This is a genomic window from Tenacibaculum sp. SG-28, assembly GCF_002954385.1.
GTDB lineage: Bacteria > Bacteroidota > Bacteroidia > Flavobacteriales > Flavobacteriaceae > Polaribacter.
Window position 1 is genome coordinate 557933 of sequence record NZ_MQVY01000001.1, and the last position, 115343, is coordinate 673275.

Below are 115343 nucleotides of genomic sequence, written 5' to 3' on the forward strand. Positions count from 1 at the left end.
GCTCCTTTTTGATATCCTTTGTTTTGTCTTTAACATTAAAATCAATAACAGAGCTTGGGGTAGTCATAGAATTGTAAGAATACCTTAAAATATCGGTATCAAAATCAGGATTCGAATATACCGATGCCGAATAGGTCTCTTCATCAAACGGCATATAATAATCGTCGGTGCCGTCCCATCTTTTAATTCTTATTTTTGTCAATCCCTCATTTCTTTCCTCCAAAACGATAAATTCTTTAAAAATAGAGAAATCTTCAAAGAGAGTATCCTCTCTATGCGGAATAACGTCTACCCAATTTTCTTTGGAAGTCTTGTTTTCAGGAGTCTTCATTAACTTGAAGTTTGTAGCTCCATCTTTATTCGTTCGTATATAAAAGTGATCGCGATAATGAGCTATATCGTATTCTAGGTCTCGTTCTCTTGGCTGAATTATACGAAAGGTTCCATCAGGTGTATCTGCGTTTAAAACTTGGTACTCTGTAGAAACAGTGTTGTAAGAACCAATAACGATGTATTTTTTGGATTTAGACTTGGTAACAAATGTTCCAAAGGTTTCGTCTTTTTCCTCAAAAACTAAAACATCTTCTGCAGCATCTGTTCCGAGAGTATGTTTGAAAATTTGGGAACTACGGAGAGTTACAGGGTCTTTTTTAGCATAAAATAATGTTTTGTTATCGTTGGCCCATACCGATCCACCAGTAGTGTTTTCAATTTTATCCTGGTATATTTCATTGGTGGTGAGATCTTTAATCTGAATAGTATATTGGCGGCGACTAACAGTATCTATTGCAAAGGCCGCTAGTTTATTATTAGGTGCTATGTTTAACCCACCCAATTGAAAATAGTCATGTCCTTTTGCTTCCTCATTTACATCAAAGAGTATTTCTTCTGTTGCATCTAAAGATTCTTTTTTTCTGCTGTAGATAGGATATTGGTCTCCTTTTTCATATCTAGTAATGTAAAAATATCCGTTTTCCTTGTACGGTACAGACGCATCATCTTCTTTGATTTTACCCTTGATTTCCTCGAATATTACCTCTTGAAGATTTTTGGTTTTTTCGGTTACTTTTTCAAAGTAGTTGTTTTCTGAAGTAAGGTAGTCGTATACCTTCTGCGTTTGTTCGTCTTTGACTTCTGCATTTTTTTGCGCATCAGTTAAGCGCATCCAAAAATAGTTATCTTCTCTTACGTCTCCGTGTTTTTCTAGTTTAGTGGGTTGCTTTTCAGCAACTGGTGCTTTAGTTTTTACTTTCATTCCATCCTTATTGCAGGATGCAAAAATAAGATTAATAGACAAAGCAATCAGAATAATTTTTCTCATTTTATTAAATAGATTTAATTTTGTTGTGAAAATACTAAATTTGCATTGCATTAATTAAAAATTTAAGACTATGTTTGGAGATATATCAGGTATGATGGGTAAATTAAAAGAGGCCCAAGAAAAAGTCAAGGAAACTAAAATTAGATTAAATTCTGTAGTTCTTGAAGAAACGGTAGCGAATCAAAAAATTAAAGTTTCCATTACCGGGAACCGAGAGATTAAAAATATCGCCATTGACGCTTCTTTGCTTAACGATAAAGAAGAGTTAGAGGATTATTTAATTTTAGCCTTAAACAAGGCTATAGGAAAAGCAAGCCAAATTCACGAAAATGAATTGTCTTTGGCTGCTAAAAGTGGAATGCCAAATATCCCTGGTATGGATATGTTTACCTAAAGAATTTATGGTGCGTTTAGAAGATTACATGCTGCCCTGCTTGAATAAAAAATTTTTTGGTCTAGACTGCTTTGGTTGTGGCTTTCAAAGAGCAATAGTGCATTTGCTACGAGGCGAGTTTACCGAGGCTTTTTGGATGTATCCGGCTGTGTATCCTATGCTAATCTTATTAATTTACACATTACTTAACTTAAAATTTCAATTCAATAAATCACAACTAATAATTCGATACCTACTGTTGCTTACATTATTTTTTATAGTAGGTAATTTTATACTAAAATACATTTACGTTTATGGAAACTAAAAAATTACAATACGCACCATTAATTTACATACTTGCTATAATTGGACTACCGCTTTGTTGCTGTGCAGGTTTAGGTTTTATTCCCGCTGGAATAGCCTTTTATATGGCACAAACCGAATTAAAAAAATACTATTTAGATCCGGACGCTTACGACAACCAAGACACTATTTATACTGGTAAAATTGTAGCTTTGGTAGTATTAGTTTTAAACTTATTGTATTTAGCCTACACCGTTTATCAAATTTATACGATTGGATGGGATAACTTGATGGAGCAAAGTAGACAAATAATGGAACAATATGAGCAGTAGTATTTAAAATAGTATAACTAATTGACTTTACACTACATTACTCTTAGATAAAACAAAATTTACCGGTTAAATTTTTGTTTTATTTTTTTATGCACATAATTTATAGCAATGCTTTACAAGTCACAGAATGTAGAATTATGGTGTTCAATTCGGTATACCAAAAATTAGGTAATGTAACTTAATTTCTCGATGGAGAAAATAATCCTTATACCTTAAATATAGCTGTTACTAAAACTAAAAATAGATTTATTGTTTTGTTTAATTTCCTAGTGGGAGTGTCTAGATATCATACAACACTAAAAAGGAGTACTTACGTACTCCTTTTTATGGTTATTTATTTTTATATTCTGTAATAGTTTTTTTAATAATGCCAATGCAATCTCTTAATTGCTCCTCGTTCATAACTAAAGGAGGTGCAAAGCGGATAATATTACCGTGTGTTGGTTTAGCTAGTAACCCGTTGTCGCGTAATTGTAAACAGATATTCCATGCTGTATCACTATCTTCTGTGTCATTAATAACTACAGCATTTAATAGTCCTTTACCTCTAACCAAAGTAACCAACTCATTTGTAGTTGCAAATTTTGTTAACTCTTCTCTAAAAATCACCCCCAACCTTTCTGCATTTTCGTCTAATTTCTCTTCGGTTGCTACTTCTAAGGCAGCATGGCAACATGACAAGCTAATGGATTTCCACCAAAAGTAGAGCCGTGTTCGCCTGGCTTTATAGTTAACATTATTTCGTCATCTGCTAAAACTGCAGATACCGGAAATACACCACCACTTAAAGCTTTTCCTAGAATAAGGATATCCGGTCTAAAGTTTTCATGCTGGCAGCAAAATAGTTTACCTGTTCTAGAAATACCTGTTTGCACTTCGTCTGCTATAAACAAAACGTTTTTTGCTTTACACAATTCATACGCTTTCTTTAAATAGCCATCCTCTGGCACTACTACACCTGCTTCACCCTGAATAGGTTCTACCATAAACCCGGCAACGTTGGGGTCTTCTAAAGCTTTTTCAAGAGCCTTTAAATCGTTGTATTTTACAATTTCAAAACCAGGTAAATACGGTCCGTAGTCGTTATAGGCACTAGGATCAGTAGAGGAAGAAACTGCCGCTAATGTTCGGCCCCAAAAATTATTTTCTGCAAATAATATTTTAGCCTTGTTTTCTGCAATTCCTTTTACTTTATACGCCCATTTTCTACAGAGTTTTATGGCAGTTTCACCACCTTCAACTCCTGTATTCATTGGTAAAACTTTATCAAAACCGAATAATTCAGTTATGTATTTTTCATATTGACCCAAAACATCATTGTGAAAAGCCCTGGAAGTTAGTGTTAAAACATCTGCTTGATCTTTTAAAGCATTGATAATTCTTGGATGACAATGTCCTTGGTTAACTGCTGAATATGCAGATAGGAAATCATAATATTTTTTTCCTTCTGTGTCCCAAACATATACGCCTTCCCCTTTACTCAGTACTACAGGTAAAGATGGTAGTTATGCGCACCATATTTATTTTCCAATTCGATTGCTTGCTGTGAACTAATTTTTTCTAAAACAGCCATTTCTTTAATTTTTTAAAATTCATAAAATAACCATTCCTACTGTACCTTTATTCTTTCGATGTAGTTCGAAAAAGCAGCGTGGGAGAGAAATCATCCCTAAAGAATTGCAAATTACTAAATATTCGGTGGTTGGTAAAATCTAAGGTCAATATTATCCTTTGTAAACGTGTTATTTCTCTTAAATATTTTTTTGTCTTTTTGATTTTTCAAAAGGATTTTTAAGGAGATCCTTTTTTTCTAACTTCTTTTCCTAATTTTGCACAGTATAAATTAAAGCCAATAATGCCTAGAAGAGAACGAAATAAATTTGTGAAAAGAGGGGAGATTCTCGAGATTTTGATTGAAGATTATGCCTTTGGCGGCAAAGGAATTGGTCGTATTCGATCAGAATTAGGAGAGTTTGTTGTTTTTGTACCCAATACCTTACCGGGCCAAACGGTAAAAGCGAGAGTAGAAAAATCTAAAAAGAATTATGCGGAGTGTAAGCTAATAGAGGTCGTAAAGCCATCAGAAGATGAGAACCAACCAATATTTCAGCATATTCCCGGAGCACCGTATATCAATTTACCTATTGGAATTCAGCATAGATACAAGTATGAAAGTACCATGTCTTTGTTTAAAAAAATAGGGAAAATAGACACGATAGAAGACTGTTTTGATACGTTTGTTTCCTCTCCAAATCTTTACCACTATCGAAATAAAATGGAATATAGTTTTTCGGCCATAGGATACGATCCGGAAAGTAAAAAGGATGTGGATGAATTTACTTTAGGGTTTAAGAGAAGAGGTACTTGGTGGATGGGAGAAAATCTAAATAAGGATAGCGGGCTTTTTGATGAAGATTTTGAAAATAATTTACACAAGATTAGAGCATATTGTAAAGCAACAGGATTGGCTCCCTGGCACGCTCCAAGAAAAGAAGGTTTTTTTAGGTATTTTGTAGTTCGCAAATCTTACAAAACTAACCAGCTTTTGTGTAATCTTGTAACAACATCTTATGACCTTCCTAAGTTTGATCTTGCGAAATTTGCGGATTTTTTAGTATCTCTATTTGGCACTCGTATTGCCGGTCTCTTGCATACAATTAACGATGAGATTGGAGATAGAACAATTGCAACTTCGGGTAGTATTTCATTGGTATATGGAAAAGAAAAAATTGTAGAGAGTTTATTAGACCTAAATTTTGAGATTAGTATGAAAAGTTTTTTTCAGACTAATCCTAAATCTGCAGAAAAATTATACAGTAAAGTAGCAGAATATGCCCTAGAGAATAAAGAAGCCATAGATAATACCGTAGTGATGGATTTGTTTTGTGGTACCGGAACCATCGGGCAAATTATTGCCTCTAAGGCCAATAACACCAAAATAATTGGAGTAGATATTGTAGCTGCAGCCATAAAGGATGCAAGAAAAAATGCTAAAAGAAATAACATTGAAGGAGTAACCTTTTTTGCTGCCGATGTAGGAAAGTTTTTGCAAGAACATCCTGTGTATAAAAATAAAATTAGAACCATTATTTTAGACCCAGCTCGTGCTGGCATTGCACCTAAAACTCTTAAAAAAATTATAAATATTAATGCAGATCGAATGGTTTATGTATCTTGTAATCCTGCGACACAGGCTAGGGATACAGAGGAACTAATCAAGGCAGGATATACCTTAAAAAAAATTAGTTTGGTAGATCAATTTCCGCATACGGCCCACATAGAAACAATTGTTCTGTTTGAAAAATAATACAATGAGAAAAATATTTTTTTTAATTTTTGGAATGCTATTACTCTTCACATCCTCATGTGAAAAAGATGATTTTTGTGTTCAAACCCCTGTAACCCCAAATTTAGTATTGCGTTTTTACGATACCGAAAATATAACAGAAACAAAAATAGTGCAGCGATTATCGGTTATTGCAGATGGTAAGCAAATAACGGATAGTTTATTTACTAGTACAAGTACAGATTCTATTGCTATCCCATTAAATACAAATACCTTAGAAACAATATATCTTCTCAAAATGAATGATGGAAATGGAAGTAGTACACAAAATAAAGAATCGACACTCACTATTCGTTACACTCCTGAAGAGGACTACGTATCGCGTTCTTGTGGATTTAGATTTATATTTAAAGATCTAACATTGGAGACAAGTTCCGGCAGCAGTTCTTGGATAGATTCTTTATCCGTGAAAGAAGTTCCTTTAATCGATAACCAATTTCAAGCACATGTTCAAGTATATCATTAGTTTTTATTTTCTTTTTTGTTCTTTTTATTCTTTAGGGCAACAAGAAGAAGAAATAGCAACCTCTCAAGATACTGTAGTATACAAAACAGGGTATGGTTTAAGGATTGGAGCAGATATTAGTAAGCCTATTCTTGCCATAATAGATAAGAGTTATGGTGGATTCGAAGTCTTTGGAGATTACAGAATTAAAAAGAATTGGTATCTTGCTGCAGAGCTAGGCTATGAGGAAGAGACCACATTTGAAGATTTTACTACGTCTACGGCCAAAGGTAGTTTCGTGAGAATAGGGGCAAACTATAATGCGTATTCCAATTGGTTAGATATGAATAATGAAATTTTTATTGGTGGAAGATACGGGTTTTCTTTATTTGAACAAACATTAGATAGTTTTACGCCAAACGTAACCACGGGTATTGAAAATAATTTACCTTATTTTCCTGCCGAGACTATAGAGACTCCAATAACCGAAACAGGCTTAACTGCGCATTGGATGGAATTGCAACTAGGAATGAAAGTAGAAACTTTTAAAAATCTTTTTTTTAGGAGTTGGTTTCTCCTATAAAATTATGATTAGTGTAGAAGACCAAGAAGGTTTTAAAACCTTGTACACACCAGGTTTTAATCGCGTTTTTGCAAGTAATACCGGATTTGGTTTCTTTTATACTGTTTCTTATTTGATACCTTTTGTTAATAAGTAATTTTTAATCATTCGCCCTATTTTACTAACTTTACATAAATAATAATTAAAGTTATTAACAATGAATAAGATTCCAAGTGTAAATTTAGAAGATTTTCTTTCGGAAGATACATCAAGAAAGAAAATTTCATTAGTGAAATTGGTAATGCCTACGAAAACATTGGATTTGTTGCTTTAAAAGGTCATTTTTTAGATAACGAACTTGTCGAAAATTTATATACAGAAATAAAGAATTTTTTGATTTACCAGAAGAGGTTAAACAAAAATACGAAATACCTGGTATTGGAGGACAACGCGGATATGTTTCTTTCGGGAAAGAGTCTGCTAAGGGTAAAAAAGAAGGTGATCTTAAGGAGTTTTGGCATTTTGGACAATATGTTGAAGATAATCCTAAACTTGAAGCAGAGTATCCTGCAAATGTTGTGGTTGAGGAATTGCCAAAATTCAACGAAGTAGGAAAGCAGACCTATAAAATGTTAGAAAAAACTGCTAAGTATGTTTTGCGTTCTCTCGCTTTACACCTTGGTTTAGAAGAAACTTACTTTGACGCATACATTAAAAACGGGAATAGTATTTTACGTCCTATTCATTATCCTCCCATCAAAGAAGAACCTAAAGGTGCTGTAAGAGCTGCTGCACATGGAGATATTAATCTGATTACACTTTTAATGGGTGCCCAAGGAAAAGGTTTACAAGTACAAAATAACCAAGGAGAATGGATTGATGCTATTGCAGAACCTGATGAACTAATGATCAATGTGGGCGATATGCTTTCTCGACACAGTAATAATAAGTTAAAATCTACCATACACCGTGTAGTAAACCCGCCAAAGGAGTTGTGGAAAACCTCGAGATATTCTATTCCTTTCTTTATGCATCCGATTTCGGATATGAAGTTAAACGTGCTGGAAAATTGTATCGATGCCAAACACCCTAAAATGTTTGAGGATATTACTGCAGGTGAATTTTTGAACGAGCGACTTCGCGAACTAGGTTTAATAAAATAGTATGGATTTACAAGATCAACTTAAAAATCTTTTCCCAGATCATGAGTTTACAGAAAAAGAAAAAGAGGTTAAGCCAGATATTTGGTTGCAAGACGCCCCGCTTTTGTGTAAATATGAAAAAAGGAAAGGAAAACCAATTACTATAATTGATGGTTACACTGGAGCAACTGCAGATTTTAAGAAGTTAGCTAAAGAAATTAAAACCAAATTAAGTGTTGGTGGTAGTTTCAAGGAAGACACCATTATTATTCAGGGGGATTACCGAGATAAAATAATGGATATATTGCAGAGCAAAGGGTTTAAGGTTAAACGTGTTGGAGGATAAAGTACCACTAGTTTCTTGCGGAGTTATTTCTGTGAGCCTATTGTTTGTCTTAATTAATGGTGTTTAGTGCAATACAATCTCTAAAATTTCGTTATAATCTTATAGCGTATATAAATCGTTAATATTTATGGTATTATGTCTGCATCCATTCTACACATTACGGATTCTTTAAAAACTGCTGAAGCGATTCAGGTGCTCGGTATTAGTAGCCCAGTAATTACTTGGAGAGAGATGCTGTGTGAGGGTAAAACTACCCTTAAAGTTGGTAGTGAAGATTTTTGGAAAACAAGATTTGATTTTTTTAAAACAACCTATAAGCTTAGTAAGAAATCTTTTATTGATAATACTCTAAAAGAGTACAGAAATTTATGCAAACAAAAAACCCAAGACGAAATTGTGCTTTGGTTTACCAACGACTTGTATAGTCAAATCAATAATATTGCCATAATAAGTTGGTTAAAAAGTTATCGTAGAGGACGAAAAATTTCTATTGTGAATGGCACTAATAGTTTTGATTTTATTACGACTATAGAATCCGATGTACCAACAAACAAGGAACTACTAAAGAATTATTTTAACAATAGAGTTACATTATCACAAAATGACATCGAATATGCAGATTATATTTGGCAAATTTATAGTTCCGACAATCCATTGCGTTTAGAAACAGCCTATCTTTTTAACCCAAATACACCTCTTGTACATCTTGAGAATTCTATTAAAATTCACTTACAACGTTTCCCCTCCTTAAAAAATGGCTTAAATGTTATGGAAAACAATTTATTACATCGAGCAACTTCTGATAGTTTTCTTACAAGAGAATCTTTTTTAACCGATACAATACAAAAGGATACTACTTACGGATTTACAAATAAACAGTACCTGTACAAGCTAAAACAATTAAAGGGACTGTTCACTTCTTTTCATCCTGTGAAATTAAGTAGACTGGGAAAAAAAGTGCTTTCATATCAGGTAAATTATTATGCTAATATGCGTTCTGATTTTTCGTATCTTGGTGGTTCCAAAAAATACAGCTTTTTATTTGTAGAGGAATCTAAGAAGCTACTTAAAATTACATCGTAAATGAACATACAACATTCTGAACTCATTTTAAATTCAGACGGAAGTATATATCACTTAAATTTAAAGCAAGAAAACATAGCCACAGATATCATTTTTGTCGGCGATCAGTACCGTGTAGATAAGGTTACTACGTTTTTTGATGAAATTGAATTCACTACACAAAAACGGGAATTTAAAACCACTACCGGAAGGTACAAAAACAAACGTATTAGTGTAATTTCTACTGGTATTGGTCCAGACAACATTGACATTGTCTTGAATGAACTCGACGCTATTGTTAATATCGATCTCGTAGCTCGAACACCAAAATTAAACCACACCACTTTAAATATTGTACGAATAGGAACTTCAGGATCTCTGCAGGCAGATATACCAGTAGATAGTTTCTTATTGAGTTCGCATGCCCTAGACCTTAACGGCATGTTACATGCATATCAGGTAGATACAATTTCAAATTTAGATATAGAAAGGGCTTTTAAAGAGCATACAAATTGGAGCTCTAGAAAAGCAGATCCGCTTCTCATTTCCAATAGTGAGGTTTTGGAACAACAATTTATATCTTCAAAAGTACATCGTGGAATAACTGCAACCGCCGGTGGTTTTTATGGCCCTCAAGGACGAGTGCTTCGTTTGTCACTTCAAGACGAGCAGTTAAATCGCAAAATAGATAGTTTTGTGTACCAAGGTAATAGAATCACTAATCTGGAAATGGAGACCTCTGCGATTTATGGTCTATCAAAATTACTAGGACACAATGCCATTTCCATGAATGCAATAATGGCCAATAGAGCCAATGGAACCTTCAGTCACGATCCTGATAAAACGATGGAAGACTTGATAGTTTATACTTTAAATAAATTTACAGAATAGATGCTGGATATAAAAATTGGTGGTGTACCGGAACATTTTAATTATCCTTGGTATATTACCCTAAAAGATAAACAATATGCGGCGCAAGACATAAATTTGCGTTGGAAAGACTTTCCAGGCGGCACTGGTGCTATGTGTAAAGCCTTACGAAATGGTGAGATAGATATTGCAATTGTTTTAACGGAAGGTATCATAAAAGATATTATTGATGGAAATCCTTCAAAAATAACCCAAACATTTGTAGACAGTCCTTTGATATGGGGCATTCATGTTGCTGCAAACTCTACATTTGATAGTATTGATTCTTTGGAAGGTGCTACAGTTGCAATTAGTAGGTATGGCTCTGGTTCACATTTGATGGCTATCGTCAATGCACAAAATAGAGGCTGGGATATACACGCCATGAAATTTAAAGTAGTTGGTGATTTACAAGGTGGAATTTCAGCACTCGAAAACGGTACAGCTGATTATTTTATGTGGGAACATTTTACCACGAAGCCTTTAGTAGATAATGGAACCTTTAGAAGGGTAGGGGATTGTTTAACACCATGGCCGTGTTTTGTTATTGCCATTAGAGATGAAGTTTTGGAGAATTACCCGGAAGCAATTGTAGGTATCTTGGATACGATAAATAATTGTACTAAAAATTTTAAAACTATTAGTGGAATTGATGTAACCTTAGCCGAACGTTACGAGCAAAAAATAGAAGACATTCAGAGGTGGTTGTCTTTGACGGAATGGAATAAAGGCGAACCAATTACGGAAGAAGAAATTTTAAGTTTTCAAAATAAATTAATTGCATTAAACGTTATATCCGAAAGAGTTGCTCCGGAGAAGTTAATCAGAAATATGTATATTTGTTAATCAAAATCTCTCAAATGAAAAAAATAATTTACCCCCTTATTTGTATTTTAACCTTAGCTTCTTTCTATGCTTGTGGAAGCACTAATCCTTGTGGTCTAGCAAAGGTAGATACCAAACAGCAAAAGACCTTAACTCCTCCAATTGAAATTGTAGAAGTTACCGCAGAATAAATAGTGAAATTTGATACTTATTTAAGCCACCCAGAGGGTGGCTTTTTTTGTTTGATATGCTATGGCGTAATTAAAAGTGAAAAAATACATCGTAAAAAAATCTCGAGACCTACATCGCAGAATCTCGAGATAAACATATATAATTAAATATATAATGAAAAAAATTATTGTATACTAGAATCTGTAGTTTACCGATAAATTAAACATCGATCCTAACTGACTAAAGTGATAACCATCATACGTCATTTGTGAGTAACGTTGGTTAAAAGTAATTAAATTAGATTGTGTTTTTACCTGTGCAGGATCTGCTAAAATACTTGAACCGGCAGCATTGTTGGCTTTAAACTCCCATTCTGGTAATACGTTAAATAGATTATTAGCATTTAAAGCAATGGTCCAATTACTATCTACGTTATAATTAATTCCTAAATCGGTTACGATTTTAGGGGTAAATTCTGTTCTTAAATTAGAGTCTAAACCTGCTTGTCTAAACTCAGTAGTTCCAAAATAGGTGTTGTTTAGATTAAAATTAAATTTTCCAATATCATAGTTTGCTCCAAGAATCCATTTTGTCTTTGGTCTTGAGGTAAATAAAAGTGCTTCTTGGGTTAAGTCGATTAAAGCATCTCCGTTGTCATCTGTCCTTCCATTTTCTATCATGTAGTTTCCAGCTAAATTGAAGCCTAATTTACCATTACCTAATGCGATATTACCATAGTTCGCTACAAAATCTATTCCTGAAGTTCTCGTGTCAATTGCATTAGAGAAGTAACTAACCGTTCCAAAAGAAGTAGCCAATTCATTACTTAAAACAATTCTATCGTCTACAGCGATATTGTAGTAATCTAGCGTAAAGCTAAAGTTTCTAAAAGGCTTTCCACCCATACCAATGGTAAAGTTAGTAGATTCCTCTGCTTTAAGTTTAGCAACCCCAAGTTGTCTTGCTTCTCTAGAGACATTATTAATTAAACCACTCACTTGTATTCCTTCTCCTGCAACAAAACTATATTGTTTTTTTGCGTGTAAATTTGATGTAGGGTTGGTGCTCTAAATCCGGTAGACACCGAAGCTCTTAACGTATATTTATCTTGGGCAAATTTATAGCGAGAACTTGCTTTCCAAACAAAAGTACTACCAAAGTCTGAATAGTTTTCTGCTCTAATCGTACCGTTAATTAAAAAGTCTTCATTAATATCCCAATCAAGACTGAAATATCCTCCTAAATTATATCGGCTAAATTCTCCTGAATTTTCCGGTCTATTTCCTGCGAAAGAATCTGCACCTATACCGTCATACGAGGCTAAATCTCCTTCTAATACTTCAAAATTTTCAGCTCTAAATTCCGAACCAAATGCAATAGATACTTGATCGGATAGTATTCTTGAAATGTCTATATTTCCAACAATATGACTGAATGCTGTACCTCCTGGCTTGAATACAATAGGACTATTCTCACGGTAAATATTTTCTCCATTTTCATCCAAAATAGTACTTCTATTGTGTGAATTACTTACGGTATACGTTTGCTTATTTCCTCCCACAGTAACACTACCATCAATATTCCACTCGTTAATTGTGCTCTTTATTCCTAGTGTCGCATTATAATCCCCTAATAATCCTTCAAAAGTTGGTAAGTACCCATCATAACCTCTCGGATTATTAGGATTGTTTCCTGGGAAAAAGTCTGCCAAATAAGGAAAGTCTTCCACGGTTCTCCAATATGGTGTTCTGTAATTTGCAAAACTGTTTACCATTTTGTAAACATAAGCTGCATTAAAATATAAATCACTTGTTTCTGAAATGTCATAACTACCATTGATTAAAAATTTAGCAGCAGTTGTTTCTGGTGAGGCATTTATGTTTCCGGCATCTGGTTTTCTAGATAAAAATTCTTGCACATCAGCAAGGTCGGCTCCGAAATCACCAGCTTCTCCCTCTGCATCAACTGTCCCGGGTCTGTTTGCCATTTGAGTTTTCGAAAAGTCAATAGTATAGTTGATAAATCCTCTATCCCCAAATCTACTTCCGTTATTTAAACTTACTCCAAGCATTTCTCCATCTCCCTCACCAGTAATACCAGATCTAAAGGTAGCAGATCCATTTTTGTAGTCATCTTTTAAAATTATATTCATTACCCCAGCAATAGCATCAGAACCATATTGTGCTGAAGCTCCATCACGAAGTATTTGAATACTTTTTATCGCATCGGTAGGAATTCCTGAGATATCTGCTCCTGTTTCTCCACGTCCTGGTGAGGTTTGCGTGTATAAAAGAGCACTTAAATTTTTACGTTTACCATTAATTAATATAAGGGTTCTACTAGGCCCCATATTTCTAATTTCATAAGGATCTAATAGTGATGTAGCGTCATTTACTGGTGTTTGTACCGTGTTAAATGATGGAATCTTGTATTGTAGTGCTTTGTCAAAAGTGGCTTGACCAGTTGCTTGTAATTCTTTTACGCCAACAATATCTACTGGTAGTGGACTAGAGGTATTACTTCTCGCTGGTGTTCTACTTCCGGTTACAACAACTTCATCTAATTGAAGCCCTTCTTGTAACACAACAGTAAGTACATTTTGATCAGTAATTTTGATTTCTTGTGTTTCAAAACCTGAAAAACTCACAATTATGGTTGCATTGTCTTGGACGGTGAGTGAAAATTTACCGTCAAAATCTGTATTTGTTCCATTCGTGGTTCCTTTTTCTACCACATTTGCACCTGGAAGCCCTTCATTGTTTGCATCTACTACAGTTCCTGAAATTTGCATCTGAGCAAACGAGACACTGCAAAATAGAATTGCAGAAAATAATGTAAAAAGTTTCTTCATAAAATAGGTATTAGTTAAATTTTGCATTTAGGAGTTTTACTTCCTCTATGTTTATAAGAACTAACTTTACAATAGATACTCTATTTTTTTAATTATTTTTTAAAGAAATTTTAATTTTATTGCGTTTTTATAGTGAGAAACTTTAAATTTTTAAAAACTATAAAAATTTTATTGGGCCATTTTTGTGAAGAAATAATGCTCTAATGTTTATTTAAAAAGAAAATAAAAGTTTCGAATAATAGAAGGCACCATTACTTCCCATTTGCACTGCATCCCAAATTCCACCGCTGTCTGTGTTAGGTCCTTGTTCTGTGGGATAGGCATTAAAAAGATTATTAGCACCAATTTGAACGGTAAACAATTTGGATAATTTATAAGATAGATGCGTATCTAAAGTGTATTTTGCTGCATATTTGTCAAGAGCAGCCTCGAGCCAGTCTTTTTCTGAGTTATTAAAATCACTCAAGGGTCTGTATATTTGCCAGTCTATCAGGGCTAAACTACTAAATCTTGTTAGTGTAGTGTTTATAGCGTATTTATCCGTTTCATATCCCAAATTGAGAAAAATTTTATGATCTGGTGCAGAAGCACGGAGAAAATATTGTTCTCGTATCCCAAAAAAGACCTCTTCATCGAGATCTTTATTTTGTATATCGGAAATTTTCATCTGGTTAAAATTTCCTGTCAAATCTATTGCTATTTTAGAATCTGTGAATTTCTTTAACCAATTTATTTTGAAATCTAAACCATACGTGTCTGTATCTACTCCATTAGCAAAAAACTGTATGTATTGTATGTCAGAATACAGCTCTGAGGCATCAAAGTTTCCACTAAGAATTATTCTATTTTTTATTCCAATATAATACGCGTCTAACGAAATATTAAACCCAGAAGATATTTTTTGATAAATACTAAAGTTATAATTTATAGCTTTTTCTTCTTGTAATTTTTGAATGCCGAATGCTTCAATGATAGGGTTATTATTTGCTATGAGATAGGATTCTTTTGGATTTTTATCTATGTAATTCGTAAATTTTAGATTGTAATACAATTGCGCTAATGAAGGTGCTCTAAATCCGGTACTTATAGAGGTTCTTATGCTGGTGTTAGGAGAAAACTTATAACTGCTCGCCAATTTTATATTAAAGGTAGCACCAAAATCACTGTAGTTTTCAAATCGTGTAGCGGCTGCAACAATCCAATCTTTTGAAAGGTCTAGCTCGAGATCTGTGTAGGTGCTAAAGCTAACTCGTGACTCATCAACTTCATTTCCTGGAGCATATCCTGGAAAACCTTGTGAGCCACCAGGTCTTATTACACCGTTATAACTAGGAATATTCTCAATAGGTGTATCTACAGTTACTATACTTCCATTTGTATCATAAGATGCATAAGAGGCCTCTTCACCTGCAAAAATAGTGTAGTTTTCTACCCGGTTTTCAAAACCAAAGGCAAAGTTCAATCCTTCGCATAGGCTCGGGAAATTTTTGGAAAAATCAATGTTTGTAGTGTTTTGAAGTAAACTGTGTCCTCCTGCATTGAATACTGCTGGAGATTTTTCTAACAAAGTGGCATTTAAGGTTTTCTCAATAGTGTATTGAAAGTTGTTTTTGCCAAAGGTATTGCTAAAATCAATATTCCAATTTTTAAAACTACTCTTAATTCCCAGATTTATGGATGTGTCTGTAATATCGGATGTTATTGCAGGGTTAAACCCATTTGGATAAATCTCTTTAACATTTCTTTCGCTATTCTCAGGTCTTGTAAAGGCGTATGCATCTGTGTTTTTATAGCTGTAACCACCATTTCCGTAGATAGAGGTAAAATTACCCAAAGGGATTTCAGAATTTAGAAATAGAGCAGTTCCTATTACAGCGGCATTTCCGTAGTTTTCGCGAATATTTGTACCTCTTCTAAAGGTATGTGCTTTGTTGCGGTATTCTGCACTAAAATTTACGAATCCTTTTTTGTTGATTTTAGTTCCAAGATTAATGTCTGTTTTTTGTGTGAATCCATCAAGACCTTTTTTACTCGTAAGGGTATTGTTATTTGCATTATATATACCTAGAGTAGTGCTTGCTGTGGTTTCGTTTACTTGGTCTTTTAGAACAATATTCATTACTCCAGCAATGGCATCCGATCCATATTGTGCCGAAGCACCATCTTTTAGTATTTCGATTTTCTTAATGGCAGAAGCCGGGATCGTATTTAGGTCGGTTCCCGAGTTCCCACGTCCTCTTGTGCCATACAAGTTAATCAAAGAAGCTTGATGCCTTCGTTTTCCATTGATTAGAATAAGTGTTTGGTCAGGTCCAAGACCCCTGTAGGTTGCTGGTACTATATGATCTGCTCCATCAGAACCAGATTGTCTTGTGGCATTGAAAGAAGGAATTTCATTTTGAATAAGCTGATTCAACCCTAAAAGAGAGCTCTTTTGTTGAACATTTTCTAGTGTGATAATATCTGTAGCAACTGGAGAGTCTATTTTTTTTCGTTTTTTATTTCTAGACCCAACCAACGATATTTCATCCAATTCCAAACCGGATTTTAACATTATTTTCATAAAGTTAACCTCCGGTTGTATCCCTATCTCTTTGTAGCCTACATGAGAAAACTGAATCGTATTTTTGTTGTGTATTTCTAACGTGAATTCACCAAATTCATTCGAGATAGTACCATTTTGTGTGTTGTTTTCTAAAATAGATACACCCTTAATAGGTTCGTAGTATTGATTTATTACAACACCTCTAAATAAGAATTTTGTAGGTAGAGTGTCTTTTGGAAGTATTGTATTAGAGGCGGTACTTTTTAGAATGGGATCTGTAACTGCTTTATCGTTTATATCGTATTTATAAACAACATAATATTTATTTCCAAGATATTCAATTTTATATTCTGTTTGCCTTTTAACAGCGTTAATTTTTTGTGGTAAATTGAAGGTATAGAAACTAGTTGTGTCTATCGCAATGTTCTTTATTTTTGTTGGGTTGTAGGTAAAAAAAACATCGTGTTTTGCACTGATTTTTTCTAGTACAAAAGTTAAATTCTCTAATTTTTTAGTCTGTGAAAAAACTGCTGAATTATACAAATAGAATACAACCAAGAAAATACCTGTAAGTGATGTATTAAATTTAAAATTCAAACGTGTTAATTTTTAGTTTTTACAAACCACTAATTTATCATTTTCTTTTTTAAGCGTAATGTTTGCAGATTTTTTGATTGCATTTAAACATATTTCCAGATTTGTGGTTGGGACCGTTCCTGTGATTGGTGTTTTTTTCAATTCCGGATTGTCATAAACAAAAGTTACACCATAGGTATCTGTGATCTTTAATAGCGCTTTTTCAAGCGTAAAATTATCAAATACCAACTTACCGTTTTTCCAAGCAATTTTATCTTTGCTGTATACGATGTCTTTATCCATGACAATTCTTTTTTGAATTGAGGAATATTCAATATAATTGCCTGGAGACATTCTTTTTGAATTTCCGTTATTTAAGGCTAACCAGATGTTACCTTTCTCTAAAAATACTTCTGTTTTTTTTCGGTGTGTATTTACATTAAATTCAGTTCCGTATACCTGAACTGTAAGATCTTCGGTGTGTACTTCGAATTTTAGATTGTTGTTTTCTGTTTCAGAAACATTAAAATAAGCTTCTCCTGCTAACCATACCTCTCTTACATCATTTTTATTGTATTTTAAACTAGAGTTCGAGTTTAAAGTAACATACGTTCCGTCCTTTAATTTAAGGTGTAAAACTTCACCAAAGTCTGTATTAAAAGATACAAAAGAATTACTGTAGTTGTTGTAGTAGAATAGTGTTAAACCGATTAAAAAACAAGCAGCGATAACGTGTTTGATAGTAAATGTGTCTATTAATGATTTCGTAACAGAAGGCTTTTGCTTTTCTTTAAGTATGGTCTCCAATTTATTCCATTCTTTATTTACGTGGCTACTGGAAACGTCTTTCTTAATGAAGTTAATACCGAGTAGTATGTCTCTTGCTTCAAAAGCAAGGTGTTTTTTAGAAGGATTGTTTTCTATCCAAGAATCCCAAAAAGCAACATCAGAAAGTTGGTTGTTTTGTGCCCAATTTTGAAATGAAGTATCATTTAGAAAATCATGAATGCTTGCGTATGTCTTTTTGGTCATCAATATTCCGTTTGGTATATACTAATAAGTACGTATAATTTATAATATACCCTTATTAAAATATATTTTTTGCAAATTTAATAATTTAATAGTTCAAAAATTGCTATTTCTTCTCTCAAAGTTTTAATTGCTTTATGCAATGTATTGATTACGCTTTGATAATTTATCTCCATCGTCTCCGCAATTTCTTTAGCCTTTAGGTTGCAGTTAAATTTAAGATAAATTACTTCTTTTTGTCTTTTGGGTAATTTATTTATTAAGGTAGCGATGTTTTTATTTCTGAACGTTACAGACTCTTGATGCGTTAGGAATTCATCGGGTGTGAATTCGATATCAATTATATTACTGTCAATGCCTCTTACTATGGTATATTTATTTCTTTTTAACTTCGTGATGATAAACCTTCTGTAAGAAGTAAATAAGTAAGGAGCCACCTTATCCAAACTGCTTAAATTTTCTTTGTGTTCATAGATGTAGAGAAAAAAGTCTTGTAAAGAATCCTCTGTAACATGTAAATCTTTAGATATTTTAAGTCCGTAACCATGTAATGCAGGATAAAACTTCTTAAAAAGAATGGAATAGGCGTTTAAATCGCCTTCTTTTATAAGCGCCCAAAGTACCTGATCAGATAAGTCTGTCATTAAAATTTAGTTTGATTTTGTTAGATTTTGCCTTTAAAAATAATTAAAAATAATTGATTTATTAAATTTATGTTAAAAACATCTAGTTTTCATGTACAAAATTGAAAGATAGAATAGAGTAATACACTATATTTGCAATCGCAAAAAATATTAATGTACCCAAATAATGAAAGCAGGAATTGTAGGATTACCGAACGTTGGAAAATCAACTTTATTTAATTGTTTATCAAACGCCAAAGCACAAAGTGCCAATTTTCCATTTTGTACTATTGAACCCAATTTAGGTGTTGTCAATGTTCCTGACGCGAGAATTGAAAAGTTAGAAGAGCTTGTAAATCCTGAAAAAGTTATTCCTGCTACTGTAGAAATAGTTGATATTGCAGGCTTGGTGAGAGGGGCTAGTAAAGGAGAGGGACTAGGAAATCAGTTTTTGGCAAATATTCGTGAAACAGATGCAATTTTACATGTCTTACGATGTTTCGATAACGATAATATTGTTCATGTAGATGGTTCGGTTGATCCGATACGCGATAAGGAGACTATTGATATTGAATTACAACTAAAAGATTTGGAAACGCTAGAAAAGCGTTTAGAGCGGGTAAAAAGGACTGCTAAAACGGGTAACAAAGAAGCACAAAAAGAACTGGAAGTTTTAGAAAAAATTCAAAGTGTACTTTTGGAAGGGAAATCGGTTCGAACTATAGATTTCACCGAGAAAGAACAAGAGTTTGTAGCCCCTTTACAGTTTATTACTTCTAAACCAGTACTGTATATTTGTAATGTTGATGAAGCTTCTGCGAAGCATGGGAATTCCTATGTGGAAAAAGTTAAGGAATGTGTAAAAGATGAAGATGCAGAAATAATTACCCTTGCTGTTGCAACAGAGGCAGATATTGCAGAACTCGAAGCATATGAAGAGCGACAAATGTTTTTATCCGATATTGGCTTGGAAGAACCAGGAGTATCCCGATTAATTAGATCCGCATATACTTTATTGAATTTACAAACCTACTTTACCGCAGGAGTAAAAGAAGTAAGAGCCTGGACGATTACTGTTGGGGCTACTGCACCGCAAGCAGCTGGTGTTATCCACACTGATTTTGAAAAAGGATTTATCCGAGCAGAAGTAATTGGCTATGATGATTACATTGCTTTCGGATCGGAGGCCAAAGTAAAGGAAGCTGGTAAAATGAGAGTTGAGGGCAAGGAGTATATTGTTGCCGACGGAGATGTTATGCACTTTAGATTTAATGTGTAAGTAAACACAGAGAATAGTTCACAATAATAGAAAAGCCTTTTTGATGCTAGCAAAAAGGTTTTTTTGTATTTTTAGAAATGTAATAAAGAATGATATGCAATTCAATAAAGCTAATTTTACGTTTTTAGAAAACTTAAAGGAAAACAATAACAGAGAGTGGTTTGCAGAACATAAACCGGAGTATACCGCTATTTTAGACAATGTAAAGTTGTTTTATACAAATGTTAAGGATCATTTAGAGCAACAAGACTCTATCGAAAAACTCAAGCTGTTCAGGATATATAGAGATGTGCGATTTAGTAAAGATAAAACTCCTTACAAAACTCATTTTGCAGGTTCGTTTTACCGAGAAGGCAAAGCCTTGAGAGGGGGGTATTATTTGCATTTAGCACCATCTAATAAAAGTTTTCTCGCTGGGGGATTTTGGGAACCAAATAAAGAAGATTTGTTCCGAATTCGTAAAGAGTTTGAAATTGATGATACGGAAATACGAAGTATCTTGGCAGAGCAGAAATTTGTTACTTATTTTGGAGGGAAGCTTGAAGGAGCAGAATTAAAAACAGCACCAAAAGGCTTTGATAAAGAACACAAGGCTATCGACTTAATTCGTAAAAAAGGTTTTGTTGCTATGCGATATTTTAACGACAATGAGGTATTAGCAAACAATTTTAGTAATGAAGTAGTGGATGCTTTTTTCGCATTACGTCCCTTTTTTGATTACATGAGTGACGTTTTAACGACCAACTTAAATGGAGAATCTTTACTCTAAGTAGTTTTATCAATAGTATTTCGTTGTTTTTTTTATGGTTCCGAGCTTGGTAATTTGTTGAGTCCTTTTTTTAAAAAAACATAGGTAACTGCGGTAGCGATTACATCTGCAATAGGAAAAGATACCCAAATACCCAATACACCGAAGAATTTTGGCATTATATATACCAATGGTACTAAAATCAAACCTTGTTTTAACAGTGTTAATAAAAGGGCAGGCATAGCTTTTCCCGCTGCCTGAAAATAGGCACTTCCAATTAATTGAATGGTGATAATAGGTGTCGCTGACAAACAAATCAAAAGTGCATTTTGTGTTTTGTGAATTAATTCCTCATCCGTGGTAAAAAGTGCTACTAGAGTATTTGGAAACAGCATAATACCTATGAATATTAGTAAGGCAATTGAACTTCCGTATTGAATAGCAATTTTGATACTTTCCTTAACTCTTTTTGTGTCGTTTGCTCCGTAATTAAAGCCTACTATGGGTAAAAATCCTTGGGTAACGCCCAGGATTGGAAATAGAGCGAATAGGGTAACTCTATTAATAATTCCGTAGGTGGATACGGAAATTTCTCCGCCATAGGTATACAAACTATAATTCAAAACAATCATTAAAATACTAACAGTTCCTTGCCGCACAATTGTAATGCCTCCCAATGCAATGATTTCTTTTACAAGCGATATTTTTACAATTAAGGATTCTTTGCTAATTGAAAATTCACTTTGTTTGAAAAAGAAGAACCACAGCACAAAAGTGCCAGAGGTTATATATGAAATAGAGGTAGCAAGGCCGGCTCCATAAATTCCCTGATTTAAAACTTTAATGCATATTATATCCAAAACAACATTCATTATAGCTGGAAGTATCATGGTAAACATTGCAAAATTGGGTTTGCCAATGGCGCGTATTACAGGGTTTCCCATCATAGCAAAAGCCAAGAAAGGCACTCCCCAAATAATTACTGAAAAATATTCTTTAGCTGGTTCCAAAATTTGACCATTGGCACCAAATAAAGTAAGTAATGGAATACAAAATATAGTCCCGATACAAACAAAAATTAGTGACATACTTACCGTTAAGGTGACTTGGTTTCCGAATACGTTAATGGCTTTTATTTTGTTGGAATCTCCTAGTGCTCTTGAAATGATAGAACTACCGCCAACACCTATACCCATTCCTACAGAAGACATCAAAAAGGCAATAGGTAAAACAACTGTGACCGCTGCAATTGCAATAACACCAATCCACCTTCCTACAAAAATTGTATCTACAATCATGTTTAAAGACATCACTAATATTCCTATGGAGGCCGGTACTGCCTGCTTCAAAAGCAACTTACTGATGCTTTCCGTTCTAAATTTATTTGTCAATTTATTTTTTTTATAAAATTAAGCAAATTCTCGGAATAGATTTATGTGTAAAATCTATAGCTTTAGCAACTATATTCGTTTAGAAACTTGTAAATTTGATGTATGCATTATTTTCAAAAAACACATGTTGTTCAAGCAAAAGAAATCGATCAATACCATCATGTTAATAATGTAGTATATGTACAATGGATTCAGGATGTTGCCGATTTACATTGGCAAGAACTAATCGTAAATATTGTCGATCCAAAGTATGTTTGGTTTGTGGTTCGGCATGAAATAGACTACAAAGGACAAGCGAAATTAGGCGATAGCGTTACGATAAAAACCTGGGTAGGGAAAACAGAGGGAGTTACATCGATTCGTCATGTGGAAATAAGTCGAGGAGAAACGGTTTTAGTTTCCTCCCAAACAACCTATTGTTTTATAGATGGAACTACGCAAAAACCAAAACGTATTACGAACGAAATACGTAATTTATTATTGCCTAAACAATCGTAAAATAATCTAAAAAAAAAGTATGTCTAGTTTCAAAAATTTAGGAGTGCAGCAGGAGTTTATCCGGGGCTTAAAAGAACTAAAAATCACTACACCAACAGCAATTCAAGAAAAAGTAATCCCCATATTACTTAATGCAGATACAGATTTTATTGGTTTGGACCAAACTGGAACCGGAAAAACTGCAGGGTATGGCATACCGATTTTGCAAAAAGTAAAAGCATCGGATACTTCTATTCAGTTTTTAGTATTATCCCCTACAAGAGAACTTGTACAACAAATTAAAAAACAATTGTTTAAGTACTCCAAATACAGTACACACAAAATTTTTATTGAAGCAGTTTATGGTGGAGAAAAAATTGACAAACAAATAGCCAATTTGTCTCGCGTAACCCACATTGTAGTGGCGACACCAGGAAGATTGTTAGATCTTATTGAGAGAGGGACTATAGATCTACAATATTTACAAACATTAATTTTAGATGAGGCTGACGAAATGCTTAGTATGGGGTTTAAAGAGGCGTTAAATAGAATTTTAAAATATACTTCGGGGAATAGAAAAACATGGTTATTCTCTGCAACGATGCCGGAGGAAATTAGAAGCATTACCAAAAAATACATGCATCCTAATGCAGAACAAATTCAGATTGATAGAAATATAAAAGTCAATACAAATATTACCCATCGATACGTTACCACAACGGATGCGGAAAAATTAGAGGTAATTGTTCGTTTCCTGGAACGATACCATAACGACAGGGGAATTATTTTCACAAGAACCAAGGCTGGAGCGCAAAAACTAGCTGGATTATTAAAAGCAGAGGGCTTCTCTGTAGCGGCGTTAGAGGGGAATATGCAACAGAGAGAGCGTGAAAAAGTGATGCGTGCTTTTAAAAAACACACTATTCAAGTTCTTGTTGCTACAGATGTTGCAGCACGAGGAATAGATATAGCGAATGTTTCCTATATTATCCATCATCAACTTCCAGAAAATACAACCTACTACACCCATAGAAGTGGAAGAACAGCTAGAGCCGGAAATAAAGGTGTCTCTTTAGCTTTAATTGCAAAAAAAGATATAACGCAGATGCGAGAAATAGAGAAGTCATTGCAGATTCAATTTATAAAACAGGAATACTAACATGGATATTATTTACGTTATCGACATTATTGGAACTTTTGCATTTGCAATTAGTGGCGCTCTAGTAGCAATTAAAAAAAACTTCGATCTTTTTGGTGTTATAATTATTGCTTTTGTCACTGCTGTCGGGGGAGGTATGCTGCGGGATATCTTAATAGATGCAAATCCAATTAATTGGATTGGTGACATTAATTATATCTATACCATTTTGACCGCAGTATTATTTACTTTTTTATTTCGGTCTAGAATAGCACCATTACGCAGAACAATGTTCTTATTTGATACTATCGGAATAAGTGTTTTTACTCTATTAGGTTTACAAAAAGGAATTAATTTTAACCTTCATCCATTAATTGCACTTGTAATGGGAATGGTTTCGGCAGTTTGGCGGTGTACTTCGCGATGTATTAACCCAAAAAGTTCCATTGATTTTTAAAAAAGAAATTTACGCATCTGCTTGTTTATCCGGTGGCGTAGTATATTTATTCCTGAGATATGCAGCTGTGCAAGAAGATATGTCTTTTATAATATCTGCTTTTGTTATTATACTGGTGCGTACCTGTTCTGTTGTGTACAAGTTTGAACTTCCAAAAATTAAAGAGGACGTATTTACCATTAGAAATTCGAAATAGTGAAATTGTGCAACTAGTAATTTCTACTGTGATTTCCTAAAATACTGTTAAAGCTTATTTTTCGTGTAACCAAAACAAGAATAATAAGTCTTAAAGATGATTACTTATCTCAAAAAGATTGGTAATAGGTTGAGTTTTTAATAGTTGATTAAAAAAAGGCTTAAGATGTAATCTTAAGCCTTTTTAATTTTTGCTTGAAATATAAGCTATTTTATAATTATTTTTTTTGTTGTAACGCTATTTTCATTAGAAAGTTTCAGAAGGTATAGCCCTTGTTTAAGTCCTGCAATAGTGTGCGTAGAACTTGCATTATTCATATCTTTTGATCTGATTTTATGTCCTATTATTGAATAAATTTCGAGATGTTTAATCTCTTTATTACTAGAGTTTTGAATGAAGAATGGTTGGTTTGATATAATTGGATTAGGATATACAGTAACCTTTGCCAAATTATCTTTCTCAACACTTGCAGTAGCCCATTTATCTTCGGCATCCGGACCACCCCAAATTTTAGTTGCTAAATAGGGATTGTCTATAAATGGGTTTCTATTACCTTGGGCATAGGTGTTCGAAGTATTTCCATGATAGCTATTTCTTTGTTCCTCTACTTCAGAGACAGGGTCTTCTGCATTCCATTCGAGTAAAAGATCAATCATATTTTCATCTGTAGTATTAGTGGTTCCAATTGCTACATTTTTAGGAAGACATTGCGTATCATAACGTAAATACATGTACATCATCATACGTGCCACATCACCCTTCCATTCGTCACCAGGATACCATCCTCCAGAAACACTTCCTGAATTTCCTGTTCCAGAGATAAATTTTTTATTACTTCTGTTGCTGTTGGTTATTGCATCGCATGGTCTTAAACTATGAGCATCTGATCCAGCACCAGAGGTTCCTAGATTTGGATCTCCCAGACTTTTTGGATACACGTGTTCTCTATTCCAGTCATCACTGTTTCCACCATTCTCATTAATTCCTCTAGTTCTCGCAGTTACACCAGATTCACTGTAACCATATATCAACAAAACTTCAGCACTGTTTTCAGGATTTACATCCGTAGCCTTGCACGCTTCCCAAACTCCAGGAGTATAAACTAGAAAATTCGTATGGGTATTTATAATTTTTATCGCAAGTTCCTCTTTTAAGGCCAAACCTGTCTTTGAAAGATCGACATCGTTGTAATAGTCTTGCTGCGCTATTGATAAAATAGTAGCAGAAATAAATAAAATTAAAAATAATTTTAGTCGCATAGTAGTAGTATTTGTAGTTATTATTTATCAATTCATTGTTTTTGTAATAAAGCCATGTAAAAACCATCATACCCAGATTGGTGGGATAAAATTTTATGATCTTTTAAAAATGTAAAGTCTTTTCCTGCATCTGATGCTAAAAAAAGCTCTACTTGTTGTTGGTTTTCTGTAGGTAATACAGAGCATGTTGCGTATACTAATTTTCCTCCTGACTTAACCATTTTAGAGTATTTCTGAAGCACTTCTTGCTGTGTTTCTTTAATTGTATCGAGGAATTCAGGTTGTAATTTCCATTTTGAATCTGGGTTTCTTCGAATAACACCAATACCAGAGCAAGGAGCATCTATCAATACTCTGTCTGCTTTACCATGTAATTTTTTTATCACTTTGGTAGAGTTTATAACTTTCGTGTCAATATTATGTACCCCATTTCTTCTCGCACGTACTTTTAGCTTTTTCAATTTACTTTCATAAATATCCATAGCTATAATTTGTCCTTTATTTTCCATGATAGAGGCTAAATGAAGTGTCTTTCCACCAGCACCAGCACAGGTATCGATTACTTTCATTCCTGGTGAAACATCTAGATATTTAGCAACTAATTGTGAAGAAGCATCTTGAACTTCAAAATAACCCTTTTTAAAAGCATCTGTTTTAAAACGTTTGCTCTTTCTACCAATTGAAGAGCATCGTCATAACCAGCTATAGTTTCTGTTTCAATACCTTCAACATCGAGATCTTTTTGAAGTTTAGTTTTTGATATGTTTAGTGTGTTTGTGCGTAAAATTACAGAGGCTTGTTGGTTCAGTGCTGCAATTTCTTTGGTCCAGATATCTTCTCCTAATTCGTGAACCCCAACTTCATCCATCCAATCTGGAATAGATTCTCTGTATTTTCTAATTTTTGAAAGTTCATCAAACTTCCCTTTTATTCTTCGATTTGGAGTTGGTTCTATTTGATTCCAATCCGGTAACTTTATACCCCTTAAAACACACCAAACTGCGAACAATCGCCAAAGTTCCGGACGTGAAAAAGGAGCTTTAACATTTGCAATTTCAGCATACAATCGCTTCCAACGCACAATGTCATAAATAGTTTCTGCAACAAATTTTCTATCACGTGCCCCCCAACGTTTATCTCGCTTTAAAGCTAATTCTACAGCTTTGTCTGCATATACACCTTCGTTAAAAATATCGCGTAAGCTATCGATAACCGCGTAAACTAAATTTCTATGTAACCTCATGTAGTCAAATTAAGACTACAAATATAGCTGATTTTAGTGGTTTTTCGTATTTTCGTAGGTAGTATAATAGCGCTCTAGGATGTTCTATGAATTCTTTTGCTGTCTATAAATCTTAAATAAATGGTTGTTACATCTAGAGTATTTACAAGAAATACATGGTAACCCAATGTATATCTAGGTAACTAAAATATGTCTAAATCATGAATTTAAATCACCCTATAACCTACATAAAAGGGATAAGTATTGCTAGAGCCGAGTTGTTGTTTTCTGAGTTGAGAGTTAAAACCTGTAAGGATTTACTGCATTTATTTCCGTTTAGATACATTGATAAGACACAGTTTTATTCTATAAATCAATTACAGAGAAATACCGCTGAAGTTCAAATTGTCGGTAAAATTACTGCCCTTAAAACAGTAAAGCAAAAAAGGGGGAGTAGGTTAGTTGCAACTTTTCAGGATGCAACAGGAGCTATGGAGTTAGTTTGGTTTAAAGGAGCTAAATGGATAAAGGATGCTATTAAAAAGGATACGACTTATGTCATTTATGGAAAAATTAATTGGTACAACGGCATAGCAAACATGCCACACCCTGAAATGGAAACCGTACAAGACTATAAAAGTAAATTGCAATCGGCTATGCAGCCCGTGTACCCATCTACAGAGAAACTTTCTAATAAGGGTATTACGAACAAAGTCTTACGCGGCTATATGCAAAGTCTATTACAACAATCTGTTGGTATAATTGAGGAAACCCTTCCTTCGTATTTACTTTCGGAATATTCACTTTTAGATAAAAAAGAAGCACTTTTAAATATACATTTTCCAAAAAGTCAAGAGACACTTACAAAAGCACAATTTCGACTGAAATTTGAGGAACTATTTTTTATTCAACTGCAGTTAATTCAAAAAAAGTTACTTAGAAAAAGTAAACTTAAGGGATTCCAATTTTCTAAAGTCGGTGAAAATTTTACCGAGTTCTATGCTAAGCATTTACCTTTTACGCTTACCAATGCACAAAAGCGAGTTCTACGAGAAATTAGAAAAGATGTTGGTTCTGGTGCACATATGAACCGTCTTTTACAAGGCGATGTTGGTTCCGGAAAAACAATTGTCGCTCTTTTGACCATGCTTTTAGCTATTGACAATGGGTATCAGGCAACTATTATGGCACCTACCGAAATTCTCGCCATACAGCATTATAATGGTATGATTTCACTGCTAAAGAACACATCGATAAGACTGGAATTATTAACTGGTTCCACGCGAACTAAGAAGAGAAGAGAGATTCATGAAAGTCTAGAAAATGGATCGTTAGATATTCTAATTGGGACCCATGCTGTTTTAGAAGATAAAGTTGTTTTTCAAAATTTAGGAATTGCTATAATCGATGAGCAACATCGCTTTGGTGTTGCACAACGTTCCAAGCTTTGGCAAAAAGGTGGATTGGATGACAATGGCAAGGTAATTCCACCACATATATTGGTAATGACAGCCACACCCATACCAAGAACCCTAGCAATGTCTGTGTATGGTGATTTAGATGTTTCTGTTATCGATGAGCTTCCGCCTGGAAGAAAAGAAATAAAAACAGTGCATCGCTATGATAGTAATCGCCTTGGAGTATTTAAATTTTTGAAAGATGAAATAGCAAAAGGACGACAGGTATATATTGTATACCCTTTGATACAAGAATCTGAGGCTATGGATTACAAAGATTTAATGGATGGTTATGAGAGTATTTCTCGAGAATTCCCTACTCCTAAATATCAGATAAGTATTGTTCATGGTCAAATGAAGTCGGCTGATAAAGACTATGAGATGGAACGATTTAGTAATGGGGAAACACAAATAATGGTAGCTACTACGGTTATTGAGGTAGGTGTAAATGTGCCGAATGCTTCTGTTATGGTAATTGAAAGTGCCGAAAGATTTGGACTAAGTCAATTACACCAGTTACGAGGAAGGGTTGGAAGAGGAGCAGATCAAAGTTTTTGTATTCTATTATCTAGCTATAAACTTTCTTCAGATGGTAAAACACGTTTAGAAACCATGGTAAAAACAGCAGATGGGTTCGAAATTGCAGAAGTAGATTTAAAATTGCGTGGTCCGGGAAATATTATGGGGACGCAACAAAGCGGTATATTACATCTCAAAATAGCTGATATTGTAAAAGATAATGCCATATTAGCGCAGGCGAGAGTGTCTGCATTACAAATACTTCAGGAGGATCCAAATTTAGGAGATCCCAAAAATGAAATTTTATTAATGGTTTCGAATCAATTGCGAAAAAATACTGCAATTTGGAGTAACATAAGTTAGCAACGTTACCTTCTAGAAACGTAAGTCTATCGTGTTGTTTTTCAATACATTTTACAAGGAATAGAAGCCAAAAAATAAGAAGTATTAAAAATACTTCTTATTACAAACAAACTAAACATTGAAAATATTGGTGCAAATTTCAATACTATGTTTAAAGTAATATAGTTTTTAAACTTCTAATAATTAAATAGATAATAGACATAAAATTATAGATATAAGACACTAAAAAAAGGATAAAAGATTATTTTTCTGTATAGCAATGTCCTAACCAAGGCAGGTAGTAGTCCCTTATAAAAGCTTTGCTGAATTTTAAACTAACCTACAAAAAGTATCGCTGCTAACAACGATACTTTTCAACAAACTAAACAAATATAACAAACTAAATTAAAAATTTCTTTTTGATACTTTAAAGGTAATTTTAATTGTAATTACACCCATTTAAATGCGATAAAATGCAGATATGTATAGTTAAGTTGTTTTATTTTGAGGCTAGAACTTTTTTACTAGCTGTAAAACATAAAGAAAATAGTTTGTTGCCCTCTACAAATTATTTTTTTGGAATTATTATTTCTTTTAAAAACATAAAAAAATGCCTCTTTCGAGGCACAAAAACTTTTATATACATAACTCCCTGAAAATCGTGATATAAAAAAGTTATATAAATAAAAGTACAATTATTTAAAAAAAAGAAATACAGGTAAAACCCTATTATTTTTTATCCAATGCATAGTATGTAGCTTTTAATTGTATTAGGTATGCTTTTTTCTTCATTTCTCAATTGTTAATACATGTATAGAATACTTACTACTAAAACATCCCATTTTTTTCTCATCAATAATTTATTTTTTCAAAGAAATTAATAAAAAGGTACTAAACAAATATTGTTTTTAACCTACATTGTTTAACGTTATGTCAATAAACAGTACTTCAATTATACTTCATCTGTGATTTTTTACCGAGATTTCTAAGTATTTAGTGGGTATATTTTTATATTTCCTATTAAAAATTAATCTAAAAGAAATGAAACATCACACCCAGAGAGAACTATTAGCAGTAACGAAAGAAAAAAATAAAGTACTGATGGCGTATTTACAAAACTGTAATACATATTTTGAAGTTCCACAAATACTAACGGTAAAACTAATCAATACTTGCGCTGATTTGGAGCTTTTACACGAATTACATACTTTTTTTAATTCAAATAATAGTAAAGAGAAAAATCAATTGGTAACAAATTTTTTACATCATTCCGAGGTGTATGCTGAAGCATTCAAAGATACCACAGAGTATGAGTTTGTATTGCGTGGATTGTTACAAGAATTTTACTTGAAAATTGTGGAAAATTTAAAGTTTACCTCATAGTTTTTTTAATTATTTTAAAATGCTAAAAACTAACTATAAAAATAGTATGTAGCTATAGGTACATGGTCTATTCGTATTTAAAATTTGTCTACGCATATCAGTACTTCAGCTAAGCTTAAAATATTTTAATCGATTTTTTGGTTTTATCCTAATCTTCGTAGATTACTTTTATTGCATAAAGATAACTATATGAAGGTAGGCATAATCATTCCGTGTTATAACGAAGAGGGGCAAATGAATATAAATTCTTTTAGAAGATGTTTATTAAGTTGTGCGGATGTACATTTTTGCTTTGTCAATAATGGAAGTAAGGATAGAACATTAGATGTTCTGCACACTTTTAAGAGTGAATTTGAAGATAGAGTTGCTGTTATTAATATGAAAAAGACCCAATCTAAATCACTTGTTATTAGAGTAGGAGCTAGATACTATTACAGTATTCCATCCATTAAATATGTTGGATACTTAGACGAAGACTTATCCAATGATTTTGAAAATTTTGATGCCATGTTTAAAAAAGTTAAACAGAATAGAAAAATAGCAATGATCTTTGGAGATATAAATCGTGAAGGAAGGAATCTATTTCAAAAACTAGTTTCTTTATGGTTTTTTTTTCTGAATTCATCAAATAAACCGATAGCGCCACTATAAATCTTAATACAGTAAAACTTTACGATTTTTAAACGCCAAATTACATTATAGGTTCTTGAATGCAAAATAGAAAGTAGTACCATCATTTACTTTACTTTCAATCCAAATTTTTCCATCATACATATCTATTATTTTTTTTACAATAGAAAGTCCAATCCCTGTTGAATTTTCATTGGTTTTTCCAAGCGTTTCAAAAACTTTAAAAATTTTGTGGTGATATTTTTTTTCGATACCTATCCCATTATCTGAAATGGAAAACACATGTGTTCCTTCTTTTTTATGCGCATCGATCACAATTTTACCCTCTTCCTTATCGTTATATTTTATGGCATTACTTATTAAGTTCTGAAACAATTGTTTAAATCTGAATTTATCTCCTATTGCTATGGAGGGTAATTTTGTGTTTATTATGATTTTTATATGATCAGGAATATATATGTTTTCAATAATTTCATTAACGAGTATATGAAGGTTAATTTTTTCTTTTGTAGCACTCATTTTGTCGATACTAGAATATTTTAAAATACCATTTATTAGTGCATCCATTTTGTCAATTTTATCTAAAATCAGATCACAATTTGTATTCGTTTCTTTATCGAAAGTTTCACTATTATCCTCTTTAATCCAAGAAACAAGAGCAGCCATGCTTCTCAATGGCGATTTTAGATCATGTGATACTACGTGAGCAAAACTTTTTAACTCATCATTATTTTTTTCCAGTTGTGAAAGTAGAATATCTTTTTCTTTCTGTATTTTACGCTCTCTCTCTTGGCTTATAGCGCTATTAAACTGCGCGGAGGCAAGATTCGCAATGCTTTTAAAAACTTCTACATGTTCTTGATTAAAATAATTTTTCTTACTGTTTTCAGAATCAATTACTCCAATTACTTTGCCATTTGCTATAATTGGCATCGCTAATTCAGAATTTCGTTTGATGTCGTCTATTTGATAATTTTTATTTTTACTGGTATCGTTTACTAATTGATGTTTTCCTTTTTTTGCAGCAATACCTACTATCCCTGTTCCGACAGTTACACTTAAAGGATTATCAAGCTCATAATCTCGAATTATTTTATTCGAATATCCAGCAATTTGAGTTAAGGTATTTGTATCATGATGCAAAGAATACACTACACAGTCTTCTAAATTTAAGTGTTCCGCTGTATTCCTAGCAATTTCCCAAGCAATTTCTTGTAAATCTCTTTTCCCAAGTATAGAAACTGATAATTTATTAAGGGCATCTAAAATTTTTGTTTTTTTATCTATCTCTGTTATGTCTTCAATAATAGCTAATTGGTATTTTACGAGACCTTTGGTGTCGCGAATTGCTTTAACATTTGTTTTGCATAAAACATAGTTGCCATTTTTTTTCTTATATCTTTTTTGAATAGAGAATTCATCGATTTTATTTTTTTCTAACAATTCGTTTCGCAACGAGGATTGGATGAAATCCTCTGGATGAATTAAGCTTCGGTTTATATCCGTATGCATTAATTCTTTTTTAGAATATCCTAGTAGTTTAATAAGTGCGTTATTTATTTTAACTAACTTACCCTTCTCCGTTAAAATTATACCGAGAGGAGAGGTATCTACTATTAGCTTTAACTGGGTGCTTTGGTCATCAAGTAAGGCCTCAATTCTCTGGTTGGTTTGCCAGAGTTCTAACGATTTTTGTTCTAAAATTTTTTCGGCTTCCTTTCTAGCTTCCCTTTCTCGATGCAAAGTTCGTTCTAAAATTTGTACTTTATTGCTATGCATCTTTAGAAAGCGTAAATAAAACTTTTGTACCATCTGGTACAAGGATAGATTTCTCTAATCGAATATTCTCTTGATAATGTTCAATAGTTCTTTCCATTAAACCTTGGGCAAAACTATGCATTGCACGATCCGATTGGTATTCAATTACCAGCCTGTTAGTTTTTTTTTCTCTAGTAATAAAACTAGGAAGTTCTGCGTCAGGGTAAATTTTTCTAACATGTACGTGAATGTGGTTTTCTATACTCGAAATCAGATCGAACGAAGATCCGTAAGTTTCTATAATATTCTTGTAGCTGTTTTCAATAACTGAAAAGAAATATAAACCATATGTATACACTAATTTATTAATTTCAGTATTGGTAGTAGAACTGAGCGTAGCCAATAAGCTCAACATTTCAGAATAATTATAGGTTCCAACAGAAGTATAGATTCCCTTTGATTCTAATGGCGTTGCAGAAATTATAGAGTCAACGGTTTCTAATCCATATCGTTCTTCAACCATTTTTAAAAATTCAGTAAAAATAATGCCTTTCATATCTTGTATATGTGGTTAGTGGATGTTTCGCACTTATGAAGATAAGAAAAATATTATACAGTTACTAATTCATTTATAGACCAATAACTTATTATTTTATGAATTTGATCTACATAATCGTGGTAGTGTAAAGGTTTAACCACGTAGCCCGCAATACCTATTTTAAAGGCGGTTAACATATCTTGGTGGTTATTGGAAGTTGAAAAAACCACGGTAGGAATGAATTTGAGATTTTCATCGGATTTTAAATGTTCTAAAAATTCTAAGCCATTCATTTTCGGCATATTTAAATCCAAAAGGATAAGATTTGGTGTTTCCTCATTGCATTTTACCAAAGCTTCCTCTCCATTGATGGCCATACAAATATTTACGCTAAGATTCAGTTTTTTAATGGCACGTTCGAATTTTAATTTTTCAATTTCGTCATCTTCAACTAGTAAAATTTTCAAGTTCATTGTTTTGGAGTTGGTTTATGGCTTGAACAAAGATATTTTTTTTGGTAATTTTTGGTTTACCCTAAGTTAAATGAATGTTATGTGTCGTTGAATGGTATTTATTATTCGTTAAGTGGTAATATTCCTATTGTTAATCCAATGTACAAAAATTCACTATTTTTTTGGGATAGACATTGTTTTAATTTTTTTAACCAAAACACTTTATATAAGTAGGAATATATTATTAACTTTTTCTGTTTCTTTTTGTAAAAATAATAGAACTTTGCAATATTATATTAATTTAATTTAAATAAAAATGATAAAAATAGTATCTCCCCATGAAGCTGTGTCTATTGTTAAATCAAACGATAAGGTTTTTTTTCAAGGAGCAGCTATGACTCCAAATCTATTAATCGATACGTTATGCGAGCGGTATACGGAGTTTCAGAATGTTGAAATTATTCAAATTCACACACACGGTAAGGCTAAATATTTGGAATTTCCATATGCTGATTCGTTTAAACTTATTAGTTGTTTTGTAGGGGATAATGTGCGTAAAGGAGTAAACACTAATAACGGAGACTATGTGCCAATTTTTTTAAGTGAAATTCATTGGTTATTCAGAAAAGCAATATATCCATTAGACGTAGCATTTATTCAAGTTTCACCACCGGATAAACATGGGTATTGTTCTTTAGGTACCTCTGTAGATATTACACTACCAGCCATATTAACGGCAAAAACTGTAATCGCTCAAATCAACCCTCAAGTACCAAGAACACACGGGGATGGAATTATTCATGTAAGTAATATTGATTGTGCTGTGGAGGTAAATAGTCCTATTTATACATCTGCTATTGGAACATCTTCAGAAATTGAAAATAGCATCGGTAAGCATGTTGCTGCGTTAATTGAGGATGGAGCAACTTTACAAATGGGTATAGGTAACATTCCTAATGCTGTTTTAGGTAATTTAAGTAATCATAAACGTTTAGGGGTTCATACGGAAATGTTTTCTGACGGGATTTTACCTCTTATTGAAAACGGCGTTATTACCGGAGAGGAAAAAGAAATAAAAACGAATAAAATTGTTACTTGTTTTGCTGTTGGCTCTCAAAAACTATACGATTTTATTGACGATAACCCACTAGTTCATTTTAAGGAGGCAGGATATACCAACGATACCTCTATTATTAAGCAAAATCCTAAAGTTACTGCTATTAATAGTGCTATTGAGATTGATATAACTGGGCAAATTTGTGCCGATACCATTGGAAAATATCAATACTCTGGCGTAGGTGGACAAATGGACTTTATTCGAGGTGCTGCATTATCTCCAGGTGGTAAAGCTATTTTTGCCATGCCATCGATTACTGCAAAAGGGGTATCAAAAATAACTCCTTTTTTAAAAGAAGGGGCTGGAGTTACTACTACTAGGGCACATGTACATTATGTAGCAACCGAATATGGCGTTGTGAATTTATTTGGAAAGAGTTTAAAACAAAGGGCAAAAGCATTAATTTCCATTGCACATCCCAACTTTAGGGAGCCCTTAGAAAAGGAAGCTTTTGAGCGATTTAGAGGGGTTTAAATAACACACTGAACACACTGAAAATAAAAAGAGTTCTCTAAAGAACTCTTTTTATTTTTTACTGCATTATAGTTTGTTTTCTGTCTGGTCCAACAGAAACTATTTTTATAGGCACTTCTGTTTCTTGTTCTATAAAAGTAATATAGTCTTTAAGATTTTGAGGGAGTTCTTGTTTATCTGTCATTGAAGTAAGATCTGCTTCCCAACCTTTAAATTCAGTATATACTGGAGTAACATTTTCTGGTTCTATGTTGTATGGTAAATGTTTAATCTCTTTTCCTTTATAGTGGTAAGCAGTACACACTTTAAGGGTTTCAAAACCAGATAAAACATCTCCTTTCATCATCATTAATTGTGTTACCCCATTCACTTGAACTGCATATTTGAGCGCTACTAAATCTAACCAACCACATCTTCTTGGTCGTCCTGTCGTCGCCCCAAATTCATGTCCAACACTGGCCATAGTTTCTCCATTTTTATCGAACAACTCTGTAGGAAATGGTCCGGATCCTACACGTGTAGTATAGGCCTTAAAAATACCAAATACTTCGCCAATTCTATTAGGAGCTATACCAAGTCCTGTACAGGCTCCTGCAGCTGTGGTATTTGAAGAAGTAACAAATGGATATGTTCCAAAGTCAATGTCAAGTAAAGAACCTTGTGCTCCTTCTGCTAAAATTGTTTTTCCTTCTTTGATGGCACTATTTAAGAATTCTTCAGAATCTATAAATTGTAAGGTTTTAAGTTTATCAATACCCTTTATAAATTCTGCTTCTAACTCTTTTAAGTCAAACTGAATATCTACCTCAAAGAAATTTAGCATTTTCAAATGCTTTTCTGTTAAACTATCGTATTTCTCTTTCCAATTATCCAATTCCAAATCCCCTACGCGCATTCCGTTTCTTCCGGTCTTGTCCATGTAGGTTGGCCCAATTCCTTTTAAAGTAGAACCAATCTTAGCTTTACCTTTCGAGGTTTCTGAAGCTGCATCCAACAATCGATGTGTCGGTAAAATTAAGTGAGCCTTTCTTGATATTAATAATTTAGAGGTGTAATCAATTGCGTGTTTGTCTAAATTCTCAAGTTCTTTTTTAAAAATTACGGGATCAATTACAACACCATTTCCCACAACATTTAATGCTGTTTTATGAAATATCCCCGAAGGAATTGTATGGAGAACATGCTTATATCCGTCAAAAATTAAAGTATGTCCTGCGTTTGGGCCTCCTTGAAAACGTGCAATAATATCATAGTTTTTTGTTAAAACATCTACAATTTTACCTTTTCCCTCGTCTCCCCATTGAAGACCGAGTAATAAATCTACTGCCATTTAGTTGTGAATTGTTAAGTATTTGAATGTATTGTTGTTAATCTTGTTTTTTAGTAGTACCATAAAAGTACAGCGAGTGGTTGTGAATATCAATATTAAAGACCTCTTCGATTGTTTTTTTTATGATTTGTATTCTAGGATCACAAAACTCTTTAACCTCTCCCGTATCCGTAAGAATCACGTGATCGTGGTTTTTGTCGAAGAAACACTTTTCGTAACGAGCCATCGTTTGTCCTTCAAATTGGTGTTTTCTTACCAAACCACAATCCAATAATAAATCTATGGTATTGTAGAGTGTGGCTCTACTAACACGATAGTTTTTATTTTTCATTTTAATGTACAGTGACTCAATATCAAAATGCTCATCAGCGTCATATATTTCTTGTAAAATAGCAAAACGTTCAGGAGTTTTACGATGCTTATTTTCCTCTAAGTAAGAGGTAAATACCTTTTTTACAATTTCTTGATTGTCTGCAGAGTTATTCATTTTGTTTAATTTTAATATCCACAAATTTACATTTATTTATTGATAAAAATACATATATAGAAAGGATATTTAAAGCTTGTTAATTCGTTCTACTTTCTGCACGCCGTCAACATTTCGTATTTTATTAATCAACTTATTAAGTTGTTCTTTATTTTTTACCCCTAAGGTTAAATTTCCTTTAAAAATACCATCGTCTCCTGCAATATTGATTCCGTATATAAAGACGTCCATATTGTTGGATATTATTCTTGTAATGTTGTTGGCAATTCCTTTTTTATCGATTCCTGAAAGTTTTAAGAATACTTTAAACTCTTGCTTGGTAGAATCGATCCATTTTGCAGGCATGATTCTGTAAGCATAATTAGACTGCATCGAAATTGCATTAGGACAGTCTGTTCGATGTACTTTTATACCATCGTTTATTGTGACAAAACCAAATACTTTATCCCCTTGAATCGGATTACAACATTTGGATAGTGTGTAGTCGAGAATTTGTTCTTCTTTACCAAAAACTAAAGAGTCAAAGTTACTAGTTACCTCTTCTTTATTAGATACATTTTTTCCGATATTTCTATTGAAGGTACTTCTAATGAAACTCATTAAAGGACCGCTTCTTTTGGCTACAAATTCTTTTAATTTTGTATTGTCTATAGCACCATTACCAACTCTGTAAAAAAGATCAAAACTGGTTTTTAGTCCAAAATAACTTGCTATTTCATGAATTGTTTTTTCGTTAGTTCCTAATTTGAGGTGACGTAATTTACGAAGTAAAATTGCTTTACCTTCTTCTGCAATTTTTTTCTCCTCTGCCTTTAATGCAGATTTAATTTTAGTTCGTGCTCTTGCTGTTATTACAAAATCTAACCATCGCACATTTGGCTTGTTATTGTTGGCAGTTAAAACTTCTACTTGGTCACCACTTTTTAACTCGTAGCTCAGAGGTACTAATTTTCCATTTACTTTAGCACCGCGGCATTTTAGCCCTACATCGGTATGAACAGAAAAAGCGAAATCTAAGGCAGAGGCACCTTTGGGAAGTGATTTTAAATCTCCTCTCGGCGTAAACACATAGATTTCTTTGGCATATAGGTTTAATTTAAAATCTTCTACAAAATCTACAGCATTAATACTTTGATTTTCTAAAGTTTCTTTTAATTTATTTAACCAACCCTCAAGACCATTTTCGCTTACTTTTCCTTGTTTGTATTTAAAGTGAGCAGCATACCCTTTTTCGGCAATTTCATCCATTCTTTGTGATCGAATTTGAACTTCTACCCATTTAGACTCAGGTCCTATAACGGTGATATGCAATGCTTCATAACCCGTAGATTTCGGTTGTGAAATCCAGTCTCTTAATCGTGCAGGATTAGGTTTAAAATAATCTGTAACTATCGAATATATTTTCCATGCATCAAATTTCTCATCACCAGAGTTAGGTTGGTAAATAATACGAATGGCAAATTTATCATATACCTCTTCAAAGGTCACATTTTGCTTTCTCATTTTTCTTCGAATAGAGAAAATCGACTTAAAGCGACCTTTTATTTCGTAGCTAAACTCTTTTTCATCAAGGGCATCATTAATAATATTAGTAAAGGAATCGATATACTTTTGTTGTTCCTCTTTACTCTCGATAATTTTGTTATTAATGTCATTATATACATCTGGTTCTGTATACTTTAAGCCTAAATCTTCCAGTTCAGTTTTTATATTGTAAAGGCCAAGTCTATGTGCCAGAGGTGCATATATATATAAGGTTTCTGATGCTATTTTAACTTGCTTATGTGCAGGCATAGCATCCATTGTTTGCATATTGTGAAGTCTATCTGCTATTTTTATAAGAATAACTCTAACATCATCGTGTAAGGTTAGCAGCATTTTTCTAAAATTTTCAGCCTGTATAGAGTAATCTTGTTCTTTTTTTAAACTAGAAATCTTTGTTAGCCCACTGACAATTCTTGCTATATTTTCACCGAATAATCGCTCCATATCATCTATGGTATATTCGGTATCCTCTACGACATCATGTAAAAGTGCTGCGGCAATAGAGGTTGCTCCTAAGCCAATTTCATAGGCTACGATTTTAGCAACAGCAATGGGATGATAAATATATGGTTCTCCGGTTTTTCTCCTTTGATTAGAGTGAGCTTCTACTGCAATGTCAAACGCTGTTCGTATTAATTTTTTATCCGAAACCGAAAGTGTTTGATAGGTTCCTTTTAATAAATCTTTATACCTTTTTGCTATTTCCTTATTCTCTTCATCTATCGTTGCAGTATAACTCATACTATAATATTTTAAAAAAGATTTTAAGTATGTAAAGTAGTGTAAAGAATTATAATGAGCAAGAATTAATTAATTATCTTCTTATTTAAAGAAAATTAGAATTACGTCTTCTCACGCGGCGATACATAACTTGTAGTTAACTATACCAAATTCTATTATTGGAAGATTTTTTTAGCTTGTTCCCAATAGGTATCCATTTCTTCAAAAGACATGTCAGAAAGGCTTTTACCAACTTTGGTAGCTTCTTTTTCAAGATATTGGAATCTATTCGCAAATTTTTTATTTGTTTTTTCTAGGGCATTTTCTGGATTTACTCCGATAAATCTTGCATAGTTAATCATAGAAAATAAAACATCGCCAAATTCTTTTTCGATATTTTCGATATTCCCATTTTCAATTTCTACATGTAGTTCAGATAGTTCTTCTTGTACCTTTTCCCAAACTTGATACGGTTCTTTCCAGTCAAAACCTACTCCTGAGACTTTTTCTTGAATTCTATTAGCTTTCACTAACGCAGGTAAGCTTTTTGGAACGCCCTGTAGAACAGATTTTTTACCTTCTTGTAGTTTGATAGTTTCCCAATTCTTTTTTACATCTTCGGCATTTGTAACCTTGATGTCTCCGTATATATGCGGGTGCCTTCTAATAAGTTTATCACAAATTGTATTAGCGACGTCCCCGATGTCAAAAGCATTTTGTTCGCTACCTATTTTAGCATAAAAGACGATATGCAAAAGCACATCGCCTAATTCGTTTTTTATTTCGTCGGTATTTTTATCTAAAATAGCATCAGCAAGTTCATATGTTTCTTCAATTGTTAAATGTCGTAAACTTTCCAGAGTTTGTTTTTTATCCCAAGGACACTTTTCTCTAAGATCGTCCATGATATCTAATAACCTTTCGAAAGATTTAAGCTGCTCTGCTCTAGAATTCATAGTATTTTAGTTTTATTCTTCTTCTTCTGCTACCGCTTCTGATTTGTTTAATGTACTAAAATCAAAATTAGCTTTAACCATGTAATTATACCATTGGATAACTTTTTTTATGTTAGATGGGTATACTCTGTCTGCATCAAAATTTGGCAACACTTCGCTGAAATATGCAAGTAATTTATTCGCACTTTCTTTATGCGATATGGCTTCTTTTCCATCTTCCTTCTCCGCTATATTTTTCATTACCTGTGCTAATGGAATTTCTTCTTCGTAAGTGTAAATAGCAATATTCTCTAACAAGCTTACATTATGCGTGGCCGTAATAGGAAAACGTTTTCCAGTATCGATAGCTCTTACGATAACACCAGTTTTTGTTTGGGTTAATATTTCGAACAAACCAGGCTTACCAGTTACTGCTATTATTTTATTAAAATTCATATGTATCTTTAAAATTTATGTTTTATCTTTTTTTACTATTGGGATATCGCATTCTGTAACCAGAATTAATTTTCCCTTTAGAAATATTTTCTAACTTCTTTTTTATTAACCTTTTCTTTAATGAAGACAATTTATCCGTAAATAAAACCCCTTCTATGTGATCGTATTCATGCTGAAACACTCTCGCAGCAAGACCGCTTAAAGTTTCTTTGTGTTTTTTGAAATTTTCATCTTGATATTCAATAGTTATTGTCTCTTGTCTAAAGACATCTTCTCTAACATCAGGAATACTCAAACACCCCTCATTAAAAGCCCATTCATCACCTTCCTCCTCAATAATTTTGGCGTTTATAAATACTTTATTAAAATTCAACAATGTTTGTTTTTCTGCATCAGATAGTTCATCATCTTCTGCAAATGGTGCCGCATCGATTATAAACAAGCGAATAGATTTACCTATTTGCGGAGCAGCTAGTCCAACACCCTGGGCATTGTACATAGTTTCTTTCATGTTCGCAATCAAATTACTTAATTCAGGGTAAGAGGCATCTATCTCACTTCCTACTTTTCTAAGCACAGGGTCTCCGTATGCAACAATTGGTAATATCATTTAAAACTCTTTAGAATGGGGGCAAAAATACAAAGAATAGCCATTGCATTAAAACTATTTGCTATTTAAATACGATTGCAATATGATTGTGGCACTTATTTCATCAATCAACGCTTTGTTTTGCCGTTGCTTTTTCTTCAATCCTCCAGTGATCATGGTTTGAAAAGCCATTTTTGAGGTAAATCGCTCATCTACTCTTTCTACAGGAATTCTTGGAAAGTGCTTGGAAAGTTTTTTTAAAAAAGGAAGGATTAAAACTTCACTCTCGCTGTTTGTGTTATCCATTTGTTTCGGTTTACCGACAACAAATAGTGTTACATTTTCATTAGCGGTATACGTTTTCAAGAAGGAAATTAGTTCTTGAGTGTTAACCGTTGTGAGCCCGGAAGCAATTAGTTGCTGTTCGTCAGTAATAGCAATTCCTGTTCTTTTTTTACCAAAGTCTATCGCAAGTATTCTTCCCATTTCTAGTGTTTCTGCAAAAATAAGCAATTTTAACAACAGCATTATTTTTGTTTAATTCGTGTATCTTCGCATCATATTCAATCTAGCAAATTATATTTGTGAAAAATTTAGTAATAATGATAGAAATTAAGTCTATAATTGAAGCTGCTTGGGAAAACCGTGCGCTATTAACAGATAACAAAACATTAGATGCAATACGTAAGGTTGTTGATTTATTAGATAAAGGTGAGCTAAGAGTTGCAACTCCTACAAGTGAAGGATGGGTGGTTAATGAATGGGTGAAAAAAGCAGTAGTGTTATATTTTCCTATACAAAAAATGGAAACACTTGAGGCAGGTATTTTTGAATATCACGATAAAATTCCATTAAAAAGAAACTTTAAAGATCGTGGCATACGAGTAGTTCCTAACGCAGTAGCAAGACATGGAGCTTTTATTTCCTCTGGTACTATTTTAATGCCCAGTTATGTTAACATTGGGGCTTATGTAGATGAGGGAACCATGGTAGATACTTGGGCAACTGTTGGTTCATGTGCTCAAATAGGAAAGAATGTCCACTTGTCTGGTGGCGTTGGTATTGGTGGTGTTTTAGAGCCTTTACAAGCTGCCCCAGTAATAATTGAAGACAACGCTTTTATAGGTTCACGATCGATTGTCGTAGAAGGAGTTCGTGTAGAAAAAGAGGCGGTATTAGGTGCTAACGTTGTTTTAACTGCTTCCACTAAAATCATCGATGTCACAGGGGAGGAGCCTATTGAAATGAAAGGAGTTGTTCCGGCTCGTTCAGTTGTTATACCTGGAAGTTATACTAAAAAATTTGCCGCTGGGGAGTACAATGTTCCTTGTGCGTTGATCATTGGCAAACGAAAAGAAAGTACCAATAAGAAAACATCTTTAAATGACGCGCTTCGCGAGTATGACGTGGCTATTTAATGGATGAATTATGACAAAAATTACAGCTATAATTCCAACCCTAAATGAAGAAATTCATATTGAGGAAGCCATTAAATCTCTTGGTTTTGCAGACGAGATTATCGTTATTGATTCCATGAGTACGGACAATACTGTCGAACTTGCAAAACGATTGAATGTAAAAATCATCCTGCGAAAGTTTGATGATTTTTCTTCACAGAAGAATTTTGCCATTGATCAAGCAGAACATAAATGGATCTATATTCTAGATGCTGATGAAAGGGTAACTCCTGAAGTTCAAAAAGAGATTTTAGAGGCGGTTAAAAATCCTGGAGATTATGTAGGCTTTTACCTCAGGAGAAATTTCTTTTTTATGAAAAAGAATATCAAATATGGAGGCTGTCAGCGAGATAAAGTAGTACGTCTCTTTTTAAAAGAATTTTGTAGGTATGACGGTAAAAAAGTTCATGAAACTATCGTAGCTAACGGTAAATTAGGCTTCTTTAAGCATAAAATTGAACATTTTTCTTATCGAAATTACAATCATTATATCGCTAAAATTCACCGGTATGCGGCTCTTAGAGCGAGACAATATCACGAAGCAGGGAAAAAAGTGAATGTGTATCATATGTTGGTAAAACCTCCTGTTCGATTTGTTATTCATTATTTTATTAGAAGAGGTTTTTTAGACGGTTTTGAAGGCTTAATTTTCGCCAAAGTTCATGCTTACAGTGTTTTTACTAGGTATGTAAAATTACGATTGTTAAATAAAGGAATTAAATGATAGAACTAATTTTTTAAAAACGATATCTATGTTTAATAAAATTAACAGATTTAAACTAAGAATGTTGAAAAAATGACATTTTTACCGTCTAAAATATATGTTCCGCATTTATATGAGTTTTTTACCAATAAAAAATTGGATTTGAACAATCCTATAGAATTTAATCAGAAAATTCAGTGGTATAAAGTTTTTTACCGTCCAAAAATTTTAAATCAATTAGTGGATAAATTTGCTGTGAGAGATTATGTCAAAGATAAAATTGGGGGGCAATATTTAAATGAATGTTATGGAGTATATCAGTCTCCTAGTGAAGTAGATTTTAATAAATTACCAAATCAGTTTGTAATAAAAGCAACACATGCTAGTAGTTATAATTTAATTGTTAAGGATAAGGAAAAATTAGATGTTAATAATGCAAAATTATTATTTAAGAAATGGATGCGTACGAATCAATATTATAGAACTGGACAAGAGTGGGCTTACAAAGATGTCCAGCCAAGGCTAATTGCAGAGAAATTTTTAGAAGAAAAAGGTCAAAGTTCTCTCATAGACTACAAGTTTTATTGTTTTAAAGGAGAGGTTAAGTTTTTAGAGGTTCATCTAGACAGAAAAGATAACCATAAGCGATCTTTTTATGATTTAGATTTCAAAAAACTACCTTTTAGAGTTGTATCTTTAGATAAAACCATAGATAAAGAAATAGAGAAGCCTACCACCTTAAATAAAATGATAGCCCTTTCCAAAAAATTGTCAGGCGATTTTCCTTTTGTTAGGGTTGATTTTTATTCTATCAATGATAAAATAATTTTTGGTGAAATGACTTTCTATCCAAATGATGGTAGAAAAGACTTTTATCCAGAAAAGTACAATAAAGTCATAGGTGATTGGTTTAAATTGCCTGATGCATTTAAAAATAATGATTAAATAATTTATAACTAAAATTTACTTGATGAATGATGTTTTAAAATATCAAATAGATGCTGTGATTACATGGGTAGATGGAGGAGATGAAAATCATCAAAAAAAATGCTACCCTATTTAGTTGATAAAAAAACTCTCAATACCAAAAAGTTTAAAACTAGGTATGGTCAAATTGAGGAAATTAAATTTACTGTAGACTCTATTTTAAAGTACGCAAAATTTATCGAAAACATTTATATCGTAACTGATAATCAAGTTCCTTCTTTTCTTAATACTAAAAATACCTCCAATAAATATAAAAAGGTAAAAATCATCAATCATGATGTTATTTTTAAAGAGAAAGAATCTTTTTTACCTGTTTTTAATTGTAGGCCAATTGAAACAAGATTATATGCAATTCCAAATTTATCTGAACACTTTATTTATTTTAACGATGATATGTTTTTGATAAAAGAAACAAAACCGAGTGATTTTTTTATGGATAAAAAACCAGTTTTAAGAGGCGAATGGAAAAAGTATAATGAGGATATTTTTTACAAAAAACTATTTTCCACAAAAAACAAAAATAACAAAGCAGGGCACAAAAAAGCACAAGAAAAAGGGGCAAAGACTTTAGGATTTCGGAAGTATTATAAATTTCATCATACTCCATATCCACTCAGGAGATCCACCTTTAAGAGATTTTATCAATTACAATCAGAAATTGAAGATTTGAATTTAAGATATAGATTTAGGCATTTTAATCAATATACACCGCAAGGTCTTGCAAATCATATCGAGATTAAAAACAAGACTTGTATTTTAAAAGATAATTACCAATTGATGTATTTTCAAAACTATAAGAAACCTTTTTGGTGGTTAAAATTTAAATTGCAAAGAGCCGAGAAAAATCAGCAAACACTTTTTCTTTGCATGCAGAGTCTAGATCAATGTCCTCCGAAAAAATTATCTTATTTGCAGCAGTGGTTAAAATCTAAATATGCTTAATGTAGCCAATGTAGCGTGCTATTTAATGTATGCTATTTAAAGTATTCGATATACATTGCAAAATATTTAGCTAATGGCTACATTAGATAAACAAAAAAAGGATTTATTCCGCTGAAGAAAATAGAAATAGAAGTTGATGGCTACAATAAAGCGTTTAAATCTTCTATGTGTTTATATACATTTTCTCTATATTTTTTAAATTTCTAGGAAACTAAAAAACAGTGAATAATTTTTATTACTGCTTTCTCGATTATCCTGAAAGATTCAGTTAAAGAATTAATTTCTTTGTGATTTAAACATGAATCCGAATCATTTTTGTGCTTTGATTTAATAAATATGTTATTTTTGGCTATGAAGTTATAGAACAAATGTTGTCAGAAATTACAATTGCAAATAGAAGTTTACAAAAAGGCGAAGTTATTTTATACCAACCGACACGGTTTGGGGTATTGGGTGTGATGCAACCAATATTGCGGCGGTAAATAAAGTTTATGAGATAAAAAAAAGGGCAGAGTCTAAAAGTCTCATCATCTTAGTAGACTCGCTAGCTATGCTTTCAAAATATATCCCATACATACCAAAAAAGGTAGAAGTATTGCTCAAAGAGTCGCGAACACCTACAACCATTATATATACTAATCCTATTGGATTTCCCGAGAATATGGTAGCAAAGGATAATACGATTGCTATTCGAATACCAGAGGATGAATTTTGTAAAAATTTAATTCGAAAATTCGGTAAACCAATAGTTTCTACCTCCGCAAATATAAGTGGAAACCCAACACCTAAAAGCTTTACAGAAATCGAATCGGCTATTTTACAGAGTGTAGATTATATAGTAAATTTGCATCGAGAAAAAGTATCTGAAAAGTCTTCTACAATTCTGAAAATAGATGGAGATAAGATTAGGGTATTAAGAGAATAAAACGTATGCAACAGCACTATTTAAAGGAGGCAGTAACCTTAGAAATTTTTGAGTATATCTGCAAAGCAACAGAAGAACTTCAACTGGAAAGTTACGTAATTGGTGGGTTTGTAAGAGATTTTATTTTAGAAAGAGGTATTGCTAAAGATATTGACATTGTCACTGTTGGAAGTGGAATAGAACTTGCGCAGAATGTAGCAAGTCTACTTCCCAACAAGCCAAAAGTTCAGGTTTTTAAGACCTATGGAACCGCAATGCTTCGCTATAAAAATATGGAAATTGAATTTGTAGGAGCTAGAAAAGAATCTTATACTCCAGAAAGTCGAAATCCTAAAGTTTCTGTAGGGTCACTTCAAGATGACCAAAATCGCAGAGATTTTACAATTAATGCCTTAGCTATTTCTCTTAATAAAGCTAATTTTGGATTACTTGTAGATCCATTTGAAGGAATGATAGATTTAGAGAATAAATGTATTCGTACCCCTTTAGATCCAAATATTACTTATTCGGATGATCCATTACGAATGCTTCGCGCCATTCGATTTGCAACCCAGTTACAATTTGAAATAGAAGCTACCTCCCTAAGCTCTATTGGAGCTAATGCAGCACGAATTGATATTATAACTAAAGAACGAATTATTACCGAGCTTCACAAGATTTTAGAAGCTCCAAAACCATCGGTAGGATTCTTATTGTTGGAGAGTACAGGTTTGTTAGAGCGAATATTGCCTGAGTTAATAGCTTTAAAAGGTGTTCAAGAAATAGAGGGGCAGAAACATAAAGATAATTTTTACCATACTTTAGAGGTGGTGGATAATATCGCGAGACATACGGATGATGTATGGTTACGATGGGCTGCATTATTGCACGATATTGGTAAAGCTCCTACTAAAAGGTATCATCCTAAACAAGGTTGGACCTTTCATTCGCACGAGTTTGTAGGATCAAAAATGGTCTATAAATTATTTAAGCGTTTACACATGCCATTGAACGCTAAAATGAAATTTGTACAAAAAATGGTCTTGTTAAGTTCTCGACCAATAGTTTTAGCTTCGGAAGTTACAGATTCAGCAGTTAGACGTTTAATTTTTGACGCAGGAGAAGATGTAGACAATCTAATGACTTTATGTGAGGCGGATATTACCACCAAGAACCCAAAAAAGTTTAAACGCTATCATAAAAATTTTCAAATTGTACGAGAAAAAATAAAAGAAGTAGAAGAGCGAGACAAAGTACGAAATTTTCAACCTCCAATTAGCGGTGAGTTAATAATGGCAACTTTTAATTTAAAGCCTTGTAGAGAAATAGGCCAAATTAAAGAGGCTATTAAAGAGGCTATTTTGGATGGTGAAATTCCAAATGAGTATGAAGCTTCGTATCAATTTATGTTAGAAAAGGGGAAAACTTTAGGTTTGGAAACACAAGTGTAAGGAACCAAATGATTACCCATTCAATTCATATCTACTAGTTGGATTCTATTTTTTGATTTAGGACTTATTGAAGGTTTTGCATGGATACTAATTTATAGTATTCTCCTTTTTTTTCCAATAGTTCTTTGTGCATACCTTGTTCTATTATTACCCCTTTTTTCAGCACAACAATTAGATCTGCATTTTGAATGGTAGACAGTCGATGTGCTATTATTAAAGAGGTCCTACTTTTTTGCATCATTTTTTCTAATGCTTTTTGAACTAATTGTTCCGACTCGGTATCAAGTGCTGAGGTCGCTTCGTCTAAAATCATTAATGGAGGGTTTTTAAGAACCGCTCTAGCGATAGAAATTCGCTGTTGTTGCCCACCAGAAAGCAAACTTCCTCGATCTCCAATTACAGTTTGGTATTGGTTTTCTAAATCCATAATAAAATCATGGGCATTCGCTATTTTAGCTGCTTCCACAATTTCTTCCCGACTGGCATTAGGCGCACTTAACGCTATGTTATTCGCAATGGTATCGTTAAACAATGTAGAATCTTGTGTTACTATTCCCATGATATTTCGAAGCGATGCAATGGAAATATTTTTGATATTGTTATCGTCTATTAAAATTTCCCCTTCATTTACATCATAAAATCGAGTAATTAAATTAGCCAAAGTTGATTTTCCACTTCCAGATTGTCCTACTAAAGCTACAGTTTTTCCTTTAGGAATATTTAAAGAGAAATTTTTCAGCACATAGGTATTGTCGTATTTAAAAGAAACATTTTGAAAAGTTATCTGTTTATTAATACCGGTAATCTCTTTTAATTCTCCTGTGTTTATTAAATGGTTCTTCGTATCTAAAACTTCAAAAATACGTTGTGCGGCAGCATTTCCAATTTTAATATTGTTGTTTGCTTTAGCTATGGCTTTTGCAGGGGTGAGTATGTTATAAGCAGCAGCCATAAAAGCAATAAAGGTACCTCCTAAAAGGGTCTTGTCAATCAAAACCATTTTTCCACCATACCACAACAAACCGGCAATGGTTACAATTCCTAAAAATTCACTCATTGGGCTGGCAAGCGTTTCTCGGATACTTCTTTTATTGGAGAGAATACGAACTTCATCTACTTGTTCCTCAAACCTATTGGTGAAAAATTGTTCTGCATTAAAGGCTTTTATAATTCTTAATCCAGAAATGGTTTCTTCAATTATCCCTAAAAGATTTCCAATTTTAATAAAAATTTCTCCCGATTGACTTTTAATTTTCCTGCTTATAAAAGAAATAACTGCGCCAGAAATTGGAATAAAGACAAAAATAAAAAGTGATAATTTCCAACTGACTTTAATCATAAAGTACAGTGTAAAAATTATATTTAATGGTTCTCTTATAAAAGTAATGATGGTATTTAAATACGATTCGTTAATGATAGTAACATCTCCGGTAGCTTTATTGATAATATCTCCTTTTTTTGTTCAGAGAAGTAAGATATCGGTAGCGCAAGTATTTTGTTGTACAGGATACTTCGAAGATCTTTTAAAACGTTATTTTTAAGAAAGACCATAGTTAATTGCCCTAAGTACCCAAAAATATTTTTTAATAAAAACACAATAACGACCGTTATTACTACATAAAAAAGTGTTTTTTCTGGTCCATGTGTAGCATTAGTGTAGGTGACATAATAATTCAATAAATCACTCAGGTATTCTTTATTTAACGACGCGAAGAAACCATCATAAGTTGGTTTTTGTGTTACTTCTGGTGTTTCGCCAAATAGTATATTTAATGTTGGCATAAGCACAACATAGGATAGGGTAGTAAAAAAAGCGTAAAGGATATTAAGTGCAATACTCAATACCCCTTGCCATTGATACGGTCTTGTAAATTTTAGAAATCGTTTAAAATAATTCATTGATCATTCTTTGAATTTTTTCTGCTAGTAAAGTCTCCTTTTCTTGCACTTCTTCCAGATTAGACAAGGAAGTTTTAACACTGAAGTAAAACTTAATTTTAGGCTCAGTACCACTTGGTCGCACCGCAACCTTTGAACCATTTTCTGTTTCGTAAATCAACACATTAGACTTCGGTATATCGATTGTTTTTACCGCCCCAGTTAACAGGTTTGTAGCAATTGAAGTATTGTAATCGTATAAATATAGCACTTTTTCACCATCTAAATTTTGCAGTGGTGTAGTTCTGAAATCCTCCATCATTTTTTGGATTTGAGCAGAACCGTCCATACCTTTCTTAACTAACGATATGAGGTGTTCTTTATAGATGTGATGTTGTTTGTATAACAATAATAAATCTCGATAAAATGAACTTCCATTTGCTTTGGCATTACAGGCAATTTCACAGGCTAAAAGTGCCGCTGTAACGGCATCTTTATCTCGGACAAAATCTCCAACCATATAGCCAAAGCTCTCCTCACCACCACCAATAAAATCCAAATCTGGATGGTCTTTTATCATTTTAGCAATCCATTTAAATCCGGTTAATCCTACCTTGGTTTCTACCCCATAACTGTCTGCGATTTCATTTACAAGGTTGGTAGAAACAATAGTAGAACCTATAAATTGATTTCCATCTAATTTTCCTTTTTGTTTCCAGTCTTTAATAAGAAAATCTGTCATCATACTCATTGTTTGATTTCCATTGAGTAATTGCATCTTTCCATCGAGATCTCGCACGGCTATTCCAATTCTATCGGAGTCAGGATCGGTTCCTAATACGATATCCGCATCAATTGCATTGGCAAGATCTACAGCCATTTGTAGTGCCTCCGGTTCTTCAGGGTTAGGCGAGGATACAGTTGGGAAATTTCCATCTGGTTCAGCTTGTTCTTCTACGATGTGTACTTGGGTATATCCAGCTCTTTTTAATACTTCAGGAATTAATGTAATGGAGGTTCCGTGTAAGGAAGTGAATACGATTTTTAAATTTTCTCTTCCGGTGATATTAAACGTTCCATTTTTTAAGGAAGCATTCCAAAATGCTTCGTCTACTTCACTTCCAATTGTAGCAATCAATTCTGGCGCTGCACTAAAATTTATGTCTTTGTAGGCTAAACTATTAACTTCGTTTATAATATCGCTATCTTGGGGAGGAACTATTTGTCCTCCATCTTTCCAGTATACCTTATACCCATTGTATTCTGGTGGATTATGCGATGCTGTTAAAACAATTCCCACATCACAACCCAGGTGACTAACTGCAAAAGAAAGCTCCGGAGTGGGGCGGAGGTCTTCAAATACCAATGCGTTAATACCATTCGCCGATAAGACGTTTGCAACTACTTCAGACAACCATTTGCTATCGTTGCGGCAATCGTATCCTATGGCTACTTTTAACGATTTGTTTGGAAAACATTTTTTTAAATAGTTACTGAGGCCTTGGGTAGCTCTTCCAATAGTGTATTTATTAATTCGGTTGGTGCCAACGCCAACAATTCCTCGCATACCTCCAGTACCAAATTCTAAATCTTTATAAAAAGAATCTTTAAAATCGTCTGAATTAGAGTTGATTAATTTTAATACTTTTCTTTTAGTTTCTTCATCAAAAGTATCCGAAAGCCAACTTTTAGCTCTAGTTACTATATTCTCCATGTATATAACTTTTTAAAAGCAAAGGTAAAACTTAAAGGTTAATTTGCTCTTTTATTTTATAATGCTTTTGTTGTGCATTATTTCTTATGATTAATTCTCCTAAAAAACCGGAAAGAAATAGTAGGGTGCCTAATACCATGGAGGTTAACGCGATGTAAAACCATGGGTTACTCGTGATTAAAATGGTTTTTATATTGGCCGAAATTCTATATAATTTTACAATACCAATAAATATAGCAGCAAAAAAACCGAAAACAAACATAAGCGTTCCCCATAAACCGAAAAAATGCATGGGTCTTTTTCCAAATCGCGTAAAAAAGGAAATGGTTATTAGGTCTAAAAAACCATTGATAAAGCGGTCCATTCCAAATTTAGTTACACCGTATTTTCGCGCTTGATGTTGAACTACTTTTTCTCCAATGTGGGTAAATCCTTCATTTTTTGCAAGTACAGGTATATAACGGTGCATTTCACCGCTAATTTTAACACTTTTTACAACGATATTTTTATAGGCTTTTAAACCACAGTTAAAATCGTGAAGTTTTAAACCTGAACTTTTTCTTGCAACCCAGTTAAATAGTTTTGAAGGAATATTCTTTGTAATAACGTTATCGTAGCGTTTCTTTTTCCATCCAGAAATCAGATCGTAATTTTCTTCAGTGATCATGTTGTACAAGGAAGGGATCTCCTCGGGATTATCTTGCAAATCTGCATCCATAGTTACTACCACATCACCTTTGGCTTCATAAAATCCAGCATCCAAGGCTTGAGACTTCCCATAATTTCTTTGAAAACGGATACCTTTAACCGCAGTAAACTGCTCGGAAAGTTTTTCTATTATTTTCCATGACGCATCGGTACTTCCATCGTCAATAAAAATAACTTCGTATAAAAATTGATTGGACTGCATAACTTTTGCAATCCAATCGTATAATTCTTGTATAGATTCTTCTTCGTTAAGAAGTGGTATTACTACCGAAATATCCATATTCGTATCTTAATTTGAGATTCAAAGTTACGTGTCTTTTATATCTTGCGCAACTTATATTTTATCTTTAGAACATCTAGTACTGATCTTCTTCAGTCTTTTTCATAATCGCTCCGGCGATTGCGGATATGATAAAGCCACCTATCGCAGAACCAATAATACCAAAAGCAGCACTTAAGTAGGGCGAACTAAACTTTTCAGTAACTGAAATTGCCATATCAATTTCCTCTTCTGTCATTCCTTTTTCAAGCATTCCTTGTGTTTGAATTTCCATTAACTGTGTCATAAAATCAGGTTCGATATAGGTAACGAAAATAATATTATATAAGACACTCAGTAATGCACCGATAATGCTAATTCCCACGCCAATTTTAACAGCTTGCCCCCAAGACAACAAGTCATTATTGATTTCTTTATACTTTTTTAAGCCTAACACAATTACGGCTATCATAAATAAGATAGAAAATAAAGATACCGACCAATGTGGTTGCAAGTGATTACCGGTAGCATAAACAACAAGACTTATCAATATTGTTATAACTCCTAATACTAATCCATAATTTAAAATAATGCTTTTACTGTTGGCTTGATTTTCCATAGTTTGAAATTTAGTTAATGAAACAAATATAATATTTTTGCTTCCCCTTCGGTCTTAAAAATAGAGAAATAAAAAGGAGCAACAATTAGTTAGTATTCAAAAACTTATAAATGTTACATTAATTTTGTGTGAATTTTGTTGCTTTTAATAAAAAAAGGCTGTAACTTTGCTGCGGCAAGTTCTACACAACTAGCTCCCTTTGAATCCCCCAGGGCGGGAACGCAGCAAGGGTATTAGGTTGTAGCAGTGTGATGTAGGTAGCTTGCCTTTTTTTGTGCGCTAAATTTTGTGTTTTTTTATGTTTTATTTCTTGGGTGATAAGTAGCTATTACCTCTCTAAGGTGCTCGTTGTCTAAGTGTACGTAAATTTCTGTTGTTGTAATACTTTCGTGACCTAGTAATTCTTGAATAATTCTAAGATCTGCTCCGTTTTTTAGTAGATAAGTGGCAAAAGAATGTCTTAAAGTATGTGGTCCAATATTCTTTTTTAAATTTATTTTGGTAGCTAAATTTTTTTAAAATAATAAAAATCATTTGTCTCGTTAAACGTTTGCCTCTTCTATTTAAAAAAACAATGTCACTGTCTTCTGGTTTGGCATCAATTTTAGAACGAATTTCATGGATATAAAATTCTAGTTGTTGTATGGTAGTTTTGTGAATTGGTACAACTCTGTATTTATTGCCTTTCCCGAGTACTTGTATATATCCCTCTTTAAAAAATAAATCGGATAATTGTAAATTAATGGTCTCACTAACTCGTAGCCCACAACTGTATATGGTTTCTAAAATAATTTTATTTCGTTCTCCTTGAGGGTGGCTTAAATCGATGGCGTTAAGTAAAGCATCTACTTCTTCTTTAGAAATAGTATCTGGTAATTTACGACCGATGTTCGGACTTTCTATAAAGTCAGTTGGATTATCTTTTCGGTATTCCTCAAAAATTAAATAATCAAAAAAACCTCGTAAACTTGAAATTAACCTAGCCTGACTTCTAGGGCTTATGGTTTTACTAGTGTGATAGATAAAATCTTTAATTTCAGCTGCTGTTATGGTTTCCGGGCGTGTTTGATCATTACTGTTTTGTAGGTATTGTATTAATTTTGTTAGGTCTCTTTGGTAGTTTTCAATAGTATTAACAGCTAGGCCGCGTTCTATTTTTATATAGGTTTTGTATTGCTTTATTAAGGTATTCCAGTAATTCAATTTTTAGATATCGTTTTTGTGCTACACCATGTTTTACATCTATAAAATTATTAAATTTTATTCTAAGCAGCAGAATTATATAGCGTGAATTTCAAACCAAAAAACACACTAAAGCTGCAAAGTGAAAAACTATCGGTAGTTCTTTGCGATGAACGAAATATAAGTGGTTTTCAAGTCTGCGGAGTTTTTAATAGTTAAGAATAAATATCAACAATATTCGTATGGTTTTTGATGTAATCATTAGCTACCTAAGCTTCAATTGAAAGCGTAAAGAAAAGAAAACGATTGCAAAAGGGGATAGGAGTTAGCGTCCTATTATTTTTTGTAAATAAAATAATAGGAATAAGAAGTATTCCCCTATATTTTGACTTCTTATTCCTATTCAAATAGTATTATGCTCTTTAAATTTAAGGCATTAAGATCAAATTTTTAAAAATACCGAGATATATTGCACATTTATCTCGATAAGAGGCTAGTTACTACTGTTAAACAAAAATTAAATTTTGTTTTAAAAAGAAAGCTCCCGGAGGAGCAATCTTACATAAAGAAGGGTATATGTATAAAACACATAACTCTTGGTCTTCCCTACCATTTTTTATCGTAATACATAAAGTTGCCTAAAATCAAAAAATAGTTTAAAGAGGAGATATTGTTGCGACCATGTTGTTATTCTTCTATAGAAATAAGGTATGTAGGCCTCTTAAAGCTGTAGATAAAAATAAATTGACATCTAAATTACATGGCTTTGTTTATTATGCGAAACATTTTTATTTGTCTTGTACCGAAGCTGAAAATTGGGTGTCTATAAAGCCCAATGGATATAAGTAGAGCTTGGAATTTATTAAAAAAAAACAGAGGAGATAAGCTAGTTCAGGGGCAGCATAACAGCATCGATAAAAAAATGATAATTATTTTGAATCGATGCTGTTCCATTAGCTTAATATCGTTCTTATTAGGTAAAGCGTTTTATATATGCAAGTAGTTCACTATCGTTTTTTACTAAAAAAGTAAACATAGTTATTCTAGTACGTTACGTAATCTACAATTTCAAGGCCATATCCAATCATACCAACTCGCTTAGTTTGTTGCGTATTAGATACTAAGCGTAATTTTGTGATGTGTAAATCGTGCAAAATTTGTGCGCCAATTCCAAAATCTTTTACATCCATTGTAACTCGGGGCGCTTTCATTTTACCATTACTCTGACTATCTTTTAAAGTTCGAAGTCTGTTTAAAAGATTTAACGATTGTGATTGCTGGTTTATAAAAATGATGGCACCTTTGCCTTCTTCGTTTATAACCGTGAACATTTTATCTAATTTTTTATCGGCATCATTGGTTAAGGTACCGAGAATATCATTGTTCACTAAAGTTGAATTAATTCTTGTTAAAACAGCGTCATTTTGCCCCCAAGTCCCTTTGGTTAAAGCAATGTGTATTTGATCGTTAGTAGTTTGTTTATAAGCGCGTAATCGAAAATCTCCAAATCGAGTTTGTATGTTAAAATCCTCCTTTTTTTCAATTAGAGAATCATGTTCCATTCTGTAAGCAACTAAATCTTCAATAGAAACTATTTTTAAGTCAAACTTTTTAGCGACGTCTTTAAGTTGGGGTAAACGTGCCATTGTTCCGTCTTCGTTCATAATTTCCACAATTACACCTGCAGGATTCAAACCGGCCAATCTCGCAAAGTCAATAGCTGCCTCTGTGTGTCCTGTTCTTCGAAGAACACCACCATTTTTTGCTTTTAAAGGAAATATATGGCCAGGTCTTGCAAGGTCAAAAGGTTTGGTATTTGCATCTACCAGTGCAGCGATAGTTTTTGCTCTATCCGATGCTGAAATACCAGTGGTAACGCCATTGCCCTTTAAGTCAACAGACACAGTAAATGCTGTTTCCATAGGATCTGTATTATTGCTAACCATCATTTCTAAACCTAACTCTTTACACCTATTTTCCGTTAAAGGCGTGCAAATTAGTCCCCTTCCGTGTAACGCCATAAAGTTAATTAGCTCCGGTGTGATTTTTTCCGCTGCAGCAACAAAGTCCCCTTCATTTTCACGATCCTCATCATCTACTACAATAATTACCTTTCCATTTTTTATGTCCTCAATTGCCTCCTCAATGGAGTTTAACTGAAATTTTTCTACCGTTTTTTCTGTCATTTTATGTGGTTTTCTCTTTTTTGGAAAAGATTCTGTTAAAAAATATTTTTATTCGATTAATGGCATCACCAATGGTGAAAAGCCTTTGTCTTTGGTTGCACGTACAGTTAATATTACAGCCAAAGGTAACATCAAAACAACCGCTAGCCAAGACCCTATGAAAGCAGTTAATGTACTTTCCTCTGCCATATTTCTTCCAAAGGTATTGGTAAAAAAATAAAGAACATATACCCCTATTGCAAGAATCATGGGCAATCCCATTCCACCTTTACGAATTATGGATCCTAATGGAGCACCAATAAAAAATAGCAATAAACACGAAAGGGAAAAAGCAACACGATTGTAGTATTCGATATCATGTAAATTTAGGTACTTACGCTTGTTTTTTAGGTTGTTTTTATAGGCACTATTACTATTTAATGCCCTGTCTATTTTGGATTTTGCAGAAATTATAATTTCATTTTTTTATCCAGATCAAAATTTGTCAATATATCCTGCGATAAATTAGGATTTTTTAACGAATCAGGATAGGCATGAAGGGTATTTGTTTCTATGGTTAAAAATAAACTTTTAGCCCTATTGGCAATAAAACTATCGTAATTACTTTTAATCGACGGAATGGTATCTTTCAATTGTCCTAAACTTAACATATTGAAATTTCTTGAATACTTTATAGTATCTAAATCTCCACCATCTAAGGAGGAAATATCAATGTTTATTTGGTATTCGTCAAAAAATGCATGTGAAGCAGGCATTTTATTTCGATCCTTAAAAGAGCGACCTGCCTTTTTGTGGTGTTCAAAATAATATCCATCCTTTAAGATCAATGTCATATATCTGCTACCTTCTTCAGATATAATTTCTCCTTTTTCAGCAGTTAGAATTTTATTGTTTCCTTTACGCGAAGACAAATCATAGATGAGTACTTTTTTGAGTAAGTTTTTATTTTCGCCGTATTTTTCGTCAAACTTAATTTGATAATTGGGTAACTCGGTATTAAAACTTCCCGGAACTAATGCCAATGCAGGCTGTTTTTTTTTAATATTAGCTCGTAAATTTAATTGTTTTAATACGGCGTATGGATATACATTATTTAAAAACAAAAAATTTATCAAACTGAAAATTAATACTAAAAAAACAAGTGGTCTAACTATTCGGGGTAATGAAATTCCCGCAGATTTGGTTGCTGCAAATTCATAGTTTTCCGACAAACTTCCTAACGTCATTATCGAAGACAAAAGCACTCCGATTGGTAGTGCTTGCGGTGTTGCCATTAAAGTAGAATACCAAAGAAATTTAAGGATAATCCCAATGCCAATTCCCTTTCCTGCAAAATCGTCAAAGGCTAACCATAACATTTGCATTATTAAAACAAATAAAATGATTAAGAATGTTGCAAAAAAGGAATTAAAAAGCTTTTTAATATGTACTTGTCTAATTTTTTCACCGATACAAAGGTAGTGGGTTAAAGTTACAATTACTATAAAATTATTGTTAATAGTCTAGCAATGTATCACTATTCCCTAATCGATATAATAACCTTTGTTTTTATATTTTTCTTTGTTCAGTTTAAAAAAATCGTCCGAAACCGAAGGACTCCCATTAAATTTTGTAATCGTGAAAGTTGTCTCTGCGCCATTTGTTCCAATTTGTACAAGTTTGTAGATATGATTACTCTTTGCATCTATACCCAACTTTACTTTAATAACTTCTGAATTACTGTCAATTGGCGTTAAATCTACATATTGTATTCTTCTACCATTTTGATTGGTTAGTTTTCCCATGGTATAATTATAGCCCTCGTTATAGAATGTTAGTAATTTTGAGGGATAAATAAAGCCATCCTCTTCTTCCATATCTCCATTTGAAATGGTGATTTCTTTTTCGTCATGGTTAATTACTGCTAGATTTTTACCATCAAACAGAAAATTATTTCCCAAGTAATCTAAATTATATTTTTCACCAGATATGGTAATTGTTCCTTTTATAGGAGCTTCATCTGTTATTCCTGCTTCTTTATTTTCTAAAACAGAAGTAAACCCAATAAACATATTTGTATAGCTACCCATCTTTTGAGATACTTTATCCAATAGCTGTTTTGCTTCTTTGGCGCTATCTTGAGCTATCCCGGAAAAGCCGATAAATAAAGCGATACTAAATAAAACTATTTTTTTCATACGATGTTTGTTTTCTAAATTTTGAATACTTCTATTGTTTATTTTCATTTTCTATTAATTGATCGAGTGCTATCAAATCTGGAATTAACACCTGCCTTGCTTTACTTCCCTCAAAAGCACCAACTATTCCTGCTGCTTCAAGTTGGTCAATAAGTCTACCTGCTCTATTGTATCCCAATTTTAACTTTCGCTGTAGTAGCGATGCTGATCCTTGTTGTGCGGTGACGATTATTTCTGCTGCCTCTTTAAAAAGTTTATCGCGATCTGCAATGTCTATATCAATATTTGTGCCACCTTCCTCACCGACGTACTCCGGAAGATTATAAGCTTCGGGATATGCCCTTTGCGAGCCAATAAAATCAGTGATTTTTTCGACTTCTGGGGTATCTACGAACGCACATTGAATCCGAGTTACTTCACTTCCGCCAGAATATAGTAAATCCCCTCTACCAATCAATTGATCTGCTCCTGGTGCATCCAAAATAGTTCTACTATCTATTTTTGAAGTTACCCTAAAAGCAATTCTAGATGGAAAGTTAGCCTTTATAATACCCGTAATAACATTAACAGAAGGGCGCTGGGTAGCAACAATTAAGTGAATACCAATAGCTCGTGCAAGTTGTGCTAATCTCGCTATGGGAGTTTCTACTTCTTTTCCTGCAGTCATTATAAGATCTGCAAATTCATCAATAACCAATACAATATACGGTAAGAATTCATGTCCGTGCTCTGGATTGAGTTTTCGTGCTTTGAATTTAGTATTGTATTCTTTAATATTACGAACGAGAGCTTTTTTTAACAAGTCATATCGAGTGTCCATTAAAATACACAATGAATTTAAAGTGTTTACAACCTTAGTAGTATCGGTAATAATGGCCTCCTCTTCGTCGGGCAGTTTTGCTAGGTAATGTCTTTCTATTTTGTTAAATAACGTTAATTCTACTTTTTTAGGATCTACCAAAACAAATTTAACTTCTGCTGGATGTTTCTTGTATAGTAAAGAAGTCAAAATAGCATTTAAACCAACTGATTTTCCTTGTCCGGTTGCACCTGCCATTAGTAAATGAGGCATTTTTGCCAAATCAACGACAAAGGTTTCGTTTGCTATTGTCTTTCCTAATGCAATAGGTAATTCCATTGGAGATTCTTGAAATTTCTTCGAAGAAATTACAGAGTGCATCGATACCAAGGTTGCTTTTTTATTTGGAACTTCAATTCCAATAGTTCCTTTTCCGGGGATTGGAGCTATTATTCTAATGCCTAAAGCAGCCAAAGAGAGTGCAATATCATCCTCTAAGTTTTTTATCTTGGAAATACGAACTCCTGCCTCTGGAACTATCTCATATAGGGTTATTGTGGGACCTACGGTAGCTTTAATTTGTGCAATACCAATTTTATAGTTTTTTAAGGTCTCTACAATTTGATTTTTGTTTGCCTCTAACTCTGTTGGATCTACAGAAATACTCTCATTGTATTCTTTCAGCAGGTTAAAGGTTGGGAATTTAAAATTTCCGAGCTCTAATTTTGGGTCAAATTCACCAAAATCTTTTACGAGTTGATCCGACAGGTTCTCTGTAACACTCTTTTCTTCCGCTATTTTTTCAATAGCAACTTCCACCTCTTTTTTGGAATCCTCTGCTATTTTTAGTGTTGGCTCTAATGCTTTATCGACCTGTAAAGGAATTTCTCTTTCCTCTTTTTTAACAGCAGAAACGTCTGAATGTTTTGTAATTGTAGGTTGTAAATTCTCGATGGAAAGTTCAAAATCAGATTTATTCGAAACAGGAATTTCGTTACTATCAATTTCTTTTTCGATGGAAGAGTTTGTTGCTTCTACGACAACGTTTGTTTGCTCTGCCACAAGGTTGGTATCTGTTGAACTCTCTTTTTTCTTCTTTTCTATAGATGCTGCAATGGCTTTAGGGTCAACGCTAAACTTGATAATTATAAACGATATAAGAAAAAATATTAAGACTATAGATAAGCCAGTTTTTCCTATGAACGTCTGTAAATATTGGTTTATTTCAAATCCTATTACACCAGATAAAACAGCTCCTTTACTAGCAACAAAACCCAATGTAATAGAAATCCATAACATGGCGAGTATTCCCCAATTCCATAACGAAACTATTTTTTTACTATTTGATTGCAGTATGATTCTTACACCTGTGAAAAAAAAGATAAAAATTAAGGTGAAAGCACCTAAACCAAACCCTTCAAATATTAACAAATTACTCAAGGTGGCACCTACTTTTCCGAGTAAATTTTTTGCGAGTAAATTTTTATCGCCGAATTGTTGCAAAATACTTTGGTCTTCCTGCCAACTGTAGAAAAAAGAAATAAAAGCAACTAATAAAAAAAGGAAAATAGTATTAAAAAAGAACCAAATATGGTTTGATTTTGTCTGTTGGTAACAAACAACTTTACTTTTGATATGAAAGAGGTAGTATCCTTTTTTTTCTTTACAGTAGATTTCTTTTTTGCCATAGAAATAAATTATCGAGTAATTAAACGCTAAATAAAGTAATAATTTTTGGAATATAGATAATGCCAGCCATAAGTAATGATATTAGCGCTGCAATTGCAGGAGCTCCTGCGGCTATATCTTTTATAGCACCAATTTTTTCATGGTATTCCGGATGTATAAAATCTGCTATTTTTTCTATTGCTGTATTAATAGCTTCCGCAACCAGTACGAGTCCTATCACGAGAAATTGAAGCATCCACTCTGTATTTGAAATAGAAAACAAAAACCCCATAATTGTGGCGAACAAAGCAAAGCCAAGCTGTGCTTTTATACTATCTTCCGATTTTACCAGAGTATGTATGCCCTTAATCGCATATTTTACTCCTTTAACACGTCCTTTAATAAACCCATCGTTATGGCTTTTCATAAGTATTTATAGTGCTTTTAAGGCTGCGTCGTAATTTGGTTCATTCGCAATTTCTTGCACTTGTTCTGTGTATGAAATATTACCATTCGGATCGATGACAACAACACACCTTGAATGCAAAGCATCAAAAATTCCCTCTGTAATTTCTAGGCCATAACTCTTTCCGAAGGCGCCTGTTTTATAGTCGCTCAACATCACTACATTTTCAATTCCCTCTGCACCGCAGAATCGCGTTTGTGCAAACGGTAAGTCTCTTGAAATACACAAAACGATTACGTTTGGTAACGCCGAGGCCTTTTCATTAAATTTTCGTACCGAGGTAGAGCAAGTACCTGTTTCAATGCTGGGAAAAATATTTAAAATTAATGTACTACCAGTATAATCGTGAAGAGATTTTTCTGTTAGATCTTTTGCCACCAAATTAAAATCTGGGGCTTTTGTTCCTTTTAAAGGTAATTCACCTGAGGTACATGTTTTATTTCCGTCTAGAGTTACTGATGCCATGTTGTAGATAATTTAATTTCAAAGGTACTTAATTATTTTAAAAAATGCAGACATATTAAATTTAATAGCCTCTAAAATAAAGTATCTTTGCAGCGATAATTATATCGCAAATTACATTGAATATACAACAATATACCAAAGAATTTAAATACAATTGGAAACTAGCTGCACCTGTAATGTTAGGTATGCTAGGGCATACCTTTGTAAGTTTTGTAGACAATATTATGGTAGGCCAATTAGGAACTGCCGAGTTAGCTGCAGTTTCACTTGGGAATAGTTTTATGTTCATAGCAATGTCCTTAGGAATTGGATTCTCTACAGCTATCACACCTTTAATAGCAGAGGCTGATGCAGCAGATAATTTCAAGCAAGCCAAATCCACTTTCAAAAACGGTTTATTTTTGTGTTTCGCAATTGGTGTATTGATGTTTCTTGGCGTATTCTTCGCAAAACCATTATTATACCTTTTACAGCAACCTGAGGAGGTTGTTTTACTCGCTTTACCGTATTTAGACTTAGTAGCATTTTCGCTAATTCCAATGATTGTTTTTCAGGCATTTAAGCAATTCAGTGATGGTATGTCTATGACAAAATATCCAATGTATGCAACAATTTTGGCAAACCTAACAAATGTGATTTTAAATTATGTTTTAATTTTTGGTAAATTTGGATTTCCTGCCCTTGGTATTGTCGGTGCTGCCTACGGAACACTTATTTCAAGATTTGTTATGATAGCCTTTTTATGGTGGATGTTAAGAAAGCAGAAACGTTCGCAACCATTAGTGACCAACATTAAGATTTTACAATTAGACATCGTTAAAATTAAAAAAATTATTAGTCTAGGGGCTCCTAGTGCGCTGCAAATGTTTTTTGAAGTAGCAATTTTTACTGCCGCAGTTTGGCTAAGTGGTTTATTGGGAAAAAATCCACAAGCAGCAAATCAAATTGCACTTAATTTAGCTTCTATGACGTTTATGGTAGCCATGGGACTTGGTGTCACAGCCATGATTCGGGTAGGGAATCAAAAAGGATTACAAAATTACCTAGAATTGCGAAGAATAGCTTTTTCTATTTTTTTAATGGGAACTATTTTGGCAGTTATATTTTGTGTGTTTTTCTTTACTTTTAATGAATATTTACCTCATTTATACATAGACATACACGACCCTAAAAATGCAAAAGATAATGCGATTGTATTAGAGATAGCTGCCAAGTTATTGTTTGCTGCGGCCATATTTCAAATAAGTGATAGTATTCAGGTTATGGTTTTAGGAGCATTAAGAGGTTTACAGGATGTTAAGATACCTACGCTAATAACTTTCATATCGTATTGGGTAATTGGTTTTCCGGTGAGTTATTATTTTGGGAAACAAGAAATGTTTGGTAGTTTTGGAATATGGCTTGGATTACTTGCTGGCCTTACTAGTGCATCCATTCTATTATACATGAGATTTAATTATTTAACTTTAAAATTAATACATAAAAAACACAATGAACTTGCCTAAATTTCTATTAGCGGACAATAGTAATCACCCGGAGGACATTTTTGTTCTCCATACAGAGTACCCGAGATTTTTAATTAACTTAAAAGACGATTCTATTGAGTGGTTTGAGGATTTGTCTGGAGAAAACGAACAAGATTTAGCAAACGAATTAGAGGGGCTTATTGCTTTAGCAAGTTCTTTTTATGATTCGGAAATAGCAACCTACGAATAGTATATTGAAATTAGATTTCAATTTCTTCCTCATCTGCAGACTTCACGTAATTTTTTGCTTGTTCTCGCCATTTATCTCGTTGAATTCGACCTGGGAAGAATTGAATTAAATCTGTTACAATTTCAATATCCTCATCATTGAGTTGGGTTAGTTGGTAAAAGGTGAAAATACCGATACTGTTAAGTTTGGTCTCCACAAAGCTACCGATACCGTTTATTTGCGTGAGGTCATTTTTACCCTCTTCCGTAGCTGTTCCAATTCGTTCAAAGTTTAATTGTTTTGGCTTTTTAATTTCGACACCACCACGTTCTATTGTTTTTCTAGCGCGGATTGAAAATTGCATATCATTTTTTAATTCTTGAATTGCATCTGCACTTTTTTCCAGTTTGGATTGGTATCTTTTTTTATAATAGTACCAAGAGGAGAGGTAGCCAATTAAAAAGGAACCAAACATCCAAAGAAATAATTCTAAAAGATGATTGTATGTCGGTGATGGTACTATATTCATTTTAAAAAAGGGGAAATTTTTAACGTTCTATTTTTGTTCTTTTATTGTGAGAATTTTAAATGCGATATTTGTTTTTTGTGGTTGTTTTATTTCTTTATACTCGTAAATAATTCTCGTACTGTCTATGCCTTGATTCGTTAAAAGTTTTGCAACAGTTTTAGCTCTAACTAATGCTTCTTCCTTATTGTTATCGGTGATAGTTTCTCCAATTACCAACAAATTTTTAGAAGGATTTTCTTTTAAATAATCGCGAGCTTCAGCAGCATAAAATTTTAGTGCTTGCGGAATTGATTTAGGCTTTACGTCCGTAACAAAGAAATTTTTATTGGCAGTGTCTTCATTGACAATTTTAAACTTTTCTTCTGCAATGGTGTTATGTGTTATAAAAATTCCATCTGCATAATATCCCTCATTATCGTAAGAATATTCCTTTTCAATAGCCTTACAATTTATTTTAAGCGGATTAACTCCGTATTGTACTAATTTACTTTTTAAATTAATAGCTCTTTCCATTCCAAAGTTATTAGAATTAGCTAATTTTTCCGATGGAAGATAGTATGCATTTATAGTAATTTCCTCTGTCGTGTTGTTAGTCAAATAGTTAAATATGCTATCTTTAATATAGTTGAATTTTTTAAGAAGTATTACTCTTGTATGATCTGCATTGGTAATGAACTTTTTGTTAAAAGGAAAAGCTACTGGTTGTGTATTTATGTTCTTTACGGTTGTGTTTTTTACTGCTAAAATTGTATCAATAGCTTTGTTAATCGTATCTTTTTCTAGCAAGTTTGTACTATCTGTTTTAAGAGATGCAGGTATCGTTAAAGCATTAGATATTGTATCTATTTTTACTGTAGGAATTATAAAGTCATCCTTCTTGATTTGTATATAAAAGGCTAATGCTACCCAACATAAAAAAAATAGGAAAGACTTCAAGAAACTTTTCATGTGCTATGAAATGATGATATACAACGTAAATAATTGTTTAAATTTATTAAATTATTTCGTAATTTCAAATTATAAATGCTCCCAAAATTGTTTTAAATGGAAATACAAATTTAACAGCGGACAAAGTTATACGCGATACGTATGGTAGGTATTAAAAACCCCAATATAGCGATGCTATATTGGGGTTTTATATTGATTACAGTGCAACTATTTTATGAGTGCATAACTTCGCTTAATGAAGTTGGTTAACTCTTCTCCGTGAAGAAGGTTTTGCGATAATTTTGCCAAATCGAAAGCTTGTGAAATCAACTCTTTTTGTTTGTCTTCAGAGGCATTGAGAATGTCTGCTACTATTTGATGATTTGTATTCACTACTAAATTGTACATTTCTGGTAAATTACCCATACCCATCATACCGCCACCTGTAGCGCTCATTTCTTTCATACGACGCATAAACTCCGGAACAGTAATTAGAAAAGGGGAAGCATCAGAATCCATAGCTTCTAATTGTACCGTATAGGTTTCTTTAGGAATTGCACCTTCGATAACCGGTTTTAATTTTTCTTGTTCCTCTTCTGATAATTTTGAAATAGTGGTTTCTTCTTTCTTAATTAAATTATCAATATGATCCGCATCCACACGTGTAAACTGAATTTTTTGATCGCCACCAGAGGTTTCCAATTTCTGCATTAAATGAGAAACGATAGGAGAATCTAATAAAAGTACTTGGTAACCTTTATTTTTTGCAGCTTCTATATAACTGTGTTGTGCGTCTTTATTCGATGCGTACAGAATGACATGTGTTCCGTCTTTGTCTATTTGCGTATCTTTTGTATTCGCTAGTAATTCTTCAAAAGTAAAATAGTCTTCAGAAACTGTCGGATAAAGCGCAAACTTTTTAGCTTTGTCAAAAAACTTATCTTCCGATAACATTCCGTACTCAATAATTACCTTAATATCGTTCCATTTTTGTTCAAAATCTTCACGATTGTTCTTGAATAAAGAACTTAATTTATCCGCTACTTTCTTTGTAATATACCCCGATATTTTCTTTACCGCTCCATCTGCTTGTAAATAAGAACGTGAAACATTTAACGGAATATCTGGAGAATCAATAACACCTTTAAGCATCTGTAAAAAATCCGGAACTATACCCTCTACATTATCGGTTACAAAAACTTGGTTTTGGTACAATTGAATTTTATCCTTCTGCATGTCTAGGTTCTGACTAAGCTTTGGGAAAAATAAAATACCTGTTAGATTGAAAGGATAATCAACGTTTAAGTGAATGTGAAACAAAGATTCTTCAAACTGCATCGGATATAATTCACGATAAAAGTTGTTGTAATCTTCTGCTTCTAGTTCTGCAGGTTTTTTAGTCCATGCAGGGTTTGTATTATTGATGATGTCATCCACCTCAATTTGTTTATGAGGCTCTGTAGTTTCTTTACCGTCTTTATCTGTGGTTGTTTGCGGTGTAAAATCAGGATCGTTAACTTTTTTAGTTCCAAATTTTATAGGCACCTGGTTAAAACGATTGTATTTAGTAAGCAGTCCTCTAATTTTACTTTCTTCTAAAAATTCTGTAGAATCCTCGGCAATATGAAGTATAATTTCGGTCCCTCTATCTGTTTTTGCGTGTTCGTCTAAAGTGTACTCAGGAGAACCATCACAAATCCAGTGTGCAGCAGGCGCTTCTTTAAAAGATTTTGTAATTATCTCCACCTTGTCAGCAACCATGAAAGCAGAGTAAAATCCAAGACCAAAATGTCCTATAACACCGGTTTCATTTTTATCGTCTTTGTATTTCTCTAAAAATTCTTCTGCTCCAGAGAAGGCAATTTGATTGATGTATTTTTCGACTTCGTCTGAGGTCATTCCTAAACCTTGATCTTTAATAGTTAAGGTTTTATTCTCTTTATCAATTTTAATTTCTATTTGCGGATTACCAAGGTCTACTTTAGCTTCTCCAATCGAGATTAGATGTTTTAATTTAGTAGTTGCGTCAGTTCCATTTGAAATTAGTTCTCTTAAAAAAATTTCGTGATCCGAATACAAGAATTTTTTAATCAGTGGAAAAATATTTTCTACCGACACATTAATATTTCCTTTACTCATAATTTATATCTTTTGTTAACGTAAAATTTATAATTACATTCTTTACAAAAAAAATACCAAATAATTTTTTCTGTCAAGTTGGCATACATACTTTTTAAGTTCTTTATTTAATTTAAAAATTGTTACTTTTGAAAGTTCAAATTTGCATACAACTAAAAAAAACAACATATAAACTTATGTATAGTTCAAAAATTACAGGCTTAGGTTATTTTGTGCCTGATAACGTGGTTACCAATGACGATTTATCGCAATGGATGGATACTAATGACGAATGGATTCAGGAGAGAACAGGAATAAAAGAACGTCGTTGGATAGATCCAAAAACAGGAGAAACCACATCCACAATGGCAGTAAAAGCCTCTAAAATAGCAATTGAAAGAGCCGGTTTAACGAAAGACGATATTGATTTTATCATTTTTGCCACGCTAAGTCCGGACATGTATTTTCCGGGTGGTGGTGTTCGTGTTCAAGATATGTTAGACATGCCCACGATTGGTGCTTTAGATGTCCGTAATCAGTGTTCTGGATTTATATACAGTTTATCGGTAGCAGATCAATTTATAAAAACAGGGATGTATAAAAATATTCTCGTTATCGGTGCAGAAAATCATTCAGGAGGGCTCGAAAAATCTACAAGAGGTAGAGGTGTAACGGTTATTTTTGGAGATGGTGCTGGTGCTGCTGTGCTATCGCGAACTGAAGAAAAAGGAAAAGGAATACTTTCCTCACATTTGCACTCCGAAGGAAAACATGCCAAAGAACTCGCCCTAGAAGGACCTGCTACACAGCGTTGGGTTCCTGAAATTATTGCAGAGAATGATCCTAATGACGTTTCTTATTTTCCGTACATGAATGGACAATTTGTCTTTAAACATGCGGTGGTACGTTTTTCGGAAGCTATCGTGGAAGGATTACAAGCTAATAATTTGCAAAAAGAAGACATTGATATGTTAATTCCGCATCAAGCTAACTTGAGAATTGCGCAATTCATTCAGAAAAAATTTGGTCTACCAGATGAAAACGTTTACAATAATATTCAACGTTATGGTAATACCACTGCTGCTTCTGTAATCATTGCTTTAACAGAGGCATGGGAAAAAGGAAAAATAAACGATGGAGACCTAGTAGTTCTTGCAGCTTTTGGAAGTGGTTTTACGTGGGGTTCTGTAGTACTGCGATGGTAGTAGCATGACTTTGCTTAAACAATAGTAAATAAAAAACCGAAGTACTTAACTTCGGTTTTTTGTGTTACAGTGTTATTTAAAACCTCCTATACTTTTGTAAGTGCTATTTTGTTTTAAATAAATCCGCCACCGCCTTGTTTTTCATTAGTATCCCTTTGTCTTCTTGCTTTGCTCTGTTTTTTCCACCGCCAAATCTGTAGCTAAATCCTAAATAGGTTGTTCGACTCTCCCAATTGAATTGACCATTTTGTACAAATGGATTAGATGAATCAAATTTAAACTTCATGGTTTTGAAGATATCGTTTACTCTAAATGTGATATTTCCCTTTCCCTTTAAAACACTATAATCAGCTCCAATATTAACCATTGCCATTGGATCTATTTTCCATTGTATATCTTGATTTTCTCCACGGTACATAGCAAATAACTGTAGTTTTAGTTTTTCGGATACGGTAAAACTATTACTAATACGCGCGTTAAAAACTTCATTTTGTACTTCTAATCTCTCCGCATCAGGATTGTTAAGATCGGTTACTCCAAATTGCTTTTGTGCATAAAAATCGGTACTTGCGTTTGCTCTCCACCATTTTGCAATTCTATAACTTGCAGATAATTCTAGACCATAAGCATTGGTATCATCAAAATTTTGAAATGTTAATATCTGTCCGTCAGGATTTGTTGGATCTTGGTAGGTTACTCGTGAAATGACATCTTTGATATTTCTGTAAAATCCTCCAAATGTTATCGATCCTCCCTTTACTTTTCGCGTGTAATTTAATTCAATAGAGTTTGTAAATTGCGGGTCTAAAAACTCATTTCCAACGGAAGTTATTAAAGGAGTACTCCATTCTCTTATAGGATTTACTTGCTGGATATTTGGACGATCCACTCGTTTGCTATACGAAAGTTGGAATTGATTCTTTTCCGAAGGAGTGTAGGTAAAAAAGGCAGAGGGATAAATAGTGAAAATTTCGTCCTCAACGTCTTCACTCGGTTTACTAACCTCATTAAAATTACCTTCTACATTAAATTGCTCTATACGCGCTCCAATTTGCATCGCTATCTTTTCAAATTGATGACCGTAATTGACATACCCTGAGTATATCTTTCTATTATAGGTAAATGAAGAATTATTGGAAAACTCTTGGTTGGTTATATTGGTATTTTCTGTGTTGTCCTCACGATATTCTAGTCCTAACTCTAATTTCCCTTTTTTACTTATAGGTTTTGTGTAATCGATATTAAACAAAACATTATTTCTTTCATTAGAAATATCATTAAAGTAATTCAAATTTCCATTATCTGGTTGTATAAAATCCTGATTGAGTAAGTATTGCGGAGTTTTATTAATCGAGAAAGTAGATTCAAATTCTATATTATGTCCTTTTTCGAACTCATGCGTGTAATTTACATTATACGTTTGATTTTTACTATCTAAATTTTGCACATTTGGAGCATTACTAACTATGGTACCAGAAACATCTGTTATTTTGGCTGTTCCGTTTACTGTATTGTCCGACCAATTTTGCGTAGTGTAAAAAGAAAATGTGTTTTTGTCATCTATGTAACGTCTGCACCTAATTTTAATAAATGAGATTCTCGATTATCGGTGAATATAAAATCTTGCATATTAACACCTGGTCGAATTACATGTCCGTAATTATAATTGTCACCTCCGTTATACCCATAATTTCCAAAAAAGTTTACTTTCCCGGTTTTATAATTCATGTTAGTGGAAGCATTGTATCGAACGTAATGTCCTGCTTCAATACCAGTATTAACAGAACCGTTAAAGCCCATATTAGCATTTTTATTTAAAATTATATTTATAATACCGCTCATACCTTCGGGATTGTATTTTGCCGAAGGATTCGTGATTAATTCTATACTTTTAATAGATGCAGATGGGAGTTGTTTTAGCAGTTGAGATGCCGGCATGTTCGATGGTTTTCCATCTATTAAACTCTCACGTTTTCATTTCCACGCAAACTAATATTTCCTGTTTGACTATCTACACTTACAGATTGCACATTGTTCAATAATTCAGACGCAGTTGCACCAGCTGCAGTTAAATCTTTTCCAACATTAATTACTTTTCTATCGATTTTTTGGGTTACAGTTGAAGTTTCTGCTCTAATTTCCACTTCATCTAAAGTTGTGGCGTCCTCTTGCAGTGCGATCGTTCCAAGATTTATTTTTCTATTATCTTTTTGAATTGAGATCGGTTTTTTTACTGTTTTATAGCCAATAAACTGTACCTCGACAATACTATTTCCCTCTGGTAAATTCTTGATATTAAAAATTCCATTATCGTTAGTAATCGCTCCTGTGATTATTTCATTAGCCGCATCTTTAACTACAATATTTACATAAGGCAGGGATTCATTGGTTACTTTATCAATCACTTTTCCTGAAACACTTCCTGGTTTTGAAAGTCGTTTTTTGGGCATTTGTGCCTGTAGGTAAAGACAAGAAAAAGTTAAAATTAGTAGTAGTAAGTTTTTCATTTCTTTTGTTTATTTTTTTATATTCTTTTTGTAAGACTACTCTTATTGTATCTTTGTTACTATATCTTTTCGCTTTTAACAATTACTTAACAAATGCCTAAAAAGACAACGCTAGTACTTGGAGCATCAGCCAACGAAACACGATATTCGAATCGTGCTATTAAAATGTTAGTAAAGAATAGTATAGATACTTTTGCTATTGGGAGAAGTGATGGGATTGTTGCGGGAATTCCAATTTTTTCAGAAAAGAAGGAATTTAAAAACTTAGATACCATAACCCTATATTTAAGTCCTAACAATCAAAAAGACTATTACGAATACATACAAAACTTAAATCCTAAGCGTGTAATTTTTAACCCCGGAACAGAAAATGAAGTTTTTGCATCACTTTTAGAAAAGAAAGGTATTAAGACTGAAAATGCGTGTACTTTAGTTTTATTAAGTACAAAACAATATTAGGTAGCTACTTCGATAGGATATTTATCTATTGAGTATTTTCTTCCAACTTTTGCTAATTCTACATTCTCAAATTGTGTTTTTGCTTCCTCTCTAAATTTATCTAAATCGGTATATCTGCTTGAATAATGTCCTATAATTAGCTTTCCTACAGTGGCTTGTTTCGCGATTAATGCAGCTTGTTCTGCAGTTGCGTGTTTTGTCTTTTCACATAAATCTTCACGATCTTTTAGAAAAGTTGCCTCATGATATAACAAATCTACATTTTTAATTATAGGAATAATATCTGGTTTGTAACAGGTATCACTGCAAAAGGCATAACTTTTTGGCTTTTCGGGATCTGTTGTTAACAAGCTATTCGAGATAGTTTCTCCAGAAGAAAGCACAAAGTCTTTTCCAGACTTTATATTTTGGTAATCACAAGTTTGTATCTCTTCAATTTTTTGAATAGCCTCCATTGCGAGTTTTCTTTGTTTTGGTTTTTCAACAAATAAAAATCCGTTTGTATACACACGATGCTCTAGAGGTATAGTGTACACTGAAACTTTATCATCTTCAAAAATTAACTCACTTTCATCCGAGGTAAGTTCATGAAATACAATGGTATATTTTGTCCATGATTTCGCAATTTTTAATTGTAGTACGGTTACTTCTTTGAGTCCTTTTGGTCCGTAGATATGTAGGTCTTTCTCTCTATTTAAGATGCCAAAGGTAGATAACAAACCAACAAGTCCAAAAAAATGGTCTCCGTGCAAATGCGATATAAAAATATGATTTATTTTAGAAAATCCCACTTTGTATTTGCGCATTTGACGCTGTGTACCTTCTCCACAATCGATTAAAAAAGATCGATTATTAATTTCTAAATATTGAGATGTTGGATATGCGTTTACTCTTGGAGTCGCCGAATGACAACCTAAAATGGTAAGGTTTAAACTCATTATTTTATTACGAATCTTTTAGAAATTACCTGATTATTTGAGGTTATGGCGTAAAGATACATACCTGATTTTAAGTTATTTTTGTATAAATAAAAAGTATTTGTTCCTGAAATTGCTTCGATTTTTTTGTGAATAATGGTTCTACCTAAAACATTTCTAACCGTAAAATATACCGGTTGATTGGTGCTAGAATCAAAGTAAATTTTAGTGCTTTCCGTAAAAGGATTTGGTGACATTCCGAGATTATCGATATTTTTTCTTGCGAAAAAATAGCGAAAGAAACGGAAAAGAGTGTAAGTAATAGTAATTTTTTAATCATAATAATTCATTAGGGGTGATGAATAATGCTATGGTTATAGAAAACCTAAATCTCTTTGAATATCTTCCATCTCAATAATGTCTAACGCTTCTAACTCGGTAGGGACGATATTAAAATCTTCTGGAAAATTATCAATATTTGCCTCATCTGAAACTACTACAAAAGATTTGCCATTTTTGTTTTGTAACTCAGAATAAATCAAAAATAATAAAATATTTTCATCAGAAAAATTGTTTTTCGACGAAATGTTTATGATTAAATGGTTTTTATTGATAGAGGTATAGTGTTTTTGGAATTCCTTTAAGAATAATTCAAAATTAGTTTCCTCAGTATTGACAAGCGTATAATTTTTGTGTTTTACAATATGCATTCCTATCTCTTTATCTGTTGTGCTAGTAAGTAGATTACTGCCATTCTCACGGCAACACCATTTTCAACTTGGTCTAAAATAATAGACTGCTCACTATCCGCTACATCACTCGTTAACTCTACGCCTCTGTTAATAGGTCCTGGATGCATAATGATAATTTTCTTCCCTAAATTATCTAAAAGCTCTTTGTGTATGCCAAAAAGTTGGGTGTATTCTCTAGTCGATGGAAAGTATTTAATTGCCATTCGTTCGTGTTGTACACGCAAAACATTAGCAACATCACACCATTCTAGAGCTTTTTTTAAGTTAGTTTCCACTCCAACTCCCAAACTAGATATGTATCGTGGAATTAAAGTCGAAGGGCCACAGACTTTAACTTCTGCTCCTTGTAATTGAAGTGCGAAAATATTAGATAGCGCCACTCTAGAGTGTAACACATCTCCAACAATGGCAATTTTCTTTCCTTTGAGGGAACTATTTAACGCTTCACGCATAGAAAAACTATCTAATAATGCTTGTGTAGGGTGTTCGTGGGTGCCATCACCTGCGTTGATAATTTTTGCATCTACATGTCTCGATAAAAAAATACCTGCACCTACGTTAGAATGTCGCATTACTACAATATCCACTTTCATAGATAAAATGTTATTAACAGTGTCTATTAAGGTTTCTCCTTTTTTTACTGACGACTGGCCTGCAGAAAAATTAATGACATCTGCCGATAGGCGTTTCTCTGCTAGTTCAAAAGAAAGTTTCGTTCGAGTGCTATTTTCAAAAAATAAATTAGCAATGGTAATATCCCGAAGCGATGGGACTTTTTTAATCGGTCTATTAATAACTTCTTTAAAGTGCGATGCAGTTTCAAAAATAAGATCTAAATCATCTTTATTAAGATATTTAATTCCTAGTAAATGTTCCACACTTAGCTGCTTCATTTTAATTCCTTTTAGATATTATTTATTTGGTGGTTTCTTTCTGTTCTAAGTATACGATATCTGTTTCATGGGTCTCTTTCCAATGCACAACAACTTTTTCTTTATTGATTGCATCGACTTGTCTTCCCCTGTAATTCGGTTGAATCGGGAGGTGTCTGCTGAATCTTCTATCAATCAAAACTAATAATTCAATACTATCGGGTCTTCCATACGATTGCATAGCAGTTAAGGCAGAACGCACACTTCTTCCAGAATATAAAACATCATCAATTATGACAACTTTTTTTCCTTCTATGAGAAAATTAATTTCTGTACTTGTAGCTTCTAAAGGTGCTTCTCTTCTTCTAAAATCATCACGATAGAACGTAATGTCTAATAGGCCCAATTGTAAATCTTTAATTTTATAGTCATTCCGCAGCAATTTTTCTAGTCTATGCGCTAAATAGGAACCTCTAGGTTGCAAACCAATTAAAACGGTATTGGAAAAATCGTTGTGATTTTCGATAAGCTGACAAGCCAATCGATGCAGAATGATTTCAATTTCCTTTTCGGTAAGTAGTGTTTTTCTGCTCATTGTTGCTATCAAGTTTGTTTGATAGGTTCAGTATTCAAAATTAGCACAAAAAAACACGTCCTCAAAATTAAAGTTGAATAAACCTACAGATGCCAAATTATATCTATATTTGCGCCTTTTAGAAATTATTAAGTAAGTATGACTGAGTTTATTAGAAAAAAAGTAGGAAATGTTAGAAACGATGTGTTATCCGGCATAACGGTAGCGCTAGCATTAGTTCCTGAGGCCGTGGCTTTTGCATTTGTAGCTGGTGTAGATCCTTTAGTAGGACTTTATGCTGCTTTTATGATTGGTTTAATTACTTCTATTTTTGGTGGAAGACCAGGGATGATTTCCGGGGCTACCGGTGCCTTAGCAGTTGTTATGGTAAACCTTGTCAGTGAAGGGAATGCAATGGGAGACCCTGGAGAAAATTTAGGGTTGTACTATTTATTTCTCACCGTCATGCTTATGGGCTGCATTCAAATGCTTGCTGGTGTTTTAAAGTTAGGAAAGTTTGTTCGTTTGATCCCACATCCAGTAATGATGGGATTCGTAAACGGATTAGCTATCGTGATTTTTCTTGCACAATTAAAAATGTTTCCCTCTATTGCACCAGAAGGGATAACACTTATCGGGCAACCAGGGGAATGGTTTTCTGCATTGTTTAGTAATACCGATTTTTGGATAATGCTTTCGCTAGTGGGAGTAACCATGCTGATGATGTGGGGACTACCGAAAATTAAAGCTACCAAGAAACTTCCAGAAGCCTTAATTGCTATTTTGGTAGTATCTGCCATTGTCATTTTTTCTGGTACCGATGTTGCTACTGTTGGGTCTTTTATTCGAGACGGGGGAGGAGAAGGTCTTAAAGGAAGTTTGCCAACTCCTGTGTTAGAAACCTTTTCTAAAATCCCACTAAATTTAGAAACCTTTGTTTTTATTTTTCCTTATGCATTAATTTTAGCTGCTATAGGTTTAATAGAATCTTTAATGACCTTAAACCTAATCGATGATTTAACGGAAACTAGAGGAAACTCGAACCGAGAATGTTTAGCACAAGGTGGTGCTAATATCATTACAGGTTTGTTTGGTGGAATGGGTGGTTGCGCCATGATCGGACAATCTATTATCAATATTAAAGGTGGTGGTAGAGGAAGATTGTCTGGTATTACAGCTGCTGTTTTTTTATTACTGTTTATTTTGTTTGCATCGTCTTTAATTGAGCAAGTGCCAATTGGTGCTTTAGTAGGTGTTATGTTTATGGTCGTAATTGGAACATTTGCTTGGTCTAGTTTTAGGATTGCGAATAAGATTCCGCGAACCGATTTATTTGTTTTAATTTTGGTATCTTCTTTAACCGTTATTTTTGATTTGGCAATTGCTGTTATTGCAGGAGTTATTGTGAGTGCTTTGGTCTTCTCATGGGAAAATGCCAAAAGAATTAGGGCGCGAAAAAGAAGGAAAGAAGATGGAACAAAGGTGTACGAGATTTGGGGGCCTTTATTCTTTGGAAGTATTAGTACTTTTAACGAAAAATTTGATATAAAGAACGATCCAGAAAGAGTAGAAATAGATTTTGTGGAATCACGAGTTTCTGACCATTCTGCGATAGAAGCTATTTTTACTATAGTAGAAAAATACCAAGCAGTTGGAAAAAAGGTTACCCTAAAACATCTAAGTGCGGATTGTAAATTGTTATTGTACAAAGCAAGTCCTATTTTCACTACCGTAATTGAGGAAACCGTAAACGACCCAAGGTACCATTTAGCTGCTAATCCGGAAGAATTTCCAAATGCACTATCTGAATATAAATTTTAATAAAAATCCCGCACAAGCGGGATTTTTATATTTTACTTTTGGAGTGGACTAATTATTTTAACATCGTTAAAAGCAATGGCTCCTCTAACCACGCTATCGATAGTGCTTTTTAGCGCCTCGACAAGCTGCATTTTTAGTTGTGATTTATGGTAAATTAAACTAACCTCTCTCGCAGGTGGTGGTGTTTCAAATTCTCGCAGGTGTTTTTTATCATCTAAATTTAAGTCTAAGGTATTTAGGTATGGTAGTAATGTCATGCCAAGACCGTCTTTCGATAATTTTATCAGGGTATCGAAACTGCCGCTTTCCAACTGAAAATGTATGTTTTTGTTACTTTTAGTAGTCCTGCAGAGATTTAGTACACTATCCTTAAAGCAATGACCGTCTTCTAATAATAAGATGTCATTTACATCGAGTTCTTCAATACTTATTTTACTTTTGGAAAATAATGGATGCTCTTCAGGAATAAGTCCTACAAAAGGTTCATAGTATAAAACTCGTTCTTTGATAGCTTCATTTTCTAATGGAGTTGCAGCAATTGCCGCATCAATATGCCCATCCATAAGTTTTCGCACAATTTCTTCGGTAGTTAGTTCTTCGATTACCAAATGTACCTTTGGATAATTTTTATTAAATGTTTTTAGAAACATTGGCAACAAGGTAGGCATTACAGTTGGAATAATTCCTAATTTAAATTCCCCACCAACATATCCTTTTTGTTGGTGTACAATATCAATAATGCGATTACTTTCATCAACAATTACCTTCGCTTGCTTTACAATTCGTTTACCTACCTCAGTTAGTTCAATAGGTTTTTTGGATCTATTGAATATTTTTGCATCTAATTCTTCTTCCAACTTCTGAATTTGCATGCTTAATGTAGGTTGTGTAACGAATGAGTGTTCGGCAGCAACGGTAAAGTTTTTATATTCTGCGACTGCAGGGTATATTTTAATTGTGTAATGGTCATTTTTTAATAATAATTTTCGATAAAGATATTAAAACAATCAATTATACTTATAATAAATTTGGTTAAATTTGGTATAATTTTGACTGGTAGAAATGAAAAAACTAAAAATTTATATATCATGAAAAGTACAATTTTTGGATTAGACCAAAGCCAAACAGAAACTTTAGTAAATAAATTGAATGTTTTGTTGGCAAACTTTCAAGTGTATTACCAAAATGTTAGAGGATTGCACTGGAATATTAAAGGGAAAAACTTCTTTGAATTACATGTTAAGTTCGAGGAATTATACACCGATGCTCAAGAAAAGATAGACCAAGTAGCCGAACGTATTCTTACCCTTCACGGGAGTCCGTTGCATACGTTTAACGATTATGTGAAATTAGCTTCCGTTCCTGTAGGTAAGAATGTTTCTAATGATGTTGAAGCTGTTACACTTGTAGTGGAATCTTTGTCGGAATTATTAGTTTTAGAGCGAGAGATTTTAAACCTCTCTGATGTGGCTAATGACGAGGGAACTAATTCGATGATGAGTGATTTTATATCCGAACAAGAAAAAGTAGTTTGGATGATGAATTCTTGGTTAGGATAACCAAATACACTAGCAAATTCAAAAGACAACTTTTTAAGTTGTCTTTTTTGTTTTTTATAGAATTTTATTAGTTCTTTACCTCTAAATCGATGTTGTCTGTCCTTTTTTTTCTACCATACGGTGAATAAATTTAGTAGTACGGAGCAGCTATAGTATTTTCAGGTTTTATATAGTATTCAAAATAGATATTTATGCGGGTTCAGTTTTTGTTTTATGGAATTATGTGTTTACTTTTTATGCATTGTGTTTCAAAGGAAGAAACAAAAGAATACGAAGAAACTTCTTTCTTGCAAAACTCCTTATTTGAAAATATTTCACCAGAGCAAAGTGGGTTAGTTTTTCAAAATAACGTGAAAGAAAATTTATATTTTAATTTTTTGAATTACTCTTATATCTATAATGGTGGGGGAGTAGCCATTGGTGATGTAAACAATGATGGATTAGAAGATGTGTATTTAAGTTCAAACCAAGGAACTAATAAATTATTTATTAATAAAGGAGAACTTAAATTTGAAGACATTACAACAGTTGCTGCTGTTTCTGATATCGATGGATGGACCACCGGAGTATCCATGATAGATATAAACGCAGACGGTTGGTTGGATATTTACGTATGTAAATCAGGCTCTTTAAACAACGATGTAGAGCGAGCCAATAAATTATATATCAATCAAAAAGATGGAACTTTTAAAGAACAAGCATCCATTTATGGATTAGCATCCAAAGCTTTTTCTACACAGGCGTATTTCTTAGACTATGATTTGGATGGAGATTTGGATGTATATTTGGTTAACCACCGAGCCGATTTTCGAAATAATGTTGTTATAGATACAAAACTGCAAAATTCTTTTTCAGCGATAACTACGGATCAACTTTTTGAAAATATAGATGGTAAATTTATTGAGGTAACCAAAGAAGCTGGTGTTTTGAATAAAGCTTGGGGCTTAAGTGCCTCTATAGGTGATTTTAATGACGATGGATGGCCTGATATTTATGTTGCCAACGATTTTTTAGAAGGAGATTTTATGTATGTAAATAACCAAGACGGTACTTTTAGTAACACCATATTAGAAACTTTTCAACATATTACGGCCAATAGTATGGGTTCTGATTTTGCAGATATCAACAATGATTTAAAACCAGATTTGGTTACCGTAGATATGGTCGCTGCAGATCATGTTAGAAGTAAGGAGAACATGAAGTCAATGAGTACGGAGAATTTCAATAAAGTGGTAGAAGCCGGATACCACCATCAATACATGTCTAACACTTTACAGTTGAATTTAGGGAATGGTGTATACAGTGAGATAGGACAGTTGTCTAATATTGCTAAAACCGATTGGAGTTGGGCGCCCTTGTTAGCAGATTTTGACAACGACGGCTATAAAGACTTAATTGTGACAAATGGAATATTACACGATCTATCGAATCAAGATTTTCGTAATCAAATGAAAAGAAATATTGTTAATAGACAAAAAGTTACCTTGGAGCAAGCCATTCAAATGATGCCATCTGTAAAAGTTCAAAACGAACTTTTTAAAAATAACGGAGGAGTTACTTTTACAAAAATTAATAAAGACTGGGGACTCCGTGAAAATATTAATTCTAACGGTATTGCCTATGCTGATTTGGATAAAGATGGTGATTTGGACTTGGTAATAAACAATCAAATGGATAATGTTAGCTTGTACCAAAATAACCAAACTAATAATTATCTCACAATAGCTTTAAAAGGTACAAATACCAATCCTAATGCTATCGGAGCTTCGGTTTATGTATACACCAACGGTATGATGCAATCTGTTTCACAATATCCGAGTAGAGGTTTTCAATCGTCTGTTTCCTCCAACCTTCATTTTGGTTTGAAGAATAATAGTATAGTAGACAGTATAACCGTACGATGGCCTACAAGAAAAGTAAGTAAGCTCAGAAATGTGACAGTAAATCAAATTTTAAATATTTCTATAGAGGATGCCAATACAGAAGAATCAGTAGAAAGCACTGCATCTAAACAATTATTAAATGCAACTGCTTTTGGTGTGCGTTATCGCCACAAAGAGACTTTATTTGACGATTATAACCTACAGCTGTTATTACCACAAAAACAAAGTGAAAAAGGAGCTGCATTATCAGTTGCTGACGTAAACAAAGATGGTCTAGATGACTTTTTTGTTGGTAATGCTAAAGGTGCAGCTGGTAAATTATACCTACAACAAAAAAATGGCACCTTTTTAGAGACCAGTGAAGCAGTATTTCGTAACGATAAGGATTATGAAGATAGTACATCTATATTTTTCGATTTTGATAATGATGGTGACCAAGATTTATACGTAGCTAGTGGAAGTTATGAAGATGTGGTTAATAGCGATTATTTAATGGATAGATTGTATGTAAATGATGGAAAGGGTAATTTCACTAAAGCAAATACCTTAAATGCTACTAAATCAGTATCTTCTGTAGTAAAAGCAAGTGATTTTGATGCGGATGGTGATCTAGATCTTTTTATCGGAGGAGGCGTAATTCCTGGTAGATATCCTTTATCTTATCCCTCAAAATTATGGAGAAATAACGATGGTGTTTTTGAAGATGCAACCAAAAATTATGCAGAAGATTTTGAGCAACTACGAATGGTGAATGACGCAATATTTACCGATTTTAACGGAGATGGTACCAAAGATTTGATCGTGGTTGGAGAGTGGATGCCAGTTGGTATGTTTGCAAATATTAACGGTAAATTTGAAAGTGTAAATACAGAGATGCTCTCTGAGTTTTCGGGTTGGTTTTTTACGGTAAAGGCTACGGATATCAATAAGGATGGATTGGAAGATTATGTCTTAGGAAATATTGGAGCAAATAATAAATTTAAGCCAAGCCAGAAGAAGCCATTGCACATATATGCTAGTGATTTTGATAAAAATAGTAATTTCGATGTTGTTTTAAGTAAAACCTCTAAACAGGGGGTCTTATTACCAGTGAGAGGGAAAGAGTGTTCTTCTGAACAAATTCCTATGCTAAATCAAAAGTTTACTTCTTATTCAGGCTTTGCTAATGCAACTCTTAAAGACATATATGGTGCCAGTGGTTTGAGTAGTGCAACACATTTTGAAGCGAGTACTTTTCATTCCTTGGTATTGCTGAACAATAGTGAGGGAGGTTATACCATTCAACCTTTACCTGATGAAGCGCAATTTGGCCCGACGACACATATTGAAGAAATAGATTTTGACAATGATGGTACTCCAGAGCTTTTAGGTGTTGGAACTTTATACGAGGCAGAGGTAGAAACCGTGCGTTACGATGCAAATAAAGGATATCTAATGCACAAAACAGATAACTTTCCAACAATACCCTTAAATATTTTTAATGGATTGGAAGTTCGTGCTATGGAGAAAATTTCAATCGGCAATAAGAAGTATCTGTTAGTTTTTTCAAAAAACAATATGCTTAAACTATTGGAAGTATAATTTAAACTCCTGACAATATTTTTACACTTACAAAAGCAATTAAAATGGCTGTTGCCTTTTTAAGTACAATTGGAGAAAAAAAACGGTAGCTTAAACGAACACCGATTTGTCCTCCAAGAAATACCATTGCTGATAAAAGTAAGGCTAGGTTCCAGTCTAAGGTAAAGTTTGGATTTGTACTTTGCCCAATAAAACCGCTCAAAGAATTTACGAGAATAAAAAAACTCGCTGTCGCAGCAATTTTTTGTGAGGAATCCCAATGCGATAGGTGAAGTAGTGGCGCTAAAAATACTCCTCCACCTATTCCAACCATTCCAGAAATAAGGCCGATAATTCCTCCGTAAAGTCCGTTTTTTAGATAGCTCTTTTTAGTAGATTCGAGTGCAGTAGTTATTGTTTGATTACTATTCCACATCGCAATTGCAGCTGCCAATAAGGTAAGGCCTAGTAATATGAAAAAAAAAGATTCATTTATTCTTAAATAACCGCCTAAAAAAGATAACGGAATACTTAAAGTAATTAAAGGAATGACTTTTCGCCAGTTGTATTCTTTATTTTTTGCATAGATAATTACACTGCCTCCTACAACGACGATATTGCACAATAAAGCGGTTGCTCTTATTTGTGGAAAAGCCAAACTAGACAAGGCCAAGACAGCGAGATAACTAGAGCCACCGCCAAAACCAACAGAAGAATAAAGTATAGCGATACTAAAAAATAAAAGAAGTACTATCCAGTTTTCGATAGCTATTTTTAAAAGTGTATTTATTTCCATACAGAAATCAAATATAAATATTAATCCAAAATCTTATGTTGTTAGTAGAAAAAATGTTTTGAAAACAAAAAAAAATAGTAGCTTAGTTTTTGAATAAAATATAAAAGATTTCATAGATGAGTAATTACCACGTAAAAAATTTAGAAGAATATTATCAAGTTTACAGGAAATCGATTCGAAATCCAGAGCTTTTTTGGGAAGAAATTGCAGAGGAACATTTTGTTTGGAAGAAACGATGGGATACAGTTTTATCGTATGATTTTTCAAAGCCAGAGGTCAAATGGTTCGAGGGAGCAAAACTAAACATTACGGAAAATTGTATTGATAGACATTTACGTGTTAGAGGAGACAAAACAGCTATTTTATTCGAGCCAAATGATAAGATTGAGGAAGCGCAGCATATTACCTATACGGAACTACATCGAAAGGTTTGTAAAATGGCAAATGTTTTAAAGGAACAAGGTGTGAAAAAAGGAGATAGAGTATGTATATATTTACCGATGATTCCAGAATTGGCAATTTCTGTTTTGGCTTGTGCTCGAATTGGAGCAGTACATTCGGTTGTTTTTGCTGGCTTTTCCTCATCAGCCCTGGCAACAAGAATCAACGATTGTGAAGCGAAAATGGTACTTACCTCTGACGGCTCTTTTAGAGGTGCTAAAACTATCGATTTAAAAGGAATTGTAGATGAAGCCCTCGAAAGTTGCGCTTCTGTAAATACAGTATTGGTAGTAAAAAGAACTAATACAGATGTTACCATGAAAGAAGGGAGGGATGCATGGCTTGCACCACTATTAGAAAATGCATTTGATAATTGTGCTGCTGAGGTAATGGATGCGGAAGACCCATTATTTATTTTGTATACTTCAGGATCTACTGGAAATCCAAAAGGGATGTTGCATACTACGGCTGGATATATGGTATACACTGCTCATACTTTTAAAAATGTATTCAATTATAAAGAACAAGATGTCTATTGGTGTACGGCAGATATTGGTTGGATAACAGGTCATAGTTATATCGTATATGGGCCATTGGCAAACGGTGCTACAACCGTTATGTTTGAAGGTGTGCCTAGTTACCCTGATTTTGGTCGCTTCTGGGAAATCGTAGAGAAACACAAAGTATCTCAATTTTACACAGCACCAACTGCAATAAGAGCGCTTGCCAAAGAGAATCTAGAGTTTGTAGATAGGTATGATTTATCTTCCATTAAAGTACTTGGAACCGTTGGAGAGCCAATTAATGAAGAGGCATGGCATTGGTATAATGATAACGTAGGAAAAAAGAAGAGTCCTATTGTAGATACTTGGTGGCAAACCGAAACTGGAGGTATCATGATTTCTCCGATACCGTATGTGACTCCCACAAAACCAACGTATGCAACGCTTCCTCTTCCTGGAATACAATTAGCTTTAATGGACGAACAAGGAGAGGAAATAAAAGGAAATCAAGTAGATGGGAGACTATGTGTGAAATTTCCTTGGCCTTCTATGGCAAGAACTATTTGGGGTAACCATCAGCGATACAAAGAAACTTATTTCTCTGCTTTTGAAGGTAAATATTTTACAGGAGATGGTGCTTTACGCGATGAGGTTGGCTATTACAGAATTACAGGTAGAGTGGATGATGTTATCATTGTTTCCGGACACAATTTAGGAACCGCTCCTATAGAAGACGCTATTAACGAGCATCCAGCAGTTGCGGAAAGCGCAATAGTTGGTTTTCCTCACGATATAAAAGGAAGTGCTTTGTATGGTTATGTTATATTAAAAGAAACAGGAGAGGGTAGGAATCATGAAAACCTTAGAAAAGAAATAAATCAGATAATAACCGAGCATATTGGACCTATTGCAAAATTAGATAAGATACAATTTACCATTGGGCTTCCTAAAACCCGCTCTGGTAAAATTATGAGAAGGATATTGCGAAAAATAGCACACAATGATTTAAATAATTTAGGAGATGTTTCTACTTTATTGAATCCAGAGGTGGTACAAAACATTATCGACAACAGGCTTGTGGTTGCAATGAAGTAGATAATTATAAAAAAACCAAGACTAATATAATTGCTTACAGCATGAAATAGTTTCTTAAATTCTTTTTAGGAAACTATTTTTTTATTCTATCTATGTTGCACAAAAAACGAAATCGATCGTGTTACTAAAGTTAAAACACCTTTATTTTAGTCGTTTTCAAAAAAACTAAAAACGGATCCACCGTATCTTTTGTCATAAGTGAATTTAGTGTGATTAGACAAGGTAGTATGCTTAGAGTGTTCTATTATTAAACACCCCTCTTCTGTAAGCAAATTATTTTCAAAAACTAAATCGACAATTTTTTTAAATTTATCCTCCTCAAAATCATAGGGAGGGTCGGCAAAAATAATATCGGTTTGTAATTTTGTTTTTTCTAGAAATTTAAAAACATCACTTTTTATGGCATGTATAGGTAAGTCTAAGTCTTTTGAAGTTTGCTCTATGAATTTGATACAACTGTAGTGCCCATCTACAGCATAGATTTCAGAAGTTCCTCTAGATGCAAACTCATAGCTAATATTACCCGTTCCCGAAAACAAATCTAAAACAGAGATAGCGTCAAAATAGTAGTTGTTATTGATAATATTGAATAAAGATTCTTTCGCCATATCTGTGGTTGGTCGTACCGGTAATTTTTTTGGAGCCGTAATACGTTTGCCTTTGTGTTTTCCTGATATAATTCGCATTTATGCTAATAGTATAAAGTTAGAATGTGCTGAAAACGGATCGTTTTCGTTAAAATTAACTTTTGTGTTTTGAATGAAATCTACATTTCTTACAAATGTATAGGTTATTTCGTATAAAGCCGAATTTGGTTCAATTTTCCCCATAAAGTACAAGTGAAATTCTTCTGGGTTCAAGTGTAATTGCTCGGCAACAAATAAGATGTAATAAATAAAGTCTTCTTTGGTTTGGTAGGTAAAAGAATTACTGAACCGTAAAGTATTGTTCTTGAAGATAATAATATCTAATTCTTTCTTAGAAACGTTAACGTACACTGTTGGTACCTCTTTAGAAGCCTCTTTTTGTTTTTGTAATTTGTTAATGAGTACAGTTATGTGATGGTGGTACTCAAATTCTCCAAAATTTTGAAATATATAGTTGTTGATGTTTACGTAAGGTATGTATACTGTATTGACCTGTAAAGGAGAGATAAAATCATAAGTTATATAATCTGTTGCTAGTGTTTTGACAGTATATTTGAGGTAATTTTGAAGGCTATTTCGGTCAAATAATTCTTCAGGAACCATCGTGAATAAATTATTTTGATGAATTGCCATAACCGAAGTAAAGTTTTGTTGTAAGTCTTTGTCCTCAGAAAAAATAGCAATTATTTTTTCCAAGAGAAGCTCGGGTGTGGCAATAGATACAGGAAACGAATATTCGGTATATAGGATTGGAGTATCCGAATCGCTGTTTGAGATATAAAAAGAAAATCCATCCAAATTAAATTGGATGGATAATTTTTTTATGCCGGCGTTAACGCCAAATGTTTTAGTCTTCTTTTTTAACTGCATTAGTTCTATCGTAAGATGGAGGCCAGTTTCCACTTGTGGTAACTTCGTTTAAAGAACCAACAGAAATAAATTCTCCTTTCACTTCGTCAGATTCAATAACCTCTAATTCTTGTTTTACAAGAGAAGGTGACATTCCTTTTAAAATTGGCTTTTTACTAACTTTCGCCTCAAATACTGGTACGAATAATCCAGTTACTTTTTCAACAGTACCTGTAGCTAATTCAAATTGTTGATCAGTACCAGGAACACTAAACATATTTTTGTAATCTTTACCTTCAAAATATTTTGAAACAGGCTCATATCCAATAGTGTCCACTACTTTTTTAGATACTGTAACTTCAATTCCTCCGCCTCTATCAACTTTTTCTTCTACATTTTTAGTTTCTGTAAGCACTAATTTACCATTTTCGATAAAGGCAATTAATGAGTCTTTATTACTGGTATAGGTTCCTTTAGCTTCTTTGTATTTAATTTCCGCATCACGTATTAGACGTGCATTGTTAATAACTTTAGCATATCGTATTTTTTTATCTTTGTCAAAATTTATTGGTTCCATTATACCACCGTAAATTTTATACACTAGAAAAACCGAAGCAGCTAATAACAAAATAGAAACTAACCATCTCATCTTTAGGGGTACAAACTTTACTATAGCAACCGCTACTAGAAACGCAACAATCACCGCTGCCAAAATCATTAACAATAAATTCATTTTTTTAATTTTTAATATATGATAATCGCAAATCTACAATTTTTTTTTAACCAATAAAATTTTTAACAATAATAAGATATATCTTTGAATATTATTTGAATTTATGATAGTATCTGCCAATAAATTTTATGCCGAAGTTTTAGAAAAATTTCCTTATGAGCCAACCGTTAAACAGAACGAATTACTCGTGCAGCTTTCTAATTTTATCTTTGAAACTAACAAGGATGCTTTGTTTGTTTTAAAGGGATATGCCGGAACGGGAAAGACTACCACCATAAGTACAATTGTAAATAGTCTATGGAAGGCACAAAAGAAAGCTGTTTTACTTGCACCAACAGGAAGAGCAGCAAAAGTCATTTCTGGGTATTCCGGTAAAAAGGCCTTTACCATTCATAAAAAAATTTATTTTCCAAAAAAAGAAAGCAGTGGAGGTGTTCGCTTTGTGATGCAACCGAACAAACATACAAATACTATATTTATTGTAGATGAGGCGTCTATGATTTCTAACGAAAAACAACATGCTAAGTTGTTTGAAAATGGTTCGCTTTTAGACGATTTAATTTCCTATGTGTATTCAGGTGTAAATTGCAAGATTGTTTTTCTTGGAGATACTGCACAATTACCTCCAGTAAAACTATCTTTAAGTCCTGCTTTGGAAGCAGATAGTTTGGCCTTTAATTTTGATAAAGACATAAAGGAAATAGAACTAGACGAGGTTGTTCGTCAAAAGGAAAATTCGGGAATATTGTATAATGCAACTGATTTAAGACTCTTAATTCAGAATGGTGCAGTCGATTTTCAATTTAAATTGGGTTTTAAAGATGTCATTCGTTTGGAAGATGGCTATGAAATTCAAGATGCCATTACTAGTGCCTATGATGGTGATATTGGAGTGGAAGATACTGCTATAATTGTTCGGTCAAATAAACGAGCAAATCAATACAACCAACAAATACGCACTAAAATTAGAGGTCAGGAAAATGAGATTTCTACGGGAGATTATGTCATGGTGGTTAAAAATAATTATTATTGGCTTAAAGATTCTTCTTCGGCTGGTTTTATTGCCAACGGTGATATTTGTGAGGTTATGCGAATTAATTCCATCAAAAATTTGTACGGATTTACATTTGCAGAAGTGGTGGTAAGAATGATTGACTATCCAGACATGAAGCCTTTTGAAACAGTTTTGTTATTAGATACCCTTACTAGTGAAAGTCCTTCTTTAACCTATGAAGAATCCAATCGATTATACGAGGCAGTAAAGGAAGATTTTGTCAATGAAAAATCGAAGTATAAACAATTTATGGGAGTAAAGAAAAATAAATATTTTAATGCGCTTCAGGTAAAATTTTCTTATGCCATGACCTGTCATAAAAGTCAAGGAGGTCAATGGAAAACCATTTTTGTAGAGCAACCTTATTTGCCAGATGGTCCGAGCGTTGAATATTTAAGATGGTTGTATACTGCGGTAACAAGGGCACAAGAAAGACTTTATTTGATCGGGTTTAAAGAAACGTATTTTACTACTTAAAAAATAGGTTTTTAGTGTATTGCATAATTTTTTATTGAACAAAATAGTCTTTCTGTGTTGTTGTTTTAAATGTTAGTGTTTTGTTAATTTGTAGTAAAAGGGTTTCAAATAAACTACATTTGTTATTCATTTAAACCCTAAGGAATGAATAAAAAATCGATACTTTTTTATTGTTTGATTTGGCTAGTTAGTGTTAGTATGGCACAAGTACCAGCCAAATTAACGTCGAATCAAATTTACGAGAAAATTCAAAAATTAAATTTTTTAGGTTCAGCGCTTTATATAGCGGCACATCCAGATGATGAGAATACCCGATTAATTGCTTATTTGGCCAACGAACAAAAAGCAAGAACAGCCTATCTTTCTCTAACTAGAGGAGATGGAGGACAGAATTTGATCGGTCCGGAGATGCGTGAATTACTCGGTGTTATTAGAACTCAGGAATTATTGGCAGCAAGAAGTATTGATGGTGGAGAACAGCGTTTTTCCAGAGCGAATGATTTTGGGTACTCAAAGCACCCAGACGAGACGCTTAAAATATGGGATGAAAACGAAGTTTTGGCAGATGTTGTATGGGCGATACGAACTTTTAAACCGGATGTTATTATCAATAGGTTCGATCATAGAACCCCTGGAACTACGCACGGACATCATACCACTTCAGCTATGCTAAGCGTAAAGGCTTTTGATTTGGCAGCAGATCCATTACAATACAGAGAACAATTAAAATCTACGGACATATGGCAACCGAATAGACTCTTTTTTAATACTTCGTGGTGGTTCTATGGCAGTAGAGAAAAGTTTTCCAAAGCAGATAAATCGAATATAGCTAAAGTAGATGTTGGGGTGTATTATCCGTTAAAAGGATTGTCTAATAATGAATTGGCCTCGATAGCTAGTAGCCAGCATTTATGCCAAGGCTTTGGGAGATTAACAACTAGAGGGAGCCAGGAAGAATACATGGAGTTTTTAAAAGGCGAAAAGCCCAAAAATCAAAACGACATATTCTCTGGTATAAATACTACATGGAGCAGAATTGAGGGAGGTGAAGAAATTGGTGCTATTTTATATGCCATTGAAAATAATTTTAACTTCGTGAATCCTTCAGTTCATGTAGAGGACTTAGTATTCGCATACCAAAAAATTAAGAAGTTAGAAAATAGCCATTGGAGAAACATCAAACAAAAAGAGATTGCAGATATAATTGTTGCTTGTTCGGGGATATACCTAGAGGCAAATGCTAGCAGTGGTAGTGCGGTTCCAAATAGTGATATGGATATTACGTTTGAGGTTTTAAATAGAAGTGCTATTAACGCCACTTTATCTGCCGTTACAATACTTCCAAAAGGTCGAATTATAAATAAAAATGTAGATTTACTTCCGAATAAAAAACTGAACTTCAAGGAAACTATTGCTATCGGAGCGTTGCCCTATTCTGATCCTTATTGGTTACAAAACCCTTGGAGTTTAGGAATGTATGCAGTTTCAGAGCAAAGTATAATTGGTAATCCGGAAAGTAAAAATCCTATAAACATTGCTTTTACTATTGCTATAGAAAATGAAGTATTCAACATTAATAGACCCTTAGTTTACAAGTATTCTAAACGCGATAAAGGAGAGATATTCGAGCCTTTTGAAGTCTTACCAGCAATAACTACGAAGTTAACGAATAAGGTTATGTTGTTTGCAGATAATACGATGCAAGAGGTTGCCGTTGACGTTAGAGCAGGAAGCGCAAATGTTGATGGGAAATTATATTTAAAGGTTCCCGAAGGTTGGGAAGTTTTCCCTAAAGAACAGTCTTTTTCTATTCAAAAGAAAGAAGATAAAGTCACCCTTGTTTTTAAAGTAAAGCCTACGGAAAGCGAATCGGAAGGTATGGTCAAAGCAATTGCCAAAATAGGAGGTGTTACCTATAATAAAGAGCTTATAACAATAAACTATAGCCACATACCAAAGCAATCTGTTTTACTCCCTTCAGAGGCTAAGGTTGTTCGGTTGGATATCAAAAAGGAAGGGGTTTTAATTGGGTATATACAAGGTTCTGGTGACGCTGTTCCTGAAAGTTTACGTCAAATAGGGTATACCGTTACAGAAATGGATCCAAACGATATAAACGGATCGAATCTTTCCAAATTTGATGCTATTGTTTTAGGAATAAGGGCATATAATACCAAAGATGTTTTGCAATTAAAACAAAAATTTTTATTAGAGTATGTTAAGAATGGTGGTAATCTCGTAGTGCAATACAATACCAATAGACGCGTAGATGTACAAGCGCCATTTTTGTTGGAATTATCACGAGATCGTGTGACTGATGAAAATGCAAAGGTTACCTTTTTAGCAGAGGATCATCCTGCTTTGCAGTATCCAAACAAGATAACAAGTGCTGATTTTGAAGGATGGGTACAAGAAAGAGGCCTGTATTTTCCAAATGTTTGGAGTAAAGAATACACACCAATTCTCGCTATGCAAGATAGTGGCGAGTCTCCTAAAAAAGGAAGTTTATTGGTTGCCCAGTACGGTAAAGGAAATTATATATATACTGGCTTGAGTTTTTTCAGAGAACTACCTGCAGGTGTACCAGGAGCCTATAAACTTTTTGCAAACCTATTATCGTTACAAACAGCACCTATAAAACAGTAATTTTTTAGGTCGTAAACTTAATAAAGTACCTTCTTTAGGAGGGTACTTTTTATTTACTTGTAGTGAATAAGTTGATTGAAACAGTTGCTAATTCGGAATTCGGAAACTTGTGAAAAGTTTTTTCATCTGGAATTAAGCCAATCTTTCTCATAATATGCATGTAGGTATCTAATTCTACAATGTATTGGTCGGAATATCCGTGTGTTGCATCATATGCTGTTGCTGCAGTTTTTCCGATATTTTTAGCAACTAAAGTTGGTGGTAAAGTATGTAATTCAATTAGTAATAAGCCGTATTTTTCTACATAAGGCAACCATTTTTTAAAATGTTGTTTTAAAGAATGAATAACTTTAATATTAGGCAGACGTTTTCCTTTAAAAGCAAAAGCTCCAGTTGATGCCACTGTATTTTTGTTTACTTCAGGGTTAGGTTCTGTCCACATTCGGTTATGGTCTAAAAATGTTCTTACGTTAAGAAGGTCCGACAAGTTTATTGTGTACTTTTCATACAAGTCTTTGGCTAACTGTTCGGGGTTTCCGATGTCACCCCATATTACTTTTGCCCAGATATCTGCTTTTATTAAATTTTCCTTAGTTATTTTAATAGCAGTTGTGTTGTAATCTACACCAATAAGAAACAATGGGTATTCTTCTAAAATTTTACCACGTTCCGTTTGGTTTTCAATAACATTAAATATATGCGTTAGAAAAGCTCCATTACCGCAACCAACATCAATTACTCCTTTAGGTTGTTCATGAATGGGCCTGTTAAATAGCGCAATAATTATACTATCAACAATTTTAAAATAAGCATTATGTGCCCCTCCGCTCCCCCAAACATTCATGGCTCTATTAACATGGACTTCCTCATTGTTTAAAGATTTTCTCTCCATAATGCTTGCGTTTTTAAAAAGTAGTTGCTCTAATTTTGCTAGCATAGGGATATAGGAAACCGTTACTCCATAAGCTGCTGCTCTTCTGGCATAGAACAGTCCCTTGTCGGTAAATTCATAGGCTTGATTGTTTTTTACAAACCAACCTAAATTTGAAAGTAAGTTTAAAATGCGTGAAAATGTTTTTGGATCCTTATGAAATTCTTCTGCTTCAAATTTGGTTTCCATAAAGTATTTGTGAAATAAGCCACTCATACCTAACAATACAGCTATAGGTCCTAAAATAATTCCCTCCATATGGCTGAGTACTTGTGCGAGTATTTCTTTTTCTATACCTTTCTTTTCGTCTAATTTTTCATGAAATAATTGGTAGTTCGCATACAGTTTTTCAATTTTAACTAAGGCTTCAGTCCTAATGTTTTTAATGGAGAAATTTTCTAAGGATTGTAAAACGTTATTTGCTTCTTTATAGTATTGGAAATAAGAAAAAGCAATAGGTGATTTGGCAGTAATTTCGAATTGAACACTATTTTTTTGGTTATCTATTGTTTGCTTGATCCACCCTTGGGAGGCAAGAACTCTTAAACCTACATTTAAATAACCTTCGTTGGCGTTGAAATAATTGCAAAGCTCATGCAATGTTGATTTTTTATTTTTGAGAAGGTATTCTGTAACTCCTTGCTGCCATAAAACAAAGGCTGTTGGAACGGTAACTATTCCATCCAAATGACGGAATAAAATTCCTCGTTGTGTTGTTTTTTCTTCCTTAGATAACATAAATAGTTCCTTTTACCTAAAGATAATCATTTGAATTTATAAATATTCGATACCGTGAGATCTAAATGGATATAATTAGATATTAGGGTATTGTACTAGAAATAGTAATATACATAAAAAAGCTTTCTGTAAGGAAGGCTGTGAATACTTATGAATGCGATGTAAACTATAGGTCCATACTGTGGTAGACCTGATTAACATCATCGTCTTCTTCAAGTTTTTCCAAAAGCTTTTCCACTTCTTCTTGTTGTTCTTGCGAAAGTTTAGTGGTAGTGGTTGGGATTCTTTCGAATTCGGAGGAAAGAATTTCAAGGCTATTTTCTTCTAAGTATTTTTGAATGGCGCCAAATTGTTCAAAAGGAGCATAAATTAATATACCGTCTTCATCTTTAAATATCTCTTCGACATCAAATTCTATCATTTCTAATTCAAATTCTTCGAGATCTTGTTGTAAAGAAGCTTCGTTAATTCTAAAGTTAACTGTATGGTCAAACATAAAGGAAACAGAACCTGAAGTACCTAAATTACCATTACATTTATTAAAGGCTGCTCTTACATTTGCAACGGTTCTGTTATTATTGTTAGTGGCTGTTTCAACAAGAACTGCTATTCCATGTGGCGCATATCCTTCAAACAGAACTTCTTTGTAGTTTTCAGTAGTCTTGTCGGATGCTTTTTTTATTGCTCGTTCTACGTTGTCTTTAGGCATGTTAGCAGCCTTGGCATTTTGAATAACCACACGTAATCGTGAATTAGTTTCAGGATTCGGGCCACCCTCTTTAACTGCCATTACAATATCTTTACCAATACGTGTAAAGGTTTTGGCCATGGCCGCCCAACGTTTCATTTTTCTTGCTTTCCTAAATTCAAATGCTCTTCCCATATGTTTTTATTAATTTAACTCTGCAAATGTAATTATTGCTATAAAATTTCACAATTTAAAATCGCTTTTTGACGATTAAGGCTCCTTTTTCACTGTATCCTTTCCATGTGCCAGACTGCTGACCTTTTTTAAATTTACCTTTAATCTTTAGGGTTCCGTTACTGAAATATTCTCGGTAATCACCGTGTTTTAAACCCTCTTTTAATTCTACTGAAAACAAGGGTGTCCCATCTTCATAATATTTTTCATACCGCTTAGCACTAAGGTCATTTGGGAAAATTTCGGGTAAATTAAAAATATCTTCCGGTTTAGATTTTTCTTTTTCATTACTATTCTTCGAAACAGCAGTGTTTAGTTTTTTTCGTTCTTGCGTTTCCGACTCTTGTCTTTTTTTTACAATAGCCGGATTTTCGTAGGCAATAACAGCATAGTTTTCGAAGTGAGAACCTATGGCGGTGAGTTCTATTCCTACTTTCGAAAAACAAGTGATAAAATCTCTGTTTTTTATTATTTGCTTTTTAGTTTTTCTATCGCTTACGGCAACCAATTCATTAAAAGCATATGGCATGTTACCATAGAGAAATAGGTTGGATTTTTGATTAAAATTATCGTTAAAATCAATAAATTCTTTACTATTTGCTAGCGTAAAACCTATACGTTGTGTATTAATTATTTCTTTCAAGGTATTAGGGCTATTGCTAAATATTACAAAATCGTCAATGGTTGTAAAATAAGGTTTCTCTATTTGTTTAAATAAGTTACCTGCAAGGATTTTGAAAACACCTTTTAGGTCTAAATAGTTTATTGTGTGGTCTTTGTATTGGATCTGTTTAAATTTTAATGGCGTGTGTTTTTTAGTTTTTTCCACTATTACATCTAAATTTTTCTTTGTTAACCCAATATCTTTGGTTTGCACAACAACTGCAATATTTTGATTTTTTACTTTTATTTTACTGTTTAGATGTAAAATTCCAATTTCATTTCCTATCCAACTGTAAATATGTTTTTCAATATCAATTTGTAAAAGGTTCTCTATTTGTTTTTTTTGTTCTAAATAGCTCTTGAAATCAGCTTCGTTTTCTTCTTTTAACGCCTCTATATTTTTCTGAAAATCGCTAAAGTCAGCAAAGGCGAAACTCAAATATATAGCTGTGTTTTTTGGGGCTATTTTTGCTGCAGTTCTGCGTCCCTTACCTGATTTTTGAAGTGCGCTAATGTAACTATCGCTTTTGGTGTTAAAATTGGTGTAACCCTCTGCCTGAATGCTTGTACCTTCCTTAAGACCGATATTAAAACCAGAATACAGCCACGATTTCTCCATAGTTTGTAGGAAGCTATTTTTTGTTATAACATTCGAAAAACAACGGAGGTAGTTATTTAGGTATTTGTACTGTATAAAAAGTCTAAAAAAATCATCATTTGGTGTTTTTTTATTGATTTGGATAAAATTAGTATCCCTGCCAATGGTTGGATTTTGGTATTGCTCAATTGACTTTTCAATTAAAATATGGGTAAAAGAGGCTATGAGTTGGTTTTTAAGAAAGGTAATATAAAGTGTTTCTCTATTTTGTTTGTTATAAAGTTCAATAATTTCTTGTTCTCTGTAAATTCTTTTCGTAACTCGGTATTTTTCTCCTGTTAATTCTGCAATACCTTTTTTTAAAAATTGTAGTTTTGAAAGTTTTTGAAGATCTAGTACATACAACAATTCATAGTCTTTTGGTGTATGTGTATGCACAGATATTAAGAGATTTCTTTCTCCAATAAAATCGATAATATCTTTTTGATTTTTAAAATTTTGATCTAAATCATTAAGGTTATTGGTTATTTTATTGATATAATTATTTTGTTGTAGATGTTTCCATACCGGACTATTACTTATGTCATCCCATGTATCTATAGGTCTTTCTGTTTCTACTATAAAAACAGCATCTTCAGGAATTAAATACAGAGGATTAATATTGTCTTCACTTATACTTGTAAACAGATATAACACATAAGCCGCTATTAGAGCGAGGATTAATAAAATACCACCAATAACCTTATTTTTCATGAATTACGAATTGTATTACACATGCGATTTAAACCTGAATTACGCCAAGGTTAAACGGTTTTTCAATGGGTGCATGATCTGCTGCCTCAATTCCCATAGAAATCCATTTTCTAGTATCTAAAGGGTTTATTATGCCATCTGTCCAGATTCTGGCAGCAGCATAATACGGTGAAATTTGTGTATCATATCGTGCTTTGATAGTATCAAATAGTTCTTTTTCTTTCTGCGGAGTTATTTCTTCTCCTTTTTTCTTCAGAGCAGCAGTTTCTATCTGTAATAAAACTTTTGCTGCAGAGGCACCACTCATAACAGCTAACTCTGCGCTAGGCCAAGCAGCAATTAATCTCGGGTCATAGGCTTTACCGCACATGGCATAATTTCCGGCGCCGTAGGAGTTTCCTATAACGATGGTGAATTTCGGAACCACCGAATTACTCACGGCATTTACCATTTTAGCACCATCTTTTATAATTCCACCATGTTCTGATTTACTTCCAACCATAAATCCTGTCACATCTTGTAGAAATACTAGAGGAATTTTTTTCTGATTACAATTTGCTATGAATCTTGTTGCTTTGTCTGCAGAGTCATTGTAAATGACTCCTCCAAATTGCATTTCTCCTTTTTTGGTTTTTACTAATTTACGCTGGTTTGCTACGATACCTACAGCCCAGCCATCAATTCGGCCATAACCAGTGATTATAGTTTGTCCGTAACCTTCCTTATATTGTTTGAAATCGGAGTTGTCAACCAGGCGTTCAATTATTTCTAACATGTCATATTGTTCATGTCTCGCTTTAGGCAAAATGCCAAAAATGTCATTTTCATCTTTTTTTGGAGGAAAAGCTTCCTTTCTATTGAAGCCTGTTTTATCGTAATCTCCAATTTTATCCACAAGATTTTTAATCGTATCCAGTGCATCTTTATCGTCCTCAGCCTTGTAATCCGTTACCCCAGAGATTTCACAATGCGTGGTGGCACCTCCTAAAGTTTCATTATCAATCGTTTCTCCAATAGCTGCTTTTACTAGATAGCTACCAGCTAAAAATATACTGCCTGTCTTGTTCACAATTAAAGCCTCATCACTCATAATTGGTAAGTAAGCTCCTCCTGCCACGCAACTCCCCATAACTGCAGCTATTTGGGTAATTCCCATACTACTCATTACTGCATTATTTCTGAAAATTCTTCCAAAGTGTTCTTTATCCGGAAAAATTTCATCTTGCATTGGAAGGTAAACTCCTGCTGAATCTACTAAGTATATAATTGGTAACTTATTTTCTATAGCAATTTCCTGTGCTCTTAAGTTTTTCTTACCTGTAATTGGAAACCAAGCTCCCGCTTTTACGGTGGCGTCATTCGCTACAACGATACATTGTTTACCTTGAATATAGCCTATTTTTACAACAACTCCTCCAGAAGGGCAGCCGCCGTGCTCTGGATACATATTTTCTCCTGCAAAAGCTGCTATTTCGATAACATCACGGTCGGAGTCTAATAAATATTCAATTCTTTCCCGAGCCGTTAATTTCCCTTTTTCATGGTGTTTATCGATTCGTTTTTGTCCTCCACCAAGTTTTACTTTGGCTAATTTTCTTTTTAAATCGGATAGTAAAAGTTTGTTGTGGTCTTCGTTTTTGTTAAAGTTTATGTCCATTTATTTTCTATAATTCCAAATTGAATGTAAAAGTACTAAATTAGTATTTAAATAGTATCGATGTAAAGGCTATCTAAGCATAGGAGTTTAAAATTTTTTCTACAGTCATTTCTATGTCTTTATAACGTTCTTGTTTGGCTAATTTTGAGGCTTCGGCAATTCGCTCCCCGCAATTGCTCACGGCACAGGTTTCACAGGTGATTCCAACTTTTCTGGTAATTATATTGGAGTCGTTAATGAATTTTAGTTTTTTCTTTAGGTGGCTAGAAATTAAAAAACCTATTGAGACACTTCTGTTAAGGTTCTGTTTAAAAGGATCTGAAGTTGCTGATGATAGTACTAAATATTTGCTATTGGAATTGTCATAAGAGGAAATTTGTATTCCAAAACTATGTTTTTTAGTAGATTTTTCTAAGTCCTTTATAGCGCCTATGGAAATCCAACGTCTGCAATAATGTTCATTGGTTCTATTGGCGTGTGGTGCTTGTTGTTGGGTTATGTGTAACTCTTTGGTAAGGTTAAATTTAGAGGATTCAATTCTGTGTGTAAATCGTAAAAAGAATAAGTTTTTAATGTGAAAGTGCTTGGGTAAAATATTAGTTAATCTCTGATAGAAGGTTTCCGCAGAGCAATTGTATTGTTTTATGATATTGAAAAACTTTTCATTATCCCAAGTTTCGTTTGCAAAAAAAGTTTTAAGAGAATTGATCAAACTATCTTTTGCAATAATCAAAGCGCCCGCAAAATAGGAAGCAATAAAGTTGTGAAGTACCTGATCAAAACTATCAAATTTTACCCAAGGAAATGTGTATAATCGATTTTCTAAATGTAAAAAATTATAGGCTAGTTCTTTGGCGAATATAAAGGCTTTTTGCGCTTCTGTTATATCGCTGCTAATTAAAAGTGTTTTGTTTTTTGGGATAAAAATACTTCGAAGTTCTGTTAAGTTTTTGTGCTTTTTAAGAGTTTTTGCATCAATAGTATATCCAAATTCTTCGATTAAGATTTCTTTTAGGTCATGGGAATAAATTTTTTCATGCAGGTTTATATGGTACGCTTTGGCAAATGTTTTTACATCGTCCTCAATAGTGTCAAAATAATTATTGTGCGCTTCTTGATAAGAGCGCAGAGAAGCTAAAAAAAAGCTTTCTCTACTGAGGTTATAGTTTTGCGCTATTTTAATAATGGTACTTATAAAAGCATTTACCTTTGCCGGTGCATTTGCAATAATATCAATTAGATTTTTTTCTTGAATTCCAAAGAGATCCAAAGGTATTTCTTTTAAAATTTTTGATTTTAAAATTTCACCAATAGGAGCGAGATTTTTATCTAGTTTTAAGGAAACCAAATGATCATAAGGCACATCTAAGTGTTCAGATAAAAGGATTATTTTATCTGTTTTAGGGTATTTTTTTCCTTTTTCAATTTCATTCAAATAGGATTTTGATAGTCCTGTAAGTTTTGCAAGCCCAAAGAGGGAGAGTTTTTTCTCCGTTCGTATTTGCTTTAGTTTCAGCCCAAAAATAAGCCGTATGTATTCGTCTTCTATTTGCATAAATCAAATATATAAATAAAAAGCGAAAAAATAATTTTTGTGTTTTTTTTAATTTTAGCGAACGTTCGCTTGTGGAGTTCAAAAAAAATGTATAATATTGTAAAGTCAATATGTAAATATGTAATTATGAATACAGAGATAGTAGCAAAAGGAATTGTTTTAAAAGGTTTTAATTCAGAGGATTATGGTAAAATTTTGAATCAAGAAGCACTAGATTTTTTAGTTGCACTACATGCTAAATTTAATGATAAAAGAATAGCTCTTTTAGAAGACAGACGTGTTGCCCAGGCCTATTTTGATGCCGGAAATTTTCCAGAATTCCCACAAGAAACATCGGCTTTAAGAGAGGGAGATTGGGTATGCGCTCCTTTGCCTAAAGATTTATTAGACCGCAGAGTTGAGATAACAGGACCTGTGAACAGAAAAATGGTAATTAATGCGCTGAATTCGGGAGCCAAAACATTTATGGCAGATTTTGAAGATAGTAATTCGCCTACTATTCAAAACGTATTAAATGGGCAGGTTAATTTAAATGATGCGGTGCACAAATCTATCTCTTTTCACGATGAGAAACGAGATAAATTCTACGCATTAAACTCTCAAACGGCTACTTTACTTGTTCGTCCAAGAGGGTTGCATCTCGATGAAAAGCACTTCCAGATTAACGGTGAATTAATGAGTGCCTCTTTGGTAGATTTTGGATTGTTCTTTTTCCACAACATAAGGCCTTTGTTAGCCCAAGATTCTGCTACTTATTTTTATCTGCCTAAATTGGAACATTACCAGGAGGCCAGGTGGTGGAATTCTGTTTTTATTTTTGCACAAGATTATCTTGGTGTTCCTCAAAAAACGATAAAAGCTACCGTTTTGATAGAGACAATTACTGCTAGTTTCCAATTGGATGAAATAATTTATGAACTTAAAGATCATATGGCAGGTTTAAATTGTGGAAGATGGGATTACATCTTTTCTTACATTAAAAAATTTAGAAATCACAAAGGTTTTACTGTTCCTAACAGAGGACAAGTTACCATGCAAACCCCGTTCATGAAGTCTTATTCCTTACGCGTGATTCAACGTTGTCATAAACGTGGCGTACATGCTATGGGTGGGATGGCAGCACAAATTCCTGTAAAAAATAACGAAATAGCGAATGACATCGCTTTTTCAAAAGTAAAAAAAGATAAAGAACAAGAAGTAAAAAATGGACATGATGGAACATGGGTAGCACATCCAGGTCTTGTCTCAGTTGCCATGGATGTATTCGATACACATATGCCAACGAATAATCAAATTGACATAAAATTAGAAGATTTTGCCATTTCAGAGAGTGACTTAGTAGCTCAGCCAAAAGGTACCATAACTGAAGACGGAATCCGACAAAATATTAACGTTGGGATTTTATACGTAGAAAGTTGGTTGGTTGGAAACGGAGCAGCTGCCTTGTATGACCTTATGGAGGACGCAGCTACAGCTGAAATTTCTAGAACACAACTTTGGCAATGGTTACAAAATAAAGTAACAATGGAAGAAGGTACCCTTTTTACGAAAGAAATTTATGAAAAGTTTAAAATGGAGGAAATTTCCAAAATTAAAAATTTGCTAGGTGAGGAGCGATTTAAAAATGGGCGTTTTGATTTGGCAATTTCTTTATTCGATTCTTTGGTATTATCCGATGAATTCACTGAGTTTTTAACCTTACCAGCATATAAATATATTTAAAAAAAACACCCTGTAATGCGGCAACATATACAGGGTAATAATCAAAATTAATTAATTATTTGTTTAAAATAAAAAACAAAATTATGAAAAATAAAGCACATTTGAATTACAATTCAGCTATAGAAACAGTAAGAGCGCTCAAAGACAAGTATGGAAAAACATGGAATGCTATCGCGCCGGAAAAGGCTGCAAGGATGGTGGTTCAAAATCGTTTTAAAACCGGAATAGAAATCGCAAAATATACCGCAGCAATTATGCGACGAGACATGGCTGCATATGATGCAAATCCTTCTGAGTACACCCAGTCTTTAGGAGCTTGGCATGGATTTGTTGCCCAGCAAAACATGATTGCCGTTAAAAAACATTACCAAACAACCGAGAAGAAATACATTTATTTATCGGGATGGATGGTTGCGGCGTTACGCTCTGAATTTGGTCCGTTACCGGATCAATCTATGCACGAAAAAATAGCAGTTCCAGCTTTGATAGAGGAAATCTACAGCTTTCTCAGGCAGGCGGATAGTATTGCTTTAAATGACTTGTTTAGAAGATTAGAAAATGGAGAAGATGTACAAGACCAAATTGATAATTTTGAGACCCATGTTGTTCCAATTATAGCAGATATTGATGCAGGGTTTGGAAATGAAGAAGCTACGTATTTACTAGCAAAAAAGATGATTGAGGCGGGAGCTTGTGCTATTCAAATTGAAAATCAAGTTTCCGATGCAAAGCAATGCGGTCATCAGGATGGAAAAGTAACGGTACCACACGAAGATTTTATCGCTAAATTAAATGCAATTCGCTATGCTTTTATAGAATTAGGTGTGGTAGATGGGATTATTGTCGCAAGAACCGATTCCGAGGGAGCAGGGCTTACACAGAAACTACCAGTAAGTACGCAAAAGGGAGATTTACAGTCGCAGTATTTAGATTTTATAGAATGTGAAGAAGTAGCATTAGATATGGTGCATGACAATGATGTATTGTTGAAAAGAAACGGTAATTGGTACGACCGGTTCGCCTAGCAAATGGATTGTATCGCTTTAAGGAAGGCTCTAATATCGATAGAGTTGTTTTGGATTGTATCACTAGTTTACAAAATGGAGCTGATTTATTGTGGATAGAGACTCCCACACCACATGTAGGACAAATCGCGCACATGGTAAATCGAGTACGAGAAGTGGTTCCTAATGCTAAATTGGTGTATAATAACTCTCCATCGTTTAATTGGACTTTAAATTTCCGTCAACAAGTATATGACGCTATGGCAGAAGAGGGAGAAGATGTAACAATGTACGATCGAACTAGGTTAATGGATGCAAGTTACGATGGCTCAGAATTGTGCGAAAGAGCAGATCAAAAAATCAAAACTTTTCAGAAAGATGCAGCCACAGAAGCAGGGGTGTTTCATCATCTAATAACCTTACCGACCTACCATACTACAGCTTTGCATATGAACGATTTAACAGCAGGGTATTTTGGAGAAGACGGAATGTTAGCATACGTTAAAGGAGTGCAAAGACAAGAAATACGAAAAGGGGTTGCATGTGTGAAACATCAGAGAATGGCAGGCTCTGATTTGGGAGATGATCATAAATCTTTTTTTACTGGAGATAAGGCTTTAAAGGCGGGTGGTGCTAAAAATACCTCTAATCAGTTCGAAGTTAACGAGGATAAAACGATTCGAAAAGAGAAAACTTTAGTATAATTTATTATCAAAAAACATAGTAATTTAATAATAGTAGTTAACAACCGATGTATAGAAGTTATTCGTAAAGTAATAGTTTTTATATTATTTTGAAGTAGAAAAGGCTATCCGACAGGATGGCCTTTTTGTTGTAAATGTCATAATTTTTGTGGAATTCTATCTGTTGTAATTATAAGTTTTAGTTGTTATTGATACTAGTTTTTTCTACACAATATTTTAATAAAAACCTGCTGTGAGATACCACAGTGTTTGTATGGATTTAATCTAAATTTAAAATCATTTTTATATTACAACGTTCGTAGGGACAATTTTCCTCTACTTTGATTTCTTTAAAACCGTATTTACGGTAGATATAAATGGCATTTTCTAAAATGGTATTGGAGTATAGTATTAAGTTTTTAAAAGCGTTAGCTTTTGCAAAATTAATGCAATATTGCATCAGGTGTTGTCCTATTTTTTTTCCTCTTAACGTCTTTGCTACCGCCATTTTTGTGAGTTCAAAAGTCCCGTCTTTTGGCATTAGTGCAACTGTACCTACAATTTGACCATCTACTTTTGCAAAAAATACATGTCCACCTTTGTTTACGATGTAGGTTTCAGGATTGCGCAGTACTTCTTCATCGAAAGGCTCTACGTAAAAATACTGTCTAAGCCATGCTATGTTTAGTGTATAAAATTCATTCGCGTATTCTTTGCTAAATGCGGTGATAATTACCTTATTCGTTATATTTTCCATTATTATTGTTTAACTCTATGCGAAATTATGTTCTGTGAACTACTACTTTTCTTACAAAGGTATCGCATAAAATAGACTTTTAAAAGTTTATCATGTGTATATGTTTTCCATGGAATATAAATTATGGCTATCTTTACAATCGAATGCTAATCCAAATAATTCATTTTAAATTATGACCAAAAGAATCGCAGCTTTTGCGGGAAGTACAAGTTCTACTTCCATCAATAAACAACTTGCTAGTTGTGCCGCTAATTGTTTAAAAAGTACTTCTTTTGATGTTTTAGACTTGAACGACTATGAAGTGCCAATATACAGTGAAGATTTAGAAAAAAAAATAGATTACCCTCGTGGTGCAAGGTTGTTTAACGAAGCTCTAGATTGTTATGATGGGTTTATAATTTCTCTAGCAGAACACAACGGTTCCTATGCTTCGTCGTTTAAAAATCTTTTCGATTGGGTTTCGAGGCAAAAAAGGGAAGTTTTTAGAAATAAACCGGTCTTGGTTATGGCTACGTCGCCAGGAGCAAGGGGAGGAGCTACTGTTTTGGCAAGTGCTTTGGCTACTTTTCCTCATATGGGTGCCACCATTGTGGGAGACTTCACTTTAGGGAAATTTTACGACAATTTTAAAGAGGGTTCCATTGTTTTAGCGGAAAAAAAAGAGGAGCTTCAAACTGTGGTTAATCGGTTTGAAAACAATATTTAGCCTTTTTCTATTATTTCGTTCGCTTATTTTAAATTAATTTTTTGTTGTTAAAGGATATAATTTAGGTTGGTCAAATTATGTAGAGTAGTTATAAATAAATATAATTATTTTCTCAGGTGATATTTTCCTTGGGAAGTAAATGTACTGTTCGTATTTTTGTACGAACTCTTTTTGGTAAGAGATTGGTAAGTAAAGAACTTTCAATATGCTACAATGGCAATAATATGGGAGATATAGCAAAAGATATACAGTCAAGGTTTAAGAGTAATAAGGTTAAAGCGCTTATTAACATTAAATACACTGCAAATTGGATAACCAGTAAAGAAAATGCTTTTTTTAAACCTTACGGTATTTCTCCACAACAATACAATATTCTTAGAATATTACGCGGTGCTGAAAAAGCAATTAAGGTCCAGGTTATAAAAGATAGAATGATTGAACGCGCACCTAACGCAACGCGTTTGATGGATAAGCTTTTTGATAAAGGCTTAATTCACAGAGAGCGATATAAAATAGATAGGAGAGTTGTTTACATTTCTATAAGCGAAAAAGGACTACAATTATTGCAAACTATAGATGCGTCTTTTACTTTAGACTATTTAGATAATTTAACAGAAGAGGAAGCGCTTCAGTTAAGTGATTTATTGGATAAAATTCGATAGTGATAAAGGGGCTTTTTAAGTGATTAAAAGAGGTTTTATAAACTGTAGAATTAAATGATGCAGAGTGTTAGATTTATACTAAAACTCTAGTATTCATTGTTGTTTTTATTTTCGTTTTTTTGTTTCCACGCTGTTCTCAAGTCTGATGATAGTGTACCACTACCATCGTGTTTCCAGCCTGGTGGTTTCAAGAAATACTTAAATTTATTCGCAACAGAGGTGTTTGCTGTAAAAAAATCAGATAGCATTAGATACCATTCGTAAAATGCAACCTTAAAAGGATTAAACGTGTTAATATTCGTGACCAAACCGTATTTTGGTTTTTCCTCTTCCTTTTGAAATGTTCCGAAAATCCTATCCCATATAATGAAGATACCGCCGTGGTTTCTATCGAGATATTGTGCATTTGTAGCGTGATGTACCCTGTGATGACTTGGTGTATTGAAAATGTATTCAAACCATTTAGGTAACTTATCAATGAATTCGGTGTGAATCCAATATTGATATAACAAACTTATACTCATTTGCATAACAATCATTACAGGATGGAAGCCGATTAAAACCAAAGGAATCCAAAACACAAAGGTATAAAAACTTCCTGTCCAGGTTTGTCTTAGTGCAGTAGATAGGTTGTAATTTTCTGAGCTATGGTGTACTACATGGCTTGCCCAAAATAAGCGACATTCATGTGCTATTCTATGGTTCCAATAGTAAATAAAGTCTTCTAGAATTAAAAGTAATACCCATGCCCATAAAGCAAAAGGAATGCTAAAGACCCGATACTGGTATAGAAATACAAATACGCCAAAAGAAATACCCTTGGCAAGCAATCCAATAAGGACATTACCTATTCCCATACTGATAGATGTAATTGCATCTTTATGTGGGTAGTCTTCCATTTTAACTTTAACAGTAAGTATTACTTCTAATAACACCGTTAGTATAAAAAAAGGAATGGCGTAATGAATGAGGTTGGGTAACTCCGGTATTTCCATCTAAAAAGTATTGAATCTTAACAAACTTAGTTAAAAAACGTTTTAAAATAAAATTTATAATTAGTCTATTTTTGTGAGGATAATTTGTATATTTGCAGGCTTAAAATAAAATTTTTAATTATGAACCATTACGAAACTGTTTTCATTTTGAATCCCGTTTTATCTGAAGGTCAGATAAAGGAAACAGTACAGAAATTTGAAGATTATTTGACTTCAAAGGGTGCTAAAATGATTTACAAAGAAGATTGGGGCTTAAAGAAATTAGCTTATCCAATCGAAAAAAAGAAAAGTGGATTTTACCACTTATTCGAATTTAATGCTCCAGGTGATGCTATTTCTCCGTTTGAATTAGAGTTCAGACGTGATGATAGTGTTATGCGTTATTTAACTGTAAAGTTAGATAAGCATGCAGTAGCTTGGGCAGAAAAGAGAAAAGAACGTGTTAAATCTTCAAAAAAGTAACCTATGTCGACTATAGATCAACAAGCAAAAGGAAATAAGCAAGGGGAAGTTCGTTATTTAACGCCTCTTGATATTGAGACTAAAAAAGAAGCAAAATACTGTCGTTTCAAGAAAAACGGTATCAAATACATCGATTATAAAGATGCTAACTTCTTAATGTATTTAGTAAATGAGCAAGGTAAAATTTTACCAAGACGTTTAACAGGAACTTCATTAAAATACCAACGTAAAGTGGCGCAAGCGATCAAAAGAGCTCGTCATTTAGCTTTAATGCCATATGTTGGTGATATGTTAAAATAATAAAGAAGTAGAAACATGGAATTGATATTAAAACAAGACGTAGAAAATTTAGGTTTTAAAGACGATGTCGTAACTGTTAAGAATGGTTATGGACGTAACTACCTAATACCTCAAGGTTATGCAATTTTAGCTACTTCTTCAGCTAAAAAAGTTTTAGCAGAAAATTTAAAGCAACGTGCTTTCAAAGAAGCTAAAGAGATTGAAGAGGCTAACAAAGTAGCAGATACTATTAAAGGTTACGAAATTAAGATAGCTTCTAAAGTTGGTACTGGAGATAAATTATTCGGTTCAGTTAACAATGCTGACTTAGCTGCTGCAATTGCTAAAGAAGGTACTGAAATTGATAGAAAATTTATCAAGGTTACTGGAGGTAATGTTAAAAGATTAGGTAAATACAATGCTGCGATTCGTTTGCACAGAACGATAGTTCTAGATATTACCTTTGAAGTTGTAGCTGAAAAGTAATTACAACGTTCACATAAATTATAAAGCCCGCTTGATGCGGGCTTTTTTTATAAACAAGGTTTTTCCTGTTTTTTTGTTATTTGCTAATTCATAAATTCGTGCAACAGATAAATTATTAGGGGAGTTTATCTGTGAAATTACACTATATACTAAGTTTTTTATAGCCTAATAGTGTTAAAAACTCCAATCTAATTTTAGATTGGAGTTTTCTTTATATCACTTTATAGGCTAACTTCTTCCTGATTGCGTAAAATGTCTTCTAGGGTTTCTCTCTTTCGAATTAAATAATCTTTACCATTGTAAAGCATAACCTCTGCGGGTCTGTATCTTGAATTGTAGTTAGATGACATGGAATAGCAATACGCCCCTGCATTGTGGAAACACAAGATATCTTCTTCTCTAATTTCTGAAATTCTTCGGTTGGATCCAAAGGTATCTGTTTCGCAAATATAACCTACGATGCTATAAAATCGTTCTCTCCCTTTCGGGTTCGAAATATTTTCTATATGATGGTATGAATTATAGAACATTGGTCGAATGAAATGATTTAAGCCACTATCAATACCTGCAAAAACTGTAGATGTTGTTTGTTTTATTACGTTTACTTTTGCTAAAAAAAATCCAGATTGACTCACTAAAAATTTACCGGGTTCAAACATCAAGGTTACATCTTTACCGTAATTTTCACAAAATTTATTGAATCTCTTGGTTAGCTTCTTTCCTAACTCTTGAATATCGGTGGCTATATCATCTTGCTTGTATGGAACTTTAAAGCCACTTCCAAAATCAATAAAATCAATATTATCAAATTGCTTCGCAACATCAAAAAGTATTTCTGTAGCTCGCAAAAAGGTATCGATATCTAAGATATCTGAACCGGTGTGCATATGTACACCATTAATATGCATCCCAGTGTTTTCGACAACTCTTTTTATATGAGGAACTTGGTGAATAGAAATACCAAATTTAGAGTCTATATGCCCTACTGATATTTTGCTATTTCCACCAGCCATGACATGCGGATTAATTCGGATACATATTGGTATTTCAGGGTGTTTTTGTCCAAATAATTCAAGAATGGAAAGATTGTCAATATTTATTTGAACTCCCATAGCAGCGACTTCCTCAATTTCATCAAGAGATACCCCATTTGGTGTATAAATAATGTCTTTCGGAGAAAAACCTGCTCGTAAACCTATTTTTACCTCTTGTATAGAAACAGTGTCTAACCCACTTTGTAAGGAATTGAAAACCTTTAGAATATTTATGTTTGACAACGCTTTTGCAGCATAGTTAATCTTGACGTTTTTTACCTTCGAAAAGGCTTTGGTTATTTCTTGGTATTGTCGGATAATTATATCCGTATCATAGAAGTATAAAGGGCATCCGTAGGTGTCTGCTAACCGTAGTAATTCACTCGAGTTCATAATCAATAAATAAATTCAAAACCAAAAGTATAAAAGTGTTTACGGCATCGAAATTTATTTTAAGAAATAAACATATCTTCTAGATTTGTAGAAAATAAAAAAACTAGAACGTCGCGTTCTAGTTTTTTATTTCCATGTATTATTACAATTAGTTTCTGTTGATTACATCTCCTGAACCCAGAGAATTGGAGTCAATTTTTTCAGGTTTACCCTTGTAGTAAATACTTCCCGAACCAATTACACTCGCTTTTAAAATTTTATTGACATAAGTTAAAATATCTCCTGATCCTGCAATGCTTGCATTTACTTTGTCGGTTTCTAAATCGTATGCTTTAATATTACCAGAGCCAGCTATTGCACAATCTAGAGTTTCTGTTTTTCCTTTTAGAATGATATTACCAGAACCACCAATAGCAGTTGAAATTTCTTTAGCATCTACGATGGCTTTAATATTTCCAGACCCACCTATACTTATTGCTATTGAATTAGATGTAATAGCTTTAAATGATTCGATGTTACCAGAACCACCAAGAGAAATTGCATCTAAAGAATTAAAAGGTACCACAATAGTAATGTCTTCTGTAGCTCTAATGTTGGTGTTGTCTTTAAACTTTAAAATTAAGTTATTTCGTCTTACGTAAGTTTCTATATATGGAAGTAGATTTTCTTCTGCTGCAACAGTAATTTCCCCAACATTTCCGGAAACTAATTTGACATCAAAGGAACCCTCTAAACTTATGGCTTCAAAACCTTCTACATTTCTTTTTTCTTTTATTAGGTTTCCATTTCCTTTCACTTTTTTTGAGTTCCACCAACTTTGCGCGTTACTGGTTTGCATTCCTGTGACGCATATTAGTAATGTTATGATTGCTTTTTTCATTTTAATAGTCTTTTAGTTGTTAAGTTTTAGTTTTACACTTCCATAGGAAGAATTTATTTTGATAGCCCCATTTGGACTCCCATTTCCAAACACGCCCTCATAGTAATTGTTGTTCGATTTTTTAATTCTTTTGAAGATCTCTGTGTTATTTTCAGGATAGCTAAAGTTAGCATAAGAAATGGCAATATTAAATTTGAAATTATTACTGCTTTTCGTTCCCATTTTTACACTTGCATAGTCACTATTTATAGTTACATCTTCAAAAGTATCTTCTAAGTTTTCAATTTGAATAGCTCCATAATCGGTACTTACTTTTAGTTTGGTTTTTAGTTTTCCAATTTTAATTGTTGTGTAATCAGAGCTTCCACTTATTTTCTCTATATTTTTAGCAGAAATAGTGCCGTAGTCACAATTAAAGTTTATGGATTTGGCATCGATAATTTTAAAATTGGAATAATCAGAGCTAAGTTTAAGCTCTTCGGTAGTGTCAATATCTAATTTGGAATAGTCTAAGGAAATGTTTCCTCCTTTAATGTAATTGATTTCCGAGGCACCACAATAATCCAAATTGATAACATTACTTTGATTTTGCAGTTGGTCGATGTAAACATTTCCGTATGCACATTTTATATCGGTTTTACCGGTAGTTTCATCAATTGCGATGTTTCCGTATTTATTTGTAAAATCTATATTATTTGTTTTCGGCATTTTAATGAAATAGTTCACTTTATACTCGATACTCTTTGTGTTCCAAAAAGACCAACGTGATTTATTTTTTTGTATGGTTGTTTTTGCCTCCACCAAATAGTCTGTGCCTTTGAAAGCAATCGTTATGCCATCTAATTTATCATTTACAGAAGAAATATCATCTCCCTTGACAGTAATAATTACTTTTATTTCAACTTTATTTTTGTCCCAAGTAGTTACATTTAAATTGCCATATTTATTGTCAATTAATACAACTGCATTGCCTAAGACATTAAAATCTTTAGAAATTGTTTTACTTTTTTCGTGTTTTTTATCTAAATTTTTGTTTCATTTGCCTGTAAAACGGTAGGCGAAAAAACAAAAATAGTATGATTTTAAAGATAATTTTCATTTTTCTTATTTGGTTTTATTTTTTCAGTTTTCGTTTCTAATGCTTTTAATAAATTGTCTAAAACATCTAGTCTTTGTTGGTAATTAAGTATCATCTTTTGAATTATGATTCTTTTATTATCATGGCTTTCTAATTCTGCACTAAGCCCGGTAAATTTATCTTCAAGTTCTTCAATTTCACTTAGGGAGTCTTCAATTATGGTCTCTGTTTGTAAATTTCTGTATTTTTCGACTTCTTTTAGCTCTTGGGTTATCGTAGACATGAAGAAGGATTCTGTCTCGGCCATTTTTGGAGACACCTTACTAAGGTTATACCCATTGTTTTTCTCCTGGATATTGTTTAGGGTTAGCCCTAATAAAAGTACAATCGAGGCAGCAATTCCTATCCAGCTCTTACTGTTTTGTTTTTTCTTTTTTAATCGTAATTCGAAGCGATTTTGATGCCCTTTTGGAGGCTCGTATATATCAAAATCTATATTTTCAATTATATTTTTTATGTCTTCACTCATTTAGTAATATTTAAATTCGTTGTATTGTAATATTTCTTTAAGCTTTTTCTTTGCTCTAGAAATCGTTGTTCTTACATTTTCGTTAGAATAGTTCAGTATGCTTGCAATTTCTTCATAATCATAGCCTTCAATAAAGTTTAAGGTTAATACTAACCTGTAATTTTCTTTCAAACTATTAATAGCCTGCATAATTTCTTTTGCTTGGTATGTTGTATTAACAAAAGATGCTTCTGTTTCTTCTTCTGTTTCTGTTGTTGGAACTATTTCTAATTTAACCTCCCGATATTTTATGTTTTTTTTGAGTTGTGTTAGACTTTTATTAATCACAATCTTTTTTAACCAAGCACCAAAACTCACCTCTCCTTTGAAGCTTTCTATTTTTGTAAAAGCGGTTAGGAATGCTTCCTGCATTATATCCTCCGCTTCGTATTCATCTCTTAGTATTCTATATGAGGTATTATACATTGCTCTGCAATATTTATTATACAACTTTAACTGCGCAGATTTCTTTTTCTTGATGCACCCCTCAATTAATAAATTGTTATCTCTATTTTTCAAGTTTGAATAGTAGTCTTTATTTAAAAGACAAAATACTATTGGATATGTTACAGTTTTATTAATTTAATTTTTAAAAAAAATGATAAATATATTTTATTGATAAAAAATATCACTTTGTAATTTTCAAAATAAATTTTAAAATAGGTGAAAATATGTATATTTGAGCAATGAGTAAATCGGTTAAAATAGTGGAGTGTCCAAGAGATGCAATGCAAGGCATCAAAAGTCACTTTATAGAGACAGAAAGCAAAGCAAAATACATCAATTCTTTATTAAGAGTAGGCTTTGATACTATCGATTTTGGTAGTTTTGTATCTCCAAAAGCGATACCTCAGATGCGAGATACTGCAGCTGTTTTAGAGAAATTAGATTTGTCGAACACTACCAGTAAATTATTGGCAATTGTAGCTAATGTTAGAGGTGCCAATGATGCTTGTGCTTTTGAGGAAATTGATTATTTAGGGTATCCTTTTTCCATTTCTGAAAATTTTCAAATGCGAAATACCCACAAGACAATAGAACAGTCTATAGGTACCTTACAAGAGGTTCTATCTATTGCTAATCGGAATAACAAAAAGGTAGTAGCATATTTGTCTATGGGTTTTGGCAATCCATATGGAGATCCTTGGAATGTTGATATTGTTGGGGAATGGACAGAAAAACTTAGTACTTTTGGTGTAAAAATATTATCTTTATCAGATACTATTGGAAGTTCCACTCCGTCGGTAATTTCCTATTTGTTTTCGAATCTCATACCAGCATATCCAGATATAGAATTCGGGGCGCATTTGCATACCACCTCAGATACATGGTTAGAGAAAGTAGACAGTGCTTATAGAGCAGGATGCAGACGTTTTGACGGTGCTATTAAAGGATATGGTGGATGTCCGATGGCTAAAGATGATCTAACCGGAAATATGCCAACAGAAAAATTATTGTCGTATTTTACGACGAACAAAGTAGAAACAAATATTAAACCTATGAGTTTTGAAAGTGCTTATAATAAAGCACTCGATATTTTTTAGAGTTATGAAATTTATTGTATTACTTTCTTCTATTATTTTTTCATTTTTTCATTATTCTTCGGGGGATGAAAAATCGGATCTTGGACCATTATAAATGGAAAGTTTAATAAGAATAATTCCAAAAATGATGCGTTAGCTGCCTATCATTGGCAAACATTTTATGAAATATTTCCCAAGGATCTCACCAAAAAATACATAAAACAAATTGTTCTAATCTCCGATGGACTAGATGAGAAAACAGGGGCAATAGGTGCTTTGAATAAAAGAAACGACCAGTGGCAACTTGTGATCGATACTTTAGATGTTAATTTTAGGTCTAAAGACAAAACAAGATTAAGAGAATCGGTATACACCCTTATTCATGAGTTTGGTCATTTGCTAACCTTAAATAACACACAAATTCGTCCCACTTCTAAGTCGCAACAAGTAGAGGGTGCACCGTATCTTACCGTAGAAGGAGAGGCGTATAAATACAGTTATTTAAACAAGTTCGTCTCGCTATTCTGGAAAGGAAAATTACTCGATAGATGGGATTACATCAAAGAGCGACATTGTTTTATTGAAGACAGTGAATTGTGTATTGAAAAATTATTCGGTTTGTATACAGAGAATTACTCTGATTTTGTAACCGATTATGCTGCTGAAAGTCCTGAGGAAGACATTGTTGAAAGCTGGACGTATTTTGTTTTAAAAGACAAGGTAAAAAAGCCAAGGACTATAGCTCAAAAAAAAATAAATTTTTTTTACCAATATCCTGAACTAGTTGCATATCGTGCCTCCATTCGTAATAACATCAAAAAATACATTCAGTAAGCACTGCAAAATTTTATGCCTTATATATTTGGTTTTTTGGATATTGTTCTAAAATAATTGCAAAGCTATTTGTTGTAATTTCAAGACTTTTCACGCTATTCTTTAGAGGTAATTTCTGTGTTGTATCCTCCATGATAGCATCAGTATTTCTTAAATATATATATATATATGGTTACCCACATACTTAGAGGTTAGTTTTAATTTTGGTAAGAAGATATTGCAGTATCTTTTCTTTACTGGTTTTGTCTTTGTTAATGCTGTAGAACTTACGGTTTTTGTTGAAAAAGAGGTTGTTAACCTCTGCTATTATTAATCTTAAATTGAAAGTTACATATTCTATATTGTTCCGAAAGTTTTTTCCTTTAATTTGTGTAAATTTGTCGTCAAAATAAGTTTTTTTAAAAAATGAAAGTATCATATAATTGGTTACGTCAATTTTTGCAATTTGATCTAGAAATTGAAAAAGTAGGAGAACTGCTTACCGACCTTGGTCTTGAGGTGGAGGGAATTGAGAAGGTAGAGAGTATTAAAGGTAGTCTAGCAGGTGTAGTTGTAGGAAAAGTATTGACTTGTGATAAACATCCAAATGCAGATAAACTCAATATTACCACAGTAGATTTAGGAGATGGTTCTGCCGTTCAAATTGTTTGTGGTGCTCCAAACGTCGCTGCAGGTCAAATGGTTCCAGTGGCAACTATTGGAACTGTATTATACGATGCTAAAGGCGAAGGATTTAAAATAAAAAAAGGAAAAATAAGGGGAGAGGAGAGTCATGGAATGATATGTGCCGAAGACGAATTAGGTCTTGGTAGTAGTCATGAAGGTATTTTAGTTCTCGATGAAAATTTAGTAGTAGGTACACCTTGTGCGGAGGTTTTTAATATTGAGATAGATTACGTTTTCGAAATTGGTTTAACACCAAATAGAGCAGACGCGATGAGTCACTACGGCGTGGCACGTGATCTTAGGGCTGGTTTAATTCAACAAGGTACAAGTTTAGAGTTGATTTCTCCATCAGTATCTGATTTTCACGTCGATGAGCGCACCTTTAAGATTGATATTGAAGTTGCTGATAGAGAACTAACGCCAAGATATTGTGGGATTTCCATAACTGATATTCAAGTAAAAGATTCGCCAGAATGGATACAAAATAGATTGAAGGCGATTGGAATTACTCCTAAAAATAATATTGTAGATATTACAAATTATGTATTACACGAGCTTGGTCAGCCGCTTCATGCTTTTGATGCCGCTAAAATTAGAGGAAATAAAATAGTTGTTAAAAACGCAGAAGAAGGAACTAAGTTTACCACCTTAGACGAAGTAGAACGCGAACTCTCTTCAGAAGACATTATGATATGTGATGCAGAACACAATCCGCTTTGCATTGCAGGAGTGTTTGGAGGATTGCATTCCGGTGTAAATGAGCATACGAATTCTATTTTTTTAGAAAGTGCCTATTTTAATCCCGTATCGGTAAGAAAAACAGCAAAAAGGCATGCGCTGAACACAGATGCTTCTTTTAGATTTGAGCGAGGTATAGATATTAATATGACAAAATATGCCTTGAAGAGAGCTGCATTGTTAATTGAAGAATATGCGGGAGGTAAGTTGTCTTCGGATGTACTAGATTTCTATCCAGAAAAAATGGAAGACTTTCAAGTTTTTCTTTCTTTTGAAAACGCGTATCGATTAATCGGACAAGAAATTCCTGAGGAAACCATAAAAAATATTTTAGCATCATTAGATATAAAAATAAGCAGTGTAACAGAGGCAGGACTAGGTTTAACTATCCCTTCTTATCGCGTTGATGTTCAGCGAGAAGCAGATATAATCGAAGAGATATTACGTGTTTATGGCTATAATAATGTTGAATTTTCACACAAGTTAAATACTTCTATTTCTTTTGTCGCTAACCAACAGACAAAAATTGAAAATACCACAGCGAATCAATTGACTGCGTTGGGCTTTAACGAGACTATGGCAAACTCGTTAACGAAACCAGAGTATGTAGAAGTCTTGGAAAGTTTAAACGAAGATCATAATGTTACCATGCTTAATCCTTTGAGTAATGATTTAAAAGTTATGCGTCAGTCGTTACTATTTAGTGGTTTAGAAAGTGTAGCGTACAATATAAATCGCAAACAAAATGCTTTAAAATTCTATGAATTTGGAAAATCCTATCATAAATACGATAGTGGTTACGAAGAAAAAAAACACTTAACTTTATTTGTAACTGGGGTTAAAAGCAAAGATACCTGGACTCGTAAATCAGAAGGAGCTAACTTCTTCTACATAAAAGGTATTGTTAATGTTTTATTGGAAAAGTTAGGATTGGTACATGTGAAATCGACACCTACAAAATCTGATGTTTTTTCGGAAGGTATCACCCTAAGTATAGGGAAAACTAAAATAGCAGATGTTGGTGTTGTAAAACCTACTATACTAAAAAAGTTTTCCATAAAACAAGAAGTTCTTTTTGCTGATTTTAATTGGCAAAATGTATTAGATCTTGTAAAAAATAAGAAAATTAAGGTTGTCGAATTACCCAAGTTTCCTTCTGTAAAACGTGATTTAGCCTTGCTTTTAAACAAGGAAGTGGATTTTAAAGAAATT

Annotated in this window: 99 protein-coding genes, 1 other RNA gene and 9 pseudogenes (2 of these 109 running past the window's edge); 50 read left to right on the plus strand and 59 right to left on the minus strand. The window is 33.3% G+C overall.

Features of this window, described 5'->3' with window-relative positions:
* On the minus strand, positions 1-1321 hold the 5' portion of the coding sequence (locus BSU00_RS02410; RefSeq protein ID WP_369820242.1) for a S9 family peptidase. Its footprint begins 842 nt before the window's first position; only the first 1321 of its 2163 coding nucleotides appear in the window; it begins with the start codon at positions 1319-1321; its stop codon lies off the left edge, out of view.
* Positions 1322-1391: 70 nt separating this feature from the next.
* Here BSU00_RS02410 and BSU00_RS02415 point away from each other — a divergent pair, with 70 nt between their 5' ends.
* Genes BSU00_RS02415 through BSU00_RS02425 form a run of 3 tightly spaced genes read left to right on the plus strand, consistent with a single transcriptional unit; the run spans position 1392 to position 2329 of the window.
* Positions 1392-1715 (plus strand): YbaB/EbfC family nucleoid-associated protein, encoded by a 324-nt coding sequence (locus tag BSU00_RS02415; protein WP_105002967.1) that lies wholly within the window; start codon positions 1392-1394, stop codon positions 1713-1715.
* 28 nt (positions 1716-1743) lie between these two features.
* Positions 1744-2019 (plus strand): DUF2752 domain-containing protein, encoded by a 276-nt coding sequence (locus BSU00_RS02420; RefSeq protein WP_233188595.1) that lies wholly within the window; start codon positions 1744-1746, stop codon positions 2017-2019.
* The gene (locus BSU00_RS02425) at positions 2009-2329 is read left to right on the plus strand and encodes a CCC motif membrane protein (RefSeq protein WP_105002969.1); all 321 of its coding nucleotides are present in this window, start codon (positions 2009-2011) and stop codon (positions 2327-2329) included. Before BSU00_RS02420 ends, BSU00_RS02425 begins: the two co-directional genes overlap by 11 nt.
* A gap of 330 nt (positions 2330-2659) precedes the next feature.
* Here BSU00_RS02425 and rocD read toward each other — a convergent pair.
* A pseudogene (gene rocD / locus BSU00_RS02430) lies at positions 2660-3902 on the minus strand (ornithine--oxo-acid transaminase).
* 282 nt (positions 3903-4184) lie between these two features.
* On the opposite strand from rocD, the gene rlmD reads away from it, so the two are divergent.
* From rlmD to BSU00_RS12865, 10 genes and pseudogenes are all read left to right on the plus strand, one after another.
* Positions 4185-5636: a 23S rRNA (uracil(1939)-C(5))-methyltransferase RlmD gene (gene rlmD, locus BSU00_RS02435; protein WP_105002970.1), complete on the plus strand. Its 1452-nt coding sequence runs from the start codon at positions 4185-4187 to the stop codon at positions 5634-5636.
* Positions 5637-5640: 4 nt separating this feature from the next.
* Entirely contained in the window at positions 5641-6141 is a 501-nt protein-coding gene (locus BSU00_RS02440) for a DUF6452 family protein (RefSeq protein WP_105003393.1), read from the plus strand.
* Positions 6122-6703, plus strand: a complete 582-nt coding sequence (locus BSU00_RS02445; protein WP_255402262.1) for a DUF6048 family protein — start codon at positions 6122-6124, stop codon at positions 6701-6703. The genes BSU00_RS02440 and BSU00_RS02445 overlap by 20 nt, the downstream gene beginning before the upstream one ends.
* A 4-nt stretch (positions 6704-6707) precedes the next feature.
* Positions 6708-6839 carry a DUF6048 family protein gene (locus BSU00_RS13650; protein WP_255402263.1) on the plus strand — a complete coding sequence of 44 codons (132 nt, stop codon included), beginning with the start codon at positions 6708-6710 and terminating at the stop codon, positions 6837-6839.
* A 60-nt stretch (positions 6840-6899) separates the two neighbouring features.
* A pseudogene (locus tag BSU00_RS02450) lies at positions 6900-7845 on the plus strand (isopenicillin N synthase family dioxygenase).
* A 1-nt stretch (position 7846) separates the two neighbouring features.
* A complete protein-coding gene (locus tag BSU00_RS02455) occupies positions 7847-8170 on the plus strand; it encodes a translation initiation factor (protein WP_105002971.1) in 324 nt (107 codons plus the stop codon).
* Positions 8171-8305: 135 nt separating this feature from the next.
* Entirely contained in the window at positions 8306-9253 is a 948-nt protein-coding gene (locus tag BSU00_RS02460) for a DUF1835 domain-containing protein (RefSeq protein ID WP_105002972.1), read from the plus strand.
* The gene (locus BSU00_RS02465) at positions 9254-10123 is read left to right on the plus strand and encodes a nucleoside phosphorylase (RefSeq protein WP_105002973.1); all 870 of its coding nucleotides are present in this window, start codon (positions 9254-9256) and stop codon (positions 10121-10123) included. It begins immediately after the preceding gene.
* Complete coding sequence (locus BSU00_RS02470; protein ID WP_105002974.1) at positions 10124-10987, plus strand: substrate-binding domain-containing protein; 864 nt, start codon at positions 10124-10126, stop codon at positions 10985-10987.
* Between the two features lie 14 nt (positions 10988-11001).
* The gene (locus BSU00_RS12865; RefSeq protein WP_158254383.1) at positions 11002-11157 is read left to right on the plus strand and encodes a hypothetical protein; all 156 of its coding nucleotides are present in this window, start codon (positions 11002-11004) and stop codon (positions 11155-11157) included.
* A 174-nt stretch (positions 11158-11331) separates the two neighbouring features.
* Here BSU00_RS12865 and BSU00_RS02475 read toward each other — a convergent pair.
* The 4 genes and pseudogenes from BSU00_RS02475 to BSU00_RS02490 all read right to left on the minus strand — a co-directional run bounded on the left by BSU00_RS02475 (position 11332) and on the right by BSU00_RS02490 (position 18782).
* Positions 11332-13988: pseudogene (locus BSU00_RS02475) on the minus strand (TonB-dependent receptor domain-containing protein).
* 211 nt (positions 13989-14199) lie between these two features.
* Positions 14200-17130, minus strand: coding sequence for a TonB-dependent receptor domain-containing protein (locus BSU00_RS02480; RefSeq protein ID WP_233188553.1), 2931 nt, complete (start codon positions 17128-17130; stop codon positions 14200-14202).
* Positions 17131-17142: 12 nt separating this feature from the next.
* Entirely contained in the window at positions 17143-18141 is a 999-nt protein-coding gene (locus BSU00_RS02485) for a FecR family protein (RefSeq protein WP_105002975.1), read from the minus strand.
* 77 nt (positions 18142-18218) lie between these two features.
* The gene (locus tag BSU00_RS02490; protein WP_105002976.1) at positions 18219-18782 is read right to left on the minus strand and encodes an RNA polymerase sigma factor; all 564 of its coding nucleotides are present in this window, start codon (positions 18780-18782) and stop codon (positions 18219-18221) included.
* Positions 18783-18948: 166 nt separating this feature from the next.
* Between BSU00_RS02490 and ychF the strand changes: the two genes are divergently transcribed.
* The gene (ychF, locus tag BSU00_RS02495; protein WP_105002977.1) at positions 18949-20040 is read left to right on the plus strand and encodes a redox-regulated ATPase YchF; all 1092 of its coding nucleotides are present in this window, start codon (positions 18949-18951) and stop codon (positions 20038-20040) included.
* A gap of 94 nt (positions 20041-20134) precedes the next feature.
* Positions 20135-20809, plus strand: coding sequence for a DUF2461 domain-containing protein (locus BSU00_RS02500; RefSeq protein WP_105003395.1), 675 nt, complete (start codon positions 20135-20137; stop codon positions 20807-20809).
* A gap of 32 nt (positions 20810-20841) precedes the next feature.
* On the opposite strand, the gene BSU00_RS02505 is transcribed toward BSU00_RS02500, so the two are convergent.
* Positions 20842-22179, minus strand: a complete 1338-nt coding sequence (locus BSU00_RS02505) for an MATE family efflux transporter (protein WP_233188554.1) — start codon at positions 22177-22179, stop codon at positions 20842-20844.
* Positions 22180-22281: 102 nt separating this feature from the next.
* Between BSU00_RS02505 and BSU00_RS02510 the strand changes: the two genes are divergently transcribed.
* From BSU00_RS02510 to BSU00_RS02520, 3 genes and pseudogenes are all read left to right on the plus strand, one after another.
* On the plus strand, positions 22282-22677 hold the full coding sequence (locus BSU00_RS02510; protein ID WP_105002978.1) for a thioesterase family protein: 396 nt from the start codon (positions 22282-22284) through the stop codon (positions 22675-22677).
* Between the two features lie 19 nt (positions 22678-22696).
* Positions 22697-23815 carry a DEAD/DEAH box helicase gene (locus tag BSU00_RS02515; RefSeq protein ID WP_105002979.1) on the plus strand — a complete coding sequence of 373 codons (1119 nt, stop codon included), beginning with the start codon at positions 22697-22699 and terminating at the stop codon, positions 23813-23815.
* A gap of 1 nt (position 23816) precedes the next feature.
* Positions 23817-24447 (plus strand): annotated as a pseudogene (locus tag BSU00_RS02520) (trimeric intracellular cation channel family protein).
* A gap of 206 nt (positions 24448-24653) precedes the next feature.
* On the opposite strand, the gene BSU00_RS02525 reads toward BSU00_RS02520, so the two are convergent.
* Entirely contained in the window at positions 24654-25706 is a 1053-nt protein-coding gene (locus tag BSU00_RS02525; protein ID WP_105002980.1) for an endonuclease, read from the minus strand.
* A gap of 32 nt (positions 25707-25738) precedes the next feature.
* Positions 25739-26949: pseudogene (locus BSU00_RS02530) on the minus strand (RsmB/NOP family class I SAM-dependent RNA methyltransferase).
* A gap of 200 nt (positions 26950-27149) precedes the next feature.
* Between BSU00_RS02530 and recG the strand changes: the two are divergent.
* From recG to BSU00_RS02545, 3 genes are all read left to right on the plus strand, one after another.
* On the plus strand, positions 27150-29267 hold the full coding sequence (gene recG, locus BSU00_RS02535) for an ATP-dependent DNA helicase RecG (protein ID WP_105002981.1): 2118 nt from the start codon (positions 27150-27152) through the stop codon (positions 29265-29267).
* 1020 nt (positions 29268-30287) lie between these two features.
* Complete coding sequence (locus tag BSU00_RS02540; protein WP_146104776.1) at positions 30288-30629, plus strand: hypothetical protein; 342 nt, start codon at positions 30288-30290, stop codon at positions 30627-30629.
* A 189-nt stretch (positions 30630-30818) separates the two neighbouring features.
* Positions 30819-31280 carry a glycosyltransferase gene (locus BSU00_RS02545; RefSeq protein ID WP_105002983.1) on the plus strand — a complete coding sequence of 154 codons (462 nt, stop codon included), beginning with the start codon at positions 30819-30821 and terminating at the stop codon, positions 31278-31280.
* 45 nt (positions 31281-31325) lie between these two features.
* Here BSU00_RS02545 and BSU00_RS02550 read toward each other — a convergent pair whose 3' ends face one another.
* The 3 genes from BSU00_RS02550 to BSU00_RS02560 are packed head-to-tail and all read right to left on the minus strand — an operon-like array spanning position 31326 to position 34028.
* On the minus strand, positions 31326-33038 hold the full coding sequence (locus BSU00_RS02550) for an ATP-binding protein (RefSeq protein ID WP_158254384.1): 1713 nt from the start codon (positions 33036-33038) through the stop codon (positions 31326-31328).
* Positions 33031-33573: a heme NO-binding domain-containing protein gene (locus tag BSU00_RS02555; protein ID WP_105002985.1), complete on the minus strand. Its 543-nt coding sequence runs from the start codon at positions 33571-33573 to the stop codon at positions 33031-33033. The genes BSU00_RS02550 and BSU00_RS02555 overlap by 8 nt, the downstream gene beginning before the upstream one ends.
* A gap of 53 nt (positions 33574-33626) precedes the next feature.
* The gene (locus tag BSU00_RS02560) at positions 33627-34028 is read right to left on the minus strand and encodes a response regulator (protein ID WP_105002986.1); all 402 of its coding nucleotides are present in this window, start codon (positions 34026-34028) and stop codon (positions 33627-33629) included.
* Positions 34029-34323: 295 nt separating this feature from the next.
* Here BSU00_RS02560 and BSU00_RS02565 point away from each other — a divergent pair, with 295 nt between their 5' ends.
* Entirely contained in the window at positions 34324-35598 is a 1275-nt protein-coding gene (locus BSU00_RS02565) for an acetyl-CoA hydrolase/transferase family protein (RefSeq protein ID WP_105002987.1), read from the plus strand.
* Between the two features lie 58 nt (positions 35599-35656).
* On the opposite strand, the gene BSU00_RS02570 is transcribed toward BSU00_RS02565, so the two are convergent.
* From BSU00_RS02570 to ruvX, 7 genes are all read right to left on the minus strand, one after another.
* Positions 35657-36928 (minus strand): adenylosuccinate synthase, encoded by a 1272-nt coding sequence (locus BSU00_RS02570; protein WP_105002988.1) that lies wholly within the window; start codon positions 36926-36928, stop codon positions 35657-35659.
* 37 nt (positions 36929-36965) lie between these two features.
* Positions 36966-37415, minus strand: a complete 450-nt coding sequence (locus BSU00_RS02575) for a Fur family transcriptional regulator (protein ID WP_105002989.1) — start codon at positions 37413-37415, stop codon at positions 36966-36968.
* 69 nt (positions 37416-37484) lie between these two features.
* Positions 37485-39701 (minus strand): bifunctional (p)ppGpp synthetase/guanosine-3',5'-bis(diphosphate) 3'-pyrophosphohydrolase, encoded by a 2217-nt coding sequence (locus tag BSU00_RS02580; protein ID WP_105002990.1) that lies wholly within the window; start codon positions 39699-39701, stop codon positions 37485-37487.
* A 155-nt stretch (positions 39702-39856) separates the two neighbouring features.
* Positions 39857-40636 carry a nucleoside triphosphate pyrophosphohydrolase gene (gene mazG, locus BSU00_RS02585; protein WP_105002991.1) on the minus strand — a complete coding sequence of 260 codons (780 nt, stop codon included), beginning with the start codon at positions 40634-40636 and terminating at the stop codon, positions 39857-39859.
* A 12-nt stretch (positions 40637-40648) separates the two neighbouring features.
* Positions 40649-41071 carry a DUF5606 domain-containing protein gene (locus BSU00_RS02590; RefSeq protein ID WP_105002992.1) on the minus strand — a complete coding sequence of 141 codons (423 nt, stop codon included), beginning with the start codon at positions 41069-41071 and terminating at the stop codon, positions 40649-40651.
* A gap of 22 nt (positions 41072-41093) precedes the next feature.
* A complete protein-coding gene (def, locus tag BSU00_RS02595; RefSeq protein ID WP_105002993.1) occupies positions 41094-41681 on the minus strand; it encodes a peptide deformylase in 588 nt (195 codons plus the stop codon).
* A 54-nt stretch (positions 41682-41735) separates the two neighbouring features.
* Complete coding sequence (gene ruvX, locus BSU00_RS02600) at positions 41736-42146, minus strand: Holliday junction resolvase RuvX (RefSeq protein WP_105003397.1); 411 nt, start codon at positions 42144-42146, stop codon at positions 41736-41738.
* A 116-nt stretch (positions 42147-42262) separates the two neighbouring features.
* On the opposite strand from ruvX, the gene BSU00_RS02605 reads away from it, so the two are divergent.
* From BSU00_RS02605 to BSU00_RS02630, 7 genes are all read left to right on the plus strand, one after another.
* Positions 42263-43078 carry a 2,3,4,5-tetrahydropyridine-2,6-dicarboxylate N-succinyltransferase gene (locus tag BSU00_RS02605; RefSeq protein WP_105002994.1) on the plus strand — a complete coding sequence of 272 codons (816 nt, stop codon included), beginning with the start codon at positions 42263-42265 and terminating at the stop codon, positions 43076-43078.
* A 10-nt stretch (positions 43079-43088) separates the two neighbouring features.
* Complete coding sequence (locus BSU00_RS02610) at positions 43089-43841, plus strand: glycosyltransferase family 2 protein (RefSeq protein WP_105002995.1); 753 nt, start codon at positions 43089-43091, stop codon at positions 43839-43841.
* A gap of 72 nt (positions 43842-43913) precedes the next feature.
* Positions 43914-44765 (plus strand): ATP-grasp fold amidoligase family protein, encoded by an 852-nt coding sequence (locus BSU00_RS02615; RefSeq protein ID WP_105002996.1) that lies wholly within the window; start codon positions 43914-43916, stop codon positions 44763-44765.
* 25 nt (positions 44766-44790) lie between these two features.
* Positions 44791-44883 (plus strand): Stealth CR1 domain-containing protein, encoded by a 93-nt coding sequence (locus BSU00_RS13100; RefSeq protein ID WP_233188596.1) that lies wholly within the window; start codon positions 44791-44793, stop codon positions 44881-44883.
* The gene (locus BSU00_RS02620; RefSeq protein WP_233188555.1) at positions 44868-45749 is read left to right on the plus strand and encodes a hypothetical protein; all 882 of its coding nucleotides are present in this window, start codon (positions 44868-44870) and stop codon (positions 45747-45749) included. The genes BSU00_RS13100 and BSU00_RS02620 overlap by 16 nt, the downstream gene beginning before the upstream one ends.
* Positions 45750-46218: 469 nt before the next feature.
* Positions 46219-46674, plus strand: coding sequence for an L-threonylcarbamoyladenylate synthase (locus tag BSU00_RS02625; RefSeq protein ID WP_369820266.1), 456 nt, complete (start codon positions 46219-46221; stop codon positions 46672-46674).
* A gap of 5 nt (positions 46675-46679) precedes the next feature.
* Positions 46680-48104 (plus strand): CCA tRNA nucleotidyltransferase, encoded by a 1425-nt coding sequence (locus BSU00_RS02630; RefSeq protein WP_105002997.1) that lies wholly within the window; start codon positions 46680-46682, stop codon positions 48102-48104.
* Positions 48105-48168: 64 nt separating this feature from the next.
* Here BSU00_RS02630 and BSU00_RS02635 read toward each other — a convergent pair.
* The 4 genes and pseudogenes from BSU00_RS02635 to BSU00_RS02650 all read right to left on the minus strand — a co-directional run bounded on the left by BSU00_RS02635 (position 48169) and on the right by BSU00_RS02650 (position 53282).
* Positions 48169-50003: pseudogene (locus tag BSU00_RS02635) on the minus strand (ABC transporter ATP-binding protein).
* The gene (locus BSU00_RS02640) at positions 49990-51696 is read right to left on the minus strand and encodes a phospho-sugar mutase (protein WP_105002998.1); all 1707 of its coding nucleotides are present in this window, start codon (positions 51694-51696) and stop codon (positions 49990-49992) included. The pseudogene BSU00_RS02635 and the gene BSU00_RS02640 overlap by 14 nt, the downstream one beginning before the upstream one ends.
* A gap of 31 nt (positions 51697-51727) precedes the next feature.
* The gene (locus BSU00_RS02645) at positions 51728-52684 is read right to left on the minus strand and encodes a glycosyltransferase family 2 protein (protein ID WP_105002999.1); all 957 of its coding nucleotides are present in this window, start codon (positions 52682-52684) and stop codon (positions 51728-51730) included.
* A gap of 76 nt (positions 52685-52760) precedes the next feature.
* Positions 52761-53282, minus strand: a complete 522-nt coding sequence (locus BSU00_RS02650) for a DUF4199 domain-containing protein (RefSeq protein WP_105003000.1) — start codon at positions 53280-53282, stop codon at positions 52761-52763.
* A gap of 172 nt (positions 53283-53454) precedes the next feature.
* Here BSU00_RS02650 and ffs point away from each other — a divergent pair.
* Positions 53455-53553, plus strand: an RNA gene (gene ffs, locus BSU00_RS02655) — signal recognition particle sRNA small type.
* Between the two features lie 25 nt (positions 53554-53578).
* Here the strand turns inward: ffs and xerD are convergent.
* The 8 genes and pseudogenes from xerD to tpx all read right to left on the minus strand — a co-directional run bounded on the left by xerD (position 53579) and on the right by tpx (position 62225).
* Positions 53579-54485 (minus strand): annotated as a pseudogene (xerD, locus tag BSU00_RS02660) (site-specific tyrosine recombinase XerD).
* A 1022-nt stretch (positions 54486-55507) separates the two neighbouring features.
* Complete coding sequence (gene ribB, locus BSU00_RS02665) at positions 55508-56650, minus strand: 3,4-dihydroxy-2-butanone-4-phosphate synthase (RefSeq protein WP_105003001.1); 1143 nt, start codon at positions 56648-56650, stop codon at positions 55508-55510.
* Positions 56651-56698: 48 nt separating this feature from the next.
* Positions 56699-57106, minus strand: coding sequence for an LptF/LptG family permease (locus tag BSU00_RS13105; RefSeq protein ID WP_369820267.1), 408 nt, complete (start codon positions 57104-57106; stop codon positions 56699-56701).
* Positions 57100-58014: an LptF/LptG family permease gene (locus BSU00_RS02670; RefSeq protein WP_233188556.1), complete on the minus strand. Its 915-nt coding sequence runs from the start codon at positions 58012-58014 to the stop codon at positions 57100-57102. Before BSU00_RS02670 ends, BSU00_RS13105 begins: the two co-directional genes overlap by 7 nt.
* A 159-nt stretch (positions 58015-58173) precedes the next feature.
* A complete protein-coding gene (locus BSU00_RS02675; protein WP_105003398.1) occupies positions 58174-58827 on the minus strand; it encodes an outer membrane lipoprotein carrier protein LolA in 654 nt (217 codons plus the stop codon).
* A gap of 31 nt (positions 58828-58858) precedes the next feature.
* Positions 58859-61195, minus strand: a complete 2337-nt coding sequence (locus BSU00_RS02680) for a DNA translocase FtsK 4TM domain-containing protein (RefSeq protein ID WP_369820268.1) — start codon at positions 61193-61195, stop codon at positions 58859-58861.
* A 139-nt stretch (positions 61196-61334) separates the two neighbouring features.
* Positions 61335-61721: a diacylglycerol kinase gene (locus BSU00_RS02685; protein WP_105003003.1), complete on the minus strand. Its 387-nt coding sequence runs from the start codon at positions 61719-61721 to the stop codon at positions 61335-61337.
* Positions 61722-61727: 6 nt separating this feature from the next.
* Complete coding sequence (gene tpx / locus BSU00_RS02690) at positions 61728-62225, minus strand: thiol peroxidase (RefSeq protein ID WP_105003004.1); 498 nt, start codon at positions 62223-62225, stop codon at positions 61728-61730.
* A 116-nt stretch (positions 62226-62341) separates the two neighbouring features.
* Between tpx and BSU00_RS02695 the strand changes: the two genes are divergently transcribed.
* Together BSU00_RS02695 and BSU00_RS02700 are read left to right on the plus strand one after the other, a co-directional pair.
* On the plus strand, positions 62342-63730 hold the full coding sequence (locus BSU00_RS02695; RefSeq protein WP_105003005.1) for an MATE family efflux transporter: 1389 nt from the start codon (positions 62342-62344) through the stop codon (positions 63728-63730).
* Positions 63717-63941 (plus strand): hypothetical protein, encoded by a 225-nt coding sequence (locus tag BSU00_RS02700; RefSeq protein WP_105003006.1) that lies wholly within the window; start codon positions 63717-63719, stop codon positions 63939-63941. Before BSU00_RS02695 ends, BSU00_RS02700 begins: the two co-directional genes overlap by 14 nt.
* 10 nt (positions 63942-63951) lie before the next feature.
* On the opposite strand, the gene BSU00_RS02705 is transcribed toward BSU00_RS02700, so the two are convergent.
* The 3 genes from BSU00_RS02705 to htpG all read right to left on the minus strand — a co-directional run bounded on the left by BSU00_RS02705 (position 63952) and on the right by htpG (position 67515).
* Positions 63952-64449, minus strand: coding sequence for a hypothetical protein (locus tag BSU00_RS02705; protein WP_146104777.1), 498 nt, complete (start codon positions 64447-64449; stop codon positions 63952-63954).
* Positions 64450-64476: 27 nt separating this feature from the next.
* The gene (locus BSU00_RS02710; RefSeq protein ID WP_105003008.1) at positions 64477-65397 is read right to left on the minus strand and encodes an OmpA family protein; all 921 of its coding nucleotides are present in this window, start codon (positions 65395-65397) and stop codon (positions 64477-64479) included.
* Positions 65398-65604: 207 nt separating this feature from the next.
* A complete protein-coding gene (gene htpG / locus BSU00_RS02715; RefSeq protein ID WP_105003009.1) occupies positions 65605-67515 on the minus strand; it encodes a molecular chaperone HtpG in 1911 nt (636 codons plus the stop codon).
* Positions 67516-67691: 176 nt separating this feature from the next.
* On the opposite strand from htpG, the gene BSU00_RS02720 reads away from it, so the two are divergent.
* Positions 67692-68699: a 3-oxoacyl-ACP synthase III family protein gene (locus BSU00_RS02720; RefSeq protein ID WP_105003010.1), complete on the plus strand. Its 1008-nt coding sequence runs from the start codon at positions 67692-67694 to the stop codon at positions 68697-68699.
* A gap of 103 nt (positions 68700-68802) precedes the next feature.
* Here BSU00_RS02720 and BSU00_RS13110 read toward each other — a convergent pair whose 3' ends face one another.
* The 3 genes from BSU00_RS13110 to BSU00_RS13120 are packed head-to-tail and all read right to left on the minus strand — an operon-like array spanning position 68803 to position 71206.
* A complete protein-coding gene (locus tag BSU00_RS13110; protein WP_369820269.1) occupies positions 68803-70296 on the minus strand; it encodes an outer membrane beta-barrel family protein in 1494 nt (497 codons plus the stop codon).
* Complete coding sequence (locus tag BSU00_RS13115) at positions 70260-70637, minus strand: hypothetical protein (RefSeq protein WP_233188557.1); 378 nt, start codon at positions 70635-70637, stop codon at positions 70260-70262. Before BSU00_RS13115 ends, BSU00_RS13110 begins: the two co-directional genes overlap by 37 nt.
* A 20-nt stretch (positions 70638-70657) precedes the next feature.
* A complete protein-coding gene (locus BSU00_RS13120; protein ID WP_233188558.1) occupies positions 70658-71206 on the minus strand; it encodes a carboxypeptidase-like regulatory domain-containing protein in 549 nt (182 codons plus the stop codon).
* A 93-nt stretch (positions 71207-71299) separates the two neighbouring features.
* Here BSU00_RS13120 and BSU00_RS02730 point away from each other — a divergent pair, with 93 nt between their 5' ends.
* Positions 71300-71665, plus strand: coding sequence for a CoA-binding protein (locus BSU00_RS02730; protein ID WP_105003011.1), 366 nt, complete (start codon positions 71300-71302; stop codon positions 71663-71665).
* On the opposite strand, the gene BSU00_RS02735 is transcribed toward BSU00_RS02730, so the two are convergent.
* The 5 genes from BSU00_RS02735 to pyrR form a co-directional block, all read right to left on the minus strand.
* Entirely contained in the window at positions 71662-72603 is a 942-nt protein-coding gene (locus BSU00_RS02735; protein WP_105003012.1) for a ribonuclease Z, read from the minus strand. The two genes, BSU00_RS02730 and BSU00_RS02735, sit on opposite strands and share 4 nt — an antisense overlap.
* The gene (locus BSU00_RS13850) at positions 72603-72839 is read right to left on the minus strand and encodes a T9SS type A sorting domain-containing protein (protein WP_105003013.1); all 237 of its coding nucleotides are present in this window, start codon (positions 72837-72839) and stop codon (positions 72603-72605) included. Before BSU00_RS13850 ends, BSU00_RS02735 begins: the two co-directional genes overlap by 1 nt.
* A gap of 117 nt (positions 72840-72956) precedes the next feature.
* A complete protein-coding gene (locus BSU00_RS02745) occupies positions 72957-73292 on the minus strand; it encodes a ribonuclease Z (RefSeq protein ID WP_105003014.1) in 336 nt (111 codons plus the stop codon).
* A 2-nt stretch (positions 73293-73294) separates the two neighbouring features.
* Positions 73295-74227, minus strand: coding sequence for an aspartate carbamoyltransferase catalytic subunit (locus tag BSU00_RS02750; RefSeq protein WP_105003015.1), 933 nt, complete (start codon positions 74225-74227; stop codon positions 73295-73297).
* A 22-nt stretch (positions 74228-74249) separates the two neighbouring features.
* Positions 74250-74801 (minus strand): bifunctional pyr operon transcriptional regulator/uracil phosphoribosyltransferase PyrR, encoded by a 552-nt coding sequence (gene pyrR, locus BSU00_RS02755; RefSeq protein ID WP_105003399.1) that lies wholly within the window; start codon positions 74799-74801, stop codon positions 74250-74252.
* Between the two features lie 138 nt (positions 74802-74939).
* Here pyrR and BSU00_RS02760 point away from each other — a divergent pair, with 138 nt between their 5' ends.
* Entirely contained in the window at positions 74940-76601 is a 1662-nt protein-coding gene (locus tag BSU00_RS02760) for a SulP family inorganic anion transporter (protein WP_105003016.1), read from the plus strand.
* 32 nt (positions 76602-76633) lie between these two features.
* Here BSU00_RS02760 and BSU00_RS02765 read toward each other — a convergent pair.
* A pseudogene (locus BSU00_RS02765) lies at positions 76634-77571 on the minus strand (hydrogen peroxide-inducible genes activator).
* 118 nt (positions 77572-77689) lie between these two features.
* Here BSU00_RS02765 and BSU00_RS02770 point away from each other — a divergent pair.
* Together BSU00_RS02770 and BSU00_RS02775 are read left to right on the plus strand one after the other, a co-directional pair.
* On the plus strand, positions 77690-78160 hold the full coding sequence (locus BSU00_RS02770) for a Dps family protein (protein WP_105003400.1): 471 nt from the start codon (positions 77690-77692) through the stop codon (positions 78158-78160).
* A gap of 191 nt (positions 78161-78351) precedes the next feature.
* Entirely contained in the window at positions 78352-81624 is a 3273-nt protein-coding gene (locus tag BSU00_RS02775) for a VCBS repeat-containing protein (RefSeq protein ID WP_105003017.1), read from the plus strand.
* 1 nt (position 81625) lies between these two features.
* Here the strand turns inward: BSU00_RS02775 and BSU00_RS02780 are convergent, their stop codons facing one another.
* The gene (locus BSU00_RS02780; RefSeq protein ID WP_105003018.1) at positions 81626-82399 is read right to left on the minus strand and encodes a sulfite exporter TauE/SafE family protein; all 774 of its coding nucleotides are present in this window, start codon (positions 82397-82399) and stop codon (positions 81626-81628) included.
* Between the two features lie 116 nt (positions 82400-82515).
* Between BSU00_RS02780 and acs the strand changes: the two genes are divergently transcribed.
* Positions 82516-84438, plus strand: coding sequence for an acetate--CoA ligase (gene acs / locus BSU00_RS02785; protein WP_105003019.1), 1923 nt, complete (start codon positions 82516-82518; stop codon positions 84436-84438).
* Positions 84439-84584: 146 nt separating this feature from the next.
* On the opposite strand, the gene BSU00_RS02790 is transcribed toward acs, so the two are convergent.
* Genes BSU00_RS02790 through BSU00_RS02800 form a run of 3 tightly spaced genes read right to left on the minus strand, consistent with a single transcriptional unit; the run spans position 84585 to position 86667 of the window.
* A complete protein-coding gene (locus BSU00_RS02790) occupies positions 84585-85124 on the minus strand; it encodes an RsmD family RNA methyltransferase (RefSeq protein WP_105003020.1) in 540 nt (179 codons plus the stop codon).
* Positions 85125-85955: a DUF3822 family protein gene (locus BSU00_RS02795; protein ID WP_105003021.1), complete on the minus strand. Its 831-nt coding sequence runs from the start codon at positions 85953-85955 to the stop codon at positions 85125-85127.
* Entirely contained in the window at positions 85933-86667 is a 735-nt protein-coding gene (locus BSU00_RS02800) for a hypothetical protein (protein WP_105003022.1), read from the minus strand. Before BSU00_RS02800 ends, BSU00_RS02795 begins: the two co-directional genes overlap by 23 nt.
* Positions 86668-86770: 103 nt before the next feature.
* On the opposite strand from BSU00_RS02800, the gene BSU00_RS02805 reads away from it, so the two are divergent.
* A complete protein-coding gene (locus BSU00_RS02805) occupies positions 86771-88198 on the plus strand; it encodes an ATP-dependent RecD-like DNA helicase (protein WP_105003023.1) in 1428 nt (475 codons plus the stop codon).
* A 144-nt stretch (positions 88199-88342) separates the two neighbouring features.
* Positions 88343-90844, plus strand: coding sequence for a PIG-L family deacetylase (locus tag BSU00_RS02810; RefSeq protein ID WP_105003024.1), 2502 nt, complete (start codon positions 88343-88345; stop codon positions 90842-90844).
* Between the two features lie 49 nt (positions 90845-90893).
* Here the strand turns inward: BSU00_RS02810 and BSU00_RS02815 are convergent, their stop codons facing one another.
* From BSU00_RS02815 to BSU00_RS02835, 5 genes are all read right to left on the minus strand, one after another.
* Positions 90894-92513, minus strand: a complete 1620-nt coding sequence (locus BSU00_RS02815; protein ID WP_105003025.1) for a class I SAM-dependent methyltransferase — start codon at positions 92511-92513, stop codon at positions 90894-90896.
* Positions 92514-92679: 166 nt separating this feature from the next.
* Complete coding sequence (locus BSU00_RS02820; protein ID WP_105003026.1) at positions 92680-93396, minus strand: YebC/PmpR family DNA-binding transcriptional regulator; 717 nt, start codon at positions 93394-93396, stop codon at positions 92680-92682.
* Between the two features lie 55 nt (positions 93397-93451).
* Positions 93452-95449, minus strand: a complete 1998-nt coding sequence (locus BSU00_RS02825; RefSeq protein ID WP_105003027.1) for a DUF3352 domain-containing protein — start codon at positions 95447-95449, stop codon at positions 93452-93454.
* 28 nt (positions 95450-95477) lie between these two features.
* On the minus strand, positions 95478-97106 hold the full coding sequence (locus tag BSU00_RS02830) for an acyl-CoA carboxylase subunit beta (RefSeq protein WP_105003028.1): 1629 nt from the start codon (positions 97104-97106) through the stop codon (positions 95478-95480).
* 73 nt (positions 97107-97179) lie between these two features.
* Positions 97180-98661: a helix-turn-helix domain-containing protein gene (locus BSU00_RS02835; RefSeq protein WP_105003029.1), complete on the minus strand. Its 1482-nt coding sequence runs from the start codon at positions 98659-98661 to the stop codon at positions 97180-97182.
* A 126-nt stretch (positions 98662-98787) separates the two neighbouring features.
* Between BSU00_RS02835 and aceB the strand changes: the two genes are divergently transcribed.
* Both aceB and BSU00_RS02845 read left to right on the plus strand, forming a co-directional pair.
* Positions 98788-100383, plus strand: a complete 1596-nt coding sequence (aceB, locus tag BSU00_RS02840) for a malate synthase A (protein WP_105003030.1) — start codon at positions 98788-98790, stop codon at positions 100381-100383.
* 83 nt (positions 100384-100466) lie between these two features.
* Positions 100467-102091, plus strand: a pseudogene (locus BSU00_RS02845) (isocitrate lyase).
* 259 nt (positions 102092-102350) lie between these two features.
* Here the strand turns inward: BSU00_RS02845 and BSU00_RS02850 are convergent.
* Entirely contained in the window at positions 102351-102827 is a 477-nt protein-coding gene (locus BSU00_RS02850; RefSeq protein WP_105003031.1) for a GNAT family N-acetyltransferase, read from the minus strand.
* 172 nt (positions 102828-102999) lie between these two features.
* On the opposite strand from BSU00_RS02850, the gene BSU00_RS02855 reads away from it, so the two are divergent.
* Together BSU00_RS02855 and BSU00_RS02860 are read left to right on the plus strand one after the other, a co-directional pair.
* Entirely contained in the window at positions 103000-103533 is a 534-nt protein-coding gene (locus BSU00_RS02855; RefSeq protein WP_105003032.1) for an NADPH-dependent FMN reductase, read from the plus strand.
* 224 nt (positions 103534-103757) lie between these two features.
* Positions 103758-104195 (plus strand): MarR family winged helix-turn-helix transcriptional regulator, encoded by a 438-nt coding sequence (locus tag BSU00_RS02860; protein ID WP_105003401.1) that lies wholly within the window; start codon positions 103758-103760, stop codon positions 104193-104195.
* A gap of 86 nt (positions 104196-104281) precedes the next feature.
* Here the strand turns inward: BSU00_RS02860 and BSU00_RS02865 are convergent, their stop codons facing one another.
* Positions 104282-105190, minus strand: a complete 909-nt coding sequence (locus BSU00_RS02865) for a sterol desaturase family protein (RefSeq protein ID WP_105003033.1) — start codon at positions 105188-105190, stop codon at positions 104282-104284.
* A gap of 120 nt (positions 105191-105310) precedes the next feature.
* Here BSU00_RS02865 and rpsF point away from each other — a divergent pair, with 120 nt between their 5' ends.
* The 3 genes from rpsF to rplI are packed head-to-tail and all read left to right on the plus strand — an operon-like array spanning position 105311 to position 106417.
* The gene (gene rpsF, locus BSU00_RS02870; protein ID WP_105003034.1) at positions 105311-105652 is read left to right on the plus strand and encodes a 30S ribosomal protein S6; all 342 of its coding nucleotides are present in this window, start codon (positions 105311-105313) and stop codon (positions 105650-105652) included.
* Between the two features lie 3 nt (positions 105653-105655).
* Entirely contained in the window at positions 105656-105952 is a 297-nt protein-coding gene (gene rpsR / locus BSU00_RS02875; RefSeq protein ID WP_105003035.1) for a 30S ribosomal protein S18, read from the plus strand.
* 15 nt (positions 105953-105967) lie between these two features.
* Positions 105968-106417, plus strand: a complete 450-nt coding sequence (gene rplI, locus BSU00_RS02880) for a 50S ribosomal protein L9 (RefSeq protein WP_105003036.1) — start codon at positions 105968-105970, stop codon at positions 106415-106417.
* A gap of 221 nt (positions 106418-106638) precedes the next feature.
* Here the strand turns inward: rplI and lysA are convergent, their stop codons facing one another.
* From lysA to BSU00_RS02905, 5 genes are all read right to left on the minus strand, one after another.
* Entirely contained in the window at positions 106639-107844 is a 1206-nt protein-coding gene (gene lysA / locus BSU00_RS02885; RefSeq protein ID WP_105003037.1) for a diaminopimelate decarboxylase, read from the minus strand.
* Between the two features lie 148 nt (positions 107845-107992).
* Entirely contained in the window at positions 107993-108724 is a 732-nt protein-coding gene (locus BSU00_RS02890) for a head GIN domain-containing protein (protein WP_105003038.1), read from the minus strand.
* Positions 108725-108736: 12 nt separating this feature from the next.
* Entirely contained in the window at positions 108737-109432 is a 696-nt protein-coding gene (locus BSU00_RS02895) for a hypothetical protein (protein WP_146104778.1), read from the minus strand.
* A 374-nt stretch (positions 109433-109806) separates the two neighbouring features.
* On the minus strand, positions 109807-110331 hold the full coding sequence (locus BSU00_RS02900; protein ID WP_105003040.1) for a hypothetical protein: 525 nt from the start codon (positions 110329-110331) through the stop codon (positions 109807-109809).
* Entirely contained in the window at positions 110332-110889 is a 558-nt protein-coding gene (locus BSU00_RS02905) for an RNA polymerase sigma factor (protein WP_255402266.1), read from the minus strand. It lies immediately after the preceding gene.
* Positions 110890-111056: 167 nt separating this feature from the next.
* Here BSU00_RS02905 and BSU00_RS02910 point away from each other — a divergent pair, with 167 nt between their 5' ends.
* The 3 genes from BSU00_RS02910 to pheT all read left to right on the plus strand — a co-directional run.
* Positions 111057-111914, plus strand: coding sequence for a hydroxymethylglutaryl-CoA lyase (locus BSU00_RS02910; RefSeq protein ID WP_105003041.1), 858 nt, complete (start codon positions 111057-111059; stop codon positions 111912-111914).
* A gap of 255 nt (positions 111915-112169) precedes the next feature.
* The gene (locus tag BSU00_RS02915; protein ID WP_146104779.1) at positions 112170-112727 is read left to right on the plus strand and encodes a hypothetical protein; all 558 of its coding nucleotides are present in this window, start codon (positions 112170-112172) and stop codon (positions 112725-112727) included.
* 405 nt (positions 112728-113132) lie between these two features.
* Positions 113133-115343, plus strand: partial view of a phenylalanine--tRNA ligase subunit beta gene (pheT, locus tag BSU00_RS02925; RefSeq protein ID WP_105003044.1) — the 5' portion only. 216 nt of this gene lie beyond the right edge of the window; the window shows 2211 of its 2427 coding nt (coding positions 1-2211); the start codon lies at positions 113133-113135; the stop codon falls past the right edge of the window.

Bases quoted from the DNA above. Each gene is read 5' to 3' on its own strand.
- pyrR (WP_105003399.1), bottom strand. From the start codon at position 74,801: ATGAGCAGAAAAACACTACTTACCGAAAAGGAAATTGAAATCATTCTG.
- htpG (WP_105003009.1), bottom strand. From the start codon at position 67,515: ATGAGTAAAGGAAATATTAATGTGTCGGTAGAAAATATTTTTCCACTG.
- BSU00_RS02630 (WP_105002997.1), top strand. From the start codon at position 46,680: ATGCAACAGCACTATTTAAAGGAGGCAGTAACCTTAGAAATTTTTGAG.
- BSU00_RS02835 (WP_105003029.1), bottom strand. From the start codon at position 98,661: ATGCAAATAGAAGACGAATACATACGGCTTATTTTTGGGCTGAAACTA.
- BSU00_RS02565 (WP_105002987.1), top strand. From the start codon at position 34,324: ATGATAAAAATAGTATCTCCCCATGAAGCTGTGTCTATTGTTAAATCA.
- BSU00_RS02570 (WP_105002988.1), bottom strand. From the start codon at position 36,928: ATGGCAGTAGATTTATTACTCGGTCTTCAATGGGGAGACGAGGGAAAA.
- BSU00_RS02465 (WP_105002973.1), top strand. From the start codon at position 9,254: ATGAACATACAACATTCTGAACTCATTTTAAATTCAGACGGAAGTATA.
- BSU00_RS02525 (WP_105002980.1), bottom strand. From the start codon at position 25,706: ATGCGACTAAAATTATTTTTAATTTTATTTATTTCTGCTACTATTTTA.
- BSU00_RS02490 (WP_105002976.1), bottom strand. From the start codon at position 18,782: ATGACAGACTTATCTGATCAGGTACTTTGGGCGCTTATAAAAGAAGGC.
- BSU00_RS02640 (WP_105002998.1), bottom strand. From the start codon at position 51,696: ATGGAGAATATAGTAACTAGAGCTAAAAGTTGGCTTTCGGATACTTTT.
- BSU00_RS02700 (WP_105003006.1), top strand. From the start codon at position 63,717: ATGAACTTGCCTAAATTTCTATTAGCGGACAATAGTAATCACCCGGAG.
- BSU00_RS02910 (WP_105003041.1), top strand. From the start codon at position 111,057: ATGAGTAAATCGGTTAAAATAGTGGAGTGTCCAAGAGATGCAATGCAA.
- BSU00_RS02800 (WP_105003022.1), bottom strand. From the start codon at position 86,667: ATGAATTTATTGTTAATGATTTTGGCAGCGGTGATTGTTGCGTTTCTA.
- BSU00_RS02575 (WP_105002989.1), bottom strand. From the start codon at position 37,415: ATGAATAACTCTGCAGACAATCAAGAAATTGTAAAAAAGGTATTTACC.
- BSU00_RS02555 (WP_105002985.1), bottom strand. From the start codon at position 33,573: ATGAAAGGCATTATTTTTACTGAATTTTTAAAAATGGTTGAAGAACGA.
- BSU00_RS02710 (WP_105003008.1), bottom strand. From the start codon at position 65,397: ATGAAAAGTTTCTTGAAGTCTTTCCTATTTTTTTTATGTTGGGTAGCA.
- BSU00_RS13120 (WP_233188558.1), bottom strand. From the start codon at position 71,206: ATGAAAAACTTACTACTACTAATTTTAACTTTTTCTTGTCTTTACCTA.
- BSU00_RS02455 (WP_105002971.1), top strand. From the start codon at position 7,847: ATGGATTTACAAGATCAACTTAAAAATCTTTTCCCAGATCATGAGTTT.
- BSU00_RS02750 (WP_105003015.1), bottom strand. From the start codon at position 74,227: ATGAAGCAGCTAAGTGTGGAACATTTACTAGGAATTAAATATCTTAAT.
- BSU00_RS02670 (WP_233188556.1), bottom strand. From the start codon at position 58,014: ATGCAAATGTTATGGTTAGCCTTTGACGATTTTGCAGGAAAGGGAATT.
- mazG (WP_105002991.1), bottom strand. From the start codon at position 40,636: ATGAATTCTAGAGCAGAGCAGCTTAAATCTTTCGAAAGGTTATTAGAT.
- BSU00_RS02470 (WP_105002974.1), top strand. From the start codon at position 10,124: ATGCTGGATATAAAAATTGGTGGTGTACCGGAACATTTTAATTATCCT.
- rlmD (WP_105002970.1), top strand. From the start codon at position 4,185: ATGCCTAGAAGAGAACGAAATAAATTTGTGAAAAGAGGGGAGATTCTC.
- BSU00_RS02790 (WP_105003020.1), bottom strand. From the start codon at position 85,124: ATGCGAATTATATCAGGAAAACACAAAGGCAAACGTATTACGGCTCCA.
- BSU00_RS02620 (WP_233188555.1), top strand. From the start codon at position 44,868: ATGCTACCCTATTTAGTTGATAAAAAAACTCTCAATACCAAAAAGTTT.
- BSU00_RS02685 (WP_105003003.1), bottom strand. From the start codon at position 61,721: ATGAAAAGCCATAACGATGGGTTTATTAAAGGACGTGTTAAAGGAGTA.
- ruvX (WP_105003397.1), bottom strand. From the start codon at position 42,146: ATGGGAAGAATACTTGCGATAGACTTTGGTAAAAAAAGAACAGGAATT.
- BSU00_RS02775 (WP_105003017.1), top strand. From the start codon at position 78,352: ATGCGGGTTCAGTTTTTGTTTTATGGAATTATGTGTTTACTTTTTATG.
- BSU00_RS02795 (WP_105003021.1), bottom strand. From the start codon at position 85,955: ATGCAGTTAAAAAAGAAGACTAAAACATTTGGCGTTAACGCCGGCATA.
- def (WP_105002993.1), bottom strand. From the start codon at position 41,681: ATGATATTACCAATTGTTGCATACGGAGACCCTGTGCTTAGAAAAGTA.
- BSU00_RS02510 (WP_105002978.1), top strand. From the start codon at position 22,282: ATGCATTATTTTCAAAAAACACATGTTGTTCAAGCAAAAGAAATCGAT.
- BSU00_RS02550 (WP_158254384.1), bottom strand. From the start codon at position 33,038: ATGCATAGCAATAAAGTACAAATTTTAGAACGAACTTTGCATCGAGAA.
- BSU00_RS02460 (WP_105002972.1), top strand. From the start codon at position 8,306: ATGTCTGCATCCATTCTACACATTACGGATTCTTTAAAAACTGCTGAA.
- BSU00_RS02860 (WP_105003401.1), top strand. From the start codon at position 103,758: ATGGGAGATATAGCAAAAGATATACAGTCAAGGTTTAAGAGTAATAAG.
- BSU00_RS02895 (WP_146104778.1), bottom strand. From the start codon at position 109,432: ATGCCGAAAACAAATAATATAGATTTTACAAATAAATACGGAAACATC.
- BSU00_RS02805 (WP_105003023.1), top strand. From the start codon at position 86,771: ATGATAGTATCTGCCAATAAATTTTATGCCGAAGTTTTAGAAAAATTT.
- BSU00_RS02865 (WP_105003033.1), bottom strand. From the start codon at position 105,190: ATGGAAATACCGGAGTTACCCAACCTCATTCATTACGCCATTCCTTTT.
- BSU00_RS02900 (WP_105003040.1), bottom strand. From the start codon at position 110,331: ATGAGTGAAGACATAAAAAATATAATTGAAAATATAGATTTTGATATA.
- BSU00_RS02735 (WP_105003012.1), bottom strand. From the start codon at position 72,603: ATGAGTTTAAACCTTACCATTTTAGGTTGTCATTCGGCGACTCCAAGA.
- acs (WP_105003019.1), top strand. From the start codon at position 82,516: ATGAGTAATTACCACGTAAAAAATTTAGAAGAATATTATCAAGTTTAC.
- BSU00_RS02650 (WP_105003000.1), bottom strand. From the start codon at position 53,282: ATGGAAAATCAAGCCAACAGTAAAAGCATTATTTTAAATTATGGATTA.
- BSU00_RS02780 (WP_105003018.1), bottom strand. From the start codon at position 82,399: ATGGAAATAAATACACTTTTAAAAATAGCTATCGAAAACTGGATAGTA.
- BSU00_RS12865 (WP_158254383.1), top strand. From the start codon at position 11,002: ATGAAAAAAATAATTTACCCCCTTATTTGTATTTTAACCTTAGCTTCT.
- BSU00_RS13850 (WP_105003013.1), bottom strand. From the start codon at position 72,839: ATGTCACCAAATCCTTTTACGGAAAGCACTAAAATTTACTTTGATTCT.
- BSU00_RS02645 (WP_105002999.1), bottom strand. From the start codon at position 52,684: ATGGATATTTCGGTAGTAATACCACTTCTTAACGAAGAAGAATCTATA.
- BSU00_RS02770 (WP_105003400.1), top strand. From the start codon at position 77,690: ATGAAAAGTACAATTTTTGGATTAGACCAAAGCCAAACAGAAACTTTA.
- tpx (WP_105003004.1), bottom strand. From the start codon at position 62,225: ATGGCATCAGTAACTCTAGACGGAAATAAAACATGTACCTCAGGTGAA.
- BSU00_RS02855 (WP_105003032.1), top strand. From the start codon at position 103,000: ATGACCAAAAGAATCGCAGCTTTTGCGGGAAGTACAAGTTCTACTTCC.
- BSU00_RS02590 (WP_105002992.1), bottom strand. From the start codon at position 41,071: ATGAATTTTAATAAAATAATAGCAGTAACTGGTAAGCCTGGTTTGTTC.
- BSU00_RS02605 (WP_105002994.1), top strand. From the start codon at position 42,263: ATGATAGAAATTAAGTCTATAATTGAAGCTGCTTGGGAAAACCGTGCG.
- aceB (WP_105003030.1), top strand. From the start codon at position 98,788: ATGAATACAGAGATAGTAGCAAAAGGAATTGTTTTAAAAGGTTTTAAT.
- rpsR (WP_105003035.1), top strand. From the start codon at position 105,656: ATGTCGACTATAGATCAACAAGCAAAAGGAAATAAGCAAGGGGAAGTT.
- BSU00_RS02810 (WP_105003024.1), top strand. From the start codon at position 88,343: ATGAATAAAAAATCGATACTTTTTTATTGTTTGATTTGGCTAGTTAGT.
- BSU00_RS13100 (WP_233188596.1), top strand. From the start codon at position 44,791: ATGAATGATGTTTTAAAATATCAAATAGATGCTGTGATTACATGGGTA.
- rplI (WP_105003036.1), top strand. From the start codon at position 105,968: ATGGAATTGATATTAAAACAAGACGTAGAAAATTTAGGTTTTAAAGAC.
- BSU00_RS02615 (WP_105002996.1), top strand. From the start codon at position 43,914: ATGACATTTTTACCGTCTAAAATATATGTTCCGCATTTATATGAGTTT.
- BSU00_RS02485 (WP_105002975.1), bottom strand. From the start codon at position 18,141: ATGACCAAAAAGACATACGCAAGCATTCATGATTTTCTAAATGATACT.
- BSU00_RS02720 (WP_105003010.1), top strand. From the start codon at position 67,692: ATGTATAGTTCAAAAATTACAGGCTTAGGTTATTTTGTGCCTGATAAC.
- BSU00_RS02820 (WP_105003026.1), bottom strand. From the start codon at position 93,396: ATGGGAAGAGCATTTGAATTTAGGAAAGCAAGAAAAATGAAACGTTGG.
- BSU00_RS02420 (WP_233188595.1), top strand. From the start codon at position 1,744: ATGCTGCCCTGCTTGAATAAAAAATTTTTTGGTCTAGACTGCTTTGGT.
- ribB (WP_105003001.1), bottom strand. From the start codon at position 56,650: ATGACAGAAAAAACGGTAGAAAAATTTCAGTTAAACTCCATTGAGGAG.
- BSU00_RS02540 (WP_146104776.1), top strand. From the start codon at position 30,288: ATGAAACATCACACCCAGAGAGAACTATTAGCAGTAACGAAAGAAAAA.
- BSU00_RS13115 (WP_233188557.1), bottom strand. From the start codon at position 70,637: ATGCCGGCATCTCAACTGCTAAAACAACTCCCATCTGCATCTATTAAA.
- BSU00_RS02580 (WP_105002990.1), bottom strand. From the start codon at position 39,701: ATGAGTTATACTGCAACGATAGATGAAGAGAATAAGGAAATAGCAAAA.
- BSU00_RS02545 (WP_105002983.1), top strand. From the start codon at position 30,819: ATGAAGGTAGGCATAATCATTCCGTGTTATAACGAAGAGGGGCAAATG.
- lysA (WP_105003037.1), bottom strand. From the start codon at position 107,844: ATGAACTCGAGTGAATTACTACGGTTAGCAGACACCTACGGATGCCCT.
- BSU00_RS02425 (WP_105002969.1), top strand. From the start codon at position 2,009: ATGGAAACTAAAAAATTACAATACGCACCATTAATTTACATACTTGCT.
- BSU00_RS13650 (WP_255402263.1), top strand. From the start codon at position 6,708: ATGATTAGTGTAGAAGACCAAGAAGGTTTTAAAACCTTGTACACACCA.
- BSU00_RS02500 (WP_105003395.1), top strand. From the start codon at position 20,135: ATGCAATTCAATAAAGCTAATTTTACGTTTTTAGAAAACTTAAAGGAA.
- BSU00_RS02815 (WP_105003025.1), bottom strand. From the start codon at position 92,513: ATGTTATCTAAGGAAGAAAAAACAACACAACGAGGAATTTTATTCCGT.
- rpsF (WP_105003034.1), top strand. From the start codon at position 105,311: ATGAACCATTACGAAACTGTTTTCATTTTGAATCCCGTTTTATCTGAA.
- ychF (WP_105002977.1), top strand. From the start codon at position 18,949: ATGAAAGCAGGAATTGTAGGATTACCGAACGTTGGAAAATCAACTTTA.
- BSU00_RS02610 (WP_105002995.1), top strand. From the start codon at position 43,089: ATGACAAAAATTACAGCTATAATTCCAACCCTAAATGAAGAAATTCAT.
- BSU00_RS02730 (WP_105003011.1), top strand. From the start codon at position 71,300: ATGCCTAAAAAGACAACGCTAGTACTTGGAGCATCAGCCAACGAAACA.
- BSU00_RS02745 (WP_105003014.1), bottom strand. From the start codon at position 73,292: ATGCATATTGTAAAACACAAAAATTATACGCTTGTCAATACTGAGGAA.
- BSU00_RS02825 (WP_105003027.1), bottom strand. From the start codon at position 95,449: ATGAAAAATAAGGTTATTGGTGGTATTTTATTAATCCTCGCTCTAATA.
- BSU00_RS02760 (WP_105003016.1), top strand. From the start codon at position 74,940: ATGACTGAGTTTATTAGAAAAAAAGTAGGAAATGTTAGAAACGATGTG.
- BSU00_RS02890 (WP_105003038.1), bottom strand. From the start codon at position 108,724: ATGAAAAAAGCAATCATAACATTACTAATATGCGTCACAGGAATGCAA.
- BSU00_RS02850 (WP_105003031.1), bottom strand. From the start codon at position 102,827: ATGGAAAATATAACGAATAAGGTAATTATCACCGCATTTAGCAAAGAA.
- BSU00_RS02515 (WP_105002979.1), top strand. From the start codon at position 22,697: ATGTCTAGTTTCAAAAATTTAGGAGTGCAGCAGGAGTTTATCCGGGGC.
- BSU00_RS02440 (WP_105003393.1), top strand. From the start codon at position 5,641: ATGAGAAAAATATTTTTTTTAATTTTTGGAATGCTATTACTCTTCACA.
- BSU00_RS02415 (WP_105002967.1), top strand. From the start codon at position 1,392: ATGTTTGGAGATATATCAGGTATGATGGGTAAATTAAAAGAGGCCCAA.
- BSU00_RS02830 (WP_105003028.1), bottom strand. From the start codon at position 97,106: ATGGACATAAACTTTAACAAAAACGAAGACCACAACAAACTTTTACTA.
- BSU00_RS02560 (WP_105002986.1), bottom strand. From the start codon at position 34,028: ATGAACTTGAAAATTTTACTAGTTGAAGATGACGAAATTGAAAAATTA.
- BSU00_RS02445 (WP_255402262.1), top strand. From the start codon at position 6,122: ATGTTCAAGTATATCATTAGTTTTTATTTTCTTTTTTGTTCTTTTTAT.
- BSU00_RS02675 (WP_105003398.1), bottom strand. From the start codon at position 58,827: ATGAAAAAAATAGTTTTATTTAGTATCGCTTTATTTATCGGCTTTTCC.
- recG (WP_105002981.1), top strand. From the start codon at position 27,150: ATGAATTTAAATCACCCTATAACCTACATAAAAGGGATAAGTATTGCT.
- BSU00_RS02705 (WP_146104777.1), bottom strand. From the start codon at position 64,449: ATGAATATAGTACCATCACCGACATACAATCATCTTTTAGAATTATTT.